The following is a 92934-nucleotide window of genomic DNA, read 5'->3' on the forward strand; positions in this document are numbered from 1 at the left end:
TCTGTAGATCGATATATGGAGCGGGAAACGAGACTCGAACTCGCGACCCCGACCTTGGCAAGGTCGTGCTCTACCAACTGAGCTATTCCCGCAAATGGCGTCCCCTAGGGGACTCGAACCCCTGTTACCGCCGTGAAAGGGCGGTGTCCTAGGCCACTAGACGAAGGGGACACGCTACCCGGAACACATGGTGTGTGTTTCGGTGTCCAGAGCCGCATCCGAAGACCTGGTTCTGGTTTCACTCAGCCCTGCCCGAAAGCAACGCTGTTTAAAATTGGAGCGGGAAACGAGACTCGAACTCGCGACCCCGACCTTGGCAAGGTCGTGCTCTACCAACTGAGCTATTCCCGCATTGGCGTCCCCTAGGGGACTCGAACCCCTGTTACCGCCGTGAAAGGGCGGTGTCCTAGGCCACTAGACGAAGGGGACACACGTACAACATTCACTCCCTGCTTCGTTTCGCTGTGTGCTTTACGCTGCAAGTGGCGCGCATTCTATGGATGGATTGAGATGTCGTCAACCCCCTGATATAAATTTATTTAAATCAATGACTTCGCCCTGCTTTTGGACGCCATTGCGGTTTTTCCGCTGCCCGGCGTTTGACGCCTATATTCTGGCACCCGCCAAGGCGTTATAGTCCACCGGATGATGGCAATCTGTATATCGAGTGCCATCATTTATAGAAGCGGGGCTCCGGCCGATATAAATACAAGCATGTCCGATCCAACCCGTCGTGCGGGCCTGGGCGCTCAAATGCCAAGTAACCAGACTCCCATGCGTAACCTATAAAGAGGTCTTACCGGTGACGCCACTCATGATCACCCTGCTAGTTGTAGCCGGGATCGCACTGTTGATCGCCATTGGCTACATGAACCATGTGGTGGAAAACAACAAGCTGGAAAAGGCCCGTACCAAGATTGAGCTCAACGATCGCCTGCGACGCTGCGGCGAAATCACCGAGACGTTCCCCGGCCAGTTGATGACCCCGGCACTCAAGCTGCTGTTGGCCCGCCTGGAACTCAACGTCTGCCAGCGCCTGCTCAACCTGGAAAAATCCAGCGCCAACCTCAAGGCACGGATCGCCGAACTGGAGGCCCTTGTCGGCCAGGGTGAATCCATCCCGGTCAACAATCCGCCGGCACCGATCCAGACCGAAGCCAAGGCCAAGGATGTCCGCTTCCTGCTCGAAGCTCTGCACGGCCAGATTACCCGCGCGGCACAGGACGGCTTCTTGCCCCCCAACGAAGCCAAGCGCTGGATCCGTGAAGTGCGCCACATCCTGGTGCTGCTGCACATCGAGTTCTTCAACAACCTCGGCCAGCACTCCCTGCAACAAAACCAGCCCGGGCAGGCTCGCCTGGCATTCGAGCGCGGCGTGCAATACCTGCGCAAACAACAGGAACCACAGGTCTACGCCGAGCAACTGGAGTACCTGGAAAAACTCCTGGCTCGCGCCAATGACCAGGTCATGGATCGCATCGCACCGGTCGAAGGCGAGGTCAACCAGTTGACCGAAGGTCTCAAGGACGTCGAGGCTGACGCGGACTGGAAGAAGAAAGTGATCTACGACTGACCAGCGTAAACCACTGTAGGAGCGAGCTTGCTCGCGATGGTCGTTAACGATAGCGCGTATTTACTGGCTAAACGCGGCGCTCTTGAGTCCATCGCGAGCAGGCTCGCTCCTACAATTTCCTTAACTGAACTGCATTGCTCGCGATGGTCGTTAAGGAGAACGCGTATTTACTGGCTAAACGCGGCGCTCTTGAGTCCATCGCGAGCAGGCTCGCTCCTACAATTTCCTTAACTGAACTGCATTGCTCGCGATGGTCGTTAAGGAGAACGCGTGTTTACTGGCTAAACGCGGCGCTCTTGAGTCCATCGCGAGCAGGCTCGCTCCTACAATTTCCTTAACTGAACTGCATTGCTCGCGATGGTCGTTAAGGAGAACGCGTATTTACTGGCTAAACGCGGCGCTCTTGAGTCCATCGCGAGCAGGCTCGCTCCTACAATTTCCTTAACTGAACTGCATTGCTCGCGATGGTCGTTAAGGAGAACGCGTGTTTACTGGCTAAACGCGGCGCTCTTGAGTCCATCGCGAGCAGGCTCGCTCCTACAATTTCCTTAACTGAACTGCATTGCTCGCGATGGTCGTTAAGGAGAACGCGTGTTTACTGGCTAAACGCGGCGCTCTTGAGTCCATCGCGAGCAGGCTCGCTCCTACAATTTCCTTAACTGAACTGCATTGCTCGCGATGGTCGTTAAGGAGAACGCGTATTTACTGGCTAAACGCGGCGCTCTTGAGTCCATCGCGAGCAGGCTCGCTCCTACAGCCTGAAATGCCCCACCATCCCCTTCAGTTCAACCCCCAGTTGCGCCAGCTGAATACTGGACGCGGCATTGCCCTGCATCGCCAGCGATGACTGATCGGCACTGGCGCGAATACTGGTGACACTTCGATTGATCTCCTCGGCCACCGAGCTCTGCTCCTCGGCCGCCGCGGCGATCTGCTGGTTCATCTGCTGGATCAACGACACCGCCGCCGCAATGCTTCCCAGCGCACTTTCGGTCTGCAAGGCATCGCTGACCGCCAGCTTCACCAGCTCGCCACTGCTCTGGATCTGCTGCACCGACGACTGCGCCGCCAAGCGCAAGGCGCTGACCAGGCGCTCGATTTCCTCGGTCGATTGCTGGGTTCGCTTGGCCAGTGCACGCACTTCATCGGCCACCACCGCAAAGCCCCTGCCCTGCTCGCCGGCCCGGGCCGCCTCGATCGCCGCGTTCAATGCCAGCAGGTTGGTCTGCTCCGCCACGCTTTTGATCACACTCAAAACCGTGCCGATGTTCTGGATTTCCGCACTCAGGCTTTCGATACTCGAACTGGCCGAGGTGGCCGAATCCGCCAACTGCTCGATCCGCGCCATGCTCTGGCGCACCACCTGCTGACCACTTTCAACCTTGCCGTCAGCCGTTTGCGCGGCCAGCGCCGCCTCCTCTGCATTGCGTGCGACATCATGCACCGTGGCCGTCATCTGATTCATTGCGGTGGCGACCTGTTCGGTTTCCTCCTTCTGGGTGCTGACTTCGAGGTTGGTCTGTTCAGTCACCGCCGACAACGATTGGGCGGAAGTCGCCAACTGTTCGATACCCGACTGCAAGCCGCTGACTATATGGCTGAGCCCCGCGCCCATTTGCTGCATTGCCTGCATCAACTGACCGATCTCGTCGCGGCGGGTCACGTCGATGGTCGCACTCAAATCCCCCGAGGCAATCTGTTGCGCCACCTGAATCACGCTACGCAGCGGCGCCACGATCAACCGGGTGATGAACCAAGCGGCAACCAGCCCAACCAGCAAGGCCAACGCGGAAGAGCCAATGATCAGCAGCGAGTTCTTTTTCAGTTCAGCCTGCATCGCCAGGTCTTGCGCGACATAAGCCTGATCCACCCGCTCGACCACCTGGGCTGCGCGTTGATGCAATTGTTGATAGACGGTTTTTTCCTGCTCCAGCAGGCCGGTGTACTCGGCGAGCTTGTCACTGAAACTGGCAATATGGCCTGTCACCTCATTGAGGACGGTCTGGTAACCCTCATCCTTGACCGTAGTCTTGAGCTGCTCGGCCTGGGCCAGTGCCTGGCTGGCCTGTTCGATCTTGCCCTGCCCGGCGCTGTCATCACCTTTGCGGCTTTGATCCAGACGCACGCGGGCTTCATTCATGGCTTGCAGCATCAAGCGTGAAACCTGACTGACCTGGCTGGCCTGTTCGATGAATTGCGCACCGTCCTTGCCTTCGGATTCTTTCAACGTATAGGCGCCGTCATCGGCGAGCCCGGACTGCAATACATCAAGATTGTTGGCCACGCTGGACACCGACCAACTGGCCATTTCCAGGGCCAGGTCCTTGGCCTGGGTGAGCGAGACAAACTCGTCGAAGGCCTTGCGATAGGCCCCCAGGGACTGTTCGACATCATTCATCACCGGCACGTTGGCCGCAGACGCGGCCTTGAGCTGGCCGGCCAGGGCGATCAAGCCATCGACACCCTCATGCAGGGTATCGACGGTTTTTGGATTGCCATGCAAGGCGTACTCCTGCTCCAGTAGCCGCACCTTGAGCAAACCGCTGTTGAGCGATGACATTTGCTTGAGCCCGTCGAAGCGCTGGCTGATGGTTTGCAGGGACCAAACGCCAATGCCCGCTACCAGCGCAGTCAACAACAGCACCAGGACAAACCCGACACCCAGTTTTTTCGCCATACCGAGGTTGGCAAAACGTCCTTGCACGGCCGAATTCATTGCACTTAGTCCCCTGCCAAAGTCTGTAGACGCAGATTCGCAACGGGCCAGTGGCAACACAAGGCTCTGGCGCCGGAATAATGGCAAAAAGCTACGTCAACGTCGTTTTCAGAACGCTTGAGGTCGATCCCGGGCAGTGGCCCTGAAGAACGCCCGGGCACGCGGATCGCAAGCATATGTCACGTTGATACGCTGCCAGTCACTGGCCTCCCCCGAGGGGTTGAAGGCGGTCTTCGATGACAGCAGCACACCCAAGCGCCGGGCCTGGGTCCGCAGCTGATCGTAGTCGGACATTCTTGATCGCGCCCAGATGAACAGGCCTCCCGCCGGCTTGCCGAAAATCTCCCATTCGGCATCTTCGAGCAATTGCAACACCACCAGCCGGTCGCTGCTCAAGCGTTGGCGCTGACGCTGCACCAGTTTGCGGTAGGCACCGTTAGCCAACAGGCACGCCAGCACCGATTCGCAAAATCGCGAGGCGCCCATGCCACTGATCATCTTGACCTCGGCCAGGCGCGTAATGACTTCGGCATCGGCCACCACGAAACCGACCCGCAAGGAACTGCTGAGTGTCTTGGAAAAGCTGCCTACGTAGATCACGTCGTCGTCCAGCGCAGCCAGTCGCATACCGGAACCGCTGTGCAGATCCGCATAGACGTCGTCTTCGATCACCTGCACACCAAAGGTCCTGGCCAGCTGCAGCACGCGGCGCGCCACCGCCGGTGCAAGGCTGCTGCCCGTCGGGTTGTGATAGAAGCTATTGATGAGTAGCCCTTGAGGCCGGTGTTTGACCAGCACCGATTCGAGCACGTCCACGTCCGGCCCGCGCGGTGTTCGCGGCACCTCGACCATGTGGATGCCGTACAGCCTGAGCAGATCGAACAGCACCGGATAACCGGGACTCTCCACGACCACACAATCACCGGCCTTGAACAGTGTCCGCACAATCAGGTCGAGCCCCTGACTGGCACCCGCCGTGGTCATGATCCGGTTGTCCTGCGCCCGAATATCCAGCTGCCGAAGGTGCTTGAGGATCTGTTGTCGCAAGGCTGGCAATCCCAGCGGGGTGCCGTAGTTGAACAGGCTCGCCGTGTCGGTACGACTGACTTGCCGAATCGCGTAAATCAGATCGTCTGTCTCGCGCCAGCTTTCAGGCAGCCCGCCACAGCCCAGCCTCAACGCAGTCGAACAGGGCCCGATCTCGGGCTCAGCCCCCTCGAACCAGACAGGCTCGTGCTTTGCGCCTGTGGCCAATGCCGGGTCGGCAACCGCATAGCCGGCGCCATGACCTGACACCAGCATCCCCTGCGTCACCAGGCGTTCACAGGCCTGGGCGACGCTCACCTGACTGAGCAAATTGATCCGCGCGATCTGTCGCACCGAAGGCAGGCGCGTACCGGGCGATACCCCGCTGGAATGAAGCCAGCGGGTCAGTGCGTCAACAATTTGCTGTACGACAGGCACCAGCGCCTGTCGGTCGATTCTCAATTCCATGAGCAAGCAAACTCCTGTTGATTTTGCGAGAAGCAGTTAATCACAGGCGAGTTCGAAGGCATGTGCGACAACGCCGCCAAAACCCTTGGATCTAATCATTTGAAACACATTGACAGGCCCTATAGCGGAACCAAAAAACCAGTGGGAGCTAGCTTGCTCCGGGCGGCGTTCCGACGATTGCGGCGTATCAGGCGACATCAATGTCGGCAGACACTCCCTCATCGCGGGCAAGCCCGCTCCCACAGGTTCCCGGTGTACCTGATATCGGTGCGTCGTTTTAGAACGCAGTAACACCACCATCCACCGCCAGCGAATGGCCGGTCGTGAACGCCGCGCCATCGCTGCACAGGTACAGCACCGCGCTGGCGATCTCTTCGACCTTGCCGATGCGACCGACCGGATGCATGGCGTTGGCGAACTCGCCTTTTTTCGGGTCGGCTTCATAGGCGCGACGGAACATATCCGTGTCGATCACCGCCGGGCACACCGCATTGACCCGGATCTTCTTCTTGGCGTACTCAATGGCCGCCGACTTGGTCAGGCCGATCACCGCATGTTTGGAGGCTGCGTAGATGCTCATTTTCGGCGCTGCCCCAAGGCCGGCCACCGATGCCGTATTGACGATCGCGCCGCCCCCTTGCGCCAACAGCAGCGGCAACTGGTATTTCATGCACAGCCAGACGCCTTTGACGTTGACGCCCATGATCGCGTCGAACTCGTCGAGCGTACCTTCGGCCAATTTGCCTTTCTCGATTTCAATGCCGGCATTGTTGAAGGCATAGTCGAGGCGACCGTAAGTATTGATCACCTCCTCCATCAGATTTTTTACATCGCTTTCCAGGGTAACGTTGCAGCGCACGAAGGTCGCGTCGCCACCGGCCGTACGAATCAGCGCCACCGTGCCCTCGCCGCCCGCCACGTCCATATCGGCCACCACGACCTTAAGGCCCTCGGCGGCAAATGCCTGGGCAGTCGCGCGGCCAATACCGGCCGCCCCGCCTGTCACCACGACCACCTGGCCGGAAAACGTCATGCTCATTGTTATGTCCTCGAAAAGAAGAATGCGGGGAATCGCGTGGGACCAGTCTAGTCATGGAGGTCTTGAACACGGCAGCACTATCAAGACTCCGGTTGGGCGCCCATGAGTTGCAGTGATGGAACTGTCGTACCAACTATCACTGCACTGGATCAACCTGCATTCGCCGCATCAGCCGAACTTGCGGCATCGGCGCTGACCGGCTATCAACAAAGCTTCATTCATCTTGAGTGCCTGCCATGACCTCCCAGACCAATCGCCAATTCCTGCTCGCCAAACGTCCGGTTGGCGCGGCGACCCGTGAGACATTCACCTACCAGGAAGTACCGGTCGGCGAGCCGGCGGCGGGTCAGATCCTGGTCGAAAACCAATACCTGTCCCTGGACCCGGCCATGCGTGGCTGGATGAACGAGGGCAAGTCCTACATTCCGCCGGTCGGGCTCGGCGAAGTCATGCGCGCCTTGGGTGTGGGCAAAGTCATTGCCTCGAACAACCCGGGGTTCGCGGTCGGGGATTACGTCAATGGCGCCATCGGCGTGCAGGATTTCTTCCTCGGCGAGCCTCGTGGCTTCTACAAAGTCGATCCGAAACTGGCACCGCTGCCACGTTACTTGTCCGCGCTGGGCATGACCGGGATGACGGCGTACTTCGCCCTGCTCGACGTCGGCGCGCCGAAGGCCGGTGACACCGTGGTGCTGTCGGGCGCGGCGGGCGCCGTGGGCAGCATCGCCGGGCAGATCGCCAAGATCAAAGGCTGCCGGGTGGTTGGCATCGCTGGCGGCGCCGACAAGTGCAAGTTCCTGATCGATGAGCTGGGTTTCGATGGCGCTATCGACTACAAGAGCGAAGACGTCCTCGCCGGTCTCAAGCGCGAGTGCCCGAAAGGCGTCGACGTTTATTTCGATAACGTGGGTGGCGACATTCTCGACGCGGTGTTGAGCCGTTTGAACATGAAGGCGCGGGTGGTGATTTGCGGTGCCATCAGCCAGTACAACAACAAGGAGTCGGTCAAGGGGCCGGCCAACTACCTGTCACTGCTGGTCAACCGTGCGCGCATGGAAGGATTTGTGGTGATGGACTACGCCGCCCAATACGCGAGCGCCGCACAGGAAATGGCCGGCTGGATGGCCAAGGGGCAGCTCAAGAGCAAGGAAGACATCGTCGAAGGACTGGAGACTTTTCCAGAGACGCTGATGAAATTGTTCAGCGGCGAGAATTTCGGGAAGTTGGTGTTGAAGGTTTGACCCTTTACCCGAAAAAACAAAACCCTGTAGGAGCGAGCCTGCTCGCGATGGTGTGCCAGTCGACATCAACGTAACTGATACTCCTTCGCGAGCAGGCTCGCTCCTACAGGTTTAGCGGCGTTTACGCTATCTCTGCGACTACGTCGGCGAGCGCCTTCGCTGGATCCGCCGCCTGGCTGATCGGACGGCCGATCACCAGATAGTCGGAACCGGCATCCAGCGCCTGACGCGGGGTCAGAATGCGACGCTGATCGTCCTGGGCGCTGCCCGCCGGACGAATCCCCGGGGTCACCAGTTGCAGCGATGGATGCGCCGTTTTCAGCGCCTGGGCTTCCAGGGCCGAGCACACCAGGCCGTCCATCCCGGCTTTTTCCGCCAGCGCGGCCAGGCGCAGCACCTGCTCTTGCGGCTCGATGTCCAGGCCGATGCCCGCCAGGTCTTCACGCTCCATGCTGGTCAACACGGTCACGCCGATCAGCAGTGGTTTAGGACCGGTGCGCTGATCCAGCACTTCACGACACGCAGCCATCATGCGCAGACCGCCGGAGCAATGCACGTTGACCATCCACACGCCCATTTCCGCAGCGGCCTTGACGGCCATCGCGGTGGTGTTCGGGATGTCATGGAACTTGAGGTCCAGGAACACTTCGAAACCCTTGTCACGCAGGGTGCCGACGATTTCCGAAGCGCAACTGGTGAACAGTTCCTTGCCGACTTTGACCCGGCACAGCTTCGGGTCCAACTGATCGGCCAGCTTCAGTGCGGCGTCACGGGTAGGGAAATCCAGGGCGACGATGATGGGAGTCTGGCAGGCGGACATGAGTGGGCTCTCAGGCAAGTCGAAATCGGCGCGCATTGTAGCGGAACCAGCGCCGCTGCGGGACCCGATGATCGGTAAATCGTCGCGACGGCTCAGGCAAGACTAGCCCTTGAGGCCATTGTGTCGAGTTCGATACAGACACGACACGCCGCCAACACCCTGGCCCGCTACCCTCGGCAACCGCAACAGGTCCCTGCAACAGCACTTCCCGCCTCAGGGCCGGACGCCTATGCTGGAACCACAACCTCGCAGCCTATCTTTGTGGTTGGCAGCCTACCTGGCAGATGAACGCACGCATGCACAACTCCCAAGCACCCGTGAACGACGACCAAAAAGCGCCCGGTGACGACAAACGCTGGAACATTCGCGCCCTGATCGTCGACGATGACATCCCGATCCGCGAATTGATGATCGACTACCTGGCCCGGTTCAACATCCACGCCAGCGGTGTCACCGATGGCGCCGCGATGCGCCTGGCGATGCAGGCGGAGCATTTCGACGTGGTGGTGCTCGATCTGATGCTGCCCGGTGAAGACGGTCTGTCGTTGTGCCGCTGGCTGCGCGCCGAGTCGGACATCCCGATCCTGATGCTCACCGCCCGCTGCGAACCCACCGACCGGATCATCGGCCTGGAACTGGGCGCCGACGACTACATGGCCAAGCCGTTCGAACCTCGCGAACTGGTGGCGCGGATCCAGACCATCCTGCGCCGGGTACGCGATGACCGCAGCGAACAGCGGGCGAACATTCGTTTCGACAATTGGCGCCTGAACAGCGTGCTGCGGCAACTGATCGCCGATGATGGCCTGGTGGTGCCGCTGTCCAACGCCGAATTCCGTCTGCTCTGGGTGTTTATCGAACGTCCGCGCCGCGTGCTCAGCCGCGAACAACTGCTGGACGCCGCTCGCGGTCGTTCGATCGAAGCCTTTGACCGCAGCATCGACCTGCTGGTGTCGCGCCTGCGGCAGAAACTCGGCGACGACCCCAAGGCTCCGCAGTTGATCAAGACCGTTCGCGGCGAGGGTTACCTGTTCGATGCCCGAGATATCGGCTGATGCGCGGGCGCTTCGATACGCTGTTCGGCCGCCTGTTTGGCGTGCTGTTGCTGGCGATTATCCTCGCGCACCTGCTGGCCTTTGCCTGGTTTCACCATTACGGTCCGCCACCGCCGCCGCCTCCCCCAGAGTTTTCCGAAGGCCAGGACGGGCCACGCCCGCCGCTGGACCCACGCTTCGAGAAACGGCCACCTCGACCATGGTTTGGCGGCCCGTTGGTACCCCTGACCTTTCAATTTGTCTCGCTGATCATCGCCGCCTGGTACGGCGCCAAACTGCTGAGCCGGCCGATCCAGCGCCTGAGCGACGCGGCCGAGCGCTTGAGCGAAGACCTCGACAGCCCGCCACTGGATGAATCGGGACCACGGGAAGCACGGCAAGCGGCACACACGTTCAACAAAATGCAGCGCCGCATCCTGGAACAGGTCAAGCAGCGCTCACGCATGCTCGGCGCGGTGTCCCACGACCTGCGAACGCCGTTGTCGCGGCTCAAGCTGCGGCTGGAGAAAATCGACGACGACAAGCTGCAAGGCCAGATGCGCCAGGACCTCGACGACATGATCAGCATGCTCGACGCCACCCTCACCTACCTGCATGAACAGCGCACCAGTGAAGCCCCGCAGTGGATGGACGTGCAGGCGTTGGTGGAATCACTGAGTGAGAATGCCCAGGATCAGGGCGCGAACGTCCAGGCCAACGGCCACTGCACGCCCCTGCAAGTGCAGCCGATGGCCTTGCGTTCCTGCATCAACAACCTGATGGACAACGCTCTGCGCTATGCCGGACAGGCGCTGATTACCCTGCAAGACCATCGTGACCAGCTGGTGATTCGAGTCATCGACCATGGCCCGGGCATCGCCCCGGAACAACGTGAAGCGGTGTTCGAACCCTTCTTTCGCCTTGAAGGCTCGCGCAATCGCAATTCCGGCGGCGTTGGCCTGGGCATGACCATTGCCCGCGAGGCCGCGCAACGGATGGGCGGGCAGTTGACACTGGAAGAAACTCCGGGCGGAGGCCTGACGGCGGTGATTCGCCTGCCGCGCGCCTGAAAGCCACACCGGCCCATTGTGGGAGCGAGCCTGCGCGCGAAAGCGGTGTATCAGCTACATCCTGGTTGAATGTGATGCCGTCTTCGCGAGCAGGCTCGCTCCCACACGGGTCTTGTGATCAACCAGGATCAATGTGAGAGCGGGCTTGCTCCGGGCGGCGTTCCGACGAAGAGGCCCGAAGCTGTATACAAATCTCAGGGCCGGCGATCGTCCACCCGCGCCTGGGTCTTGCTCCAGTCGATCAACAGGCTGTAGGCCACCGCCAGCAATGTCGGGCCAATGAACAGGCCAATAAAGCCAAAGGCAATCAATCCGCCAAACACCCCAAGCAGCACAATGACCAGCGGCAGGTTACCGCCACGGCTGATCAGGTACGGTTTGAGCACGTTGTCGACACCGCTGATGACGAAAGTGCCCCAGATGCCGAGGAAAATGGCCATCCCGTATTCGCCCTTCCAGGCCAGCCACGCGGTTGCCGGAATCCACACCAGCGGCGGGCCCATCGGGATCAGGCTGAGCATGAACGTCACGATGCCAAGCACCAACGCACCCGGTACGCCGGCAATCAGGAACCCGATCAGTGCCAGGATCGCCTGGGCCGCCGCAGTGCCAATCACGCCGTTGACCACCCGCTGTACCGTGCCCGCCACCAGTTCAATGTAATAGCCGGCCCGCTGACCGATCAGGCGCTCCAGCAGCGTGTGTACAAACGCCGCCAGGCGCGGCCCGTCACGATAGAAAAAGAACACGAAGACGATGCTCAGGGTCAGCTCGAGAATACCGCCGCCGATCTGTGCGCTGCGCGCCAGCAACCAGTTACCCACCTGCCCCAGATAAGGCTTGAGCGATACCATCATCGCCGCGCCCTGCTCATCGATGCTGTTCCAGATGCCTACCAGCCGCTCGCCGACCAGGGGAATCGACCCCAACCACAGCGGCGCTTCGGGCAGCCCATCGACCTGTACATCCTTGATGAATGCCGTGGCGTCGCGCACATGATCGGCAAGGTTGAAACCCAGCCACACCAGTGGCGCCGCAACCAGCACCATCCAGCCCAGCGTCAGCAATGCCGCCGCCAGCGACTCGCGGCCATTGAGCGAACGGGTCAGCAGGCGCATCAGCGGCCAACTGGCAAATGCCAGCACCGCGCCCCAGAACATCGCCGACCAGAATGGCGCCATCACCCAGAAGCTCGCGCCGAACAACACCACGAGCAGGATCTGCACCAACAGGCGATCGTTATTGATCATCAAAAGTCTCGAAAAAGTCAGTCAGCAAAAGAGTAGGCGAACGCCGCTTGCACGCTCGCCCGGTACAGCCTAGCGCAATAGCTCGATGTGCAGGCCAGAGCCTTCGGCACTGCCGGTTTCCATCCGCGCGGCACGCACGCCCTGGCCAATCAGTGCCTGACGCCAGGCTTCGGCGTTCGCTCCGGAAATGCTGACCCGCAAGGTGGTGTCCAGATTCAGTCCGCGAGAAATCAGGCGTAGCCAGGCCTCGTCGGGTGCGCTGTTCAACGTGGAAAAATCGAGCTCGCCGGTGCTCTTGAGCTCACGCAGCAAGGTCGCTGAGGTCGGCAACAACTGGCCCAGCGGTGTCGAAGCGTCGAACTGCTCGACATGCAGGTAGGCTTTGCGATTACCCCGGGTGATGCTGTACAGCGCGATGAGCGTGTTGTCCCGTGGAGCGGCAAGACGCAGCAGCAGATAGGCTTGTTGATCGTCGGCGCCGTACAGCTTGGCGTTGCCGAAGACTTCATTGGCCCACAGGCTGCTTTCGCCGCAATCGCGTGCCTGGCACCAAAAGAGCAACCCGGCGTCTTGCTGTTGCAAAGCCTCGCGGGCAGCGGTGAACGCCTCGATGGACGAATGCTCCGGTGGCAACTCGTAGGTCACCGAAGTGACGTTGCCGCGGGCACTGACCTGACCGTCGAAACGTAACTGGCCACTGATTTTTCGGATCGAGCCCAACGGGTAGATCCGCTCCAGTTCGGCGGCGGGGCGATAGTCGACAATCTGGGCGTCGACCATGCGCGGCACCATCGGGAGGTCCTGACTGCCCGGAACATCGGCGGCGAACGACAAGGGACTGAAACTGCACAGCACCAGCAAACTGAATGAACGCATGGATAGACTCATCGGATCAGCATGGCCTGGGCGCCTTTGATGATACTGGCTTCATCGGCGCGTTTCGGTACCTGCAAACCACGCTGCACCGCCGGCCGGCCCTCCAGGGTTGCCATCCAGCGTTGCAGCGCCGTCAAGCCCTCCACCGAGACGCCCGACCACTCGTAACCGCGCACCCAGGGAAAGGTGGCGATGTCGGCAATGCTGTACTCGCCGGCGAGGAACTCCACGCTTTGCAACCGCGTGTCGAGCACCTCGTAGAGGCGACGGGTTTCATGCTGATAGCGGTCGATGGCGCCCTGGAGTTTTTCCGGAAAGTAGCGGAAGAACACGTTGGCCTGGCCCTGCATCGGGCCGATCCCGCCCATCTGGAACATCAGCCACTGCAATACCAGCGAGCGCCCCTTCGGGTCCGATGGCATCAGTTTGCCAGTCTGTTCAGCGAGGTAAATCAGGATGGCGCCGGATTCGAACACGGCGAAATCGCCGTTGGCGCGATCGACAATCGCCGGAATCCGGCCGTTGGGGTTGATCTTGAGGAAGTCCGCGGACTTTTGCTCCTTTTTGTCGAAACTCAAGGCATGCACCGTGTAGGGCAGGCCGAGCTCCTCGAGCACGATAGAGACCTTGTGGCCATTCGGGGTCGCAGCGGTGTAGAGATCTATCATGGTTGTCTCCCTTTTCAACCCGCCAAGCCTCGACAGTTGCCCGGCGCAAGTCAAGGAATGGCGAAAAACCGATTGAAACAGTCTGCGACAAGATCGGCACCGGACTCGTCATTGAGGTGCAAATGGTGGCCGCCTGGCAGCTGTTCCCGGCTAAAGGGTAGACGCTCCAGCAGTTCCGGGTGTTTGGCGAGCATGCCGTCGGCAGCGACCACCAGTGTTGCAGGACACTTGATCCGCTGGACGAACGCCATGGCCTGTTCGGTGGTAAGACGCAGCGGCGATGGCAGCGTGAGGCGATTGTCGGTGCGCCAGGTGTAACCGCCAGGCACCGGCATCAGGCCACGCTGCGCCAGCAGTTCAGCGGCCTCGCGGCTGACCGCCACCAGGCCCTTCATGCGCGCCTCGATGGCTCGGTCGAGGGTGTCGTAGACCGGCTTGCGCTTTTCCCGCAGGTCCAGCTGCGCCTGCAGGGCCATGCCCATGCGCTCGGCAGCGTTTTCACCTTTGTCCGTAGGAGGAATGATGCCGTCGATCAATGCCAGATGGGTGACCCGCTCGGGCATCGACCCGGCGATGATCAACGAAGCAATCGCGCCCATCGAATGCCCCATCAGCGCAAATTTGCGCAGGCCAAGCTGTTCGGCGACTTGCAGCACATCGTGGGCATAGTCCCACATGGCGTAACCGGCACCCGGCGGGCGATGCCCGGAATGACCGTGACCGGCCATGTCCAGCGCGATGATGCGCAGGCCTTTGAGCTTCGGCGCCAGGCGGGCAAAGCTGTTGGCGTTGTCCAGCCAGCCATGCAGGGCAATCACCGGCAAACCGCCTTCAGGGCCGAACAGGTGCGCAGCCAGTTCGATGTGCGGCAGGCTCAGACGAACCTCTTCGACGACGTGGTTCATGCGCAATCCTGCTGTCGACGGCCGTCCCAGCGATAGAACAGGCCTTTGAGCATGCCAGCGGTATCAAGGGGACGTTCGAGCGGAAACATGTGGCCGCCGGGCATGGTCAACGATTCACCCAGCGGCAGGCGGTCGACCGAACTGGCGTGATGACGCATCACCACGCGGCTGTCATGCCCGCGAACCACCGCCAGCGGCACTTGCAACTGCCGGGTGCTGCCCGGGCTGGTGTGCGGCACGCCGCGATAGATGCTGATTTCCGTGGCTGGGTCGAAGCGCAGGCGCAGCTTGTCGCCGACCTGATGCAAGCCGTGTTGCAGGTAGGCATCGAAGCATTCCGGGTCGAAGCCGCGGAACAGCGTCTTGCCAGCGAAATACTTGCGGGCGCTGTCCAGGTCGGCGAATTCTTCACGGCGGCCCAGGGTACGCCCGGCCGGGGTCAAACGGTCGATGAAACCAAAGCGTTTGGCCGCCCGTATGACCCATCGGTCGGTGCGTGTCAGCACTGGCGAGTCGAGCATCACCACCCCGCGATACAGCTCAGGGCAGCGCAAAGCGGCATGCAGGTGCAACACGCCACCGAAGGAGTGACCGACGCCCCACACAGGCTCGGCCTGTTGTTGCAGGTGATGGATCAGCTCATCCACCAGGTTGTACCAGTTGTCGTCCGCCGGAAAACGCGGGTCGTGGGCGTGCTGCTCCAGATGCGTCACCTGAAACTCGGGTGCCAGCGCCGCAAACAACTTGCCGTAGGTCCCCGAAGGAAAACCATTGGCGTGGGCGAAAAAGATCTGTTGCGACATACCTGCAAATCCATGAGCGAGAACAGGCGTTGATTGTCCGCAAGACCGCGTCCTGCGGCAATGACCGTAACTGACAGGAATGATGACAGTCCGGTCAAAGCCATGGCTTTGGTTCAACGCGCCGGCGGATTTTCACCCAACGGTACCACTGCCATGGTCAGTCGCGACACGCAGCTGGCCTTGCCCTCATCGCTGGTCAGGCGAATGTCCCAGACATGGGTCGTGCGGCCGATGTGGATCGGCTTGGCCACCGCTGTCACCCGCCCGCTGCGCAGGCCGCGCAAATGGTTGGCGTTGATTTCCAGGCCCACGCAATAGAACTTGCTGGCATCGATGCACAGGTAGCTGGCCATCGAGCCGACCGATTCGGCCAGCACCACCGAGGCACCGCCATGCAGCAAGCCGTAAGGCTGGTGGGTGCGGTGATCGACGACCATGCTGGCGGTCAGGGAGTCGTCGTCAAAGGCTTCGAAACGGATGTCCAGCACTTCGCCAATGGTGTTTTTCTGGATTGCGTTCAACCGCTCGATGTTCGGGGTGGTGCGCCACAGGCTCATCGCAGAGTTTCCTCGTTGGTTTTATTCGTGGATCAATCCTGCCACAGCACCGCTTCGCTGCGCTCGCTCCATTCCTCAAAGCGCTCACCGTAAGCCGCTTCGATCACGTTGCGTTTGATCTTCAGGGTCGGGGTGAGAAAGCCGTTTTCCACGGCCCAACTGTCCTTGACCACCACCAGGCGCCGCAGTTGTTCATGCTTGTCGAGGGCGCCGTTGACCTCTTCCAGCAGTTTTTCCAGGCTCGAATGCAGGCCCGCGCGCGCGACCCCGCCGGCATCCTGTTGGCCGACCGCCGACAACACGCACAACCCCAGCGGCGCGCTCAAGCCATCGCCCACCACGCAGACCTGCTCGATACGCGAATGCACGGCCAGGCGATTTTCAATCGGTGCCGGAGCCACGTACTTGCCTTTGCTGGTCTTGAAGATTTCCTTCAGGCGCCCGGTCAGGCGCAGATTGCCTTCGGCGTCCTCCTCACCCTTGTCGCCGGTACGCAGGAAGCCGTCCTCGGTAATGGTGTCGGCGGTTTTCTGCGGTTCCTTGTAATACCCGAGCATGGTCGCATCACTGCGCACCATGACTTCCCCCGTCTCGGCGATCCGCACTTCGACTTCCGGACACGGCTTGCCGATCCAGCCCGGTTTGTTCTGGCCCGGCATGCCGATATGGGAGTAGCCGCAACTCTCGGTCATGCCATAGACCTCCAGCACGTCCAGTCCCAGTTTGCGGTACCACTGCAACAAGGTCTGCGGCACCGGAGCTGCGCCGGACAACGCGATGCGCAACGCATCCAGCCCTAACCCGGCGAGGACTTTATGCCCGACCCTTTTGCCGATGATCGGCAGCCCGAGCAGGAAGTCGAGACGTTTTGCCGGAATCTTGCCGTACACGCCCATCTGGAATTTGGTCCAGATGCGCGGCACGCCAAACAGTGCGGTCGGACGCGCACGCTTCAGGTCAGTGAGGAAGGTGTCGAGGCTCTCGGCGAAAAACACCGTTTGGCCGGTATAGATCGATGCCAGTTCGACGAACATCCGCTCGGCAACGTGGCACAGCGGCAGGTAGGACAACAAGCGGTCCGACTCGTTGAGGCCGAACAACGCAGTGCCGCGCGTAGTGGCAAACCCCAGATTGCCGAAGCTGTGCATCACGCCCTTGGGCATGCCCGTGGTGCCGGATGTGTAGATGATGGTCGCCAGCTGATCGGCGGCAGGTTTGGGATTGTCCTGGATGGGCGAGCTGCGTTGCAGGTCGTCCCAGCTGAAATCAAAGTCGCCAGGAGGATGCAAGGGCAAGCTGATGGTCGGCAGGTCGGGGCTGACGCCACGGGACATGCCTGGCCAGTCGTCGAGCTTGCCGATGAAGGCCAGCGCCGCCTCCGAATGTTCGAGTACTTGGGCAACGGTCTCGGCGGTCAGATTTGGGTACAACGGCACCGAGACATGCCCGGCCATCCAGATCGCCAGGTCGGCAATGATCCAGTGCGCGCAGTTCTTCGAGATCAGGGCGATATGGCTGCCCTGCGGCAGTTCCCGCGCTCGCAGCCAGTGGGCGGCACAGCGGGCCTGATGACCGACGTCGGCCCAGGTCAAGGTCTCGACCTGGCCGCCGCCGACAGGCTGGACCAAAAAGCGCTGGCGCGGATGACGGGCCTCACGCTCGTAAAAGACGTCCAGCGGCAAACGAAAAGCAGCAGACATGCGACTCGCTCCTTTGTTTTTGGTCTGGAGCAAGCGTAGTCAACCAAGCAAGTGCTTGGTTGACTATTTTATTCAAAGTTTTTCTATACCTGTAGGAGCGAGCCTGCTCGCGATGGCGGGCTGACATTCAAAATGGATGTCGACTGACTTGCCGCTATCGCGAGCAGGCTCGCTCCTACGGTGATCGTGCCGCCTTCAGATCAAGCGGTGCCCTTTGAAAGGCGTGGCTACGGGTGCTTGATGCTGTCGAGCGTCATTGACCCGACCAGCAGCTCATCCCCCTCGAGCTGCGCCAAACCGGCAGTGCTGACCCTTTCCGGCAGATGTCCGGCACCATGTTGCAGGTAGCTCAGCAGATTCCCCACCAGCGGGTTGTGACTGACCAGCAACACGTTGCTTACCGCGACCATCTGTTCGGCCACCTTGTCCGGCTCCGTGTCCGGTGTCAGCCACTCGACGGTGCGGATTTCCGGTTCGAAACCCAATGCCTCTCGTACCAGTTGCGCTGTTTGCTGCGCTCTCAGGTACGGGCTCGCGTAAATGCCGGTCAGCGGCTGACCCACCAGCTCCGCGGCGATTTTCAATACTTCCTTACGACCGTTATCCGTCAGTTCCCGCTCCGAATCGTGGGGACGAGAGCCGTGTGGTACAGCTTCACCATGACGCAATACCCAGAGTTTCATAGCTTGGGTTCCTCATCTCGGGCCGGATGGGGTGCCGGTGCCACGACATGCGGCGCCTCACCTTCCGGTGTACGCGGCGTCGGCCAGTCGGCGAACGGCCAAGGCTTCTGGTCGCTGTGAAAGCTGCCGAAACGACCGATCTGCGCCAGAAACTGGCTCAGGCTGTCGCCGAAATTCATCAGGCTGGCGCTTGGGGCGCCATAGAACAAACGATAGATCAACTGCACCAGCACGACGGCGCCGAGGATGAACTGCGCCACTTGCCACACCAGCACGAAGAGGATCATCCACAGCACCCGCAGCAGGATGGATTCGTACTTGGCTTCTACTTTTGGATCGTTCATGCGCAACTCCCTGCTTTTCTGGCAAGCGTGATTAGTTGAAATCACTGGTGGAAATAAAGTCGACGTCGGTTTTCGGCTCGCCACGCATTAACAAAGCGATGACCTGCTCCAGCGTGCGGCCTTCGAACAGGATCGCGTGCAGCCCCGCGACCAGCGGCATGTACACACCAACCTCCTGGGCCTTGGCCTTGAGCACTTTAAGGGTGTTGACCCCTTCGGCGACTTCTCCCAGGCGCGTGACCGCCTCGTCCAGGCTCAGGCCCTGGCCGAGGGCGAAACCGACCTGATAGTTGCGGCTCTTGGGCGACGAACAGGTCACGATCAGATCGCCCACGCCCGCCAACCCCAGGAAGGTCATCGGGTTCGCGCCCTGATTCACCGCAAAGCGAGTCATTTCCGCCAATGCCCGGGTGATCAGCATGCTCTTGGTATTTTCCCCCATGCCCAGCGCCACCGCCATGCCGGCGATGATCGCATAGACGTTTTTCAACGCCCCGCCCAGTTCCACGCCGAAACGGTCGGCGCTGGCGTACACACGAAAGGTGCGCCCGTGCAGCGCGGCCTGAACCTGCTGACAGAGTTCTTCGTCTTCACTGGCGACCACCGTGGCGGTCAGTGCATGTTCGGCGATTTCACGGGCCAGGTTGGGCCCGGACAGGACGCCGATGCGCGCCTGCGGGGCGATCTCTTCGAGGATCTCGCTCATCAACTTGAACGTGTGGGCTTCGATGCCTTTGGTCAGGCTCACCAGCATTTTGCCGGTCAAGCGTTCGGCGTGGGGCACCAGCACCGAGCGCAGCGCGCTGGAGGGCAATGCAACGAAACACAGGTCGCAGGCGTCCAGGGTGGCTTGCAGGTCGGTGACCGGCGTGACGCCAGGCAGAATCTTGATGCCTTTGAGGTAACGCGGGTTCTCGCGATTGACCCGAATGGCCTCGGCCTGTTCGGGGTCACGCATCCACTGAAGGACCTGATGCCCGTTCTCGGCCAGCAGATTAGCCACGGCGGTTCCAAAACTTCCGCCTCCCAGGACCGCAATCGGGCGCTGCTCAGTCATATGCAATCCGTTAATCCATACCAGTGGCGATGTCGGCATTATACGGGGCAGCCCATCGGCGGCCAGCCCCGACATCAAATACCTGCATCCGTAGGAAGAAGACCAATAAAACCGAGGAAAATGCAGACATCGTGAATGGAAAAGTCATTCGGCTCGGTTAACATGCGCGCCAACAATCACTGGCAGGGATCTGTTGTGTCTCCGGGCTCCCCTTCACCGCATTCGCCTCTGGTACTGGCGCTGATTTTCAGCTCGCCGGCGCTGGCCGACGACTTGTTCCTGGACAGCGAACCGCTGCCGCAAGTGCTCACCGCAACGCGCCTGAAGCAGTCGCCAGCGGCGGTGCCGGGAAGCATGACGGTGATCGACAGCGCCCTGATCCACGCCAGCGGTGCCCGCGACATCAGCGAACTGCTGCGCCTGGTGCCGGGGATGATGGCCGGTAATATCAGCGGCAACCAGGCAGCGGTTAACTACCACGGCACCAACGCAACTGAAGCGCGACGCATGCAAGTGCTGATCGACGGGCGCTCGGTGTATCGCGCCGGCCTGGCCACCGTGGACTGGAGTGACATTCCGGTGGCCATGGAAGACATCGAGCGCATCGAAGTCTTTCGCGGGCCGAATACCGTCAGCTACGGCGCCAACGCGCTGATGGCGGTGGTCAACATCATTACCCGGCGGCCGGCCGACAGTCACGGTACGCGCGTGAAGGTCACCCGGGGCCAGCGCGGCATCAATGACTTTTACGCCAGCCAGGGACTGGGCTGGGAAGACGGTGACATGCGCCTGTCCCTGTCCGGCCAGCAAGACGACGGTTTCGACACCGACCGAACGGGCGCGGACTACCATGACAGCCGTCGCCTCGATCGCTTCAACCTGGCCGTCAGCCAGAGCCTCAATGAACGGCAAAGCCTCGATTGGCAATTGAATGCCAAGAACGGCACCAACCAGCGGCCCTATACCTACCGCCCGGTGTTCCCGGGAGTTACCCGCGCAGGCAACGACTCAGACGTCACCGCCAAGGATTACGCCGGGTCATTGCGCTGGAATCTGGACATCGATCCCGACCACAGCCTTTATATTCAGGGTTCGGCCCAACACTGGGATCGCCAGCAAACCTGGCGCGCCTGCGACGCTGAAATATCGTTCAGCCCGCAACTGACCGAACTCTGGCAAATGAACCCGAACTACACCGAACGCCTGGCCCGCAATATCACGCGTTTCCTCGGCCCCGGTGCACCGGCCGGCACGCCCGCCGAGCAGGCGCTGGCCAACCAGGTACTCGATCAATGGCGCAACGGCGCGAGCCAGACCGTTTGCGGCGACATCGACCAGAGCACCCGGGAATCGCGCTACGACCTCGAGCTGCAGGACACCCTGAGCCTCGCCGATAACCTGCGGCTGGTCAGCGGTCTGAATTATCGTTACGACCGGGCCGATTCCGAGACCTACTTCAATGGCACGCTCGATGACACCCTCTGGCGGGCGTTCGGCCAGTTCGAGTGGCGTGCCACCGAACACTGGCTGCTGCAAGGCGGTGCCATGTTCGAGGACACCCGGTTGATCGGCAGTTCGTTGACACCTCGCATAGCGGTCAACTACCTGATCAATCCGCGCCACGGCTTGCGTGCGGTGTACTCCGAGGCCGTCCGTTCGCCGGACATGTTCGAGAATAACGTCAACTGGAGTTATCAGGTCACCAACCTCAAGCCCGGTGCCTTTGGCCAGTCCAGCGCCCGATATTTCGTCAAGACCCGTGGCCCCGGCGATCTCGATCAAGAGCACATGCGCTCCCGGGAGCTGGGCTACAACGGCTATTTTCCCGAACCGGGGCTGGTGCTCGACGTGAAGCTGTTCCACGACGAAATCACCGGCATGATCAGTGAACCGCTGCGCAACAATCAGTACATCGCCAGCAACGCCAACAAAGCGCGTTTTTCGGGAGCCGAAACCCAGCTCGACTGGCGTGTCGGCAGCCTCGATCGCCTGCGACTGACCTATGCCTACGTCGATGCCGACGCCAGCAATCCGCTGGATGCCAGGCAGACTGCAAGCAACAGTGGCTCGGCCGGATGGCTGCGGGATTGGGGCCAGGGCTGGAACAGTGCGCTTTTCTATTATGGCGATGACGCCCTCAACGGCTACCGCTTCGAACGGGTCGATGCGCGCATCGCCAAACGTATCGCCCTGGGCAAGGCCAGCCTGGAACTGGCCGCAGTGCTACAGCAACGGCTGGACAATCAGCCGACCACCTTCATCGACAATAATTATGACCAGCGCCATGTGATGTATTTCAGCGCGGAGCTGGAGCTTTAAGATGCCGAATCGTCCGGCCTGCAGAATGCCACCCCTGGGTCGGCTGCTGGCCATACTCTGCCTGCTGACAAGCGGCCTGCTGGGCAGCCTGGCGAGTCATGCGGCCGACATTTTGCTCACAGGGGCCGAAGACAGCCCCGCTGTGCGGGCGTTTACCCAAGCCCTGAGCGAGCTGCGACCAAGCGATAACATACGCTTCCAGACGCTGGCTAAAATGCCGATACCGGACAAGCTGCCGGAAAACATCCGCTTGATACTGCTCGACCTGCCCAGCCTCGACTGGCGCCTGCAGAACGCCCAAGGCCCGGCGACACTCGTATTGCGCATCAGCCGCCTGCAAGCCCGGCAACGCTTGGACACCTCGCTGCCTGCGCGCCTTTGCCTGCTATGGAGCGATCCACCACTGGACCGCCAGTTGCGCTTGACCCGTACCTTGTTGCCCCAGGCCAGACGCATCGGTGTGCTCTACGACACCCACAGTGAATTCCTCTTGAATGAGCTGCGTCAGGCCGCCCTCCCCCTGGGTCTTGAGATAGTCACTCAGCGCTGGGACAACATTCACGACAGTCGTCCATTACAGGCCCTGCTTAATGACAGTGACGTGTTGCTGGGCCTGGATGATGCCGACCTGTACAACCCGCAAACCGCAAAGAACCTGCTGCTGAGCAGCTACTCGCGACAAGTGGCGCTGATCGGACCCAACGCCGGATTCGTCAAGGCCGGGAGCCTGGCCAGCACCTATAGCGATCAGAGCGACTGGCTGGCGGTCCTCGACGAATTGCTCGACCGGCCACCGGCCACCTGGCCGCGCACGCACTACCCCCATCGATTCAAGGTCGCGAGCAATCCGCAGGTGGCGCGTTCATTGGGTATCGAACAGATAAACGAAGCGTCTGTCGCCGCACTGCTGGCTGAAGGAGAACGCCGCCCATGAACTTTCGCCGTCGCTGGGACATCAACACCCGCACCCAACTCATCAGCCTCGGCCCTGCACTGCTGCTGACCTTGTTGCTGATCAGCTTCTTCACGTTCGTGCGTATCCAGGATCTGCGTCAGGAAATCACCCACACCGGCCAGTTGATCGCCAATCAACTGGCCCCGGCCACCGAGTACGGAGTGATTTCGGGCAACATCGAAGTGCTCGAAACCTTGCTCAAGGCGACGCTGGCCACGCCCAATGTGAGTTTTCTGGAAATCCAGGACAGCGCCAACCGGGTTCTGGTGTACGTTGAACAACCGAACGAACACCACAATCGCGCGCAACAGCTCGAAGTGTTCCAGGCACCGATTCGGCTCCAGCGCATCGCGTTGCACAATGATTTTTTCCAGAGCAGCAAAACCGCCACCGTGGCCCCTGTCGAAGACTATCTGGGCCGGGTGATCGTCGGGCTGTCCAACGATGCCTTCAGCCGGCGCCAGCAGGAAATCGTGCTCAAGGCCGCCATCCTGGCGCTGTTCGCCCTGCTGTTTACCTTCCTCGTGGCCCGGCGCCTGGCGGGCAGCCTGTCGCAACCGATCCGTGATATCGGCAATGCGGTCAAGGCGATCCAGGACGGCGACTACAAGACACCGCTGCCCATTGTCGACGACACCGAGCTGGGGGCGCTGTCGCAACACATCAATAACCTCGCCAGCGGTCTCGAGCAGGCCAGCCGCGAACAGCATCAAGCCATGGCGCAGTTGATCCAGACCCGCGAAGAAGCGGAAAAGGCCAACAACGCCAAATCCGATTTCCTCGCCATGATGAGCCATGAACTGCGCACACCGATGAATGGCGTACTGGGCATGCTGCAGTTGCTTGAAACCACCGACATGACCGAGGAGCAGGTGGAGTACGCGGCGCTGGCCTCGGAGTCCACCGAGCACTTGCTCAAGGTCATCAACGACATCCTGGATTTCTCGCGGATCGAACGTTCAGAGCTGGAGCTGGAGCACATCCCGTTCAACCTCGCCGACCTGATCGTCAGTTGCGCCCAGTCGTTCCAGCACAGCGCCGCGCAACGCGGTCTGGACCTGCAACTGATGATCCCCGACGACATGCGCGGCTTGCAGGTCAAGGGCGACCCGACGCGTATCCGGCAGATACTGGTCAACCTGGTCGGCAATGCGCTGAAGTTCACCGAAAAGGGCCACGTCACCATTGAGGCGCAGTGGCAGTCGCTGGACCACGAGTTGCTGTGGTTCACCTGCACCGTGCGCGACAGCGGTATCGGCATCCCGGCGCAAAGCCTGGAATTGATGTTCAACGCGTTCCAGCAGGCCGACAGCTCTATCTCGAGACGCTACGGTGGCACGGGGCTGGGCCTGCCGATTGCCCGTACCCTGGCCGAACGCATGGGGGGCACCTTGCGCGCGCAGAGCGAGGAAGGCCGCGGTTCGGTGTTCACCCTGGAAATCCCCCTGGCATTGCACCAGCAGACACAACCGCTGTTACCCCCTCGCGCGCAATCGCGCAACAGCAACGGCGAAGGGCGCAATGTGCTGTTGGTCGAAGACAACCCGGTCAACCAGACCGTCATCGAAGCCATGTTGCGCAGCCTGGGCTTCAAGGTCAGTGTCGCCGCCGACGGCGCGCAGGCGGTACGCAGTGCCGAGAGCCTGATCTTTGAAGCGATCCTGATGGATTGCCGCTTGCCGATCATCGATGGCTATGAAGCCACCCGACAAATCCGCAAGCTGCCCGGTTGCACCGACCTGCCGATCATCGCCCTGACCGCCAACGCCTTGCAGGGCGACCGTGAAGCCTGCCTGTCGGCGGGGATGAACGATTACCTGGCCAAGCCGTTCAAACGGACTGATCTGCAGCAAATTCTGCAACGCTGGGTGCAGTAGTACAGGCCTTTCGAGCATCTGCGACTGGCGTGAAAGGCGAAAGTGCGGCAGTCTTAAGCCCCCGAACAGGCCCGAAAAGGGGCTTGAATAATAATTTCAGTGCACAAGTGTACATTCATGTCCTTGGTGCTGTGACTTTCACCACAACGCAATAGTCTATGAGTAGGCTGCCGGTTCGAGGCATGAACGCTTCGATCGGCCGGGAAGATTTGCCCCACCTGCCGCATGGGACTATTGAGGAGCTCGCATGACCAAACAAAACGCCTTTACCCGGGAAGACCTGCTGCGCTGCAGTCGCGGTGAGCTGTTCGGCCCAGGTAACGCGCAACTGCCCGCCCCGAACATGCTGATGGTTGATCGCATCACCCTGATCAGCGAAGAAGGTGGCAAGTACGGCAAAGGTGAATTGGTCGCCGAGCTGGATATCAATCCGGACCTGTGGTTCTTCGCCTGCCACTTCGAAGGCGATCCGGTGATGCCGGGCTGCCTGGGCCTGGACGCCATGTGGCAACTGGTCGGTTTCTTCCTGGGCTGGCAAGGCCTGCCGGGCCGTGGTCGTGCGCTGGGTTCGGGCGAAGTGAAATTCTTCGGCCAGGTCCTGCCGACCGCCAAGAAAGTCACCTATAACATTCATATCAAGCGCGTCCTCAAAGGCAAACTGAACCTGGCCATCGCCGACGGTTCGGTCACTGTCGACGGTCGCGAAATCTACACCGCCGAAGGCCTCCGGGTCGGCGTGTTCACCTCCACTGACAACTTCTAAGGGTTATTCGCATGCGCCGCGTCGTTATCACTGGTCTGGGCATCGTTTCTTGCCTGGGCAATGACAAAGAGACCGTCTCCGCTAACCTGCGTGCAAGCCGCCCTGGCATCCGGTTCAACCCGGAATATGCCGAAATGGGTCTGCGTAGCCAGGTTTCCGGCTCCATTGACCTCAACCTTGAAGAACTGATCGATCGCAAGATCTATCGCTTCGTCGGCCACGCGGCAGCTTATGCCTACCTGGCCATGAAAGATGCCATCACAGATTCCGGTCTGACCGAAGAACAGGTTTCCAACGTGCGTACCGGCCTGATCGCTGGTTCCGGTGGCGCGTCGACCCTGAACCAGATGGAAGCGCTGGACATCCTGCGCGAGAAAGGCGTCAAGCGCGTCGGCCCGTACCGCGTCACGCGGACCATGGGCAGCACCGTTTCCGCCTGCCTGGCCACGCCGTTCAAGATCAAGGGTGTGAACTACTCGATCTCCTCCGCTTGCGCCACCAGTGCTCACTGCATCGGTAACGCCATGGAGCAGATCCAGCTGGGCAAGCAGGACATCGTTTTCGCCGGCGGCGGTGAAGAAGAACACTGGAGCCAATCGTTCCTGTTCGACGCCATGGGCGCCCTGTCCACCCAGTACAACGAAACCCCGGAAAAAGCTTCCCGTGCCTACGACGCCAAGCGTGACGGTTTCGTCATTGCCGGCGGTGGCGGCATGGTCGTGGTTGAAGAGCTGGAACACGCTCTGGCCCGCGGCGCGAAGATCTACGCGGAAATCGTCGGCTACGGCGCGACCTCCGACGGCTACGACATGGTTGCCCCGAGCGGCGAAGGCGCGATCCGCTGCATGCAGCAGGCGCTGTCCACCGTCGATACCCCGATCGACTACCTGAACACCCACGGCACCTCGACCCCGGTCGGCGACGTCGCGGAAATGAAAGGCGTGCGTGAAGTGTTCGGCGACAAGGCTCCGGCCATCAGCTCCACCAAGAGCCTGTCGGGTCACTCCCTGGGCGCCGCTGGTGTTCACGAAGCGATCTACTGCCTGCTGATGATGGAAGGCAACTTCATTGCCGGCTCCGCCAACATCGACGAGCTGGACCCTGAAGTGGCCGACCTGCCGGTACTGACCAAGACCCGCGAAAACGCCAGCATCAACACCGTGATGAGCAACAGCTTCGGTTTCGGTGGCACCAACGCCACCTTGGTACTGAAGCGCTGGCAGGGTAAGTAATACCCCGTCATAACGCCGCACAAAAAACGCCCCGACTGGTTCGGGGCGTTTTTTTTGCCTTGAGAAAAGCCCAAGACAGATGCAAGACCTGTGGGAGCGAGCCTGCTCGCGAAAAGGGAGTATCAGTCGACATATTTATTGGCTGACACACCGCTTTCGCGAGCAGGCTCGCTCCCACTGGTTTTATGCTCGAGACCGGATTTGCGGTGCTTCCAACATGAAGCTTTTGTCATGAAACTTAATGCCCAGCAACCGAATGTCGCGTGTTTAGCGGGCTGCAGGACTGTTTCCGTTTTTGTAAAAAACCCGTACCAAACTCAGTCGTTTACTTAGCAAGCTACCAACATCTATAACAGAGACCTGCACACGCCTTGCTGCAGATAACAGAGATTGGAGCTAGCAGATGACTGTAAAAGTAACCGAACGCGACGATTCACATAAATCCCACGAGGGTGTAGCCGCCGGTATCCGGATCTGGGACGTGCATCAACAAGACCTGCTGGTCGGGATGTTCCACTCCGAGACCGAAGCGCAACACTACAGGGCCGAACTGGAAATGCTCGAGCGCGACCGCGAGCTCGCAACCCGTTGAAGACAGACTCCACCACCGTGCAGCCTGCCCCTCCCCCCACGGGCAGGCTGCGACCAAGGCACGCGGCTCAGGCAATCTGAAAGGCCGCTAAATGAAGGGTGTCGTCGATCACCACCGAAGGAACAACACCGACGATCCAGCCCGCCTCAAGTTTCACCACCTCGCACTCACCATCGCCCATGCCGTCATTGCGGACGGCAAACTGAAGCGAAGACAGATGACGCTTGCCGTAATCGAAGTCCATGCCACAGGCAATCAGAAAATCGATTTTTGCCCCCGTCAGTTCAACTTCCTTGTCCCGCTCACCGTCTTTCAACACCGCATAATCCAGGCACAAATTGATGCCGAATGGGCAACCCGCTACAAGGCTGTTAATAAACGTTCCTTCGTAGCCACCAAAGTAACTGTGCTCGGCCTGCACACTACTGACTGTCTTTACCCTTACCACGACCTGATCGAACAACTTGAAAAACCAGTACCCGTCTTCCGCTCCTACATTTTTTCCAAAATCAATTCCTGACACATAACGTTTCGGCCACATCGACATCAGCGGCATGTCGACCTCATATTCCTTATTGGAAATGGTCAGCACATAATTGATGACATCGTAATAGCTCGACTCCCCCTCTCCCACCTTGATCAACGTCGCACAACTTCCCGCCAATAAAACGATCTTGCCGTAGCGCTCCACTGGCAGATCGCTTATCAAAAGCGTCACACATTCAGTCACCTTCGTCAGATAGGCAGAGTTCAGTTCGTGAAGCTCCTGTTCATTACGGACTTCGTGCCAGGGAATGTTCCAGAAAAACTCAGGCAAGGTAACGAAAACGCACGCGGGACTGCCGTGATCGTCGCGAGCAGCTTTCGCAGCGATCTTGATCTTTCGGCGTACAAGCTCCGCCCGTACGACAAGCTCGTCGTCCAGGTAATCGTGAATGGATTGATCGAGTTGTCGCGGCTGTGAAAGCTGCGATTTAAAAGTGGGTTGGCGTAACGAGGCGATACTTACCAGCATTGAGAATATCCTTATTCATTGAACTTCATTCCATTAGTTCTCTTCCCTGAGAATACTTCGGGCAAAAGAAAACCCGAGAGATCGTATCGACGCGACCTTTCGGGTTCAATTGATTAATCCAGCAATGTACTAACAAACATGTAATGCCAGAGAAGCGATTACCACATCAGATCATCAGGGATCTTGTAGGCCGCGTACGGATCGTCCTCGACGCTGACTTCTTCGGTCTGCACATTCAACTGCACGATGCGTTGCGGGTCGCGCTCCTGAATCTTCAATGCCGCCTCGCGCGGAATCACTTCGTAGCCGCCAGCGTGATGCACGATGGCCAGCGAACCGCTGCTGAGCTTGTTGCGCATCAGGGTGTTGACGCAGATGCGCTTGACCTTCTTGTCGTCGACGAAGTTGTAGTAATCCTCGGTCGTCAATTTCGGCAAACGCGAGACTTCGATCAATTGCTTGACCTGCGCGGCACGGGCCTTGGCCTCAGCCTTTTCCTGCTGCTGGCGGTTGAGCTCCTGGTCGCGCTTGACCTTCTCGGCCATGGCTTCCTGTGCCGCGCGCTGCTGGGAGTCATCCAGCTCGATCTGGCCTTTGTGGGCCAGGCGTTGCTGTTTCTGCTTGTCTTTGCTGACCTGCTTGGCCTGCTTCTGGTTGACCAGCCCTGCTTTGAGCAACTGGTCGCGAAGGGAAATGCTCATGGTGCTTATTACTCACTTAGGCCACTGCTCAACCGCAGCTGGGCAAATTCTTTTCCTGACGTTTGGCTTCGCCCCACAAGGCGTCCAACTCTTCGAGGGTGCAATCTTCCATGGGACGGCGGGTGTCGCGCAATGCCTGTTCGATAAAACGAAAGCGTCTTTCAAACTTGGCGTTGGCGCCACGCAGTGCCGTTTCCGGATCAACCTTGAGATGCCGCGCCAGATTGACCACGGAAAACAGCAGGTCACCGATCTCGTCGGCCACGGCCTCGGGATCATTTTCCGACATGGCTTCGAGGACTTCATCGAGCTCTTCACGCACTTTATCCAACACCGGCAAGGCGTCCGGCCAGTCGAAGCCGACCTGCCCTGCGCGCTTTTGCAATTTCGCCGAGCGTGACAACGCCGGCATTGCAGCGGGGACGTCATCGAGCAACGACAGCTGTTCAGGCGCCGAGGACCTCTCCGCGCGCTCCTCGGCCTTGATCTCTTCCCAACGCTGCTTGACCTGCGCTTCGCTCAGGCGTGGGACATCCAGTGGTGCGTAGAGATCGCCGGTGGGGAACACGTGAGGATGACGGCGGATCAGCTTTCGGGTGATGCTGTCGACCACGCCGGCGAACTCGAAGCGCCCTTCTTCCCGGGCCAATTGGCTGTAATACACCACCTGGAACAACAGATCGCCCAGCTCGCCCTGCACGTGATCGAAGTCGCCGCGCTCGATGGCATCGGCAACTTCATAGGCTTCTTCAAGGGTGTGCGGGACGATGGTGGCCCAGGTTTGCTTGATGTCCCACGGACAACCGTACTGCGGATCGCGCAGGCGGTTCATCAGGTGCAGCAGGTCTTCAAGTGAATACATCGTTCAGTCTCTTTCCGCTCCCTGTAGGAGCGAGCCTGCTCGCGATGGACGTTAACGATGACGCGTGCAATCTGAATGAACGCGCCGTTCTCTGGTTCATCGCGAGCAAGCTCGCTCCTACAGTAAAGCGCTCCCGTCTCAGGGCGTACGGTTACGCCGGGTTTCGATGATGTTCGGCAACTGGGAAATCCGCCCCAGCAACCGCCCCAATGCATCCAGCCCCGGAATCTCGATGGTCAGGGACATCAACGCAGTGTTGTCCTCCTTGTTCGAACGGGTGTTGACCGCCAGCACGTTGATCCGCTCGTTGAGCAAAACCTGCGAGACGTCACGCAGCAGACCGGAACGGTCGTAGGCACGAATGACGATATCCACCGGATAGGTGAGCACCGGCACCGGGCCCCAGCTGACCTGGATGATCCGTTCCGGTTCGCGCCCGCTCAGTTGCAGCACCGAGGCGCAGTCCTGGCGGTGAATGCTCACCCCACGGCCCTGGGTGATGTAACCGACGATGGCATCCCCCGGCAGCGGCTGGCAGCAGCCGGCCATCTGGGTCATCAGGTTGCCGACGCCCTGGATCTGGATGTCGCCGCGCTTGCCCGGTTTGTAGCCGGTGGCCTTGCGTGGAATCAGTTCAAGCTGTTCGTTGCCACGCTCCGGCTCGACCAGTTGCTGCGCCAGGTTGACCAGTTGCGCCAGGCGCAGATCCCCGGCGCCGAGGGCGGCGAACAGGTCTTCGGCGGTTTTCATGTTGGCCTTGTCGGCCAGCTTGTCGAAATCCACCGCCGGCAGGCCGAGGCGATTGAGTTCGCGCTCGAGCAGGGTTTTACCGGCCGCGACGTTCTGGTCACGAGCCTGCAGCTTGAACCAGTGAACGATCTTCGCCCGTGCCCGCGACGTGGTGACGTAGCCCAGGTTCGGGTTCAGCCAGTCACGGCTCGGGGTGCCGTGCTTGCTGGTGATGATCTCGACCTGTTCACCGGTTTGCAGGCTATAGTTGAGCGGCACGATGCGCCCGTTGATCTTGGCGCCACGGCAGTTGTGACCGATTTCGGTGTGGACGCGGTAGGCGAAGTCCAGCGGGGTCGCGCCCTTCGGCAAGTCGATGGCGTGACCGTCCGGGGTGAAGATGTAGACCCGGTCCGGCTCGATATCCACCCGCAACTGTTCCGCCAGCCCGCCGATGTCACCCAACTCTTCGTGCCATTCGAGCACCTGGCGCAGCCAGGAGATTTTCTCTTCGTAGTGATTGGAGCCGGACTTGACGTCGGTGCCCTTGTAGCGCCAGTGCGCGCACACGCCGAGTTCGGCTTCTTCGTGCATCGAGTGAGTGCGGATCTGCACTTCCAGCACCTTGCCCTCGGGCCCGATCACCGCGGTGTGCAGCGAGCGATAACCGTTTTCCTTGGGGTTGGCGATGTAGTCGTCGAACTCTTTCGGGATGTGTCGCCACAGGGTGTGGACGATGCCGAGCGCGGTGTAGCAATCGCGCATTTCCGGCACCAGCACGCGCACGGCACGCACGTCGTAGATCTGGCTGAACTCCAGACCCTTGCGCTGCATTTTGCGCCAGATCGAATAGATGTGTTTGGCCCGGCCGCTGATGTCGGCATCGACGCCGGTGGCCTGCAATTCATTTTTCAGCTGGCTCATCACGTCGCTGATGAAACGCTCGCGATCCAGTCGCCGCTCATGGAGCAGCTTGGCGATCTGCTTGTACTGGTCGGGTTCGAGGTAACGGAAAGACAAGTCTTCCAGTTCCCACTTGATGTGACCGATACCCAGGCGATGGGCCAGCGGCGCGTAGATGTCAAAGACTTCACGGGCCACGCGGTTGCGTTTTTCGTCGTCGGCGGTCTTCACCGCACGGATTGCGCACGTACGCTCGGCCAGCTTGATCAGGGCGACGCGAACGTCGTCGACCATGGCCACCAGCATCTTGCGCAGGTTTTCCACCTGGCCCTGGGTGCCCAGCACCAGGGATTTACGCGGGCTCAGGCTGTCGCTGATCGCGGCCATGCGCTGCACGCCGTCGATGAGCTTGGACACCACCGGACCAAAGCGCTGGCTGACGGCCGGCAACTTGATCTGGCCTTCACGTACGCCTCGATACAGGATCGCGGCGACCAGTGAGTCCTGGTCGAGTTTGAGATCGGCCAGGATCTCGGCGATCTCAAGCCCGGTACGGAAAGTCGAGTTACCTTCCGACCACAGATTCTGTGCCGCATTGGCTTGTTGTTCGGCCTCGCGAGCGTACTCGCAGGCCTCTTTCAAGGCTTCGCGATCCAGTGCCAGATCGACACTGACCGCATGATCGAGCCAAGCCTCGAGATTGATACTGCCGTCGGTGTTGATTGGCTGGTGTGCTCTCACCTGTACCATCTTGCTTACCTTCCCTACGACGCAGATTCAATGCGTCAAATCGCTGACCTTCGTTGCCCGTGCGCGGCTGCACGGGCGGGCCAGTCGGACCAGACGAGCATCCTAGCTCGCTTCAAATAACGCCATGGCCTCGACATGTGCCGTTTGAGGAAACATATCGAGAATCCCGGCACGTTTTAACCGGTAGCCCTGCTTGATCAATTCGACCGTGTCGCGCGCCAGCGTTGCCGGATTGCACGACACATACACCAAACGTTCTGCGCCCAGGCTCCTGAGCTTGCGCACAACCTCGAAAGCACCGTCACGCGGTGGGTCCAAGAGTACCGCACAAAAGCCTTCGGCGGCCCATTCGGCGTCCGTCAAAGGCAGGGATAAATCGGCCTGAAAAAACTTCGCATTATGCAAATTGTTGCTAGCGGCATTCGCCGCTGCCCGATCGACCATCACTTGCACGCCTTCGACCGCCACCACTTCACGAGCGGCCTTGGCCAGCGGCAAGGCAAAGTTGCCAAGGCCACAGAACAGGTCGAGTACGCGCTCATCCGCTGTCGGCTTCAGCCAGTCCAGCGCCTGGGCGACCATCGCTTCGTTGACCGCGGCGTTGACCTGGATGAAATCGCCTGGACGATACGCCAGCTCCAGGCCCCACTGTTCAAGACGATAGCCCAACGACTGATCGACCTCGACCGGTTGTGGTTCGCCGTCGCCATGCAGCCACAACTGGGCTTGATGGAACGCGCAGAAATCCTTGAGGATGGTCAGGTCGGCGTCGGACAGCGGCGCCATGTGCCGCAGCAACACGGCCAGCGTCGAGCCGCTGAACAACTCCACATGCCCAAGTGCCTGGGGTTTGCTCAAGCGCCGCAGCATCTCCGGCAAGCGGGCCATGATCGGTTGCAAAGGCTGTACCAGCACAGGGCAATCATCGATGCCCACAATGTCCTGGCTGCCGGCGGCACGGAAACCGACTTCGAGTTTTTTCGCCTTCATGTCCCAGCGCACCGCGACGCGAGCACGACGCCGATAAGCGAACTCCGCACCGCTCAATGGCGCCGCCCACTCTTCGGGTTCGACGCCCGCGACCCTCGACAACTGCTCGGCGAGCATGCGCTGTTTCAGGGCAAGCTGTTCGTTGTGGGGCAGATGTTGCACGCTGCAACCACCGCAGCGGCCGGCATGGGCGCACGGCGCCGGGCGGCGCAATTCGCTGGCCTTGAACACCCGTTCGGTGCGCGCCTCGACCACTTTGCCGTGGGCACCGAGGACGCGCGCCTCGATCTCTTCACCGGCCAAAGCGCCGATGACGAACCAGGTGCGACCTTCGAAAAACGCGATACCGCGACCGTCATTGGCCAGGCGCTCGATGGTCAGGCGCTGCTTTTTGCCGGTCGGGACTTGCGGGGCCTTGCTGCCGCCGGTGGGCTGGAAGCGCAGGCCTCTTTCATGTTTGGCCATCAGTTGGGCGCGTCGAAAATGCCGGTCGACAGGTAACGGTCGCCACGGTCGCAGATGATCGCGACGATCACCGCGTTTTCAACTTCTTTGGACAGACGCAGCATTGCCGCCACGGCACCGCCCGAGGACACACCACAGAAAATGCCTTCTTCGCGGGCCAGACGACGGGTCACGTCTTCGGCTTCGCTTTGGGCCATGTCGACGATCCGGTCCACGCGGTCGGCCTGGTAGATCTTCGGCAGGTATTCCTGAGGCCAGCGGCGGATACCCGGGATCGCCGAGCCTTCCATCGGTTGCAGGCCGACGATCTGCACGTTGTCGTTCTGCTCTTTCAAGTAGCGCGACACGCCCATGATGGTGCCGGTGGTGCCCATGGAGCTGACGAAATGAGTGATGGTGCCCTGGGTCTGGCGCCAGATTTCCGGGCCAGTAGTGGTGTAGTGCGCCTCGGGGTTGTCACCGTTGGCGAACTGATCCAGTACCTTGCCGCGACCTTCGGCTTCCATCTTCTGCGCCAGGTCACGGGCGCCTTCCATGCCTTCTTCCTGGCTGACCAGAATCAGCTCGGCGCCATAGGCGGTCATGGCTGCCTTGCGCTCGGCGCTGGAGTTGTCCGGCATGATCAGGATCATCTTGTAACCCTTGATCGCGGCGGCCATGGCCAGGGCGATCCCGGTGTTGCCCGAGGTCGCCTCGATCAGCGTATCGCCGGCGTGGATCTGCCCGCGCAGTTCGGCGCGGGTGATCATCGACAGCGCCGGACGGTCCTTGACCGAACCCGCCGGGTTGTTCCCTTCGAGCTTGAGCAATAGGGTATTGCTGGTGGCGCCGGGCAGGCGCTGCAAACGGACCAGCGGAGTGTTGCCGACGCAATCGGCGATGGTTGGGTACTGCAAGGTCATGGCGTATTCGCAATCCAGACTGCGGGGGTGCCTATCATACCGGCAAACGTTCGCAGGCCATATCACGCAAAGTGTGGTGCTTATGGTTTATGGGAATAAGCCCGGATTTATCGGTGTGTGGAAGGGCCTCATCGCGAGCAGGCTCGCTCCCACAGAGGGCTGAGGTGATCACACAATTTGTGGTTGAAACACGGTCAATGTGGGAGCGAGCCTGCTCGCGATGGCGTTGTCACTGACATCGCCATCATCCGCCAACAACCGCATATTCAGGCGCAACCCGGTCCCGGTGTTCTGTGCCCACAGCTGTCCGCCCTGACGCTGCACCGCGTTTCGGGCGATGCTCAAGCCGAGGCCGAACCCACCATCCCCCGGCCGCGAACCGTCCAGTCGGGTAAACGGCAGGAAGATCCGCTCCAGATCAGCTTGCGCCACGCCGCCGCCGTGATCCTCCAGCCACAGGTGCCAGAAATCGCCATCACGCCGACCGCCCAGTTGGACAATGCCTCCCGCCGGTGAATGCCGAATCGCATTACGCAGAATGTTTTCCAGCGCCTGGGCCAGGGTGTTGAGATGACCGCGAACCCAGCAGGATGCATCCACCGTGCATTGCAACTGCGTATCGGGCCAACCACTTTCATAGCAGGCGTTCTCAGTGAGCATTTCCCACAGGGCCTGGACCTGGATCGCTTCGTCGGGCAACCGGGTGCGTTCGGTATCGAGCCACGCCAGTTGCAATGTGTCTTCCACCAGGCGCTGCATGCCATCGACCTCACGGCCGATGCGTTCGCGCAAGGCTTCGAGCCCCTGTTCACTTTCACTGGCCACGCGCAGGCGGCTCAGCGGCGTACGCAATTCGTGGGACAGGTCGCGCAATAACTGTTGCTGCAAGGCCACGGTGCTTTGCAGGCGCTCGGACATGTGATCGAACGCCCTGCCCAACTCGCCCAGTTCATCGGAACGATTGGTGGTGCGGCTCGACAGTCGTACGTTCAGTTGACCGGCACGCCAGGCATTGGCCTGTTCACGCAGGCTGTTGAGCGGCACCACCAGCAAGCGATACAACCCGACGCACAGCAGCAAGGTGAACATTCCCGGAATCACGCCGTTGGTGATCACCCGCCAGAACACCCGGTAACGCCCGGGTACGAAGCGCTTGGGCAACTCGATCACCAGGCTGCCGGCGGACGGGTCACCGGGAAACGGTATGCGCATCCAGGGTTGGCCTTTCTTGTGGATCGGCCAATCGAGGCCGCGCAAAAAAGTCAGGCGCTCGACTTCCTTGTCTGTCAGCGATTGGTTGCTCAAGGACTGCAAATCACCGCCGATCACACCGACCCAGCCTTTTTCCCGCTGATGCATGCCTTGCAGCCAGTCATCGACACCGGCGCCCTGCCGCTGCCGCCATGCCTGCTCGGCCTCGGCGGCATAGCGTGTCAGGGTGCCACGGGCCTCATCGGAGAGGAACTGGTTACGCTGCTCCATGTACCGACCCCAGGACCAACTCAGCCAGATCATCAGCAGACAGAAAGCGACCAATAGACAGGCCAGTTTCCAGAACAGCGAATGCCTGCCCGGCAAATTACATTTCATCGGCGGCGCTCAGGATGTAGCCCTTGCCCCATACCGTACGCACTTCGCGCTCGGTGTAGCCGATGGCCTTGAGCTTGCGACGGATCTGGCTGATGTGCATGTCCAGGCTACGGTCATGGGCCGCATAACCGCGTTGCAGCACCTGTTGATAAAGGAAGGCTTTGCTCAGTACTTCATCGGTAGTGCGGTGCAACGTCTCCAGCAACCGATACTCGCTGCGGGTCAGGCCGCCAGCCTGTTCCCCGTAAAAGACCTCGAAGCTTTCATCGTCGAAACGCAGGCTGTCCATCGAAGGAGCAGGCGCTGTCGGCACCGGCCGGCGGTCGAGTGCCACCCTGCGCAGAATGGCTTCGATGCGCACCCGCAACTCCACCATGCTGAAGGGCTTTGGCAGGTAATCATCGGCCCCCAGGCGAAAGCCGCTGATACGGTCGGCTTCGGCACCGAGGGCCGACATCAGCAACACCGGGGTGGAATGGCTCTGGCGCAACTGGGTCAGTACCGCCAGACCGTCCATGCCCGGCAGCAGAATATCCATCAACACCACATCGAAAGGCTGCCGGCGGGCAATGTCCAGGCCCTCCTGGCCGTTCTGGCACCAGGTCACCTGAAAACCGCTACGGTCCAGGTGCTCATGCACGTAGGCGCCGAGCACAAGGTCGTCTTCGATGGACAGGATTCGCGGGAGGCCGGCAGTGATGGGAGTCATGACTATCTGCAAATAATTCTCAGTTGAGCGATTATTCAAGATTGCCTCGTCAGGAGCAACCTGCGGTTGGCCTATATCACCAATGACTCGTCCTGGCCGACGAATGACTGCATCATTTTTACGAGGATTGCCCGCAAGCAAATCGCTACACTGCGCAAGGGATGCATGGTGGATGCATGTGCAGGTCAATAAATTGCGGGATGCAGGAGAGATGCGTGCTCAAGAAACTGGGAATCAAAGGCCGCGTGCTGTTGCTGACCCTGCTGCCAACCAGCCTGATGGCGTTAGTGCTGGGGGGATATTTTACCTGGATGCAACAGGCTGACCTGCAAACCCAGCTCATGCAGCGCGGCGAAATGATCGCAGAGCAGTTGGCTCCACTGGCGGCGCCAGCCATGGGCCATCAGGACAACGAACTGCTCGAGCGCATCGCCACCCAGGCCCTGGAACAAACCGACGTACGGGCCGTGACCTTCCTGGCTCCTGACCGCACGCTGCTGGCCCACGCCGGCCCGACCATGCTCAACCAGACACCTTCCGGCAGTGGCACGCAGATGCTGCGCCGCAGTGGCAGCGATGCGACCCGCTATCTGCTGCCGGTATTCGGCAAACACCGCAACCTGGCCGGAGACGTGATTCCCGAAGAAGCCGACCGCCTGCTGGGCTGGGTCGAGCTTGAACTGTCCCACAACAGCATGCTGTTACGTGGTTACCGCAGCCTGTTCGCCAGCCTGATGCTGATTGCCGGGGGGCTGACGGGGGCGGCATTGCTGGCCCTGCGAATGGGGCGCACGATCAATCGGCCGTTGAGCCAGATCAAGCAGGCCGTGGCCCAACTCAAGGACGGTCATCTGGAAACCCGCTTGCCGCCCCTCGGCAGCCAGGAACTGGACGAACTGGCCTCCGGCATCAACCGCATGGCCGGCACCCTGCAGAACGCCCAGGAAGAATTGCAGCACAGCATCGACCAGGCCACCGAAGATGTGCGCCAGAACCTGGAAACCATCGAGATCCAGAACATCGAGCTGGACCTGGCGCGCAAGGAAGCCCTGGAAGCGAGCCGGATCAAGTCCGAATTCCTGGCCAACATGAGCCATGAAATCCGCACGCCGCTCAACGGCATTCTCGGCTTCACCCACCTGCTGCAAAAAAGCGAGCTCACCCCGCGCCAGCTCGACTACCTGGGCACCATCGAAAAATCCGCCGACAGCCTGCTGGGCATCATCAACGAGATTCTCGATTTCTCGAAAATCGAGGCCGGCAAACTGGTGCTCGACCATATTCCGTTCAACCTGCGCGACCTGCTGCAGGACACCCTGACCATCCTCGCCCCGGCCGCCCACGCCAAGCAGCTGGAACTGGTGAGCCTGGTGTACCGGGACACACCGCTGTCACTGGTGGGCGACCCGCTGCGGCTCAAGCAGATTCTGACGAACCTGGTGAGCAACGCGATCAAGTTCACCCGCGAAGGCACCATCGTCGCCCGCGCCATGCTCGAAGAAGAACACGAAGACACCGTGCAGTTGCGCATCAGCATTCAGGACACGGGCATCGGTCTGTCGAACCAGGACGTACGCGCCCTGTTCCAGGCCTTCAGCCAGGCCGACAACTCGCTGTCGCGGCAACCCGGCGGCACTGGCCTGGGCCTGGTGATTTCCAAGCGTCTGATTGAACAGATGGGCGGCGAGATCGGTGTCGACAGCACGCCGGGGGAAGGCTCGGAGTTCTGGATCAGCCTGAGCCTGCCGAAAACCCGCGACGATGCCGAAGACCTGCCCTGCGCACCCTTGCTCGGGCGCCGGGTGGCGGTACTGGAAAACCACGAGCTGGCGCGGCAGGCATTGCAGCATCAACTGGAAGACTGCGGCCTCAGCACCACACCGTTCAATACCCTGGAAAGCCTGACCAATGGCGTCACCGCCGCCCACCAGACCGACCAGGCGATCGACCTTGCCGTGCTCGGCATCACCAGTAACGACATGCCGCCGGAACGCCTGAACCAGCACATCTGGGACCTCGAACATCTTGGCTGCAAAGTGTTGGTGCTGTGCCCGACCACGGAACAGACGCTCTTTCATCTTTCCGTGCCCAACCCCCACAGCCAGCTCCAGGCGAAACCGGCCTGCACCCGCAAGCTGCGACGCTCCCTGTCTGACCTGGTCAGCCCGCGTCCGATGCGCAGCGAACCGGGCGAACCGCTGTCCAGTCGCGCCCCGAAGGTGCTTTGCGTCGACGACAATCCGGCCAACCTGATGCTGGTGCAGACCCTGCTCGAAGACATGGGCGCCAGGGTACTCGCGGTAGAAAGCGGTTATGCCGCCGTCAAGGCTGTGCAGAACGAGACATTCGATCTGGTGTTGATGGACGTGCAGATGCCCGGCATGGACGGTCGCCAGAGCACCGAGGCGATCCGCCAATGGGAAAGCGAACGCCATTGCACGCCTTTGCCGATCGTGGCCCTCACCGCTCACGCCATGGCCAACGAAAAACGCGCGCTGCTGCAAAGCGGCATGGACGACTACCTGACCAAACCGATCAGCGAACGGCAATTGGCCCAGGTGGTGCTGAAGTGGACCGGCCTGGCGCTACGCAATCACAGCCCGGAGCGCTCCGGCGATGGGCATGCTGGCGCTCAAGACCTGCTGGTGCTCGACCACGAGGAGGGCTTGCGCCTGGCCGCCGGCAAGGCTGACCTGGCTGCAGACATGCTGGCAATGCTGCTGGCGTCACTGGAGGCTGACCGCGAAGCCATCCGACAGGCTCAGCAAAGCAATGACCACAACGCCCTGATCGAACGGGTCCATCGCCTGCATGGCGCGACGCGTTACTGCGGCGTACCGCAATTGCGTGCGGCCTGCCAACGCAGTGAAACCCTGCTCAAGCAACAGGACCCGAAAGCCGGCGTGGCACTGGATGAGCTCGACCGGGCAATCAATCGCCTGGCGGCCCAGGCGCGTATGAATGCTTGATGCAGCGCAATCGCGAAGGGTTGCCGGCGAGCTAACCTGACGACTGTCGAATGCCGGCTTGCTCAACGGCGCAGGCCACCTTCAAGGAGCACCGCATGCGTACGATACTTTTCAGCAGCCAGAACTACGACCGCGACAGCTTCCTCGCGGCCGAGCAACCGCCCGGCATCGAGCTGCAATTTCAGCCTGCGCGCCTGAGCCTCGACACGGTGGCGCTCGCCCAAGGGTATGAAGCGGTTTGCGCATTCATCAATGATGACCTAGGCGCGGCGGTACTCGAACGCCTGGCCGCCGGTGGCACACGCCTGATCGCCCTGCGCTCGGCCGGTTACAACCATGTCGACTTGCCAGCGGCAAAGCGACTGGGACTGGCCATCGTGCGCGTCCCGGCCTATTCGCCCCACGCCGTGGCCGAACATGCCGTAGCGCTGATCCTCGCACTCAACCGCCGCTTGCCCCGCGCCTACAACCGCACTCGCGAAGGGGATTTCAGACTGCAGGGGCTGACCGGTTTCGATCTGGTGGGCAAGACCGTCGGCGTGGTCGGCACCGGTCAGATTGGCGCCACCTTCGCCAAAATCATGAGCGGATTTGGCTGCCAGTTACTGGCCTATGACCCCTACCCCAACCCACAGGTCGAAGCCCTCGGCGCGCGCTACCTGAGCCTGCCGCTATTGCTGGCCGACTCGCAGATCATCAGCCTGCACTGCCCGCTCAACGAGCAGAGCAGGCACTTGATCAACCGCGAGTCCCTGGCGCACATGCAACCGGGCGCGATGCTGATCAATACCGGACGTGGCGGCCTGGTGGACACCCCGCCACTGATCGACGCACTGAAAGACGGACGCCTGGGTTACCTGGGGCTGGATGTATATGAGGAAGAGGCGCAGTTGTTCTTCGAGGACCGCTCCGACCTGCCGTTGCAAGACGACGTACTGGCCAGGCTGCTGACTTTTCCTAACGTGATCGTCACCGCGCACCAGGCCTTCCTGACCCGCGAAGCGCTGGACGCGATTGCCGCCACCACATTGCGCAACATTGCAGCCTGGACGGCGGGCACCCCGGAAAACCAGGTCACGGGCGACTGAAACGGATCGAAGGTCATCTGCCTGCGCGATGCGGCGTGCAAGCCCGTGCTAGCATATCGCGCATATTTGGAGGACCCATGGTCGAACACGATTTCCGCTACAGCCTGATGAACCCGCAACACACCCTCACCGAATGCCGCGCCCTGGTGCCGGGGCGCTATCAAGTCACCGGCAACGGTGGTTCGATTCGCAACAATGACGTGCTGGTCGTGACCCTCAAGGGTGCCAGGGACTTGTCCATGCGCCTGACCGTCGAAACGGTTCGCCACCTGATCAACCCGCCCGGCCAATGGGTCGCGGTGGCCAGTGGCCCGGTGTTCGGCGAACTGGCCATCCACACCTGGCAAGTGAACTGTGACAGCTGCGCCAAAGAGCTGAGCTTCGAGTTCGCCGTCGATGCCAAGCTGGGCAACAAGGCCGAAAAACCTGCCGCCACCGCAAGGATTGCCGAATTGGGCTGGACCACCGTTGGCGAGAAACACCTGTGCCCGAAATGCCAGGAGCCTGCGTGATGAAACGCCTCGCTGTGAGCGCCATGGTCGGCGCCAGCCTGCTGGGCTGCGCCGCCGAGCCGGTGCAGCTTGAACACAATCGCAGCTACATTCTGGAGTGGATCGGCGAGCGGCCGTTGATGGACTACAGCCACCTGACCATCACCCTCGGCGAAGACGGCCGGGCGTACGGCAATGGCGGCTGCAACCACTGGTTTGCGCCGTACACCCTCGATGGCGACAAACTGACTTTCGGCAAAATCGGCAGCACCCGCAAATTGTGTGCACCGGCGCTGATGGAACAGGAAAAACGCTTCCTTCAGGCCCTGGAAAACGTCCAGCGCTGGGACGTCTCCCCGATCGAGCAGATCCGCTTCTGGCCAGCCGAAGGCAAGCCGCTGCGTTGGTGGCTTGAGGAGGGTTGATCGTAGCCTTGCAGGAGCCGGCTTGCCGGCTCCTGCAAAGTCAATTCTTCGCCTGCAACGCCTCAAGCTTGGCCATCACCCCCGCCGCCGTCTGTTCACCCATCAACTGCTCACGCACCTTGCCCTTGTCATCGATGATGTAGGTCACCGGCAACGCCTCGCTGCGCGGCAGCTCGAACAGTTCGGAAGGATCCTGGGCCAGCACGGTGAACCTGATCCCCAGTTTCTCGCTCGCGCCCTTCAGCTCTTGCCCCTGGACATTGTCGAAGTTGACCCCGAACACACCTATTTTCTTGTCCTTGAGCTGCTCGGCCAAGGCATTCAACTCCGGTATCTCGGTACGGCAAGGCCCGCACCATTCTGCCCAGTAGTTGAGCACCAGCCATTTGCCGTCCAGTCGGTCGGCGGCGATCTTGTGGCCGTCCTGGTCGATGCCATAGTCATTACCGCAGCCCCCCAGCATCAACGCTCCGATGATCGCCAATGCTGCTGCCAGTCGCCTTGTCATGTCGTGTTCCTTGTCAAAAATAAAATGCGCCTGCGACCCATCGCCTCTCACGGTTCTGGATTGCGCGCTGCACAGTTAGAATAGCTGCCACCTTACGCAAGATGCGACCCGCTCATGACCGATCTGACGCTTTATCACAACCCGCGCTGCTCGAAATCCCGCGGTGCGCTCGAACTGCTTGAAGCCCGTGGCCTGACCCCGACCGTGGTCCGCTATCTGGAAACCCCGCTGGACGCCGCGCAGATCCAGAGCCTGCTGGGCAAACTCGGGATCAGCACGCGGCAATTGCTGCGCACCGGCGAGGACGAGTACAAGACCCTCGACCTGGCTGACAGCAGCCTGAGCGAAGCGCAGTTGATCGCCGCCATCGCCGCCCACCCGAAACTGATGGAGCGACCGATACTCGAAGTCGGCGACAAGGCCATCATCGGCCGCCCACCGGAACAGATCCTGGAACTGTTGCCATGAGTGCACCGTACATTCTGGTTCTGTACTACAGCCGCAGCGGCTCGACCAACGAAATGGCCCGGCAGATCGCCCGTGGTGTCGAACAGGCCGGGCTTGAGGCCCGCCTGCGCACGGTGCCGGCGATTTCCTCCGAGTGCGAAGCCGTTTCGCCGGAGATTCCCGACGAAGGCGCACTCTATGCCAGCCTCGACGACCTGAAGAACTGCGCCGGCCTGGCGCTTGGCAGCCCGACCCGCTTCGGCAACATGGCCGCGCCGCTCAAGTACTTTCTCGACGGTACCAGCAACCTGTGGCTGACCGGCGCCCTGGTGGGCAAACCGGCCGGTGTGTTCACCTCCACCGCGAGCCTGCACGGCGGCCAGGAAACCACCCTGCTGTCGATGATGCTGCCGTTGCTGCACCACGGCATGCTGATCACCGGCCTGCCCTACAGCGAATCGGCACTGCTGGAAACCCAGGGCGGTGGTACGCCATACGGCGCCAGCCACCACGCCGGCGCCGATGGCAAAAGCGGTCTGGATGCCCATGAAGTGGCGCTGTGCCGCGCGCTGGGTATGCGCCTGGCCAAGACTGCACAGAAACTGGAGAGCTGAGGTGGCCAAGAAACCGAAGATCCTGCCCGCCCTCGAATGGCTCGAACCACGGGTCAAGGCGATGCGCGCCATCAGCCTGCTGTGTTTTTTCGGGCTGGTGGGATTGCTGTGTGTTTACTACCTGGCGATTGCCGATCTGCACGGGGCACGCCCCTGGGTGATCCTGTTGATCGAATTGGTGCCACTGCTGATTCTGGCACCGGGGATAATCATCGGCAGCCCTCGCGGGCATTCGTGGATGTGCTTCGTGGTGAACCTGTATTTCATCAAGGGCGCATTGGCGGCCTATGACCCGAACCGGCAAGTATTCGGTTTGCTGGAGATGGGCGCGAGCCTGGCGGTGTTTTGCTCGGCGTTGTTGTATGTGCGGTGGCGGTATCAGTTGAACCGCAAGCTGGCGGGTGAAGGCGAAATCTCTGTCGCCTGATCTGACGCCATCGCGAGCAGGCTCGCTCCCACAGAGGATTTTGTGAACGACACACATCCTCTGTGGGAGCGAGCCTGCTCGCGATTGGAGCGACTAGGTCTCAATGATTCACTGTGTAAGCCAGCATCATCGAAATCTGGCTCATCGGCCGCCCGCCACTTTCTTCATGCCACTGGTTGAACACGTCCTGGACCAACGCCAGGTCGCGCAGACTGCTCGGTACCTTGTCGATGATGTCCTGCGCATTCAACGCCGCCACCACGTCATAGCTCGGTACAAAGGTGTCCTTGCCGATCATCCGCAAGAAGCGCGGGGCCGACAGCCCGCCCAACTGATGCCCGCGCTTTTTCAGGAAGGTCCAGAGCCCGACGATATCGGTCACCGGCCAGTCGGCGATCAGCGCACCGAAGCTGCCTTTTTCATGGGCCACATCCAGTATGAACTGCGCATTACGCGGTACGCTCTTGAGCTTGCCCAAGTGACGGATGATCCGCGTGTCCTGCATCAGGCGCTCAAGGTGCTCGGCGCTCATCAGCACGACTTTTTCCGGGTCGAACTTGAAGAATACTTCTTCGAAGGCCGGCCACTTGGCATCCACCAGGCTGTGCTTGAGCCCGGCGCGGAATACCCGCAGCGCCATCGTCGAGAGGTAGCGGTCGTCGCTGATCTTGCGCAGTTGCGCCGGGGTCTTGGGAGCGGGCAGATGGGCTTCCAGTTCAGCCGCCGAACCGAAGCGGTTCAGACAGTATTCATTGAGCCACTTGTAATCGCGCATGCCCTCTCCTGAGAATTGAAAAATGAACTGCCAACTTGTGACAAAACCTGTGGGAGCCAGCCTGCTGGCGATGGCGGTGTATCAGTCAACCATGATGGGTCTGACACACTGCAATCGCCAGCAGGCTGGCTCCCACAGTAATTGGGGTTAGAGGTTGACCACGTTGACGAACCGCGAGGCCGCTGATTCGTCGATCTTCAGGCTGGTGAAGTCGAACAGATTGCGATCCGCCAATTGCGACGGGATCACGTTCTGCAGGCTGCGGAAAATGCTTTCGGTACGGCCCGGGGTCTTGCGCTCCCAGTCCAGCAGCATTTCCTTGACCACCTGACGCTGCAGGTTTTCCTGGGAACCACAAAGGTTGCACGGGATGATCGGGAATTGCTTGAAGTCCGAGTAAGCCTGGATGTCTTTTTCGTTGCAGTAGGCCAGCGGGCGGATCACCACGTTGCGACCATCGTCGGCGCGCAGTTTCGGTGGCATGGCCTTGAGCGAACCGTTGAAGAACATGTTCAGGAAGAACGTTTCGACGATGTCGTCACGATGGTGACCGAGGGCCATCTTGGTCGCGCCGATCTCATCGGCGAAGGTGTAGAGCGTGCCGCGACGCAGGCGCGAGCACAGCGAGCAGGTGGTCTTGCCTTCCGGAATCAGTTCCTTGACCACCGAATACGTGTCTTTCTCGACGATGTGGTACTCGATCCCCAGGTCCTTGAGGTAGGCCGGCAGCACGTGCTCCGGAAAGCCCGGCTGCTTCTGGTCCATGTTCACGGCCACGATCTCGAACTTGATCGGCGCGACCTTCTGCAAGTGCATCAGCACATCGAGCATGGTGTAGCTGTCCTTGCCACCGGACAGGCAGACCATGACCTTGTCGCCGTCTTCAATCATGTTGAAGTCGGCAACCGCCTCACCGGCCAGTCGGCGAAGGCGCTTTTGCAGTTTGTTCTGGTTGACCGTGAGAGTGCCCATGACGCGAAATCCGTGAGGTGTGACGAAAAGCCGGCATTTTACGCAAAAACACCTCAGGGGCGAAGTGCCTGGCCAAAAGGGCCGTTCGCCACAGACCCGGCGGCGATTAACAACCGGGTTTACAGCGCGATTTGCTCTAAAGCCCCTACTCCCTCTGGGGAAACTCCTCCCTATACTGCGACATAAGGTCACATACAAATTCAGACCTATGACTTGCTTGGCCACATTGGCCCGTAGGCGCTCCGCTGGGGGGCGATGGTAAAAACAAGAGGAGTGACTGGCATGATCCATCACGTAGTGGGGCTCTTCACCCACCCTGACCAAGAATGGAAAGAAATCCGTGGCGACCAGGAGGAAAGCATCAGCCACATGTACCTGACCCATACACTGATCCTGGCGGCGATCCCCGCCGTGTCTGCCTTTATTGGCACCACACAGGTCGGCTGGGTCATCGGCAATCGACCTCCCGTAATGCTGACCGTAGAAAGCGCGATATGGATGACGATCATGTCGTACCTGGCGATGCTCGGCGGTGTCGCGGTAATGGGCGCATTCATCCACTGGATGGCCCGCACCTATGACGCCAACCCAAGCCTCGCCCGCTGCATTGCGTTTGCAACCTACACCGCTACACCGCTGTTCATCGGTGGCCTCGCCGCCTTGTACCCGCATTTGTGGCTGGGGATGATCGTCGGCACCGCCGCCATCTGCTACACGGTGTACTTGCTGTACGTGGGCTTGCCGACATTCATGAACATTCCATCTGACGAGGGCTTCCTGTTTTCAAGTTCGGTGCTCGCCGTAGGCCTGGTGGTGCTGGTCGCCATCATGGCGTTCACAGTCATTGTCTGGGGACTCGGCGTGGGGCCGGTCTACACCAGTTAGCCGCTCATCACTGAAAATCGGAACTGCCGACAAAGGCCGCCGCAAGGCGGCCTTTTCATTCTTCAGCAACGAGGCGGCACACGACCATTCGTCAACCTGGCGATTCGCAAGGTCCGAGGGTTGCGGCATACTCGACCGCTCTGGAGATCCATCAAGCATGCCCGAGCAACTCAATACCCGCGTCGAAGACTGTTTCCAACAAGCCGAATCCTTTTTCAAACGACCTTTCAAGCGCCCCGTGGTGAGCCTCAAGCTGCGCGGGCAAAAAGCCGGTGTCGCGCATTTGCACGAGAACCTGCTGCGCTTCAACCCACAGCTGTACCGGGAAAACGCCGAAGATTTCCTCAAACAGACCGTTGCCCATGAAGTCGCACACCTGATCGCCCACCAGTTGTTCGGCGACCGCATCCAGCCCCATGGCGAAGAGTGGCAATTGATCATGCGCGGTGTGTACGAACTGCCGCCCAACCGCTGCCACACCTATGACGTCAAACGCCGCAGCGTGACCCGCTACATCTACAAGTGCCCGTGCGCCGACAGCGACTTCCCGTTCTCGGCCCAGCGCCACAGCCTGGTTCGGCAAGGACGGCGGTATTTGTGCCGGCGGTGTCGCAATACCCTGGTGTTCAGTGGGGAGATGCGGGTCGAATAGTTGAGTTTTGTAGTGGCTGCTCTGGCCTCATCGCCAGCAGGCTGGCTCCCGTAGGGGATCATCGGTCCACCATAGATGTGGGAGCGAGCCTGCTGGCGATGGCGATTTAGCAGGCACTAAAGAACCACCTGGGAACGCCGCAGTTCATCTATCCGCTCAACACTGAACCCCAGTTCCCCCAACACCTGATCCGTATGCTGCCCCAGCGCCGCGCCAATATGCCGGGGCTCAGGCAACCCTTGTGAAAACTTCAGCGGACAAGCCATCTGCGCCTGGGACGAGCCATCGCCCCGGGGCACTTCGGCCACCAACTCCCGCGCCTGCAACTGTGGATGATGCAGCGCTTCTCCCAGGCTCAACACCGGCTCGACACAGGCATCCAGTTCGGCAAACAGTGTGCGCAACTCAGCAAAGTCATGCTTTTCGAATTCGGCCTTCAGCGCGTCTTTAAGCTGTTTCTGCTGCGCCGGTTGCGCTGACAGGCCGAGACCGGCCAACGCTTCCAACCCCAACGCCGTGCACAGCTGTTTCATGAATACCGGTTCCAGGCTGCCCACCGAGAGCCAGCGGCCATCCCGGGAACGGTAGTAGTCGTAGAAACTGCCGCCATTGAGCACCTGGTTTTCCGGACCCGGCTCGACGCCGCAGGCCAGATACCCGGCACCCGCCATCGCATTGAGGCTGAACGCGCAGTCGGTCATGCTGACATCCAGGTGCTGGCCCTGACCGGTTTGCTGCCGGGCAACGACCGCCGCCAGCAAGCCAATCACCCCATGCAACGAGCCACCGGCGACATCCGCCACCTGCATGCCCAACGGCAAAGGCCCACTGTCGGCACGGCCGGTGTAACTCGCCAGACCGGACAGGGCCAGGTAGTTGATGTCATGGCCGGCGCGGTCCTTGTAGGGGCCGGTCTGGCCGTAGCCGGTGATCGACACATAAATCAATTTCGGATTGATCGCCTTCAGGGCTTCGTAACCCAGGCCCAGACGCTCCATGACACCCGGGCGGAATTGCTCGAGCACAATGTCGTAGTCCTGCAGCAACGACCTGATCACCTCCAGCGCCTCAGGCTGCTTGAGGTCCAGGGCGAGGCTGCGCTTGTTGCGGTTGAGGTAGGCATGACTGGCTGACACGCCTTGATCGTGGGGCGGCAACACCCGCAGCAGATCCATGCGGGTCGGTGATTCGATGCGCAGCACTTCGGCGCCCATGTCCGCCAGCAGCAACGAGGCGAACGGCCCCGGCAGCAGTGTCGAGAAATCCAGAACCTTGAGTGATGCCAGTGGACCGAGCATGGGCGTTCTCCCTTAATGATGCCCACAGCCTAGGCAGCCGATCGCTTTGCAGCAATCACCTTATACGCCACGTGCAGTGACCGTTGCGCTCAATCGTCGGGCATGAAAAAACCCGCCGAAGCGGGTTTTCTCATTACAACAAGGCTTACTTGGCGTTAGCTGGGGCTACCTCTTCGACGTGGCCCAAAACATCGTCTTTAGGCTCGTCGGCAATGCCGCGACCGCCCGAAGCCAGCTCGGCTTGCAGCACGTCGGTGTCCAGTTCCTTGACCCACTTGGCCACAACGATGGTGGCTACGGCGTTGCCGACCAGGTTGGTCAGGGCACGGGCTTCGGACATGAAGCGGTCGATACCGAGGATCAACGCCAGGCCGGCAACCGGCAGGTGGCCGACGGCGGACAGGGTGGCAGCCAGTACGATGAAACCCGAACCGGTCACACCGGCGGCGCCTTTGGAGGACAGCAACAACACCACCAGCAGGGTGATCTGGTGCGTGATGTCCATGTGGGTGTCAGTTGCCTGGGCAATGAACACGGCCGCCATGGTCAGGTAGATGGCAGTACCGTCGAGGTTGAACGAATAACCGGTCGGAATCACCAGACCTACGACGGATTTCTGTGCGCCCAGACGCTCCATCTTGATCAGCATGCGTGGCAGTACCGATTCCGAAGAAGAAGTACCGAGCACGATCAGCAGTTCTTCACGGATGTAGCGGATCATTTTCAGCACGCTGAAGCCGTGCAGGCGGGCGATGGAGCCCAGCACGAGCAGAATGAACAGCACGCAAGTGATGTAGAAGCAGGCCATCAGTTGACCCAGTTGCACCAGCGAGCCGACACCGTAGGCGCCGATGGTGAACGCCATGGCACCGAAGGCACCGATTGGCGCGAGCTTCATGATCATGTTGATGATGTTGAACATCACGTGAGCGAAGCGATCGATGAGGTCCAGCAGCGGCTTGCCGTAGGCCCCCAGGCGATGCAAGGCGAAACCGAAGATTACCGAGAACATCAGCACTTGCAGGATGTCGCCAGTGGCAAAAGCGCCGACGATGGTGCTCGGGATCACGTTCAGCAGGAAGCCGACAACGCTTTGGTCAGCACCGGCCGCCACGTAAGCGGCAACCTTGGAGGCATCGAGGGTGGTGACGTCGATGTGCATGCCATTGCCCGGCTGCACGATGTTGACCACGACCAGACCGACCAGCAATGCGATGGTCGAAACGATCTCGAAGTACAGCAGCGCGTAGCCGCCGGTCTTGCCGACCGCTTTCATGTCCTGCATGCCGGCGATACCGCTGACGACGGTGCAGAAGATGATCGGGGCGATGATCATTTTGATCAGCTTGATGAACCCGTCACCCAGCGGCTTTACCGCCACACCGAGCTGCGGATAGAAGTGACCGAGCAAAATACCGATGACAATTGCAACGATCACCTGGAAATACAGGGATTTGTACAGTGGCTGACGAGTCGTCATTGCAAAGTTCCTCAAGGGTGCCCGGTGACAACATCCATCTGTTGCCCGCAACACCGCAATTGCGAACCCTCCTGCACTGGAGGGATTTGTTTTTTCGAGCTGCGCAACGGCAGGCATCTGCATGTTGTATCGCAAGGCCCGTGCCACCTTCCGCAAAATCCCTGCAAGCCTTTTGATCTCAGGGGGCGCAGCGAATTCCCTGTTATCGGATGGATACAAGCATGTGGCGGATTTCCGCCCTTCCATTAAAAGTCGTCCTGCTATTTGGCGGATATCCGCCCTGTTCATGGCCGCGGCGCGCAGCTACCATCCGTCGATCAACGGTCAGATCTGCTGCCATGCGCGAACGCACCATTGCCAGTCATTTCGCCCGCGCCGCCCTGGGTGGTGCGCGTCGGCACGGCTACGACTATTCGGGCCTGCTACAGCAACTGGGCATCAGCCCCGAGTTGCTGGACGAGCCCCGGGCACGCATCGCTCCGGAGCAATTCGCCCAACTGATTCAGGCCTTATGGCTGGCACTGGACGACGAGTACCTGGGGTTCGGGCAAGCCCCAAGCAGGCCGGGCAGCTTCGCGATGATGTGCCATGCCGTGATTCACTGCCGCAACCTGGATAAGGCACTCCATCGCGGCTTATTGTTTTATAGCCTATTCCCCGGGGCTCCGCGTTTGACCCTGAGCCGCGAAGATGAATGGGTGCGCCTGAGCCTGGACGACTCGCAACTCTGGGACCCGGATCATTTCCTCAGCGAAAGCCTGCTGGTGATCTGGCACCGTTTCGGCAGCTGGCTGATCGGCCAGCGCATTCGCCTGGAGCAGGCCACGTTCAGCTACCCCCGGCCGGAACACGGCGCCGAGTACGACCTGCTGTTTTCCTGCCCGCTTGAGTTTTCCATGCCCCAGAGCAGCCTGTTGTTTCACAGCCGTTACCTGGCCATGCCGCTGTTACAGGACGAACGCACCCTCAAGCATTTCCTCGAGCGCTCCCCCGCCGACCTGCTCTCGCGCCCGGACGATGGCGACAGTTTGAGCAGCCGCCTGCGGCGCTTGCTCAGTCGCGACAGTTCACACTGGCCCGACCTGGAAGCCGTGGCCGCGCACCTGCACATCAGCCCGCAGACCTTGCGCCGGCATTTGCGGGAAGAGGGTTCGAGCTTTCAGGAGTTGAAGGACCAATTGCGCCGGGACATCGCGATTTATCACCTGAGCCGCGCCGACCTGTCGTTGCAACAGATCGCCGAGCAATTGGGGTTTTCCGAGCCTTCGGCGTTTCACCGGGCGTTCAAGAAGTGGACGGGGCTGACGCCGGGGGCCTATCGAGCTCAGGAAAACTGAGGTTCAAGGCTCAGCTACCTGGTGAACTCACTGACTTCATCGCGAGCAGGCTCGCTCCCACATTTGACAGTGTACTAAACCACCGGAAAATGAATCCGGAACGCCGCCCCGCCCATCGGTGAATCCCCCAGGGTCAGCTTGGCGCTGTAACTTTCGATGATGTCCTTGACCACCGCCAGGCCGATGCCCTGCCCCGGGTGCTGACGGTCCAGGCGCTCTCCGCGCTCGAGAATCCTTGCGCGCTGATCCTGTGGTACGCCAGGGCCGTCATCCTCGACACACAACTCGGTGCCGCTGAGGGTTTCACGAACGCTGATACGTATTTCGCCCAGGCAAAGGCGATAGGCGTTTTCCAGCAAGTTGCCCATCATCTCCAGCAAAGCGCCCTGCTCGATCGGTACGTAGCACGGGTCGGGCAGGTCGAACGCGACGTGCACGCGCTTGTCGCGATAGACCTTGTCCAGCGTGTCGCACAGGCTCTTCAGTACCGGTCGCAAGTGCACCTGATGACGTACCAGACCGCTTTTGCGCAGGCTGGCGCGCTGCAACTGGTAGCTGATCTGCTGGCTCATGCGTTCGATCTGGGTTTGCAGCACCCAGGCCTGATCGCGATCCTCGGGCCGCTGGGCCATGTCCTCACTGACGCCTTGCAACACCGCCAGCGGCGTTTTCAGGCTATGGGCCAGGTCGTCGAGGGAATCACGGTAGCGACTGCGCTGCTCACGCTCGCTGTGCAGTAAACGGTTGAGGGAACCGGTCAGGCGCAGCAATTCCCGGGGATGTTCCTCACTGAGGCTTTCGCGGGTGCCACCTTCGATCTGGTCCAGTTCCTGGCTCAAGCGCCGCAATGCCTGCAAGCCCCAGGTCAGGCCGATCCACAGCAACGCCAGCAGCACCAGCAGTGCCGCGCCAAAACCCAGATAGAGATTTTCCCGCAGGCCTTCGAGGGTCAGTTCGTACTCGCGAACCGGCTGCAATGCCACGATGCTGAAGGCTGCACTTTTGCCGCCGAGCAACTTGACCTCGACGTCGTAGACGAAGAATTCCTGACCGCTGGCTTCGCGGATCCGTGCAAACTCGCTGCCACGTCCGTCGTAGCGCGGCCTGTAGTTGATGCGTTCTTCCTGGGTCGCCTTCGAGCGCCAGACCAGATGCCCTTCACGGTCATAGATGTAGCCGAGCAATCGGCTGTCGGTGAGGTTGAAGCGCTCGTCAGGCAATTGCGCCGGCATCTGCAGGCTGTTGTTCTCCACCCGGGCGGCCGAGATCAGCGTGGTCACGTCGGATGCCAGGCGCTGCTCGATGGAATCCTGCAGCGCCAGGCTAAAGGCACCCTGCATCGCCGGCAGCAACGCCAGCATGAACAACACCGCCAACAGCGTGGCGGCAAGCATCAAGCGTATGCGCAGCGAACGGATCAAGTGCAACGCTCGTTGAACAGGTAGCCCAAGCCGCGCACGGTGTCGATCGGCTTGAACCCGCCCGGCCCCTCCAGTTTGCGGCGCAGACGGCCGACCAACACCTCGATTACATTCGGATCACGCTCGTCGTCATCCGGGTAGAGTTGTTCCATCAAGCGATCCTTGGGCACCACTTGCTGATGATGGCGCATCAGGTATTCGAGAATGCGGTACTCATACGCGGTCAGTGCCAACGGCTGTTCGTCAAGGGACGCCTGCTTGCGGTTCAGATCCAGCAGTAACGGACCAGCGACGATGGTCGACTGGGTGAAACCACTGGAGCGCCGCAGCAAGGCATTCAGGCGCGCCTCCAATTCTTCGAACTGAAACGGCTTGACCAGGTAATCATCGGCGCCGGCGGCCAGGCCTTCGACCTTGTCCTGCCAGTTGCCGCGCGCGGTGAGGATCAGAATCGGGAAGGTTTTGCCACTTGAGCGCAACTGGCGAATCAGGTCGAGCCCGCTCATGCCCGGCAGACCGAGGTCGATCACCGCCAGGTCAAAGTTGAACTGTGCGGCCTGGTACAGCGCCTCTTCGGCGTTGGCCACGGACTCGACCACGTGGCCGCTCTCCGTCAGGCGGGTTTGCAGGTGATGGCGCAGCAGCGCTTCATCTTCGATGACCAGCAATTTCATATTGCTCTCCCGGGCAAATCAACATCTCCATAGGCACAACGTCGCACCTCGATAGCTAACATGGCAACGGTCACTGTAGGAGCGAGCTTGCTCGCGAAGACGGCGTCACAGTCAACATTGATGTTGCTTGACACACCGCTTTCGCGAGCAAGCTCGCTCCTACAGGCTTCGCGTTGGCGCATGCCCTTGTCAGAAAGCGTAGTTGGCGGACAGGTAAGTCTGGGCGCTGCTGGTCAGGTCCAGCGAACCCTGCTTGCTGCCGCCGCGCTCACTCATCTCGGTGCTGGCGTTGCTGCGCAGGTAACGGTAACCCAGTTCAACCGAAGTGTTCTGCGAAACCTGTTGCAGCACACCCACCTGGCCACCGATGGCGTAGCCGATATCGCTGTCGCGGCTGAAGCCTGGCGACTCCTGAGTCATTTTGGTCAGGCCGGCCGTGGCGCCACCGAACAGCCTGGTGCTGCCGCCCACCGGGTAGAACAGATCGTAGCTGCCCAGGAGGTTTTCCTGACGAAGTTTAATGCCGTTGTGGGAGCCCGACACATTGTCGTAAGTGGCGTAGTAGCGGCCCTTGGTGTTTTGCTGGCCGAGACGAACACCCCAGGTGGTGTCCTTGCCGATCACGCCATCGGCGTTCGGGTGATTAAGGTTGTCGTTCAGGGCGTGGGATTTTTTGACCTTGTCGCTGGTCTGTCCAAGAGTCAGGCTGGCGAAGTTGTCGTCGGACGCGAAAGCTGCGGTGCTTGCGCCCAGAACCGTGAATGCCAGAAGCAGTTTTTTGAATCCAGTCATTGGGGAGTTTCCTCATGTGCCGTTTGTTTTTTGGGTACGGGGCAAGGTTACGCACCGCGCCCTGAACTCCCCCTGAACACACTCTGAACCTGGGCTGAACCGACCCGCCCCGAGTATTTCGAAACGTTTCAACAGCAGATCCGACCATGCAATGGACAAGGCCAGCGCCGACTACCAATGCGTCAGAAGCTTTGCACTACCCAGCCTCAAGCCAACCCGGCAAAATGCCTGATATGAATCCAACCTCCGCCCTGCCCGTCTGTTGCACCCCCCTCGATGACCATTGGCCACTGCCGTTTGTGCTGCCCGATACGGTCCTGTTGAGTACTCACTTCGATAGCACCCAACTGGCCAGCGATGACTTTCAGCGCAGTGCTGTCGAAGCACCGGCGAGCATCCAGCGCTCGGTGGCCAAACGGCAGGCGGAGTTTCTCGCCGGGCGAGTGTGCGCCCGGGCCGCGTTGCAGCGACTCGAAGGCTTGAGTTTCATTCCCGCCATCGGTGAAGACCGGGCACCGGTCTGGCCTGCTCATATCACTGGCTCGATTACCCACAGCACTGGCCGAGCCGCGGCGATCGTGGCGAACAAAAGCCATTGGCGCGGCCTGGGCATGGACCTGGAAAACCTGCTCAATGCCGAACGGGCCGAACGCCTGGCCGGGGAAATCCTCAATCCGCCGGAGCTCCAGCGCATGGCGGCGGCTGATCACGATCAACGGGCGTTGCTGGTCACCCTGACTTTCTCGGTCAAGGAAAGTCTGTTCAAGGCGCTCTATCCGATCGTTCGGCAACGCTTTTATTTCGAACAGGCCGAAGTGCTGGAGTGGCGTGAATCGGGCGAAGTGCGGTTGCGACTGCTCACTGACTTGTCCAGCGAATGGCGCAATGGCACCGAGCTGGATGCGCAGTTCGGGGTCAAGGACGGGCAGTTGTTGAGTCTGGTCAGTATCAAGGCCTGAGGTTAATTGGCGCCTGTCAGGCCGCCATCGCGAGCAGGCTCGCTCCTACAGGGATTTGTGGCGTGACATAGATCCCTGTAGGAGCGAGCCTGCTCGCGATGGGGCCCTATCAGACAACGCAACATTTCAGCGCTTTTCCTGATTTCTCGGCCAGCTCAGGCTGAAGCACGCTCCGCCCAGGCTCTTGCTCTTGCCGATCAACGCGCGCCCGTCATGCCAATGGATGATGCGTCGCACAATGGACAGGCCTAACCCATGACCTCCAGATGCACGGGTGCGGCTGTCGTCGAGGCGCAGGAACGGCGTAAAGATCTTCTCCCACGCCGACTCCGGCACGCCCGGCCCGTCATCCTCGATATCCACCCGGCAACGCTGCTGCCCCACCTGATAGCTGATGGTCACCCGTGATTGCGCATGGCGCATGGCATTAGTCACCAGGTTCTGGATCGCCCGATGCAGGTAGCGCGGTTCAGCCTCGACCCAGGCGTCGTCGTTATCGGCGGCCGACAGGCACAACCCGCGCTGCACCGTGACGTCGGCACGCAACGGCGCCAGCTCTTCGATCACCTGATCGACCAAGGCATCCAGATCGATCCGCTGAAAATTCAGCGCCGGCGAGCCCTGCTCCAACCGCGCGTAGGTCAGCATCTCGTCCACCAGCCGGTCGAGGTCCTCGATGTCGTGGTCCATGCCCTGGCAGTATTTTTCCAGGGCTTGCGGCGTGGTGGCCGAACCGATCATCTCCAGGCCAAAACGCAGGCGCGCCACCGGCGTGCGCAATTCATGGGATACCGCGCGCACCAGTTCGCGCTGGATCGCCAGCAACTGCTGCAAGTGTTCGGCCATGCCGTTGAACGCCGAGGCCAGTCGTCCCACCGAGTCCGCACCGCGAGCGGGTACGCGGGTTTCCAGGCTGCCCTTGGCGATGCGCGTGGCGGCGGCTTCGAGGCCACGCAAGCGTCGCTCGAGCTGGCGCACCAGCAGATAGACGATCAATCCGATCAGCGACAGGCCCAGGGCGGCGATCAGCACCAGCCACTCCGGCGGATAAGGATTCATCTGATACAACGGGCCGATTTCCAGGACCCACGGCGTGCCCACCATGCCGGCAAACACCCGGATCGAATCGCCCCCCTTGCCCAGCGCCATCACCGTGTCGCCCTCGGACACCCGGCGGCTCTGGTCTTCGTCCATGTCCGCCTGGTCGACCGTGACCAGCCGCAGGTCGAAGCCGAAACCCTTGCTTTCCTTCAGTTGCGCCAGGCGTAAGGGCTGGTCGGCAACCGGGGTGCGCACCAGCTCATCGGTCAACAGGTAGATGGTCGCCCGGGCCAGTTGTTCGCTGATCTGCTGCACTTCCCCGGTGAGCATCAACTGTTCCTTGTCGCTGACCAGCTTGTAGACCTTCGCCGCGTGCGGCCCGGTCTGTTCCACCAATGCCTGGCCGCGCAACACACGGGTGCGCTGGGTCAGGTCGAGGTCGGTCTCGGCAAAGGTTTTCAGCGCCAACGGAATCCCCAGCAGCCGCTCCCACACCAGCAAGGCCCGGTGGCGCTCGGTCTGGTTCATCGGTTGCAGGTTGTCGGCCATCAGTGAGAACGTGCCATGGGCCAGGCGTTCGCGGTATTGCTCGCTGCGCACCTCATTGAGCAGGTGCAACGCCAGCACACCGAGCACCGCCACCAGAATCAGCGCGGCGCACATGCCGCCATAGATACGCAGGAAGATCGAGTTCACAGGGACGGATCTACGCAAGCCTCGGGAACGAACAGATAGCCTTTGCTGCGCACGGTCTTGATCAGCCGTGGATGCTCCGGGTCATCGCCGATTTTCGGGCGGATGCGCGAGATGCGCACATCGATGGAACGGTCCTGACCGTCATAGCCGATGCCCCGCAGCGCGGTGAAGATTTCTTCCCGGGAGAGGATGCGCCCGGCATTGGCCACCAATAGCCAGAGCAAGTCGAATTCGGCGCTGGTCAGCTCGATGCCGTTGCCCTGCAACCAGGCTTCGCGCAAGGCGTTGTCGACGATCAACGGGCCGAACTGTAGACGCCGCTGTTTTTCCGGGGCGACTTCGGGCGTTTCACTGCGTCGCAGCAACGCCTGGATGCGCGCCAGCAACAGGCGCGGACGTACCGGTTTGCAAACGTAGTCGTCAGCCCCCAGGTCCAGGCCGAGAATCTGGTCAGTGTCATCGGTGCGGGCAGTGAGCATCAGGATCGGGCCGTCATAGCGGGCGCGGACCTTGCGGCAAATGCTCAGGCCATCTTCACCGGGGAGCATCAGGTCGAGGATCACCAGGTCCGGTTGTTCCTTGATGATGCGATTCGCAGCAAGCGCGCCATTACCTTCGATCGATACACGCAGGCCATTGGCTTCCAGGTAATCGCGGGTCAGTTCGGCCAGTCGCTGGTCGTCCTCCACAATCAATACCTGCCAGGCTTCTTGCTCCACGGGTGACCTCTGCTTGCCAAAAACACTAATAAGGAAGGTTCCGCCCGTCTTTTTGTAATGATTCGGGGGGACAAATATGTATACACGCTGGGCCGATTGTATAAACGCCGCCCGTCGAGAACACAAGCGGGTAAATGCGTTCGGACGACAGGGTTTTTTGTGATAGGGTTCGCGCCCTTAAAAATCCGAACGGCTGTTTTCAATCGCTGAAAATCAGTGAAAACCAGTCCGCTCCAGCTAGCTCGCGGCCTACACGCCCGTTCCATCTTTCACACACAATTTACGCACAGGTTTATCCACAGGCAGTACGTTGCAACCCCCTCAAAAACGCATTATCTTGTACCTGGGCGCTAAAAAAACCCTACATGTAGGGTTTTAGCTGAAAAGCCCAACCACATTTCAGACCACAAACTCAAGCGCTTTATCGCCAGTTTTGGTTGAACCAAGCACGATTTTACAAGCCCAAACCGCACAGGCGGATGGCACCGTTTTTTCAGGCCCGAATGGCCAGAACGGTACGGGTGTTGCAGTCATGACAGGCACCCTGAGAAAGGAATCCGGCTTCGAGCTCAGGCTCGGGGCCAAAGACTTCGGCACGGAAGCGGCATCATTAGCCTTTTTCCTACTGTCCCGAAGTTGTTATGCCCGACGCCATGTCGGTTGTAGTGCTTCAGGACAGAACGGTGGGCACCGTGATGGTGCCCAAACAAACATAGAGAATGTGGAGACACCCCCCCATGCAAACCGACACAACTCGCGAGAACCCGCAGGGCACCTTGCCGCAGGCCGCCGATTCGAATCCGGATCTGTCCGCCACCGCGCCAGGCCAGCTGCGTGTGATCAAGCGTAACGGCACTGTCGTTCCCTACACCGATGACAAAATCACCGTCGCCATCACCAAAGCGTTCCTCGCAGTTGAAGGCGGCACCGCTGCTGCCTCGTCGCGAATCCACGACACCGTTGCCCGCCTGACCGAACAGGTCACCGCGACCTTCAAGCGTCGCATGCCTTCGGGCGGCACCATCCACATCGAAGAAATCCAGGACCAGGTCGAACTGGCCCTGATGCGTGCCGGCGAGCAGAAAGTCGCTCGCGACTACGTGATCTACCGTGACGGTCGTTCGAAAGAACGCGCTGCCCACGCACCGGCCGAAGAAGCGGTCAACGCTCACCCGTCGATCCGCATCACCCGTGCCGACGGCAGCCTGGCGCCGCTGGACATGGGCCGCCTGAACACCATCGTCACCGAAGCGTGCGAAGGCCTGGAAGAAGTCGACGGCGACCTGATCCAGCGCGAAACCCTGAAGAACCTGTACGACGGCGTGGCCCTGACCGACGTCAACACCGCCCTGGTGATGACCGCCCGCACCCTGGTTGAACGCGAGCCGAACTACTCGTTCGTCACCGCCCGCCTGCTGATGGACACCCTGCGTGCCGAAGGCCTGGGCTTCCTCGAAGTGGCCGAGAGCGCCACTCACCACGAAATGGTCGACCTGTACGCCAAGGCACTGCCGGCCTACATCGCCAAAGGTATCGAGTTCGAACTGCTGAACCCTGTGCTGGCCACCTTCGACCTGGAAAAACTGGGCAAGGCGATCAACCACGAGCGCGACCAGCAGTTCACTTACCTGGGCCTGCAAACCCTGTACGACCGTTACTTCATCCACAAGGATGGCGTGCGTTTCGAACTGCCGCAGATCTTCTTCATGCGCGTGGCCATGGGCCTGGCGATCGAAGAGAAGCACAAAGAAGACCGCGCGATCGAGTTCTACAACCTGCTGTCGTCCTTCGACTACATGTCGTCGACTCCGACCCTGTTCAACGCCGGTACCCTGCGTCCACAGCTGTCGAGCTGCTACCTGACCACCGTGCCGGATGACCTGTCGGGCATCTACCACGCGATCCACGACAACGCCATGCTGTCGAAATTCGCTGGCGGCCTGGGCAACGACTGGACGCCGGTTCGTGCGCTGGGTTCGTACATCAAGGGCACCAACGGCAAATCCCAGGGCGTTGTTCCGTTCCTGAAAGTCGTGAACGACACCGCCGTTGCCGTTAACCAGGGTGGCAAGCGCAAAGGCGCTGTGTGTGCCTACCTGGAAACCTGGCACATGGACATCGAAGAGTTCATCGAACTCCGTAAGAACACCGGTGATGACCGTCGTCGTACCCACGACATGAACACCGCCAACTGGATCCCTGACCTGTTCATGAAGCGTGTCTTCGATGACGGCAAGTGGACCCTGTTCTCGCCATCCGAAGTACCGGACCTGCACGACCTGACCGGCAAGGCCTTCGAAGAGCGTTACGAGTACTACGAAGCCCTGACCGAGTACCCGGGCAAGGTCAAGCTGTTCAAGACCATCCAGGCCAAAGACCTGTGGCGCAAAATGCTGTCCATGCTGTTTGAAACCGGCCACCCATGGCTGACCTTCAAAGACCCGTGCAACCTGCGCAGCCCACAGCAGCACGTGGGCGTGGTCCACAGCTCGAACCTGTGCACCGAGATCACCTTGAACACCAACAAGGACGAGATCGCCGTTTGCAACCTGGGCTCGATCAACCTGCCGAACCACATCGTCAACGGCAAGCTGGACACCGCCAAGCTGGAACGCACCGTGAACACCGCCGTGCGCATGCTCGATAACGTGATCGACATCAACTACTACTCGGTGCCGCAAGCGAAGAACTCCAACTTCAAGCACCGTCCGGTCGGACTGGGCATCATGGGCTTCCAGGACGCTTTGTACCTGCAGCACATTCCTTACGGTTCCGATGCTGCCGTGCAGTTCGCCGACACATCCATGGAAGCGGTCAGCTACTTCGCGATCCAGGCGTCCTGCGACCTGGCTGACGAGCGTGGCGCCTACGAGACGTTCCAGGGCTCGCTGTGGTCCAAAGGCATCCTGCCGCTGGATTCGCAACAGATCCTGATCGAGGCCCGTGGCCAGAAGTACATCGATGTCGACCTGAACGAATCCCTGGACTGGGCACCTGTTCGCGCCCGTGTACAGAAAGGCATCCGTAACTCGAACATCATGGCCATCGCACCGACCGCAACCATCGCCAACATCACTGGCGTCTCGCAGTCGATCGAACCGACCTACCAGAACCTGTATGTGAAATCGAACCTGTCGGGCGAATTCACCGTGATCAACCCGTACCTGGTTCGCGACCTGAAGGCTCGCGGCCTGTGGGACTCGGTCATGATCAACGACCTGAAGTACTACGACGGTTCGGTGCAGCAGATCGAGCGCATCCCGCAGGAACTCAAAGAGCTCTACGCGACTGCCTTCGAAGTGGACACCAAGTGGATCGTCGACGCCGCCAGCCGTCGCCAGAAGTGGATCGACCAGGCTCAGTCGCTGAACCTGTACATCGCCGGCGCTTCGGGCAAGAAGCTGGACGTGACCTACCGCATGGCTTGGTACCGTGGTCTGAAAACCACTTACTACCTCCGTGCCCTGGCTGCGACCAGCACCGAGAAGTCGACCATCAACACCGGCAAGCTGAACGCTGTTTCCAGCGGCGGCAACCACGGTGACGACTCGGTCCTGGCAGCGCCTGCCGGCCCTGCTCCAGTGCCGAAGGCTTGCGCCATCGACGAGCCGGATTGCGAAGCTTGCCAGTAAGCTGAGCCCGTGAGCGCCGCAAGGCGCTTACTCGAAACCCCCGATCAGCCTCTGGCGGGTCGGGGGTTTTCTTTTGCCCCAAGGAAAATGGTGCCCGGTCTGACACCATCGCGAGCAGGCTCGCTCCTACAGTTGATCGTGTTTATCTGGAAAGACCAGTTCAGCCTGCTCGCGATGAGGCCGTCACCTCCAACACAAAACCATAGGCCACAAAAAAGCCCCTCTACGAGGGGCTCCTTGCACAGCACAATCCAGCATCAAGTCATCTGAATGATGGTCTGCATGATGGTGCTCTGGGTGGAGATGGTCTTGGCGTTCGCCTGGTAGTTGCTCTGCGCCTTGATCAAGTCGACCAGTTCGTTGGTCAGGTTGACGTTGGACTCCTCCAGGGAGTTGGAAACGATCGAACCCAGCGTGCCGGTTTCCGGCGCATCGTAGCCCGGAATGCCCGAGTTGTAGGTTTCCTTCCAGCTAGTGCCACCCACCGGCTGCAGACCTTGTTCGTTGGTGAAACTGGCCAACGAAATCTGACCGATTGGCTTGGTCTGGTTGTTGCTGAAGTTGGCCAGCAGTACGCCGCTGCCGTCGATGGTCAGGTTGGTGATCTGGCCCGTGGCATAACCGTTCTGCGACGGAATCGAACGCGCGGTGTCGGCGTTGAACTGGGTGGTGTTGCCCATGGCGATGGTCAGGCCCGCCGGGTCGGCTGCTGCGCCGTTGGCTGTCCAGACACCGTTGGTGACGGTGCCCGGCGTCCAGTTGCTGATTTTCAGGTCATCGCTGGTGGTCGATGTTGGCGGGGTCGTCGGCGGCGTCACTGGCGTGGTGACCGAAACCAGTTTACCGGATGTATCAAATGTCATGGTCGAAGCAATTGGATCAACTGCACCCGTGCCGGTAGGCGAGGAGCCGTCCGGGTTGCGGCCATCGATCAGGGTGTAGGTATCCCAAGTGTTCGGCCCGGTCTTGACCATGTATTGATCCATGGTGTGCTGGTTACCCTGAGTGTCGAAAATCGGGGTACTGAACTGCTTGGTGAAAGTTGCCTGTTTGGTCGGATCGAATTTGTTGGTAGCGACCGACTGATCAATCACCACGGCCGTAGAGTTCAGGTTGATCGTGGACGAAACGGTGCTGGTGGATTTTGGCGCCAGATTGGAGGTGTCGATCCGCAGGTCGGTCAACACGCCATTGAGGATCTTGCCATTGGAGTCCACGCCATAACCCTGCAGACGAGCCGTACCGTCGCTGTTCGTCACGTAGCCATCCTTGTCGGTCTTGAACGTACCGGCACGGGTGTAGGTCAGCGAACCGTTGTTGCTCATGACGAAGAAGCCGTTGCCCTGGATTCCCATGTCGAGCACGTTGCCGGTGTTGTTCACGTCACCCTGGCCGAACTGCTGGGAAATGTTGGCCAGGCGCACGCCGTTGCCGACGGTCTTGCTGCCGGTGCCCAGGCGAGTTGCCGAGTACACATCTTCGAATTCCGCACGGGACGATTTGAACCCGGTGGTCGCGACGTTGGCGATGTTGTTGCCGGTCACGTCCAGTTGTTTGTTGGATGCAAAGAGACCGCTAAGGCCGATATTAAAAGACATAATCCACTCCTTTGTGCCGGGTTAGTCGGCCTTACATGCCAATGGTTTGTACTTTGGACAGAGCGACGGTACCCAGCCCGGCCAGATTGAGCATCAACTCACCGCCAGTCTGGCTGATGGTCACGCTGTTGACGGTCGCTGGCAGGTTGGTGATCAGTGCCACGGACTGCCCATCGATCGTGCTGGTAGCACCGAAGGTGTACGTACCTGCAGCGACCGTTTCGCCCGCGTCATTCTTGCCGTCCCAGATGAAGCTGGCGTTGCCTGCTTTCTGAGCACCCAGGTCGATGGTGCGTACGGTCTTGCCGTCCGCATCAGTGATCTTCAGGGTCGCGGCGGCCACCGACGATGGCACCACCACCGTACCGCTGAGGCTCTTCGACGTGTCGACCACAGCCTTGTCACCGGGTGCAATGACCGAACGCCCCACCAGCGAAGAAGCCTGCAATGCCTGGGACGAGTTGTAGTTGCTGGCCAGCCCGCTCACGGTGTCGTTGAGCGAGGTGATGCCTTCCAGGCTGCTGAACTGCGCCAACTGGGCCACGAAAGCACCGTTGTCTTGCGGCTCCAGCGGGTTCTGGTTTTTCAGCTGGGTCACCAGCAACTGCAGGAATGCATCCTTGCCCAGAGCTTTGTTGCCCGTGGCGCTGCCGGTTGCCGACGCAAGACCATCAGTCGTGGTGGTGGTCTTGACCGAAGAGTTGGCCAGGATGTCCTTGAGGCTCAAACCACTGGTGGAATCGGTAACACTCATCTGAGTCGCCCCTTATCACTGACCGAGGGTCAGGACCTTCTGCATCATGGTTTTGGCGGTGTTCATCATTTCGGCGTTGGTCTGGAACGAACGGCTCGCGGAAATCATGTCGGCCATTTCTTCAACCACGTTGACGTTCGGGTAGTAGACGTAACCCTTGGCATCGGCCGCCGGATGGTTCGGCTCGTAGCGAGCTTCGAGGTTGCTCTGGTCTTCGACCACACCCAGCACCTGCACGCCCTCACCGGCGGCGTCCTGGCTCTGGAACAGCGAGTCGCTGCCGCCGCTCTGCCCGCCCTGGAACATGGTGGCGAATACCGGGTGGCGCGCACGGTAGGTCTGGTCGATGCTCGACGAGACGGTCTCGGCGTTGGCGATGTTCGAAGCGACGGTGTTCAAGCGCGTGGTCTGCGCACTCATGCCGCTACCGGCAATGTTGAAAACACTGGATAGAGACATGGCTTACTCTCCGCGCAGGGCTGACACCAGCCCTTTGAATTTGCTGTTGAGCAGGGTGAAGCTGGCCTGGAAGCCGATCGCGTTTTCCGCGTAGTTCGACTGTTCAAGCTGAGCATCCACGGTGTTCTGGTCGATCGACGGTTGCATCGGCGTGCGATACAGCAACGATTCGTCGCCATTGCCCAGGCCTTCAGCCTCGATATGACGGCTGTTGGTCATGTTCAAGGCGAAGGTGCCGCTTTTGGTTTTCTCGTTCTGCTCGGCGAGCACTTTGGAGAAGTCCAGGTCCCGAGCCTTGTAGTTCGGGGTATCGGCGTTGGCAATGTTATTGGCCAGGACTTCGGCACGCTGGGCGCGGAAGCCCAGGGCTTGTTCGTGGATACCGAGCGCTTTATCGAAGCTGATGCTCATGTCGGGAAACCTTCGGGTGACCTGATTTTTCGTAGGATCAACTTAGCAAGCCCCATGCCAATTCAAAAACCCCCGAAAACCGGGGCTTTCCCGGACATGGCAACGCGGCAATGCCAGAAAAGCGGCAACGGTTTTCCGCCGCATGCCGCTTTTCTGCCGCCTCCTCACCCTTTCAGAACACCACCGGCCACTGTGGGAGCGAGCCTGCTCGCGATAGCGGTGTATCTGGCAAAGTTGAGTTCAACTGTCAGGACGCCATCGCGAGCAGGCTCGCTCCTACAGGAGAATGCAGTGCTGGCGAAAAATCGGCAGACAAAAAAACGGGAGCCCCTGAGGACTCCCGTTTTTTTGACAACACCAACAGAATCACTTCGCCTGGTAAATGATCCCCGGGCTGCACTGGACCATCTGGTAATGATCCGGCAAGCCGTTCAGCGCTTCGGAAGCACCGAGGAACAGGTAACCGCCCGGCTTCAACGTGCTGTGGATGCGCAACAGGATGTCCTTCTTCACCTCGGCGGAGAAGTAGATCAACACGTTGCGGCAAAACACGATGTCGAACTTGCCGAGGGCCGCGTAGCTGTCCAGCAGGTTGAACGAGCGAAATTCCACACGGCTCTTGATCGGTGCCTTGATCGCCCAGCGCCCCGGCCCTTTCGGGTCGAAGTAACGCTGCAGCCGCTCAGGCGACAGACCGCGGCCGATGGCCAGGCTGTCGTACTCGCCGTTCTTGCAGTTGTTCAGCATGGTGCCGGACAGGTCGGTGGCAACAATCTGCACCCCCATCCGCAACTGGCCCATGTTGACCCGTTCGAACTCGTCGATGGACATCGACAGCGAATACGGTTCCTGGCCCGACGAGCACGCTGCCGACCAGATGCGCAGGCGCTGGCCGGGACTGGCCTTGATCGCTTCGGGCAGTACCTTGTTCTTCAAGACTTCAAACGGGTAAGTGTCACGAAACCACAGGGTTTCGTTGGTGGTCATGGCATCCACCACCTGCTCGCGCAAACCGCTACGCGGCTGGGTCTGCATGCGCTGAACCAGTTCCCCCAAAGACTTGATGCCTTGCTGTTCCATCAGTTTATTGAGACGGCTGGAGACCAGGTACTGCTTGTTTTCACCGAGCAAAATGCCACAGGCTTTTTCCAGGAATACCCGGAACTGTTCGAAATCCAAATTACCCGTAGACAATGATGCCGCCTCTTAAATCGTGTTGACTGCCAGGGACACGGGCCCCTGGCTGATATCTGCTGCTTTGATCCGGTCGACTACCCGGGATGCCAGGTCATCAGGACGGAACTTGGCCAGGAAGTCATCGGCACCGACCTTCTTGACCATCGCCTGATTGAATACCCCCGACAACGAAGTATGCAGGATGATATGAAGCTTTTGCATGCGCGGGTCGTTGCGGATTTCCGCCGTCAGGGTGTACCCGTCCATCTCCGGCATCTCGATGTCGGAGATCATCATCAGGAACTCTTCTTCCGGCTTCTTGCCCTCGTCGACCAGTTTGCGCAGGTAGTCCAGCGCCTGCCGACCATCGTTCAACGCCACCACTTCGACGCCGACCGTTTGCAGGCAACGCGTGACCTGCTTGCGCGCCACCGACGAGTCGTCGACCGTCAGCACGCGCAACGAAAGCGCCTTGTGCTGGGTTTCGACATCCACCACACCGACGGAAATCGCTTCCGGCGTCGGCGCCACTTCCGCCAGCACCTTCTCGACGTCGATGATTTCGACCAACTGATTGTCGACCCGCGTCACCGCCGTCAGGTAATGATCGCGCCCGGTTCCCTTGGGCGGCGGATGGATCTCCTCCCAGTTCATGTTGACGATGCGTTCCACCGAACGCACCAGGAAACCCTGGGTCTTGGTGTTGTACTCCGTGATGATCACGAAGGGGTTGTGCTTGTCCTTCAACGCGCCGGAGCCGGTCGCCATCGCCAGATCAAGGATCGGAATGGTCGCCCCCCGGATGTTCGCCACGCCGCACACGACAGGACTGGACTTGGGCATCAGTGTCAGTTTGGGACATTGCAGCACCTCCCGAACCTTGAACACGTTGATCCCGTACAGCTGCTGGCCGTCGAGACGGAACAACAACAGCTCAAGGCGATTCTGCCCCACCAGTTGCGTGCGCTGGTTTACCGAATCCATTACACCAGCCATGCCAGACTCCTACGCCAACGCCAAGTGTTGTTGCGACGTGCCTTCATCACTAAACGGCACGGCGCTTGCTTTTTTAATCGTTATGAACACAGAACCGACATTTTTTCGACGCCTGACCACACCCTACCGCAAACGGCTCGGCGTGCTGGCGGCTGTTTGCCTGTTCAACGCTGGCAGCCCTGCCCTTGCTGACGCGGTTACCTTGCCTGACATGCTTATCGGCGTCACTCAGGGCTTTCTTGAATTCACCGTAGAAGACTATCTGGCGACCAGTCAAACGGAAGGTCGCTACGAGATCCAGGTCAACCCGCTCGATCCGCGCATGCACATGCCCATGTGCGACAAGGAATTGACAGCGACGCTCGAGAGTCCCAAGCCGCTGGGACGGGTCACGGTCAAGGTTCGCTGCGAGGGCGCGTCTCCCTGGACCGTCTTCGTACCCGCTCAAGTCCGCCTGTTTCGCGATGTCGTGACCAGCGCCCGGCCACTACGCCGCGCCGCCATTGTCGAGCCTGGGGATGTGGTCTTGCGCGAGCGCGATATCAGCCTGATCAGCCAGGGCTACCTGACCTCCCTCGATCAGGCGATCGGGCAACGATTGACCCGACCAATGGTCACCGATCAGGTGATTACCCTGGTGAACATCGAACAGGCCGAAGTCATCCGCAAGGGCGATCAGGTGGTGATCACCGCCCGCAGCGGCACCCTCAGCGTGCGCATGCCGGGCGAAGCGCTGTCAAACGGCAGCCTGAGCGAACAGATCCGGGTGAAAAACCTTAATTCCCAACGAGTTATCAAGGCGCAGGTCATGGCGCCGGGGCAGGTGGAAGTGTCCATGTAAGGTCCTCTGTTGATCGGAATGTGGCGCTTGCCGCGGCTGTTCCCTAGACTGTGCTCCATGCAGGGCAAGCGCTGACGCGCGCAAGGTTCATTGATAAATGAGCCTAAAGTTTTCCAGGGAATGGCCGAAACCATGGCAAGCGTCCAAATTCCCAGAGGTTTTTTATCATGGTCATCGATTTCAGCCGTTTGAACAGCTCCTCGTCCCTGACGGGCAGTACACGTACCAGCGCCAGCAAGGAAAGCGCCGAGGCCGGCAAATCCGCGCCGCTGGAGTCCGCGGCCGAACAGGCCGGTACCGTCAAAAGCGGGGAATCGGTACATCTCAGCAATGAGGCTCAACAGTTGCAGAAGGTCACTGACAAGCTGCGCGATCAGCCTGCCGTCGACAACGCCCGCGTGGCCGAGTTGAAAGCAGCGATTGCCGATGGCAGCTATAAAGTCGACAGCAACCGTGTAGCCAGCAAACTGCTCAACTTCGAAGCCCAGCGCTAGGCCACCGCCGGCGCCAGGCTTTTGGACGCTTAAAACCCAAGGCCAGCCATGCACGACACAAATTTACTGCAACTGATCACCGACGACTTTGCTCCAGCGCAACACTTGCTGGAACTCCTGCAGACCGAATCCCTCGCATTGCATGGCCGCGACATGCCATTGCTCGAGAACATCCTGGCGCAGAAACAGGCATTGGTCGTTTTGCTCGAACAGCATGGCCGCAAGCGCAGTGAAATCCTCGCCAGCCTCAACCTGCCGACCAACCGCGGCGGTCTCGAGCAATTGGCCGGCCAGTCGAGCATTGGCGAGCAGTTGCTGGCGCAAAGTGACGTGCTGACCGATCTCCTGGCCCAGTGCCAGGCCATCAACGCCAACAACGGCCAGTCGATCCTCACTCAGCAGGCCGCGACGGCCACCCAGCTGAAAATCCTCACCGGCGGTGAAACCCCGGCGCTTTACGATGCCAGCGGAACATTCTCCAAGCTTGCCAAGCCGCGCCCGCTCAGTCAGGCATGAGCCGGTCAATGCCCCCGCTCTATCAAGACGCGCAACATACTGGCAAACTGCTAGCTTGCCGTAGTCAAATTTTGTCTGGAGATTGATTAACCGTGTCCAATGCCTTATCCGTGGATGATGCTCCGCAGCCACCCAAGGTGCTCTCCACGCCCTTGGAAATCTCCAGCAACCTGCGCCAGCTGCTCGAAAGCCATGACCCGCTGATCATCACGTTCCACGAGCGCAGCCAGCGCTTCCAGAGCTATCTGGTGGACCTGGACCGTGACAGCAACATGATCGCCCTGGACGAAATGATTCCCCGTGATGGCGAGCGCTACCTGCTGGCGGGTGAGCCGTTCAGGGTCGAAGGCTTCCACGAAGGCGTACGCATTGCCTGGGAAAGCAACGGCCAGTTGAACATCGACGAATCCGGTGGCAGCCGCTGCTATCGCGGCCCCCTGCCCGCTGAAGTGGTGTACCACCAGCGCCGCAATGCGTTCCGCGCCGCGCTGAAGCTGGCACAACTGGTCAACGTCAACCTCGACGGCGAAAAGCTCAAGGCGTCGATCAGCGGCAAGTTACTGGATATTTCCGCTACCGGCTGCAAACTGCGCTTCGACGGCGACATCACCGGCAGCCTGCAACTGGGTCAGGTCTACGACCGCTTCAGCGCCGACCTGCCCTTCGGCAAGATGACCGCACCGGTCGAGTTGCGTTATCTGCACTTCGAAGAAAGGATTTCCACCACCTTCGCCGGCGTTCGCTTCCACAACATGAGCGGGCTGGTGCAGCGCCAGGTCGAGCGCTTCGTCTACCAGTTGCAACGTGAAGCACGTCGCTTCGACAAAGACGACATGTGATAGAGCGTCAACAAAAAACGGGCAGTCCCTTGCGGTGACTGCCCGTTTTTTTATGCCCTGGATTTAAGGTCTGACCTCGCTGACGTTAGGGTCCCGCCCTGTATCAGGGTCTTGCGGCGGCTGATCGGTTTCAGCTTCGGTGACAGTTTCAGTTTCAGGTTCTGATTCAAGCTCTGGCCCGGTACTCACCGGGTTTTGCATCTGATCCTGCACCACCTGCTCATCAACACGCGGGTCGAGGCAGGCCACCAGCGGTGAACTCGTCATGTTGTCCGGCATGGCCACGTGATGCAGCGGCGCGTCTTCCACCTGATGCAGGTTGGTCACCGCTTTCGGGCGAATCCGCCATACCAGCACCAACGCAAAGAAACTGAAAAACGCATAAAGCATCTGGCTGCCGAACAGCTTCATCAGCACGCCGGCCACCAGCGGCCCGATACTCGCGCCAACGCCGTAGGTCACCAGCAACATTGCCGTCAGGGACACCCGGCGATCACCTTCGACGTGGTCGTTGGAGAACGCCACTGCCAACGGATACAGGCAGAACTGCACCAGCGAACAGATAAAACCGGCGATAAACAGAACCTCCAGCGGCACCTGCGGCATGATCGCCAGCGGCAGTGCCGCCAGCGCCAGGCTGAATGCAAAACTGCGGATCAATACGGCCCGATCGTAGCGATCGGACAACCAACCCAGCGGCCACTGCACCAGCAACCCGGCAAAAATACAGCTACCCATGAACAGGCCGACCTGCTCCGTGGACAATCCCTGCTGCGAGGCATACAGCGGCGCCAGACCGTAGAACGAACCGACGATCAAGCCCGCCCCCAGCACCGTGCTCAATGACTGTGGCACGCGCTTGATAAAGAAGCGCGGCTCCATCGGTGCCGGGTGCAAGGGTGCCGGGTGAATCCGCCGCGTCAGGGCCACCGGCACCAGACACAGGGCGAAACACAGGGCGACCAACATCAGCAATTCAAGCCCCAGCCCTGGATGCATGACCAGAATCAACTGCCCCAGCACCAACCCCAGATACGAAGCGATCATGTAGCCACTGAAGACCATGCCGCGCTGATTGGCATCGGCCTGCTCATTGAGCCAGCTCTCGATCACCATGTACTGACACATCATGCCGAGGCCGACGATCACCCGCAAAAACAGCCAGGCCGGCAACCAGTCCACCAGGCCATGGCCGAGCACCGCCGCGCCAACGATCCCGGCACAGGCCGAGTAAGCCCGGATATGCCCGACCCGGGCAATCAACCGGTGACCGATCTTGCCCCCCAGCACCAGGCCGAAATAGTTGGCAGCCATCAGCGCACCGACCCACAGACTGTCGACATGGTCGGCAGCCAGGCGCAACGCCAGGTAAGTGCTCAACAGGCCCGAGCCGATCAACATCATCAGCGAGGCGAAATACAGCGCTCGAAAGGATTTCCAGATTTGGCGCATCGGCGTTCCGAGCGGCTCCTTGCAGTGAGAATCGGCTACCGCTAAACGATAGCCGGATGTCGATGGATCGTCAGGCCTGGGCTGCTAAAACACGCCGTTCCCAGGGAGTAATTTCATCATGGAAACTGGTCAGTTCCAGGGTCTTCGAAGCAATGTAGCCTTCGATGAATTCCACGCCAAACAGTTCCTTGGCCAACTGACTACGTTTCAGACGCTCAAGTGCCGCATGCAAGGTACACGGTAACGAAAGATTATCCGGCACTTCGAACTCACCCTGGATCGGCGCGCTCGGCTCCAATGCCTTTTCGATGCCATGCAACCCCGCCGCCAGGCTTGCGGCAATCGCCAGATACGGGTTGGCGTCGGCCCCCGGCAAGCGGTTCTCGACCCGACGGGCCACCGGCAAACTGGCCGGAATGCGCAGGCCCGCCGCCCGATTGTCGTAGGACCAACAGGCATTATTCGGTGAGGCGTAAGGGTGGCACAAGCGCTGATAGGAGTTCACGTTCGGCGCAAACAACGCGGTGAAATCGGCCATGCACGTTTGCTGACCGGCAATGAAGTGGCGGAAGATGGCCGTCTCCTGCCCCGCCTCATCGCTGAACACGTTACGCCCTGAATCGATCTCGACCACGCTCTGGTGGATATGCATCGAACTGCCCGGCGTATGCGCCAACGGCTTGGCCATGCACACCACGCTCAGGCCGTGCTTGAGGGCCACTTCCTTGAGCAGGTGCTTGAACAGGAACGTCTGGTCGGCCAGCAACAGCGGATCACCGTGCAGCAGATTGATCTCGAACTGGCTGACGCCCATTTCGTGCATGAAGGTATCGCGAGGCAGCCCCAAGGCCGCCATGCACTCGTAGACTTCATTGAAGAACGGCCGCAAGCCATTGTTGGAACTGACGCTGAACGCCGACTGACCGTCTTCGCGGCGACCGTCCAGCCCCAGTGGCGGTTGAAAAGCCAGGGTCGGATCGGTATTGGGGGCGAAGACAAAAAACTCGAGCTCGGTCGCCACCACGGGCGCCAGGCCGCGAGCCGCATAACGGGCAATCACCGCCTTGAGCTGGCCACGGGTCGACAGATTGGAACTGGTGGTGGTGCCCAGTTCATCCGCATCGCAAATGGCCAAGGCCCGCGGCGGATGGCTCCAGGGCAAGCGGTGGATTTGTGCAGGGTCCGGGATCAACGCCAGGTCGCCATCGTCGCTGCCGTAAAAACGTGCCGGCGGATATCCGCCCATGATGCATTGCAGCAGCACACCCCGTGCCATCTGCAAACGTCGACCGTCGAGAAAGCCCTCGGCGGTCATCACTTTGCCCCGTGGAACGCCATTCAAGTCCGGCGTGACACATTCAACTTGATCAATGCCCGTCAATCGCTGCGCGAGTGAACTCAGGCCAACGGTCGTCATGACGCTATCCTTGTTATTGTACGGGCCGCGAACGGCGACCGTACAAAATAGGCTCCGCGTGTTCGGAATTTCAAGCAGCGTCGTTAAATATGCTGCCGGTCAGGGCAGGTAAAGGCGAAACACTCCCCCACCCAATGGACCACCATTGCTGATTTCGGTACGCCCACCCACGCCGTTGCGCTGATGCAGCGCGGCAATTCGCCCGGCAAAGTACAGGCCCAGCCCGGTGCTGCCGGTGCTTTGATTGATGCCCTGCACGTAATCGGTCTGACGTTCGATCATCTGCGCCGGATACCCCTCGCCATCGTCATTGATGGTCAACACCAGTTGCCCGGCTTCGTCGCTGACGCTGATCAGAACGGCATGCCGCGCAAAACGAATGGCGTTGTTGATGCAGTTGGCCAATACCGACGCGATCAACTCACGATCGAAGAAACCCAGCGGGCTCAGCGGATCCACTTCAAAGGTGGCCATGATGCCGCGGCTGGCGAACACCTCCTGATGACAGGCCAGTTGCGCTTCGATGAAATCATCCAGTTCATGGTAGGCCGGTTGCAGCGGCATCTGGTTGACCCCGAGTTTGTACAATCCCAGCAACTGCACCAGCATGCCGTTGAGGTGAGCGAACTCGAAGTCGATCACGCCCTGCTCCGGCGTCTGCCGCGCCGTCTGCGGCAATCGCCCCAGCCACTGACTGTGGGCCTGCATCAGCATGGCCAGCGAGTTCTTCATGTCGTGCACGGCAGAGGCGATCACCGTGGAAAAATCCAGTGCCTGTTGGTTGTCGTTCATTGGCCAAGCGCCTTGCTTTTCAGCTTCTGGTAACGCGGATAGCGCGCGTCGGAGTCGGGCATCAGGCCGACCATTTTCAGGCAGGTCCGGCATTCTTCCAGCTCCGCCGAAGGAACGTTGGTATCGGTGCCATGCAACAACGACTGCGCCAGGTTCAGGGCGATACTGATGTTCTTCGGTTGCATCGCCAGGGCCTTGCGGAATACTTGCCGGGCTTCCACCAGGTTGCCGGTCTTGTAGACGCGCACGCCCTGACGGTTGAGTTCCGCGGCGGCGTTGCCGGAATTGAGGATGCTCGGGTCGTCGGTCTGCTTGGCGATGTCCTTCATGACCACCGGATCGTCGCCGTAGATTTCCACGCAGTTTTTCAGCATCGCGGTACCGGCCTCGGTCTGCCCGAGCAGTTTCAGCTGCTTGGCCACCAGCAAGGCCGCTTCGGCGCTCATGAATTGCTCCATGCCGTCCAGACGCAACATGGCTTGCTCGGTGAGCTTGTCAGCCGTCTCTGCATCGTTGAGCAACAGGCTGGTGGCCTTCATCAGGCGCGCCCGGATTTGCAGGCCCGGATCGGAGGGGTTTTCCTTGGCCACGGCGCTCAATGTGGTGTTGATTTCCAGGCGGGTGCGCGTGTCCAGGCCCCGTTCGCTGCCCTTGCTGATCAACGCGTGAGCCAGGCCGAGGTTGCTTTCAGGATCCTTGAAACGTGATTGCGCGCCTTGGGCCACAGCCTGGCGATACGCTTTGGAGGCGGTATCGAAGTCCTCGTTGGTCATTGCCAGCTTACCGAGCAACGCTTGCCGGCGCACCGCCAGAGGCGACAGGCGAATCGCCTCTTCCAGGACACGCTGCGCCCCCTTGGTGTCCCCTTCGGCGACCAATACATCCGCCATGCCGTCATACAGCGACGGCATCATCGGGAAGACTTTCAGGGCTTTTTCATAAATGCCCCTGGCCTGCCCGACCTGACCGCGCTTGAACAGCAACTTGCCCAACCCGGCAAACGCCCATGGCAACGGGCGGTCGGCGATGATGCCGTCGTAGAGGCGCTCCAGCGCTTCGTTCTGATTCAGGTCGCGCAAGGCATCGGCGCGATAGCGCAAGCACAGTGGCGAATAGCGGATGTCTTGCTTGCACAGGGCGATGCAGGCGTTGAGCACTTCCATCGGCTTGCCGCGATCCAGGGCCTGCAGGATCGGCTTGAGCAAGGTCTTGCGCTGCTCCAGGCGCTCCAGGCGCTGGGCCAGGCTGGAGCGGTTGAACGGCTTGGTCAGGTAGGCATCGGGCTCATGTTCCAGTGCACTGAGCACCATGGCCTGGCTGGTTTCGGCGGTGACCATGACGAACACCGCTTCATGACTGATCAGCTTTTCTTCCATCAGGTCTTCGAGCACCTGCTGGCCGTTCTTCTTGCCGTCCCCCAGGTGAAAGTCCTGCAAGATGAAATCGTAGGCTTTCTGCGAGCACATTTTCAGCGCCTGCTCGCCGGTATCGGCAGTGTCCACTTCCTTGACGCCCAGTTCGCGCAGCATCGACCTGACCGAACTGCGAAAGTCCGAGAAATCATCGACGATCAGAAAACGCTTTTGGTGATACGACAGCATCGAAGATTTCCAGGCAATTTAAGAAGAAGAACCCAAAGGCAAAAGAGGCAAAATGGCCCCTGTCTGCCCGGGTTATCGGCCAGCAGTGGCGTTCCCTTGAGAACCTTCCCCTGCGGCACACTCTAATTATTTGAAGGCGTTAGCGAAAAACAGGATTATCCTGATTTATCGATTTGCCCTTGCCTCTCCCAGGACTCAAGTGCATGCCCCCCATCGCCAAAGGACGACCCCATGAGTAGCCCCTCCAATACCGTTCCAGAGCGAAAGGCCCTGAGCCCAAGCACGCTGGACTTTCCGGTGGTGGGGATCGGCGCGTCGGCGGGCGGGCTGCAAGCGATCAAGCTGTTCTTCGAAAACATGCCGCAGGACAACGGCATGGCGTTCGTGATCATTCTCCATCTGTCTCCCGACCACCAAAGCATCGCCGACAAGATCGTCCAGGAATCAACCAAGATGCCGGTCCTGCAGGTCGGCAGCACGGTGCCTATCGAAAAGAACCGGGTCTACGTCATTTCGCCGGCGCAACAGCTGAACATGAATGACGGTCTGCTTGAGGTCAGCCCTGTCGACCCGCGCCTGGGACGTCACTCGTCGATCGATCTGTTCTTCCGCGACCTGGCCGATGTGCACCGTGAACGCGCGTTCTGCCTGGTACTGTCGGGCACCGGCTCGGATGGCGCGGTCGGCCTGTCGCGCATCAAGGAACAAGGTGGCATCACCCTGGTCCAGACGCCGGAAGACGCCGAGTTCGACGGGATGCCGAAAGCCGCCATCGATACGCGCATGGTCGACTTCGTGTTGCCGGTGGTTGAAATGCCGCAAAAGTTGCTGGAGTTGTGGCGCAACGCCCGGGAAATCAGCCTGCCCACGGTCAGTGATCAGGAGATGAAAAGTGTTGCCCCGGTGTCCGAGCGCGATACCGCGGCGGCCGAGCAGATGCTGCATGACATTCTGATTCAATTGCGCACTGGCACCGGCCATGATTTCAAACACTACAAGCGTGCCACGGTACTGCGACGCATCGAACGCCGGATGCAGGTCACGGCGCAACCGGACCTCGCCTCCTATTACAAATTCCTGCAAAACAATCCCGAGGAAACCAAGGCGCTGCTGGGCGACATGCTGATCGGTGTGACCAACTTCTTCCGTGACCGCGAAGCCTTCGAAGCCCTCGAGCGGGATGTGGTGCCGCAACTGGTCAACGCCGCCACGGCTTCGGCACAGTCGGAGAAAAAAGAAGAAATACGTGTCTGGTCCGCCGGCTGTTCCACCGGCGAAGAAGCCTACAGCCTGGCGATGCTGCTGCACGATCAAATGCAACTGGACTCCAGCAAGGCCACGCTGCAAGTGTTTGCCACCGACATCGACGAGCGCGCGGTCAGCTACGGGCGCAGCGGTCTGTATCCGCAAGCGATCATCACCGACGTGCCTCCGTCACGGGTGCGCCACTATTTCATCAAGGAGAATGACCACTACCGGGTGCGCAAGGAGTTGCGCGAAAGGGTTTTATTCGCCAAGCACAGCCTGTTGTCCGACCCGCCGTTTTCGCAGATCGACCTGATCGTTTGCCGCAATCTGCTGATCTATCTGGATCGCGAAGTGCAGCGCGAGATCCTCCAGATGTTCCACTTCGCCCTGCGCCCCGGCGGCTTCCTGTTCCTCGGCACGTCCGAAAGCGCCGATGCCTGCCATGAACTGTTTGCCCCTGTCGACAAACGCAACCGGATCTTCCGCGCCAAAACCGGCACGACCTCCAGCCGACGCACGCCCACCATGCCCCGTGGCGGCTACGTACGTACCAATATGCCCCGGCAGGCCCAGGAAACCAGCGTGCAACGCAAACTGTCGGTGGCCGACCTGCACCAGCGCGCCCTCGAACAGTCGGCGCCACCGAGCGTACTCGTCGATACCAACGCCGACATCCTGCACATGAGCGAGAGCGCCGGGCGTTTCCTGCGGCATGTGGGCGGCGAACTGTCGCGCAACCTGCTGAACCTGATTCTTCCGGAGTTGCGTCTGGAAATCCGCACCACCCTGTTCCAGGTCCAGCAGAGCGGTACTTCGGTCAAGTCCCGCGGGGTGCCGATCAAACGCGATGAACGGCGCTCTCTGATCGATCTGGTCGCCCATCCCTACAAGGATGAAGTCTCGGAGGGCGAGTACGTACTGGTGATTTTCGAGGAGCTCGAGATCGACCCCTCGGAAGTGACCTTGAGCCCCCAGCTGCAAACCGAAAGCCAGGTGCTGTCCAACCTTGAGCGCGAACTGCAACGCACCAAGCTGCACTTGCAGGACACCATCGAACAATCGGAAATCTCCAGCGAAGAGCTGAAGGCCTCCAATGAAGAAATGCAGGCGATCAACGAAGAGCTGCGCTCGGCCACCGAAGAGCTCGAGACCAGCAAGGAAGAACTTCAGTCGATCAACGAAGAGCTGCTGACGGTCAACTTCGAACTGAAAACCAAAGTCGAAGAGACTGACAAGATCAACGACTACCTGAGCAACCTGATCGCCTCCACCGACATCGCCACGGTGTTTGTCGACCGCAGCTTGCGCATCAAGTGGTTCACCCCCCGTGCCACCGACATCTTCAGCATGCTGCCGGTCGATACCGGACGCTCACTGCTCGACATCACCCATCGCCTGCACTACGAGGACCTGGCCGCCGATGCCGCCCTGGTTTTCGAATCGCTGAACATGATCGAGCGCGAAGTCAGCAGCACCGACAACCGCTGGTACATTGCCCGCCTGTTGCCTTATCGCTCCAGCGAAGACCACATCGACGGCACGGTGCTGACTTTCATCGAAATCACCAAGCGTCGCGCGGCCGAGGAAGAGTTGCGCCTGGGTGAAGAACGCATGCGGCTGGTCGCCGAAAGCACCCGCGACTACGCCATCATCACCCTCGATGAACACGGCGTGATCACCAGCTGGAACAAAGGTGCCGAATTGATCTTTGGCTACAACAAAGACGAGGCCGAGGGGACTCGCTACGATTTCATCTTTTCAGCCCAAGATCGTGCCAACGGCATTCCGCAAAACGAACTGCAGTCGGCCCGCAATCATGGGCGCCTCGAAGATGAACGCTGGCACCTGCGCAAGGACGGCAGCCGATTCTTCTGCAGCGGCGAAGTCACCCTGCTCAACGGTGACAAACTTCAGGGCTACGTGAAAATCGCCCGGGACCTGACCGGCCACAAGCGCCAGCATGAAGAGCAGAGCCTGCAACTGGCCGAGACGCGCAATACCAGTTACCTCAAGGACGAGTTCTTTGCGGTCATGTCCCACGAGCTCAAGCATCCGCTGAACCTGATCCAGCTCAATGCGGAACTGTTGCGTCGCTTGCCAGTGACGAAAAACCTGTCTCCAGCCGCCAAAGCCGTCAACACCATCTGCGAAGCCGTCACCAGCCAGGCGCGGATCATCGACGATCTACTGGATGTCGCCCGGGTCCGCACCGGCAAGCTCAAGCTGCAATCGGTCGCTGTGGACCTGAACAATGTACTGCGTGACATCTACACCGTGGTTCTCAATGACGGGCACGACATCAAGGTCGAGCTGCAAGCCCCTGCCGAGGCACTGATGATCCAGGCCGACCCCACGCGTCTGGAACAAATCATCTGGAACCTGGTGAACAACGCACTGAAATTCACCCCGGCCAAGGGCCGCGTGCAATTGATCGCGAGTCAGGCGGGCAACATGGCCAGGCTGGATGTCAAGGACAACGGCATCGGTATCGCGAAAGAACACCTCGAACACGTATTCGACTTGTTCGGCCAGGCGGAAAAACAGCACGCCTCGCACCAACGCGAGGGGCTGGGGATCGGCCTGTCGCTGGTCCGTCAATTGACCGAGGCACAACGAGGCACGGTGGAAGTGAGTTCCGGCGGCGTGGGTACCGGTTGCACGTTTACCGTCTACTTGCCATTGGCCGAGATCAACGGCGAAGCCCTGCCCGCCGCGCAGATCGAAGACGCTTCCGGCCGCCTCAGCGGCCTGACCATCCTGCTGGTAGACGACTCCGCCGAGGTACTGGAAACCTTGAAGATGCTGCTGGAGATGGAGGACGCCCAAGTGATCGCTTTCGACCGTCCGGCGGCGGCGCTGGACGCGGCAAAAAATACCCGGTTCGACCTGATCATCTCGGACCTGGGCATGCCGGTCATGAACGGCCATGAACTGATCAGCGCCCTGCGCCAATTGCCACAAGTCAAAAATGTGCCTGCCATTGCGCTGACCGGTTACGGTGCCCAAAGCGATATTCAGAAATCACGGCAATCGGGTTTCAACCAGCACATCGGTAAACCGGTGTCCTACGATGAGCTGATCGACACTATTGAGGCTCTGCGGCGCTCATTGACCTGAGGCAACTCAAGTAAGCCCGCTGCACGCAGGCCCGTTGATCGATGGCCTGCTGCAGTCGCTCCTTTGCGCGCCCGCACCTCGACCTGCACGCCGTCGTCGAACACTTCTTCATAGGTCTGAAAGGGTAAGCGGGTATTGGTCCAGAGCCAGTATCCGGTGCCTCTGTGTCGCATCGATTGATCTCCACAGATGTAATTTGAAGCAAGGCACAGCCGTCACCGGGTTTCCACGCAGGTCGTCGGCTGATATCAACAAGCGCTGGCTGGCAGGTGGCTCGGTCAGACCGTGAATCGCCAACAAATTGACCGCCCTCAAATTAGCACTTCTAACTTCACACCACTCGTCGATTAATTGACGACATTGATCGGGATCCGATATTGGCCAGTGGCCACATCCGGCGAGCCTAATTCCTTGATTTTCGAGGGTTACTGTCCCCCTTGAGAACATCGCTCAGGCCTCGTCGCACCGGCTCGCTATCGAGGACCTGACGGATGGGTAGGTTGGTAGCACTCCGGGCTGACCTAGAATCAGTTGATAGGCGGGAGGGAGCACATCATCATGCGTAAACCACTGATAATTACTCGTATTGATCTCCTCTCCCGGGCTTTGCCTGACTTTTGTAAACCTTCGCCCCGCGTGCCAGTGCTGTCGATGGAAATTGCCCCGGGGGGGGTGGTTGCCAATACCCGGGCGGGCATCATCACGGCCTACCGGCGTTCAAATCCATCCTTCAATCGCACCGCCCCAGTTTGCAAGTTACTGACCCTGGAAGGCCGGCGGATGAAGGCCATCACAGGTTTTTCAAGGGGGTCAGGAAGATCATGACTGACCAGAACGAGTCAATTGGCGTGATGTTGATCGATTGTCGCCCCCTCGTACTCAAGGGCCTTCACGACTTGATCAATGCCAGAAAGCCCCGGATGGAAGTGACAGGACAGGCCAGCACCTATACCCAGGCGCTGGACCTTGCCGATCAGTTGCGGCCGGATGTGATTTTTTTCAGTTTCTTTCCGGATGCGCTGAATCCTCTGGATGTCGTCGCGGGACTCACCCGTAGCGCTGAAATGAAAGTGCTGTTGCTCAAGGGCCTGTACGAAGTCGTCCCCGCTGCCCAAGCGATAGAGGCTGGCGCTCGCGGCATCGTGCTCGCGGAAGACCCGACGGAATCGATTATCCAGGCCATCCTCAATGTTCACCATAGCGACTTCGCAATGGACAGAGCCTGGGCTGGCGGCCTTTCCGGCTATGCCGTGAGCGGGCACATACCCATCAAATGCAATCTGGAGCGGACGAAACAGGCGCGGTTGACGCTGCGCGAGAGAGAACTGATTCGCGCCATCGTGGGCGAACCGTCCGCCAAATATGTAAGCATCGCCGGGCGCCTGGGGATCAGCGAGCACACCGTGCACAACCACCTGAGCAACATCTATCAAAAGCTCAACCTCATCAACCGCATCGACTTGCTGATGTATGCGCTCAAACACGGGCTCACCAACGAAGCACCGACCGAGTCCGTCTGGGTGGAACTGGATTGAATTCAAGTCGATACAAAACAGTCTGCCCCTTGCTTTCAGGGGGGAGGCCTTCACCATTTCGCCTTCCTTGTCGGTGGCCCGGAACAGGATTCCCGGAATGCTGATGTCGTTCTCGATATATCCTGCCGCGTTAACCCGTATCTCCCCCGCCGCCCCCTTCAAGCCTTGTACCGCTCGATAGTTCACCGCGGATGCGATCATGCGGATCTCGTATTGGAGCCGCAAAAAGAATGCGAGGGGGGTTTCCTGGGCCGCCCTCGCATCCGTTCACGCGCGCAATTCCTCAAGCGCTGCCAAAAAAGATGTCGGTACTCTGTAGATCGACCCCGACCAAGGTGATGGTCGTTGTTTGTCCGCCCGTCTCGGCAACCGTCACGACGCTGTCCGCGCCGGTGTTGTTGATCGATTGGACAACGGCGTTCGGGTCGCCGTTGAACACCAGCTTGTCTTGCACGCCAGGGCCCGTATCGAAGCCGGTGACCTGGTACAGGTTCTCATTGACTGACAGATCGATGTTGAAGGCATCTCGCTCACCGATCGTGCCCGCCAACGTGAAGTCGAAGGCTGCGTTGGCCGGGTCGTTGGCGAACAGGTTGGCGTCAAAACTACTCGTCGCCGAGTCTCCGTCCTTGTCCGTCAGCGTCGCGCTGAACGCCAGCTGGACATCGCTGGCCAGGCTCTCGCTCTGTTGGATGAACTGGATCACCGGGATCTTGACATCGCCCCGGCCCATCGTCAGCTGAACAGCGTCGATCAGTGACGCACCCGCCTTCTCGACGAGGAAGGACACCTGTCCGCCAGCCTCCGGCGTCAGGGTGTTCACCTCGGTGAGGCTGGAAAACGTCCCATCGGCGTAGTAGATCCTGTAGTACAGGTCCTCGGTCGCCGTGTTGTAACCCGCCACGGAGTTGTCGATGAAGACCTTCATGCCCGTCAGCAGGGTCTCTGGATTGATGACGAAGCTTTCATCGGCGGCGCTGATGGCCGCCAGGTTATCCCCCTGGAACACGTTGTTGGCGACGCCGATGCCGGACGTGCTGACGTTCATGGCTGCCGGGTCGATGTACGACGGCAGGGGGTTGGTCTGTAGCGCGGCTTCGGTGGGGTCGGGTGCTCCGAGCCCGATGCCGCTCAGGATGTCCGCCGTCGACGCCAGTGCCTTCGCGGAAAAGAACACGATCTCCTCGGATGCCGAAGGAATAGTCAGGTCATTCGTCTGCGGAATCAACAGCGTGCGCACCGAATCCGGGCCGCCGGCAGCGAGCGATCCGTCGGCACTGCTGAGCACGATCATCGAACTGAAGCCTTGCACCAGATCCAGTGCATAACGGCCATCGGCAAAGGCGGTCAACGTGTAGTCGACGGTGGTGTTCGCCGTTGCGGCGTTGTTGTCGAAGTCACCGGTCAAGGTTCCTGCGAACTGGTACGCGCCATTGGCATCCGGTGATGGCGCCAGCTCGGTGAGCGTGCCGGTCCCGGTCGTGGTCGTGTTGTCGGGCCGGACGAGGGTAAACTGGTTATTGACCAACGAGATGTCCAGACCGGCCGCACCCAGCCCGTCGGCTCCCGTCGCCATGTTCCAGAACCCGGATTGCGCCAGGACGCTACCGGTCCCGATCAGGTTGCCGAAACTGAGTGCCGGCCCGTCGTCCTTGAACACCAGGTTCTGCCCGATGTTCAGGGTCGCCAAAGCGCTGTCGCCGTCCCCGTCGGTCTTGATCGCGGTCAGTGTCACCAGGTTGTCCGAGGTCAACGACTTCGAATCATCGGGATTGTTTGGGTCGGAATGCACCACGGCGCGGGCCTGGTCGAGCGTGACGCTGCCATTGGCGGCGACGCTGACGGTAAACACCAGCAAGTTGCCCGTGGCTGTGCGACCTTCCACTACGGTGCCATTGAGCGACAGGTTCACCGCCTGGCCCGAGGCCGTATCGGTCAACCCGGAAGCTCCTGCCACCACGCCCAGCGCATAGCTCAGCGTGCCGGCCCCATCGGCACCAAACGCCGAATTGAAGTTGGCGGCGAAGTTCTGGGTGGCGTTGGTCGCCAGTACCGTCTCGTCCACCGTCAGCGTCGGTTCCACGCCGGTGGTGCTGATGCTCGGTCCGTCGTCCTTGAACACCAGGTTCTGCCCGATGTTGAGGGTCGCCTGGGCGCTGTCGCCCTCCTTGTCGGTAATGGTTGCCGTCAGCGTCACCAGGTCGTCCGAGGTCAATGTCTTCGAATCATCGGGATTGGTGGCGTCGGGATGCACCACGGCGCGGATCTGGTCGAGCGTGACGCTGCCATCGACGGCCACGCTGACCGTGAACACCAGCAGGTTGCTGAGGGCCGTACGCCCTTCGACTACTGCACCATTGAGCGACAGGTTCACCGCCTGCCCCGAAGCCGTGTCCGTCAGCCCGGAAGCCCCGGCCACCACGCCCAGCGCATAGGTCAGCGTGCCGGCCCCATCGGCGCCAAACGCCGAGTTGAAGTTGGCGGCGAAACTCTGGGTGGCGTTGGTCGCCAGTACCGTTTCGTCCACCGTCAACGTCGGCTCCACGCCGGTGCTGGTGATGCTCGGTCCGTCGTCCTTGAACACCAGGTTCTGCCCGATGTTCAGCGTCGCCAGGGCGCTGTCGCCGTCCCCGTCGGTGATGGTCGCCGTCAGCGTCACCAGGTTGTCCGAGGTCAGGCTCGTCGAGTCATCGGGATTGGTGGCGTCGGGATGCACCACGGCGCGGATCTGGTCGAGCGTGACGCTGCCAGTGGCGGCGACGCTGACCGTGAACACCAGCAGGTTGCCCGTGGCCGTGCGGCCTTCAACCACTGTACCGTTGAGCGACAGGTTCACCGCCTCGCCCGAGGCCGTGTCGATCAGTCCGGAAGCTCCGGCCACCACGCCCAGCGCATAGGTCAGCGTGCCGGCCCCATCGGCGCCAAACGCCGAGTTGAAGTTGGCGGCAAAGCTCTGGGTGTCGTCGGTTGCCAACAGCGTTTCGTCCACCGTCAGCGTCGGTTCCACGCCGGTGCTGGTGATGCTCGGTCCGTCGTCCTTGAACACCAGGTTCTGCCCGATGTTCAGGGTCGCTAGGGCACTGTCGCCGTCCCCGTCGGTCTTGGTTGCGGTCAGTGTCACCAGGTTGTCCGAGGTCAGGCTCGTCGAATCATCCGGATTGGTGGCGTCGGGATGCACCACCGCCCGGCTTTGGTCGAGCGTGACGCTGCCATTGGCGTCGACGCTGACCGTGAACACCAGCAGGTTGCCTGTGGCCGTACGGCCTTCGACCACGGTGCCGTTGAGCGACAGATTCACCACCTCGCCCGAGGCCGTGTCGATCAGTCCGGAAGCTCCGGCCACCACGCCCAGCGCATAGGTCAGCGTGCCGGCCCCATCGGCGCCAAACGCCGAGTTGAAGTTGGCGGCAAAGCTCTGGGTATCGTCGGTTGCCAACAGCGTTTCGTCCACCGTCAGCGTCGGTTCCACGCCGGTGGTGCTGATGCTCGGCCCATCGTCCTTGAACACCAGGTTCTGCCCGATGTTCAGGGTCGCCAGGGCGCTGTCGCCGTCGCCGTCGGTCTTGGTCGCGATCAGCGTCACCAGGTTGTCCGAGGTCAACGTCGTCGAATCATCGGGATTGTTTGCATCGGGATGCACCACCGCCCGGATCTGGTCGAGGGTGACGACACCATCGGCGGCCACACTGACCGTGAACACCAGCAGGTTGTCCGTGGCCGTACGCCCTTCCACCACCGTGCCATTGAGCGACAGGTTCACCACGTCGCCCGTGGCTGTGTCGGTCAACCCGGAGGCTCCGGCCACCACGCCCAGCGCATAGGTCAGCGTGCCAGCCCCATCGGCGCCAAACGCCGAGTTGAAGTTGGCGGCATAGCTCTGGCTGGCGTCGGCTTCCAGTACTGTCTCGTCCACCGTCAGCGTCGGCTCGACGCCAGTGGTGCTGATACTCGGCCCGTCGTCCTTGAACACCAGGTTCTGCCCGATGTTGAGGGTCGCTTGGGCACTGTCGCCGTCGCCGTCGGTCTTGGTCGCGATCAGCGTCACCAGGTTGTCCGAGGTCAGGCTCGTCGAATCATCGGGATTGGTTGTGTTGGTATGCACCACGGCGCGGATCTGGTCGAGCGTGACGCTGCCAGTGGCGGCGACACTGACCGTGAACACCAGCAGGTCGCTCGTGGCTGTGCGGCCTTCGACCACAGTGCCGTTAAGTGACAGGTTCACCGCCTCGCCCGTGGCCGTGTCGATCAGCCCGGAGGCTCCCGCCACCACGCCCAGCGCATAGGTCAGCGTGCCGGCCCCATCGGCGCCAAACGCCGAATTGAAGTTGGCGGCAAAGCTCTGGTTGGCGTCGGTGCCCAGTACTGTCTCGTCCACCGTCAGCGTCGGTTCCACGCCGGTGCTCGTGATGCTCGGCCCGTCGTCCTTGAACACCAGATTCTGCCCGATGTTCAGGGTCGCCAGGGCGCTGTCGCCGTCCCTGTCGGTCTTGGTCGCGATCAGCGTCACCAGGTTGTCCGAGGTCAGGCTCGTCGAGTCATCGGGATTGGTTGTGTTGGCATGCACCACGGCGCGGATCTGGTCGAGCGTGACGCTGCCAGTGGCGGCGACACTGACCGTGAACACCAGCTGGCTGGTAAGGGCCGTGCGGCCTTCGACCACGGTGCCGTTGAGCGACAGGTTCACCACCTCGCCCGTGGCCGTGTCGATCAGCCCGGAGGCCCCGGCCACCACGCCCAGCGCATAGGTCAGGGTGCCGGCCCCATCGGCGCCAAACGCCGAATTGAAGTTGGCGGCAAAGCTCTGGGTGGCATTGGTCGCCAGTACCGTCTCGTCCACCGTCAGTGTTGGTTCCGTGCCGGTGGTGGTGATGCTCGGTCCATCATCGTCGAAGATGATCCTGGAGCCGATTTCGGCTTTCGAAATAGAGGCCTGTACCAGCGTGAAAGCACCGATATCAAAATCGGCGTGCTCATTGCCCTTGGCATTGACGGCCGCCCCGTTCTCGACGAGCACACGGTTGTGGTCCGCCGCAGTGGTGTATTCAATCTGGTAACCGGCTTTGACGCCCGTGATGGTTGCAACCCCTGCTGCAAAGCTGATGGTGATGGCCGGATCATTCACCGAGCCGTTTGAATTCTCGATCACCTGCCCGATGCTGTTGAAGACACGAACATTGGTGATGGCCACCGGCGAATCATTCCCATACCCATTGATGAAATTCGTGCCAGGTTCAGCAGCGGTGCTGGATGCGCTGACTCTTACCACGGCACTCTTGCCGCTTTGCAACTGCACAACGTCGAAACTGGCCGATTTCGCATTGAAGACACCGGTAAAGTCGACGTTGGATTCAACATCGGCTTCGTTCTGGTCCAGGTTGGGAATGGTCACACTCTGCCTGGCACCCGTGACGAACGAAAAGCGGATGCCTTCTTGCTCCACAATCATCTGATTATTGGTGCCGAAGGTGGTAGGGCCACCCGCCTGGCTGGTATTGATCGTGTCTCCAGTCGTTATATTGGCGCCGCTTGACTGGTCTGCGGGGTCCTTGCCGGTGGCGATGATGGTGGGGTCCGTGATCCGCAACACACCACCGACATCGACAACGTTCGGGTTCGCCTTCGTGAACATCAGGAACAGGTTCTGACCGGAGGGCGCATTGGCCAGGCTGAATTCCATGTCCTGGCTGGCGCCGATGAAAACCTTATCCAGCAGGTTGAGCGAATCATCGGCATTCGTCGTAACGGGGTGTTTAAGCGGTTGGTACTCCACGGTCCAGATTTTGCCGCCCGTGACCGGCGATCCGGTTTCTTCAATATAGGCCGCGAACACGATTGCGCCGGTTGCGCTCCCGGCTCGGCCCACGACGATGTTGTTGTTCGTATCGGTATAGAGAAGGATGCTGGTGCCATCAAGGGTATCCAGCCCGCTGTCCACGCCATTGAGCGGTGCGCCGGATATGCCGACGAAGCTGATATCGGTAATGCTTGCTCCGGGATCAGCGGTAATGGTGAATGCATTGCTGCCCGTGTCGCCCACGGCACCGGTATAGCCACTCAAGGCCGCGCCCGTGGCGGTACCTGCCCCCAGTGCGGCTAAACGGGTAGTGAAGGTCGAAGGCAGGGATGCCACCAGAATATCGTTGTCGTCAGCGTCCCCCGCAGGGGTTGGCGTGGCTGCGGCGTTCTGCAACCCGGCCGTTTCGTCCAGCGTGACGTCCTCGCCGGTCGCCACGACGCCCAAAACGCTGTCCGTAAAGGACGTTGTCGCCACGGCGTCGTCACCGGTGCCGACCACTCCATCGGCGCCCGCAGCGGTCGCGGTGAGCAGAAACGTCGCGCCTGCCGAGTCGTCGGGATTCACGTACCACGAAGTGGTGACGCTGCCGTTGACCTGGCCGTCGAGATCGCCAGCGCCGCCGTCGGTCACGGACCAGGGCTCATGCCCCGCGCCGGTGTTGGTGTCGAGCACATCGTCGGGCGTGCCCCACACACCATCCGCGCCAGCACCGATGGCGTGGTCCACTTCGAGCGTCACGGTGCTGCCGGCGGCGAAACCGCTGGCCGTAATGATGGCTGTGCTGCCGGGGGCGTAGTCTTCAAGGTTGGTGGTGACGGTCGGAATGTAGGTAAACGTCCAGTCGTGGTTGACGGGTGAAGGATGGTCACCGGTGTTATTGGTCAGGTCGTTCGTGGGCGATGAGGTTTTCTTGCGCATAGTCATGACTTTCTCCTGAGCGGGGTCCAGTCATCGGGGGTCGACCTTGGACCATTTTCTGATCTATTGGTCTCAACTATGAACAAGCACCGCAGGCGGCACATCGGCGGATACTCCCAGACGGGATGGGAGATTCAGACTACGGGGGGGAGGAGACGGAAAGTCGCGAAGGTAAAGTTGATGGCTTGGGATAAATCCCGAGCACCTGAATTTGCCGAACTTTATCTACGAGTCGTGAAAGGGAAGCGTTGAAACAGGCGGGGGAGCTGCAAAATATGGTGTCCCAGGGCAGGTTCGAACTGCCAACCTTCCCCTTAGGAGGGCCATACACACCCCAGCAGCACCAGGTTATCCCCAGCAATTACTGGGTCTGCGTGTCTCATTGAGTCCCGCAACGCGCAACGGTATAGTCCTTTATGCTGGTACGCTGCTGGTACGGAAAGATGAAGACCAAGATCACACAGAAGCTGCTGAACAGCCTCGCCCCCGAGGACAAACCCTATCGCATCCACGATACGGAGCAGCCCGGCCTGTTCCTGCGTGTCCAGCCGACCGGGCATGCGTCCTATATGGTCACCTGGGGCCGCAACCGCGAGAAGTCCCTCGGCCGCGTTGGCACTCTGACACTAGCACAGGCCCGCATCAAGGCCGCCCGCTACTTGGCCGACGCCTACGAACACGGCGAGCCCCTAGCCGTCGCCCAGGGCCGCACCGCAGCCACCTCCCCTACCCTTCGCGACTTCATCGACGACACCTATCTACCGTGGTTCAAGGCCCACCACCGTGGCCACGACAAGACCGCGCACACCTTGGCGACCAGCTTCAACCCGATCATGGCGATGCGCCTGGTGGAGGTCGCCGGCCGCGACCTGGAGCAGATCCGCACCGGCTGGCTGAAGGCCAGCAATAAACCAGCCACAGCCAACCGCAAGATGGGCACCATCAGCGGAGTCTTCAGTCGGGCCGTGGACTGGAACTATCTGGAGGCCTCACCGCTGGACAAGGTGAAGGCGCTGAAGGTCGACGCCAAGGGTCGCATCCGCTACCTGTCGAAGGATGAAGCCAAGGCCCTCCGGGAGGCCCTGGACGCGCGTGAGGAGCGCATGCGGGTGGAACGTGACAGCGCCAACCAATGGCGCGCCGAACGCAGGCGGGAGCCCATGGCGGACCTGCGCGCGCTCGCGTTCTCCGATCACCTGAAGCCCATGGTCGTCCTCTCGCTAAACACCGGGCTACGCCGCGGCGAGCTGTTCAACCTGCGCTGGCCACACGTGAACCTGCAGGCGAAGACCCTTACCGTCGCCGGCGAGGGCGCCAAGACCACCGAGACCCGGCATATCCCATTGAACGCCGAGGCGCTGGCGACTCTGCAGGTATGGAAGAAACAGGGCGACACTGGCGGCTATGTCTTTCCCGGCCAGGACGGCGAACGCATGACGGACGTGAAAACGGCCTGGCTGGAGTTGCTGAAAAATGCCGGGATCGAAGACTTCCGCTGGCACGATATGCGTCACGACTTCGCGTCACGCTTGGTGATGGCTGGTGTCCCGCTAAACACCGTTCGCGATCTGCTGGGGCACAGCGACATCAAGATGACGCTCCGCTATGCCCACCTGGCGCCAGATAGCAAAGCTGCGGCGGTGGAGTTGATCTAGCTAGCAAAAGATCAATCTTGATCCGACTCTTCTTGCCTGACCCGCTGTTCTATTGCCACATGCAGCTTGGACTTGAAGCTTTCCAAGTCTTGCTTAGGCACCTTGATTGGCTCACGCGAATCGTCCCCCTCACTAAGAGCCTCACCGATCGCTTCTTCCACGGCCCGCCACATCCGCTCAGTCAGCCCTCGATCACGGAGATGGGGGATGTCAGCATTGGTGAGCACCACTACATCCTTGCGGCTTTCGACGATTTCGATGATGGTCGGCCAGCTATCTGCGATTACGCTGAGCTTCGCGTTTTCCCATGGCGAGCAATCCTCAGCAGAGCGAGGCAACCGGTGCCAAAAGGGCGGCGACAGCTTAATCGTCTCCCATATGCGGGTTTCCTCATATGAGAGCAGTTGCGGATAACGGGAAGCCAAGAGCACCAACCGCACTCCTTCGTTACTAGACCACAAGCGGTCGTCGAGACTAGATGCCAAGTCAGTGGGCGCATCTGGATCTTCGTGTTCAGCGAATACCGACCTTGGAAGCGACACGTCCGCCAAGGCTTGCTCGACAGCCCATTCAACTACGCCGGTAACAGTTCGCTTCTGAATGCGCGCAGCGAGGTCAATCCCGTATTTGATTCGGGGATCGATTCGCAGCGAAACGCTTACGGTCGTTGACTGGTCAGCTGACTTTTTTGGGCGTGCCATAGATGTCCATCTTCTTTTGAACGCAAAGTCTGCTAGCAAACGCAACTGCTGTCAATTTTGCAATTCCGTTCAGATTCGTCCAGTTGTTTTGTACAGCATTTGCTTGCACAAAACGCAAATGCATCCTAGCATCCTCCTCCCGGTAAACCCTCAACCCGACCAGTAAGAGAATCGACATGACCCGAGCAGCCCCGATCATTCCGCTTGCAATTGGCCCTGAAGAAGCTGGCCGCATGAGCGGCCACACCCGTTCCGCGATCTATGATGCGATCGCCAAAGGCGACCTGGAGTCCTTCAAATCCGGCAAGCGCCGCCTGATTCTGGTTAAGCAGTTGGAAGCCTGGCTTAACCGCATCGCAAAGAAGAACGCCCGATAGCTACCACTAGCATTACTGCGCCCTTAAGCCGCACAGCCTGAGATAGCCTCGTGAATATTGACGTCAGGAGAGTGCTAAACCGAGCTGAAATCTGCATCGAGTTCGGACGGCTTGTCATTCTCCCCACCAGCGGTGCTCGTGTTCCACAGCACTGGTTTCAGGAGCACTCGTCCGGTCTTACCCGAGAAATCCTGACCACCCTCGGGATAGAGGCATACGAATACTGCAGCTACACAGCAGGGCATTACGGTAAGAACAAAGCGGCCGGCGTAACCCTGCAGTTCGAGTCCGCAATATCCGACTCAACACCCTACGCCATGTTCAATGCAAAGCTAACGCGCAGCCGGAGTACCAAAACAGCCAAGAAGGGCTCGCCTCTGCCGACAGGACACTTTCGCGTCGGCAAGCGCTGCCACCTATATCGCTTCTGGAAATCAACGGGGCTTCCTGAACCCAAACGCCTGGCAGCTCTCCACGACTACATGGGCAACCTGGCTGGCATCCTGTTCACGGCAGACTGGGTGAAAGGCCGCGAAAACCGTATGGATGCCGGCTCGCTACGCCCCTTGTCCGTCTCTGCAGGGGAAATCCGCAAAGCATTTCTACCGGACAACTTACGGACAACACCCGGACAAGCGCCGGACAACATCCAGACAAGGGTGCCGGACAAGGATTCCGCTCTATCCCTTGAAAATCGAGGTCTTCAGCCAAAACCAACTACGTGTCACGAAAACCACGGTAAAGCGGTAATCAGTGAGCGCAGGGACAAGGGAGCTGGCTCGTTCCCTCCTCAGCGCCAGACACCTCAGGAACAGCATTGGGAGGACTGGCTCAACGACTACAAACGCCCCGTGCAACCAGACTCCGACTTTAAACAATCGGTGGGGAGTCTCGAATGAGCGGTGCTGGCGGACTATCTGTTCGGTTGAGCAAGCGGGGCTGGCTAGAACTCAGCTGATTTGCTGTGGCTCCTTGAGCGAAGCCCCTACCTGCCGGCTAGGCTTCACAAAACTCACACAAGAATGCAGTGGCCAATCATGATGTTTCAACAAGACCCTTTCGAGTCTGAAGCCGCCCGCTCATTGTTGGATCAACTGCTGGAGGACTCGCGCCTCTATCACGGTAGCTCTGACTACAAGATGCTCTTGGACTTCATGGTGAAGCTCAGGAACTTCGCGCCCTTCAACGCGCTGCTGCTGCAGATCCAGAAGCCGGGACTGAGCTACGCCGCGTCGGCATACGACTGGCGAGAGCGCTTCAATCGCCGTCCTAAACGGGATGCCCGCCCTTTGCTCATACTGTGGCCTTTCGGGCCAGTGGCTCTGGTTTATGACGTTCAGGATACCGAGGGGGCCCCACTTCCCGCAGACGTCAAATTCTTCCAGGCGAGCGGTGATATCACCGAGGAACGCATGATGCGTTTCCTTACCCTGATAGAGCGCAAGGGCATCAAGCATCATTACTTCGATGCTGGTGACTGCAGTGCCGGCTCCATCGAGCAGGTTCGAAAGCCGCCAGCCCCAAAGGACACGAAAGACAAAAAAGCCAAGGAGCCCAGCGAATACCTGATGCGGATCAACCACAACCACACCCCCAATGTGCAATTCAGCACTTTGGCGCATGAGCTCGGCCATCTTTTCCTTGGACATCTCGGCGCTGACGAGCGACTCAATATTCCCCAGCGGCTGCGGCTGACTGAGGCTCGAATGGAGCTGGAAGCCGAGTCCTTCGCCTATTTGGCATGCAGCCGCAATGGGGTTGCGTGCAGTTCGCAAAGCTACCTGGCCAATTACGTCGACAAGCACACAAGCGTCGATGACCTCGACATCTACCAGATCGTCAGGGCGGTCGGTCAGATGGAAACCCTCTTGGAACTGACCGCCCATACGCGCTATGAGGTGCCAAAGGCCAAGCAGTGAAGGGACATGGCTCTCATGTCTGTCCTGACGAAAACCTCATTGCAAATTGCCAAATGATTTCGACAAATCCCTGGGAGAAAAAATGGGCGGATGGGGTAGTGGGCGCGGACAGGTTGGCAAGGACACCACATACGACATGCTGGCACTGGATGTTCGTCTCCTGCAGCGAGATGGCCTGCTTTCACCAGGCAGGACTGTCGACAGGTGTTGGTCGCTCAATGGCGAAAAAGTCGGCTCCATCCAAATTCGGGCAAAGGCTGACCATGTAACTCTCAACTACCGAACCCGAGTCAGTGGCGCCGAATGGCCGACGATGGCGTACCCCGTCTTTCTGGAATGGACAGACTGCGCCTATGGCGGGCGTCGGCCATGGTTTCTGTGCCCTGGGCAGGGCTGCGGGCGGCGCGTGGCGATCCTGTTCGGCGGATCAGTCTTTGCCTGTCGGCACTGTCACAAGCTGGCATATTCAAGCCAGCGGGAACGCTTCCGTGATCCGGCTATGCTTCGTGCCGACAGAATCCGAGAAAAGCTGGGTTGGAAGCCAGGCATCTTCAACGGTGACGGAGTCAAACCCAAGGGGATGCACTGGAAAACCTATAACCGTCTGAAGGCCGAACATACTGGGTATGTGATGGCAACGCTGATGGCTATGGAAGACTGCTATGAGATGTGCGAGCGTGAACTGGCCAGGATTGAATAACTGCTGAAGGGGGTGTCAGAAATTTTGTGTTCGGGCATAACATGAGTAAGAGGTGCATGTATGCCAACCAAAAAGAAACCCGCGTTGCGAGAGCTACCGAAAATCCCGAAAGAGCTGCTCGAGCAATTCACCGAT

78 protein-coding genes, 4 tRNA genes and 1 pseudogene are annotated in these 92934 nt (G+C 60.2%); 34 read left to right on the forward strand and 49 right to left on the reverse strand.

What is annotated here, in order from left to right:
- Positions 1–16: 16 nt before the first annotated feature.
- The 4 genes from BSF44_RS05585 to BSF44_RS05600 form a co-directional block, all read right to left on the reverse strand.
- Positions 17–92 (reverse strand) — tRNA-Gly (locus BSF44_RS05585).
- Between the two features lie 3 nt (positions 93–95).
- Positions 96–171, reverse strand: a tRNA-Glu gene (locus tag BSF44_RS05590).
- 104 nt (positions 172–275) lie between these two features.
- Positions 276–351 (reverse strand) — tRNA-Gly (locus BSF44_RS05595).
- 2 nt (positions 352–353) lie between these two features.
- Positions 354–429, reverse strand: a tRNA-Glu gene (locus tag BSF44_RS05600).
- 385 nt (positions 430–814) lie between these two features.
- On the opposite strand from BSF44_RS05600, the gene BSF44_RS05605 reads away from it, so the two are divergent.
- Positions 815–1573: a hypothetical protein gene (locus BSF44_RS05605; RefSeq protein WP_172435305.1), complete on the forward strand. Its 759-nt coding sequence runs from the start codon at positions 815–817 to the stop codon at positions 1571–1573.
- A gap of 751 nt (positions 1574–2324) precedes the next feature.
- Here BSF44_RS05605 and BSF44_RS31030 read toward each other — a convergent pair.
- The 4 genes and pseudogenes from BSF44_RS31030 to BSF44_RS05625 all read right to left on the reverse strand — a co-directional run bounded on the left by BSF44_RS31030 (position 2325) and on the right by BSF44_RS05625 (position 6822).
- Positions 2325–3206: a methyl-accepting chemotaxis protein gene (locus tag BSF44_RS31030; RefSeq protein ID WP_371918222.1), complete on the reverse strand. Its 882-nt coding sequence runs from the start codon at positions 3204–3206 to the stop codon at positions 2325–2327.
- A pseudogene (locus tag BSF44_RS31035) lies at positions 3186–4289 on the reverse strand (HAMP domain-containing protein); the annotation flags it as partial. The gene BSF44_RS31030 and the pseudogene BSF44_RS31035, both read right to left, overlap by 21 nt.
- A 108-nt stretch (positions 4290–4397) precedes the next feature.
- Entirely contained in the window at positions 4398–5783 is a 1386-nt protein-coding gene (locus BSF44_RS05620; RefSeq protein WP_095942645.1) for a PLP-dependent aminotransferase family protein, read from the reverse strand.
- 277 nt (positions 5784–6060) lie between these two features.
- Positions 6061–6822, reverse strand: coding sequence for an SDR family oxidoreductase (locus tag BSF44_RS05625; RefSeq protein WP_095942646.1), 762 nt, complete (start codon positions 6820–6822; stop codon positions 6061–6063).
- A 236-nt stretch (positions 6823–7058) separates the two neighbouring features.
- On the opposite strand from BSF44_RS05625, the gene BSF44_RS05630 reads away from it, so the two are divergent.
- On the forward strand, positions 7059–8063 hold the full coding sequence (locus BSF44_RS05630; RefSeq protein ID WP_095942647.1) for an NADP-dependent oxidoreductase: 1005 nt from the start codon (positions 7059–7061) through the stop codon (positions 8061–8063).
- Between the two features lie 121 nt (positions 8064–8184).
- Here BSF44_RS05630 and pyrF read toward each other — a convergent pair whose 3' ends face one another.
- Positions 8185–8883 (reverse strand): orotidine-5'-phosphate decarboxylase, encoded by a 699-nt coding sequence (gene pyrF / locus BSF44_RS05635; RefSeq protein WP_172435306.1) that lies wholly within the window; start codon positions 8881–8883, stop codon positions 8185–8187.
- Between the two features lie 296 nt (positions 8884–9179).
- Between pyrF and BSF44_RS05640 the strand changes: the two genes are divergently transcribed.
- The gene (locus BSF44_RS05640; RefSeq protein WP_095942649.1) at positions 9180–9938 is read left to right on the forward strand and encodes a response regulator; all 759 of its coding nucleotides are present in this window, start codon (positions 9180–9182) and stop codon (positions 9936–9938) included.
- Positions 9938–10987: a HAMP domain-containing sensor histidine kinase gene (locus BSF44_RS05645; RefSeq protein WP_095942650.1), complete on the forward strand. Its 1050-nt coding sequence runs from the start codon at positions 9938–9940 to the stop codon at positions 10985–10987. Before BSF44_RS05640 ends, BSF44_RS05645 begins: the two co-directional genes overlap by 1 nt.
- A 194-nt stretch (positions 10988–11181) precedes the next feature.
- On the opposite strand, the gene BSF44_RS05650 is transcribed toward BSF44_RS05645, so the two are convergent.
- The 10 genes from BSF44_RS05650 to BSF44_RS05695 form a co-directional block, all read right to left on the reverse strand.
- On the reverse strand, positions 11182–12237 hold the full coding sequence (locus tag BSF44_RS05650) for an AI-2E family transporter (RefSeq protein WP_095942651.1): 1056 nt from the start codon (positions 12235–12237) through the stop codon (positions 11182–11184).
- A gap of 69 nt (positions 12238–12306) precedes the next feature.
- Positions 12307–13113: a DUF4892 domain-containing protein gene (locus BSF44_RS05655; RefSeq protein ID WP_095942652.1), complete on the reverse strand. Its 807-nt coding sequence runs from the start codon at positions 13111–13113 to the stop codon at positions 12307–12309.
- A gap of 8 nt (positions 13114–13121) precedes the next feature.
- On the reverse strand, positions 13122–13781 hold the full coding sequence (locus tag BSF44_RS05660; protein ID WP_095942653.1) for a glutathione S-transferase family protein: 660 nt from the start codon (positions 13779–13781) through the stop codon (positions 13122–13124).
- Positions 13782–13831: 50 nt separating this feature from the next.
- On the reverse strand, positions 13832–14686 hold the full coding sequence (locus tag BSF44_RS05665) for an alpha/beta hydrolase (protein ID WP_095942654.1): 855 nt from the start codon (positions 14684–14686) through the stop codon (positions 13832–13834).
- A complete protein-coding gene (locus tag BSF44_RS05670) occupies positions 14683–15489 on the reverse strand; it encodes an alpha/beta fold hydrolase (RefSeq protein ID WP_095942655.1) in 807 nt (268 codons plus the stop codon). The genes BSF44_RS05665 and BSF44_RS05670 overlap by 4 nt, the downstream gene beginning before the upstream one ends.
- Positions 15490–15602: 113 nt before the next feature.
- Positions 15603–16046, reverse strand: a complete 444-nt coding sequence (locus BSF44_RS05675) for a hotdog fold thioesterase (RefSeq protein WP_095942656.1) — start codon at positions 16044–16046, stop codon at positions 15603–15605.
- A 32-nt stretch (positions 16047–16078) separates the two neighbouring features.
- On the reverse strand, positions 16079–17746 hold the full coding sequence (locus tag BSF44_RS05680) for an AMP-binding protein (protein ID WP_095942657.1): 1668 nt from the start codon (positions 17744–17746) through the stop codon (positions 16079–16081).
- Positions 17747–17973: 227 nt separating this feature from the next.
- Positions 17974–18429, reverse strand: a complete 456-nt coding sequence (gene sixA, locus BSF44_RS05685; RefSeq protein ID WP_095942658.1) for a phosphohistidine phosphatase SixA — start codon at positions 18427–18429, stop codon at positions 17974–17976.
- On the reverse strand, positions 18426–18773 hold the full coding sequence (locus BSF44_RS05690) for a DUF4389 domain-containing protein (RefSeq protein WP_056727994.1): 348 nt from the start codon (positions 18771–18773) through the stop codon (positions 18426–18428). The genes sixA and BSF44_RS05690 overlap by 4 nt, the downstream gene beginning before the upstream one ends.
- 31 nt (positions 18774–18804) lie before the next feature.
- Complete coding sequence (locus BSF44_RS05695) at positions 18805–19830, reverse strand: NAD(P)H-dependent glycerol-3-phosphate dehydrogenase (RefSeq protein ID WP_095942659.1); 1026 nt, start codon at positions 19828–19830, stop codon at positions 18805–18807.
- A 195-nt stretch (positions 19831–20025) separates the two neighbouring features.
- Here BSF44_RS05695 and BSF44_RS05700 point away from each other — a divergent pair, with 195 nt between their 5' ends.
- From BSF44_RS05700 to BSF44_RS05725, 6 genes are all read left to right on the forward strand, one after another.
- Positions 20026–22149 (forward strand): TonB-dependent siderophore receptor, encoded by a 2124-nt coding sequence (locus BSF44_RS05700; RefSeq protein ID WP_095942712.1) that lies wholly within the window; start codon positions 20026–20028, stop codon positions 22147–22149.
- 1 nt (position 22150) lies between these two features.
- Positions 22151–23083 (forward strand): ABC transporter substrate-binding protein, encoded by a 933-nt coding sequence (locus BSF44_RS05705; protein WP_095942660.1) that lies wholly within the window; start codon positions 22151–22153, stop codon positions 23081–23083.
- Positions 23080–24981, forward strand: coding sequence for an ATP-binding protein (locus BSF44_RS05710; protein ID WP_095942661.1), 1902 nt, complete (start codon positions 23080–23082; stop codon positions 24979–24981). Before BSF44_RS05705 ends, BSF44_RS05710 begins: the two co-directional genes overlap by 4 nt.
- 247 nt (positions 24982–25228) lie before the next feature.
- Entirely contained in the window at positions 25229–25744 is a 516-nt protein-coding gene (gene fabA / locus BSF44_RS05715) for a 3-hydroxyacyl-[acyl-carrier-protein] dehydratase FabA (RefSeq protein WP_003227150.1), read from the forward strand.
- 11 nt (positions 25745–25755) lie between these two features.
- Positions 25756–26976, forward strand: a complete 1221-nt coding sequence (fabB, locus tag BSF44_RS05720; protein WP_095942662.1) for a beta-ketoacyl-ACP synthase I — start codon at positions 25756–25758, stop codon at positions 26974–26976.
- A 403-nt stretch (positions 26977–27379) separates the two neighbouring features.
- Positions 27380–27568 (forward strand): hypothetical protein, encoded by a 189-nt coding sequence (locus BSF44_RS05725; RefSeq protein WP_095942663.1) that lies wholly within the window; start codon positions 27380–27382, stop codon positions 27566–27568.
- 67 nt (positions 27569–27635) lie between these two features.
- Here BSF44_RS05725 and BSF44_RS05730 read toward each other — a convergent pair whose 3' ends face one another.
- The 8 genes from BSF44_RS05730 to BSF44_RS05765 all read right to left on the reverse strand — a co-directional run bounded on the left by BSF44_RS05730 (position 27636) and on the right by BSF44_RS05765 (position 37184).
- On the reverse strand, positions 27636–28583 hold the full coding sequence (locus tag BSF44_RS05730; protein WP_095942664.1) for a hypothetical protein: 948 nt from the start codon (positions 28581–28583) through the stop codon (positions 27636–27638).
- Positions 28584–28741: 158 nt separating this feature from the next.
- Complete coding sequence (locus BSF44_RS05735; protein ID WP_008051468.1) at positions 28742–29284, reverse strand: DUF2058 domain-containing protein; 543 nt, start codon at positions 29282–29284, stop codon at positions 28742–28744.
- Positions 29285–29312: 28 nt separating this feature from the next.
- Positions 29313–30146 (reverse strand): nucleoside triphosphate pyrophosphohydrolase, encoded by an 834-nt coding sequence (gene mazG / locus BSF44_RS05740; protein ID WP_095942665.1) that lies wholly within the window; start codon positions 30144–30146, stop codon positions 29313–29315.
- A 138-nt stretch (positions 30147–30284) separates the two neighbouring features.
- Positions 30285–32528 carry a GTP diphosphokinase gene (relA, locus tag BSF44_RS05745; RefSeq protein ID WP_095942666.1) on the reverse strand — a complete coding sequence of 748 codons (2244 nt, stop codon included), beginning with the start codon at positions 32526–32528 and terminating at the stop codon, positions 30285–30287.
- A gap of 102 nt (positions 32529–32630) precedes the next feature.
- The gene (rlmD, locus tag BSF44_RS05750; protein WP_095942667.1) at positions 32631–33983 is read right to left on the reverse strand and encodes a 23S rRNA (uracil(1939)-C(5))-methyltransferase RlmD; all 1353 of its coding nucleotides are present in this window, start codon (positions 33981–33983) and stop codon (positions 32631–32633) included.
- On the reverse strand, positions 33983–34885 hold the full coding sequence (cysM, locus tag BSF44_RS05755) for a cysteine synthase CysM (RefSeq protein WP_095942668.1): 903 nt from the start codon (positions 34883–34885) through the stop codon (positions 33983–33985). Before cysM ends, rlmD begins: the two co-directional genes overlap by 1 nt.
- Positions 34886–35053: 168 nt before the next feature.
- The gene (locus BSF44_RS05760) at positions 35054–36475 is read right to left on the reverse strand and encodes a sensor histidine kinase (RefSeq protein ID WP_095942669.1); all 1422 of its coding nucleotides are present in this window, start codon (positions 36473–36475) and stop codon (positions 35054–35056) included.
- On the reverse strand, positions 36465–37184 hold the full coding sequence (locus BSF44_RS05765) for a response regulator transcription factor (protein ID WP_095942670.1): 720 nt from the start codon (positions 37182–37184) through the stop codon (positions 36465–36467). Before BSF44_RS05765 ends, BSF44_RS05760 begins: the two co-directional genes overlap by 11 nt.
- A 215-nt stretch (positions 37185–37399) precedes the next feature.
- Between BSF44_RS05765 and BSF44_RS05770 the strand changes: the two genes are divergently transcribed.
- The 4 genes from BSF44_RS05770 (at position 37400) to BSF44_RS05785 (ending at position 42157) form a co-directional block, all read left to right on the forward strand.
- Positions 37400–40153 carry a response regulator gene (locus BSF44_RS05770; RefSeq protein ID WP_095942671.1) on the forward strand — a complete coding sequence of 918 codons (2754 nt, stop codon included), beginning with the start codon at positions 37400–37402 and terminating at the stop codon, positions 40151–40153.
- A gap of 95 nt (positions 40154–40248) precedes the next feature.
- Complete coding sequence (locus BSF44_RS05775; protein ID WP_095942672.1) at positions 40249–41241, forward strand: 2-hydroxyacid dehydrogenase; 993 nt, start codon at positions 40249–40251, stop codon at positions 41239–41241.
- Positions 41242–41318: 77 nt separating this feature from the next.
- Complete coding sequence (locus BSF44_RS05780) at positions 41319–41753, forward strand: hypothetical protein (protein WP_095942673.1); 435 nt, start codon at positions 41319–41321, stop codon at positions 41751–41753.
- Positions 41753–42157, forward strand: coding sequence for an META domain-containing protein (locus tag BSF44_RS05785; RefSeq protein WP_095942674.1), 405 nt, complete (start codon positions 41753–41755; stop codon positions 42155–42157). Before BSF44_RS05780 ends, BSF44_RS05785 begins: the two co-directional genes overlap by 1 nt.
- 40 nt (positions 42158–42197) lie before the next feature.
- Here BSF44_RS05785 and BSF44_RS05790 read toward each other — a convergent pair whose 3' ends face one another.
- Positions 42198–42665, reverse strand: a complete 468-nt coding sequence (locus BSF44_RS05790; RefSeq protein ID WP_095942675.1) for a TlpA disulfide reductase family protein — start codon at positions 42663–42665, stop codon at positions 42198–42200.
- Between the two features lie 114 nt (positions 42666–42779).
- Between BSF44_RS05790 and arsC the strand changes: the two genes are divergently transcribed.
- Genes arsC through BSF44_RS05805 form a run of 3 tightly spaced genes read left to right on the forward strand, consistent with a single transcriptional unit; the run spans position 42780 to position 44153 of the window.
- Complete coding sequence (gene arsC / locus BSF44_RS05795; protein ID WP_095942676.1) at positions 42780–43133, forward strand: arsenate reductase (glutaredoxin); 354 nt, start codon at positions 42780–42782, stop codon at positions 43131–43133.
- Positions 43130–43726, forward strand: a complete 597-nt coding sequence (wrbA, locus tag BSF44_RS05800; RefSeq protein ID WP_095942677.1) for an NAD(P)H:quinone oxidoreductase — start codon at positions 43130–43132, stop codon at positions 43724–43726. Before arsC ends, wrbA begins: the two co-directional genes overlap by 4 nt.
- A 1-nt stretch (position 43727) precedes the next feature.
- A complete protein-coding gene (locus tag BSF44_RS05805; RefSeq protein WP_095942678.1) occupies positions 43728–44153 on the forward strand; it encodes a DUF2069 domain-containing protein in 426 nt (141 codons plus the stop codon).
- A gap of 100 nt (positions 44154–44253) precedes the next feature.
- Here BSF44_RS05805 and BSF44_RS05810 read toward each other — a convergent pair whose 3' ends face one another.
- Both BSF44_RS05810 and ttcA read right to left on the reverse strand, forming a co-directional pair.
- Complete coding sequence (locus BSF44_RS05810) at positions 44254–44928, reverse strand: DNA-3-methyladenine glycosylase I (RefSeq protein WP_095942679.1); 675 nt, start codon at positions 44926–44928, stop codon at positions 44254–44256.
- Between the two features lie 147 nt (positions 44929–45075).
- Entirely contained in the window at positions 45076–45900 is an 825-nt protein-coding gene (ttcA, locus tag BSF44_RS05815) for a tRNA 2-thiocytidine(32) synthetase TtcA (RefSeq protein WP_095942680.1), read from the reverse strand.
- A 282-nt stretch (positions 45901–46182) separates the two neighbouring features.
- Here ttcA and BSF44_RS05820 point away from each other — a divergent pair, with 282 nt between their 5' ends.
- Together BSF44_RS05820 and BSF44_RS05825 are read left to right on the forward strand one after the other, a co-directional pair.
- Positions 46183–46785 (forward strand): Yip1 family protein, encoded by a 603-nt coding sequence (locus BSF44_RS05820; protein ID WP_008051494.1) that lies wholly within the window; start codon positions 46183–46185, stop codon positions 46783–46785.
- 157 nt (positions 46786–46942) lie between these two features.
- A complete protein-coding gene (locus BSF44_RS05825; RefSeq protein WP_095942681.1) occupies positions 46943–47437 on the forward strand; it encodes a SprT family zinc-dependent metalloprotease in 495 nt (164 codons plus the stop codon).
- Between the two features lie 116 nt (positions 47438–47553).
- Here the strand turns inward: BSF44_RS05825 and BSF44_RS05830 are convergent, their stop codons facing one another.
- Together BSF44_RS05830 and BSF44_RS05835 are read right to left on the reverse strand one after the other, a co-directional pair.
- Positions 47554–48735: a CaiB/BaiF CoA-transferase family protein gene (locus tag BSF44_RS05830; protein ID WP_095942682.1), complete on the reverse strand. Its 1182-nt coding sequence runs from the start codon at positions 48733–48735 to the stop codon at positions 47554–47556.
- 145 nt (positions 48736–48880) lie between these two features.
- Complete coding sequence (locus BSF44_RS05835) at positions 48881–50215, reverse strand: dicarboxylate/amino acid:cation symporter (RefSeq protein WP_095942683.1); 1335 nt, start codon at positions 50213–50215, stop codon at positions 48881–48883.
- Positions 50216–50553: 338 nt separating this feature from the next.
- Here BSF44_RS05835 and BSF44_RS05840 point away from each other — a divergent pair, with 338 nt between their 5' ends.
- Complete coding sequence (locus tag BSF44_RS05840) at positions 50554–51552, forward strand: AraC family transcriptional regulator (RefSeq protein ID WP_095942684.1); 999 nt, start codon at positions 50554–50556, stop codon at positions 51550–51552.
- Positions 51553–51626: 74 nt separating this feature from the next.
- Here BSF44_RS05840 and BSF44_RS05845 read toward each other — a convergent pair whose 3' ends face one another.
- From BSF44_RS05845 to BSF44_RS05855, 3 genes are all read right to left on the reverse strand, one after another.
- On the reverse strand, positions 51627–52973 hold the full coding sequence (locus BSF44_RS05845; protein ID WP_095942685.1) for an ATP-binding protein: 1347 nt from the start codon (positions 52971–52973) through the stop codon (positions 51627–51629).
- Entirely contained in the window at positions 52970–53647 is a 678-nt protein-coding gene (locus BSF44_RS05850) for a response regulator transcription factor (protein ID WP_095942686.1), read from the reverse strand. Before BSF44_RS05850 ends, BSF44_RS05845 begins: the two co-directional genes overlap by 4 nt.
- A gap of 189 nt (positions 53648–53836) precedes the next feature.
- Positions 53837–54439: a hypothetical protein gene (locus tag BSF44_RS05855; protein WP_095942687.1), complete on the reverse strand. Its 603-nt coding sequence runs from the start codon at positions 54437–54439 to the stop codon at positions 53837–53839.
- A gap of 233 nt (positions 54440–54672) precedes the next feature.
- Between BSF44_RS05855 and BSF44_RS05860 the strand changes: the two genes are divergently transcribed.
- Positions 54673–55398: a 4'-phosphopantetheinyl transferase gene (locus tag BSF44_RS05860; RefSeq protein WP_218194544.1), complete on the forward strand. Its 726-nt coding sequence runs from the start codon at positions 54673–54675 to the stop codon at positions 55396–55398.
- A gap of 126 nt (positions 55399–55524) precedes the next feature.
- Here the strand turns inward: BSF44_RS05860 and BSF44_RS05865 are convergent, their stop codons facing one another.
- Positions 55525–57135, reverse strand: coding sequence for an ATP-binding protein (locus BSF44_RS05865; RefSeq protein ID WP_095942689.1), 1611 nt, complete (start codon positions 57133–57135; stop codon positions 55525–55527).
- Positions 57132–57854 carry a response regulator gene (locus tag BSF44_RS05870; RefSeq protein ID WP_008051517.1) on the reverse strand — a complete coding sequence of 241 codons (723 nt, stop codon included), beginning with the start codon at positions 57852–57854 and terminating at the stop codon, positions 57132–57134. The genes BSF44_RS05865 and BSF44_RS05870 overlap by 4 nt, the downstream gene beginning before the upstream one ends.
- A gap of 737 nt (positions 57855–58591) precedes the next feature.
- On the opposite strand from BSF44_RS05870, the gene BSF44_RS05875 reads away from it, so the two are divergent.
- Positions 58592–61486 carry a ribonucleoside-diphosphate reductase subunit alpha gene (locus tag BSF44_RS05875; protein WP_095942690.1) on the forward strand — a complete coding sequence of 965 codons (2895 nt, stop codon included), beginning with the start codon at positions 58592–58594 and terminating at the stop codon, positions 61484–61486.
- A gap of 257 nt (positions 61487–61743) precedes the next feature.
- On the opposite strand, the gene flgE is transcribed toward BSF44_RS05875, so the two are convergent.
- From flgE to BSF44_RS05905, 6 genes are all read right to left on the reverse strand, one after another.
- A complete protein-coding gene (gene flgE / locus BSF44_RS05880) occupies positions 61744–63084 on the reverse strand; it encodes a flagellar hook protein FlgE (RefSeq protein WP_095942691.1) in 1341 nt (446 codons plus the stop codon).
- 31 nt (positions 63085–63115) lie between these two features.
- Complete coding sequence (gene flgD / locus BSF44_RS05885) at positions 63116–63838, reverse strand: flagellar hook assembly protein FlgD (protein WP_095942692.1); 723 nt, start codon at positions 63836–63838, stop codon at positions 63116–63118.
- Positions 63839–63853: 15 nt separating this feature from the next.
- On the reverse strand, positions 63854–64297 hold the full coding sequence (flgC, locus tag BSF44_RS05890; protein WP_095942693.1) for a flagellar basal body rod protein FlgC: 444 nt from the start codon (positions 64295–64297) through the stop codon (positions 63854–63856).
- Positions 64298–64300: 3 nt separating this feature from the next.
- Entirely contained in the window at positions 64301–64708 is a 408-nt protein-coding gene (gene flgB / locus BSF44_RS05895; RefSeq protein ID WP_008051530.1) for a flagellar basal body rod protein FlgB, read from the reverse strand.
- A 366-nt stretch (positions 64709–65074) separates the two neighbouring features.
- Complete coding sequence (gene cheR / locus BSF44_RS05900; protein ID WP_095942694.1) at positions 65075–65902, reverse strand: protein-glutamate O-methyltransferase CheR; 828 nt, start codon at positions 65900–65902, stop codon at positions 65075–65077.
- A gap of 12 nt (positions 65903–65914) precedes the next feature.
- Positions 65915–66880, reverse strand: a complete 966-nt coding sequence (locus BSF44_RS05905) for a chemotaxis protein CheV (protein ID WP_095942695.1) — start codon at positions 66878–66880, stop codon at positions 65915–65917.
- 82 nt (positions 66881–66962) lie between these two features.
- Between BSF44_RS05905 and flgA the strand changes: the two genes are divergently transcribed.
- The 4 genes from flgA to BSF44_RS05925 all read left to right on the forward strand — a co-directional run bounded on the left by flgA (position 66963) and on the right by BSF44_RS05925 (position 69570).
- On the forward strand, positions 66963–67721 hold the full coding sequence (flgA, locus tag BSF44_RS05910; protein WP_095942696.1) for a flagellar basal body P-ring formation chaperone FlgA: 759 nt from the start codon (positions 66963–66965) through the stop codon (positions 67719–67721).
- Positions 67722–67888: 167 nt separating this feature from the next.
- Positions 67889–68215 carry a flagellar biosynthesis anti-sigma factor FlgM gene (gene flgM, locus BSF44_RS05915; protein WP_056728065.1) on the forward strand — a complete coding sequence of 109 codons (327 nt, stop codon included), beginning with the start codon at positions 67889–67891 and terminating at the stop codon, positions 68213–68215.
- Positions 68216–68263: 48 nt separating this feature from the next.
- Positions 68264–68731, forward strand: a complete 468-nt coding sequence (locus BSF44_RS05920) for a flagella synthesis protein FlgN (RefSeq protein WP_095942697.1) — start codon at positions 68264–68266, stop codon at positions 68729–68731.
- A 92-nt stretch (positions 68732–68823) separates the two neighbouring features.
- Positions 68824–69570 (forward strand): flagellar brake protein, encoded by a 747-nt coding sequence (locus tag BSF44_RS05925; protein ID WP_095942698.1) that lies wholly within the window; start codon positions 68824–68826, stop codon positions 69568–69570.
- Between the two features lie 63 nt (positions 69571–69633).
- Here BSF44_RS05925 and BSF44_RS05930 read toward each other — a convergent pair whose 3' ends face one another.
- The 4 genes from BSF44_RS05930 to BSF44_RS05945 form a co-directional block, all read right to left on the reverse strand.
- Positions 69634–71022, reverse strand: a complete 1389-nt coding sequence (locus BSF44_RS05930) for an MFS transporter (RefSeq protein ID WP_095942699.1) — start codon at positions 71020–71022, stop codon at positions 69634–69636.
- A 70-nt stretch (positions 71023–71092) separates the two neighbouring features.
- Positions 71093–72337: a glutamine synthetase family protein gene (locus BSF44_RS05935; protein ID WP_172435308.1), complete on the reverse strand. Its 1245-nt coding sequence runs from the start codon at positions 72335–72337 to the stop codon at positions 71093–71095.
- 201 nt (positions 72338–72538) lie between these two features.
- Positions 72539–73231, reverse strand: a complete 693-nt coding sequence (locus BSF44_RS05940) for a sensor histidine kinase KdpD (protein ID WP_095942701.1) — start codon at positions 73229–73231, stop codon at positions 72539–72541.
- The gene (locus BSF44_RS05945) at positions 73228–74832 is read right to left on the reverse strand and encodes a tetratricopeptide repeat-containing response regulator (RefSeq protein WP_095942702.1); all 1605 of its coding nucleotides are present in this window, start codon (positions 74830–74832) and stop codon (positions 73228–73230) included. The genes BSF44_RS05940 and BSF44_RS05945 overlap by 4 nt, the downstream gene beginning before the upstream one ends.
- Positions 74833–75063: 231 nt before the next feature.
- Here BSF44_RS05945 and BSF44_RS05950 point away from each other — a divergent pair, with 231 nt between their 5' ends.
- From BSF44_RS05950 to BSF44_RS05960, 3 genes are all read left to right on the forward strand, one after another.
- Positions 75064–79197: a CheR family methyltransferase gene (locus BSF44_RS05950; protein ID WP_095942703.1), complete on the forward strand. Its 4134-nt coding sequence runs from the start codon at positions 75064–75066 to the stop codon at positions 79195–79197.
- Between the two features lie 558 nt (positions 79198–79755).
- On the forward strand, positions 79756–80022 hold the full coding sequence (locus BSF44_RS05955; RefSeq protein WP_095942704.1) for a hypothetical protein: 267 nt from the start codon (positions 79756–79758) through the stop codon (positions 80020–80022).
- A complete protein-coding gene (locus BSF44_RS05960) occupies positions 80019–80732 on the forward strand; it encodes a response regulator transcription factor (protein WP_095942705.1) in 714 nt (237 codons plus the stop codon). Before BSF44_RS05955 ends, BSF44_RS05960 begins: the two co-directional genes overlap by 4 nt.
- 283 nt (positions 80733–81015) lie before the next feature.
- Here the strand turns inward: BSF44_RS05960 and BSF44_RS05965 are convergent, their stop codons facing one another.
- Positions 81016–87453: a DUF5801 repeats-in-toxin domain-containing protein gene (locus BSF44_RS05965; RefSeq protein ID WP_256588978.1), complete on the reverse strand. Its 6438-nt coding sequence runs from the start codon at positions 87451–87453 to the stop codon at positions 81016–81018.
- 437 nt (positions 87454–87890) lie between these two features.
- On the opposite strand from BSF44_RS05965, the gene BSF44_RS05970 reads away from it, so the two are divergent.
- A complete protein-coding gene (locus BSF44_RS05970) occupies positions 87891–89102 on the forward strand; it encodes a site-specific integrase (RefSeq protein WP_095942714.1) in 1212 nt (403 codons plus the stop codon).
- 11 nt (positions 89103–89113) lie between these two features.
- On the opposite strand, the gene BSF44_RS05975 is transcribed toward BSF44_RS05970, so the two are convergent.
- Complete coding sequence (locus tag BSF44_RS05975; protein ID WP_095942706.1) at positions 89114–89803, reverse strand: hypothetical protein; 690 nt, start codon at positions 89801–89803, stop codon at positions 89114–89116.
- Between the two features lie 176 nt (positions 89804–89979).
- Between BSF44_RS05975 and BSF44_RS05980 the strand changes: the two genes are divergently transcribed.
- The 4 genes from BSF44_RS05980 (at position 89980) to BSF44_RS05995 (ending at position 92799) form a co-directional block, all read left to right on the forward strand.
- Positions 89980–90180 carry a helix-turn-helix domain-containing protein gene (locus BSF44_RS05980; protein WP_095942707.1) on the forward strand — a complete coding sequence of 67 codons (201 nt, stop codon included), beginning with the start codon at positions 89980–89982 and terminating at the stop codon, positions 90178–90180.
- Positions 90181–90230: 50 nt separating this feature from the next.
- Positions 90231–91079 carry a hypothetical protein gene (locus tag BSF44_RS05985; protein WP_095942708.1) on the forward strand — a complete coding sequence of 283 codons (849 nt, stop codon included), beginning with the start codon at positions 90231–90233 and terminating at the stop codon, positions 91077–91079.
- Between the two features lie 138 nt (positions 91080–91217).
- Positions 91218–92099, forward strand: a complete 882-nt coding sequence (locus tag BSF44_RS05990) for an ImmA/IrrE family metallo-endopeptidase (protein WP_172435307.1) — start codon at positions 91218–91220, stop codon at positions 92097–92099.
- Between the two features lie 136 nt (positions 92100–92235).
- Positions 92236–92799 (forward strand): hypothetical protein, encoded by a 564-nt coding sequence (locus BSF44_RS05995; protein WP_218194545.1) that lies wholly within the window; start codon positions 92236–92238, stop codon positions 92797–92799.
- Positions 92800–92934: the final 135 nt, after the last annotated feature.

The sequence above is a fragment of the Pseudomonas sp. ACN8 genome, from assembly GCF_002303925.1.
Taxonomy (GTDB): domain Bacteria; phylum Pseudomonadota; class Gammaproteobacteria; order Pseudomonadales; family Pseudomonadaceae; genus Aquipseudomonas.

Bases quoted from the DNA above. Each gene is read 5' to 3' on its own strand.
- flgC (WP_095942693.1), bottom strand. From the start codon at position 64,297: ATGTCTCTATCCAGTGTTTTCAACATTGCCGGTAGCGGCATGAGTGCG.
- BSF44_RS05990 (WP_172435307.1), top strand. From the start codon at position 91,218: ATGATGTTTCAACAAGACCCTTTCGAGTCTGAAGCCGCCCGCTCATTG.
- BSF44_RS05810 (WP_095942679.1), bottom strand. From the start codon at position 44,928: ATGCGCGATTACAAGTGGCTCAATGAATACTGTCTGAACCGCTTCGGT.
- BSF44_RS05920 (WP_095942697.1), top strand. From the start codon at position 68,264: ATGCACGACACAAATTTACTGCAACTGATCACCGACGACTTTGCTCCA.
- BSF44_RS05975 (WP_095942706.1), bottom strand. From the start codon at position 89,803: ATGGCACGCCCAAAAAAGTCAGCTGACCAGTCAACGACCGTAAGCGTT.
- BSF44_RS05780 (WP_095942673.1), top strand. From the start codon at position 41,319: ATGGTCGAACACGATTTCCGCTACAGCCTGATGAACCCGCAACACACC.
- fabB (WP_095942662.1), top strand. From the start codon at position 25,756: ATGCGCCGCGTCGTTATCACTGGTCTGGGCATCGTTTCTTGCCTGGGC.
- BSF44_RS05820 (WP_008051494.1), top strand. From the start codon at position 46,183: ATGATCCATCACGTAGTGGGGCTCTTCACCCACCCTGACCAAGAATGG.
- fabA (WP_003227150.1), top strand. From the start codon at position 25,229: ATGACCAAACAAAACGCCTTTACCCGGGAAGACCTGCTGCGCTGCAGT.
- cysM (WP_095942668.1), bottom strand. From the start codon at position 34,885: ATGACCTTGCAGTACCCAACCATCGCCGATTGCGTCGGCAACACTCCG.
- BSF44_RS05670 (WP_095942655.1), bottom strand. From the start codon at position 15,489: ATGTCGCAACAGATCTTTTTCGCCCACGCCAATGGTTTTCCTTCGGGG.
- BSF44_RS05775 (WP_095942672.1), top strand. From the start codon at position 40,249: ATGCGTACGATACTTTTCAGCAGCCAGAACTACGACCGCGACAGCTTC.
- flgM (WP_056728065.1), top strand. From the start codon at position 67,889: ATGGTCATCGATTTCAGCCGTTTGAACAGCTCCTCGTCCCTGACGGGC.
- BSF44_RS05785 (WP_095942674.1), top strand. From the start codon at position 41,753: ATGAAACGCCTCGCTGTGAGCGCCATGGTCGGCGCCAGCCTGCTGGGC.
- BSF44_RS05735 (WP_008051468.1), bottom strand. From the start codon at position 29,284: ATGAGCATTTCCCTTCGCGACCAGTTGCTCAAAGCAGGGCTGGTCAAC.
- BSF44_RS05605 (WP_172435305.1), top strand. From the start codon at position 815: ATGATCACCCTGCTAGTTGTAGCCGGGATCGCACTGTTGATCGCCATT.
- ttcA (WP_095942680.1), bottom strand. From the start codon at position 45,900: ATGGGCACTCTCACGGTCAACCAGAACAAACTGCAAAAGCGCCTTCGC.
- BSF44_RS05705 (WP_095942660.1), top strand. From the start codon at position 22,151: ATGCCGAATCGTCCGGCCTGCAGAATGCCACCCCTGGGTCGGCTGCTG.
- BSF44_RS05835 (WP_095942683.1), bottom strand. From the start codon at position 50,215: ATGACGACTCGTCAGCCACTGTACAAATCCCTGTATTTCCAGGTGATC.
- BSF44_RS05825 (WP_095942681.1), top strand. From the start codon at position 46,943: ATGCCCGAGCAACTCAATACCCGCGTCGAAGACTGTTTCCAACAAGCC.
- BSF44_RS05935 (WP_172435308.1), bottom strand. From the start codon at position 72,337: ATGACCGCCGAGGGCTTTCTCGACGGTCGACGTTTGCAGATGGCACGG.
- BSF44_RS05725 (WP_095942663.1), top strand. From the start codon at position 27,380: ATGACTGTAAAAGTAACCGAACGCGACGATTCACATAAATCCCACGAG.
- BSF44_RS05730 (WP_095942664.1), bottom strand. From the start codon at position 28,583: ATGCTGGTAAGTATCGCCTCGTTACGCCAACCCACTTTTAAATCGCAG.
- BSF44_RS05640 (WP_095942649.1), top strand. From the start codon at position 9,180: ATGCACAACTCCCAAGCACCCGTGAACGACGACCAAAAAGCGCCCGGT.
- rlmD (WP_095942667.1), bottom strand. From the start codon at position 33,983: ATGGCCAAACATGAAAGAGGCCTGCGCTTCCAGCCCACCGGCGGCAGC.
- BSF44_RS05765 (WP_095942670.1), bottom strand. From the start codon at position 37,184: ATGACTCCCATCACTGCCGGCCTCCCGCGAATCCTGTCCATCGAAGAC.
- BSF44_RS05620 (WP_095942645.1), bottom strand. From the start codon at position 5,783: ATGGAATTGAGAATCGACCGACAGGCGCTGGTGCCTGTCGTACAGCAA.
- BSF44_RS05970 (WP_095942714.1), top strand. From the start codon at position 87,891: ATGAAGACCAAGATCACACAGAAGCTGCTGAACAGCCTCGCCCCCGAG.
- relA (WP_095942666.1), bottom strand. From the start codon at position 32,528: ATGGTACAGGTGAGAGCACACCAGCCAATCAACACCGACGGCAGTATC.
- BSF44_RS05855 (WP_095942687.1), bottom strand. From the start codon at position 54,439: ATGACTGGATTCAAAAAACTGCTTCTGGCATTCACGGTTCTGGGCGCA.
- BSF44_RS05690 (WP_056727994.1), bottom strand. From the start codon at position 18,773: ATGAACGATCCAAAAGTAGAAGCCAAGTACGAATCCATCCTGCTGCGG.
- BSF44_RS05980 (WP_095942707.1), top strand. From the start codon at position 89,980: ATGACCCGAGCAGCCCCGATCATTCCGCTTGCAATTGGCCCTGAAGAA.
- BSF44_RS05955 (WP_095942704.1), top strand. From the start codon at position 79,756: ATGCGTAAACCACTGATAATTACTCGTATTGATCTCCTCTCCCGGGCT.
- BSF44_RS05860 (WP_218194544.1), top strand. From the start codon at position 54,673: ATGAATCCAACCTCCGCCCTGCCCGTCTGTTGCACCCCCCTCGATGAC.
- BSF44_RS05830 (WP_095942682.1), bottom strand. From the start codon at position 48,735: ATGCTCGGTCCACTGGCATCACTCAAGGTTCTGGATTTCTCGACACTG.
- BSF44_RS05760 (WP_095942669.1), bottom strand. From the start codon at position 36,475: ATGAAATGTAATTTGCCGGGCAGGCATTCGCTGTTCTGGAAACTGGCC.
- BSF44_RS05665 (WP_095942654.1), bottom strand. From the start codon at position 14,686: ATGAACCACGTCGTCGAAGAGGTTCGTCTGAGCCTGCCGCACATCGAA.
- BSF44_RS05950 (WP_095942703.1), top strand. From the start codon at position 75,064: ATGAGTAGCCCCTCCAATACCGTTCCAGAGCGAAAGGCCCTGAGCCCA.
- BSF44_RS05645 (WP_095942650.1), top strand. From the start codon at position 9,938: ATGCGCGGGCGCTTCGATACGCTGTTCGGCCGCCTGTTTGGCGTGCTG.
- BSF44_RS05625 (WP_095942646.1), bottom strand. From the start codon at position 6,822: ATGAGCATGACGTTTTCCGGCCAGGTGGTCGTGGTGACAGGCGGGGCG.
- BSF44_RS05940 (WP_095942701.1), bottom strand. From the start codon at position 73,231: ATGAACGACAACCAACAGGCACTGGATTTTTCCACGGTGATCGCCTCT.
- BSF44_RS05650 (WP_095942651.1), bottom strand. From the start codon at position 12,237: ATGATCAATAACGATCGCCTGTTGGTGCAGATCCTGCTCGTGGTGTTG.
- BSF44_RS05875 (WP_095942690.1), top strand. From the start codon at position 58,592: ATGCAAACCGACACAACTCGCGAGAACCCGCAGGGCACCTTGCCGCAG.
- BSF44_RS05965 (WP_256588978.1), bottom strand. From the start codon at position 87,453: ATGACTATGCGCAAGAAAACCTCATCGCCCACGAACGACCTGACCAAT.
- sixA (WP_095942658.1), bottom strand. From the start codon at position 18,429: ATGAAACTCTGGGTATTGCGTCATGGTGAAGCTGTACCACACGGCTCT.
- mazG (WP_095942665.1), bottom strand. From the start codon at position 30,146: ATGTATTCACTTGAAGACCTGCTGCACCTGATGAACCGCCTGCGCGAT.
- BSF44_RS05840 (WP_095942684.1), top strand. From the start codon at position 50,554: ATGCGCGAACGCACCATTGCCAGTCATTTCGCCCGCGCCGCCCTGGGT.
- flgE (WP_095942691.1), bottom strand. From the start codon at position 63,084: ATGTCTTTTAATATCGGCCTTAGCGGTCTCTTTGCATCCAACAAACAA.
- BSF44_RS05905 (WP_095942695.1), bottom strand. From the start codon at position 66,880: ATGGCTGGTGTAATGGATTCGGTAAACCAGCGCACGCAACTGGTGGGG.
- BSF44_RS05655 (WP_095942652.1), bottom strand. From the start codon at position 13,113: ATGCGTTCATTCAGTTTGCTGGTGCTGTGCAGTTTCAGTCCCTTGTCG.
- arsC (WP_095942676.1), top strand. From the start codon at position 42,780: ATGACCGATCTGACGCTTTATCACAACCCGCGCTGCTCGAAATCCCGC.
- flgA (WP_095942696.1), top strand. From the start codon at position 66,963: ATGAACACAGAACCGACATTTTTTCGACGCCTGACCACACCCTACCGC.
- BSF44_RS05710 (WP_095942661.1), top strand. From the start codon at position 23,080: ATGAACTTTCGCCGTCGCTGGGACATCAACACCCGCACCCAACTCATC.
- wrbA (WP_095942677.1), top strand. From the start codon at position 43,130: ATGAGTGCACCGTACATTCTGGTTCTGTACTACAGCCGCAGCGGCTCG.
- BSF44_RS05995 (WP_218194545.1), top strand. From the start codon at position 92,236: ATGCTGGCACTGGATGTTCGTCTCCTGCAGCGAGATGGCCTGCTTTCA.
- BSF44_RS05675 (WP_095942656.1), bottom strand. From the start codon at position 16,046: ATGAGCCTGTGGCGCACCACCCCGAACATCGAGCGGTTGAACGCAATC.
- flgB (WP_008051530.1), bottom strand. From the start codon at position 64,708: ATGAGCATCAGCTTCGATAAAGCGCTCGGTATCCACGAACAAGCCCTG.
- BSF44_RS05630 (WP_095942647.1), top strand. From the start codon at position 7,059: ATGACCTCCCAGACCAATCGCCAATTCCTGCTCGCCAAACGTCCGGTT.
- BSF44_RS05850 (WP_095942686.1), bottom strand. From the start codon at position 53,647: ATGAAATTGCTGGTCATCGAAGATGAAGCGCTGCTGCGCCATCACCTG.
- BSF44_RS05680 (WP_095942657.1), bottom strand. From the start codon at position 17,746: ATGTCTGCTGCTTTTCGTTTGCCGCTGGACGTCTTTTACGAGCGTGAG.
- BSF44_RS05960 (WP_095942705.1), top strand. From the start codon at position 80,019: ATGACTGACCAGAACGAGTCAATTGGCGTGATGTTGATCGATTGTCGC.
- flgD (WP_095942692.1), bottom strand. From the start codon at position 63,838: ATGAGTGTTACCGATTCCACCAGTGGTTTGAGCCTCAAGGACATCCTG.
- BSF44_RS05695 (WP_095942659.1), bottom strand. From the start codon at position 19,830: ATGACTGAGCAGCGCCCGATTGCGGTCCTGGGAGGCGGAAGTTTTGGA.
- BSF44_RS05790 (WP_095942675.1), bottom strand. From the start codon at position 42,665: ATGACAAGGCGACTGGCAGCAGCATTGGCGATCATCGGAGCGTTGATG.
- BSF44_RS05660 (WP_095942653.1), bottom strand. From the start codon at position 13,781: ATGATAGATCTCTACACCGCTGCGACCCCGAATGGCCACAAGGTCTCT.
- pyrF (WP_172435306.1), bottom strand. From the start codon at position 8,883: ATGTCCGCCTGCCAGACTCCCATCATCGTCGCCCTGGATTTCCCTACC.
- BSF44_RS31030 (WP_371918222.1), bottom strand. From the start codon at position 3,206: ATGCAGGCAATGCAGCAAATGGGCGCGGGGCTCAGCCATATAGTCAGC.
- BSF44_RS05945 (WP_095942702.1), bottom strand. From the start codon at position 74,832: ATGCTGTCGTATCACCAAAAGCGTTTTCTGATCGTCGATGATTTCTCG.
- BSF44_RS05930 (WP_095942699.1), bottom strand. From the start codon at position 71,022: ATGCGCCAAATCTGGAAATCCTTTCGAGCGCTGTATTTCGCCTCGCTG.